We start from the raw sequence: 115343 nt of genomic DNA on the forward strand, positions 1-115343 counted from the left end.
TTTGAATAATAAACAAATATGGATACAAGCAAGCAAAAAACGAAGGAATTAGAGGAAGAGAGACAAAAGAGATAATAAACAACTTTACATCCAAAACTCAGAATGACTCATGTTTCTACCATATATAACCTTAAAAACTAAATCATCGTGCTAACGAAAAGAAGAAGTTTTCTGAAATCAATCGGTCTGGGAGGACTCGGACTGTCGTATGTACACACCCTGGATGCTCACACCCCACAAGTGGGTACACAGACAACAGATATTTCCGTTGTAAGGATTAAGGGAAAAGTACAGGCAGAAGGAAAAGGACTGGCAGGCGTGGCTGTGACCGATGGAATCAATATCACTACGACAGATGCCAAAGGTAACTACGAATTATTATCCAATGCCTCTGCTGAGTTTGTATATATCGCTACACCCCGGGGATATGAATTCACTAATCAAAACGGAGTAGCCCGATTTTATCAGCCTGTAAAGGCCGTCAATGGCGCATTTCAGGCTATTTTTACCCTGACAAAATTAACTCAGGATGATACACGTCACAACTTTATTGTATGGGCAGATCCCCAGATGATTTCCAAAGAAGATGCCGAACTGTTTCTTCAACAATCCGTTCCGGATACCCGCAAGTTATTGGATAGCTATAAGCAAAAGAATAACGGACAAATGCCACCTTTTCATGGTGTAGGATGTGGAGATCTGGTATGGGATCACTTCGAACTGTTTGACGATTACCAGAAAGGTGTTACAGCAACCGGGATTCCTTTCTTTCAGGTGATTGGCAACCATGATATGGATCTGACTGCCCGCACAGACGAGCATTCGGCTAAAACATTCAAATCTACTTTTGGTCCAACCTATTATTCTTTCAATCGTGGGGAAATCCATTATGTAGTACTGGATGATGTGTTTTTTATTGGGACAGCCAAAAAATACATAGGGTATCTTACAGAGCGTCAACTGGCCTGGCTGGAACAGGATCTGGCATTGGTCAAACCTGGGAAAACCGTTGTAATATTTATGCATATTCCTGCCAATACAGGTGATCCGCGTCGTAATAAAGCAAAAGAAGAACCCATTGGAGGAGTAGTGGCTAACAGAAAGGAACTGTATCGCCTGCTTCAGCCTTATAAAGCACACATTATGTCAGGTCATACGCATTTTAATGAGAAGATTGTGACCGGTGATAATCTGGTTGAACATGTGCATGGTACAGTCTGTGGAGCCTGGTGGACAGGTCCTGTCTGTTTTGATGGTACACCAAACGGATATGGCGTGTATGAAGTCAATGGAAGCACTATCGAATGGTATTACAAGTCTGTTGGACATGAAAAAGATCATCAGATGCGTTTGTATCCCATTGGAGCCTCAAAAGAAAAGCCAGATCATGTGGTAGTAAACGTATGGAACTGGGACCCTGCCTGGAAAGTAGAATGGCTGGAAGATGGAAAGCCTATGGGGCCCATGACTCAGGAAACAGCCTTTGATCCATTGTCGGTAGAACTGCATGAAGGAACTGCCAAACCTGCCAAACACAAATGGGTAGAACCTCAGCTGACAGATCACCTGTTTTTTGCCAAACCTTCTGTTGCTGCCTCAAAGATTAAAGTTCAGGTAACCGATCGATTTAAAAATATATATACACAGGAAATGGATGTGAAGCACAGTTAATAGATTGCTGCTTACCTATATAAATCCCTGTAACAGGGGATTTTTTATTGGTGAACACTACCTCTACTTACTAAAAGAAAACCATCTTTTGCTGTAATAACTTTTCAAGTAAGAAATACATGAATTACTGGCAATCAGTAAGTGATCTTGGAGTTATAGCTAGTTTTAGTTTCAGATAGGTTACACTGGGCTACACATAGTTACACATCTGGTTACACTCTAACTATTTGATAATAAGGCAGGTTACACGGGTTACACCTGTTTGGGTATCCGCAAAACTCCTGGGAGAGTATAAGCACACTGTATATACCCTATTCTATACTATATATATATTATATATATACACGTGTATATAAGAAACAAGTGTAACCAGTGTAACCGACCTTATTTACAGCTACTTAGAAGTGTAACCGCTAGTGTAACTATGTGTAACCTGGTGTAACTCTCCTTAATATCAACTACTTACTACATAAGCTGTACAGCTACCGCTTATATAATTCCCTGAATTATTATGCCTTCATGATTTTATGATTTAACCCCTATACTTGCTGCAGTGTTCGTATTTCCTCTCCTGACTAATATGTACTTCATTCTACTTCACAGATTAGTTTTTCTACTTCGCCTTTTTTAGCCCATTGGTTCATCTATAGGTAGTGGGAAGTCTTATTTCTTTGCAGAAACCCTAGACCACTTACAATCTATGAAAACCCTGTTATTTTCTACTTTCATCACACTTATTCTCAATGCATTTTCAGTACAGGCTCAACCAGATACAACTGTAAGAAGAGTTCTGATCCCATCGGGATCTATTCAACTGGATGGGATGCTGATTACTCCCAGGCATATAAACCAACCAGTTCCGGCTCTTATCTGGCTGGGTGGGTCCGGAGGATGGGATTTGGTTGGGAATTATTTCAAAGACTCTACCATCTTTTACCGGTATTATATGGAGCCCCTTTTGCTTTCAAAAGGCTTTGCTGTTTTATACCTGAATAAACCTGGTATGGGACGTTCAACTGGAAAGTGGCAAAAGCAGGATTTTTTAGCAAGAGCCGAAGATGCCAATGCTGCTTTTCGATACCTGACTACGTTACCTGGAATCAATCCCAAAGCTATTGGTATGGTAGGGCATAGCCAGGGAGGCTGGATTGCACAGATTGCCGCGAGTCGTAACCCGGATATTGCTTTTAGTGTGTCCCTCTGTGGTCCATCAGTTGACGTATATACACAAACTATTCAGACATATCATCGATTGTATGAATGCCAGGGGATGCAGGGGAAGCGATTGCGAAGAAAACTTCGCTGGAAAAAGAGAGAACTGGCAATTGGGGGTATTGCAGGCAAAGTCTTTACAGGTGGAGAAGCAGGGCAGTGGGCCCGCATCCGCAAGTATTCGCATGATAACATATTGACAGCATTAAAAAAACCTTCACTGATGATATTTGCAGAGTACGATGCCTATGTATGGCCTGAATATAATCTGCAACATCTTCAAAAAGTATTTCAGAATAAAATACCAGCACACCTGGAGACTTATGTCTTGCCTCGTGGAGAACATATGTTACATCAGGTGCCGACTGGCTGCGTTCTGGAATGGAATGAATTAAGTAAATACCCTTACTCGGAATCTCTTCAGCAAAAACTTGTCCAGTGGATAACTCACGCTGTACATATCGAATAACCCTAAACCATTATATCTATGCAATTATCCGGCTTTCAGCCCATCCAAACGCATGAACGTATTCAACTGATAGATGCTCTGCGAGGGTTTGCTTTAGTAGGTATTCTGATTGTGAATATCCCATCTTTTTCCCGCTCCGAATGGGGGCCAGTTGAACAACAGATACAAAACGGTTTTAGTGATATACTATTTGTACTGATAGATACAAAGTTTATCACTATTTTCTCTCTGTTATTTGGTGCAGGGTTCTTTGTGCAGCAACAACGAGCAGAGAGGTATGGTATAGACTTTACTGCCTTTTATACCCGACGAATGGGTATCTTGTTTGTGCTAGGCTGTGTGCATGCCTATCTCTTCTGGTTTGGTGATATAGTACGCCATTATGCCTTGTTGGGAATAGCTTTGCTGGCAGTAAGTCATTTGTCTGCAAAAGGCACATTGCGATTAGCTCTGTTCTTTATTGTTTTCCTGACTCCTTTACTTTTTCTGTTGAATGGCATATTGCCTGTGCATACTACTCCTGATACTATTGATGGAATGCCTTTATCTTCCTTTGTATACAAATCATTTACAGAGGGGTCGTATCCTCAGATTCTGAGAGCAAACTGGATCATTGATCCATTGCATAACTTCATACAGGATATGCCATTGACATTAGTTTCTATGTTTGGGAAAATGGTGTTGGGAGTATGGCTGGCAAAGATTGGTTTTTTCCGTAATCCTGCCGAGCATGAAACATTGCTTCGAAAATGGATTATATGGGGTAGTACAGCAGGTGTAATAGGTAGTATAGCTTTCTGGGCTATCAAGAAAGAGATACTGCCAGTACCTGAGATGGGATTGGTGATACTTGTTTTTCCTGTATCAGCTTGTCTGGTGCTTCATAGTCTTTTTTATCTGGCATTATTTACTAAATTATACCATCGGATGTTAGGTGCTGTCTTGCTTCGCTACCTGGTACCTGTAGGTAGAATGGGATTAAGTAATTATTTTGGTCAGACAATTCTGGCTTTCAGTTTATTCTATGTAACAGGCTGGGTAGGATATGCAGATCCGGTTGGTTTGACAGGACTTGCCCTGCTTATCTTTGTGGTACAGATACTGGTAAGCCACTGGTGGCTTCAATACCATGAATTTGGCCCTGTAGAATGGATCTGGAGGACTTTATCCTATATGTGGACAGAGAGAAAAAGGAAGACGGAAATTTCTGATTCCATACCTGTATCTCCAAATCTGGTAGGAGATAAATTTACAGAAAGTAAGCCAGTAAACGAATAACCTGTTACGATGTTAATACATTCTGACTGCTAATGAAGTCTATACTGGTATTGAAGACTGTGTTTTTGCCAAAAACTGATCATAAACTGTCTTTAAAAATGACACGCCAGCGGTGGTTGCAGATTGGCGGGGCAGCGTTCTTTGCATTGTTTTTGGTGACTTTTAACAGCAGCCCACTGGTAGAGCTGCTTCGCCGACAGAGTTATTACCGTGATCTTGCCATTACTTTTGGCGCTGCATGGCTTATTATAAGTTATGTAGGCTGGATTACGGCCAAACTCGATAGCTATATTGACTGGCAGTCCGATAAAAGACAAAGGCTTTTACTACAGATACTCCTGGGACTTATTGGTGCTTCACTGATAAGTTATGGGATTGCCTACCTTCAATACCGGTTTATCGATCCTGAACATGTTTTTGGGACAGAATCATTTTTGCAGACAGAGTTACCGGTCATTGTACTTCTGATAACTTTTTGCAATATCATCTATGTAAGCATTTCCTATTACCACTGGCAGGAACGTAGATATATAATACAGACATTGCCTGTCGTAGAAAAATCAGAACCCAGTATATCTTCTTATCTTTCTTACCTGATAGTCACCAATGGACAAAAAAGCATTCAGCTGGCAGTGGAGCATGTCGCCCTTATTTATCTGGAACAAGGAATTACCTGGGTAGCAACTTTTAACAATACCCAATATCGAGTGGATGAACCACTTCAGAGTATTGAAGATAAGTTAGATCCCGGTTCATTCTTTCGGGTCAACCGTCAGACCATTGTACAGCTTTCAGCCTGTTACTCCTTTCAGAGCATGGAATACGGCAAAATTAAGCTACATCTGGTACCTCCTTTTACTACTGAATTAACCATTAGCCAGAAAACAGCTCCTGCCTTCCGGAAATGGATGCAGCGGTAGGTTGTGTCCTTAGTTAATGAAAAGTTTTCCTGCTACTTAGTGTAAATCCAGTATATTTGTTGCTTTCAATCAAGACGTTCTTTCTCCTCTGAAAAAAGGTTCTGTGTAAAACAGATTAATAGGGAATCGTGTGTAAGTCACGAACTGTCGCGCAACTGTAAGTAACCTATGGGATTATGCGTTAGTATCCACTATACTACACTGTATGGGAAGGATGGCATAATTGGTACAAGTCAGGAGACCTGCCTGTTTTCAGTATGATAATGCTTTCGCGGTTTAAGAGGGTATCTAAATTAGTTTAGACCACCTCTAAAGCAGAGTCAAATGAGGTGATTTGGAATGTGGGCAGGCTTATACCTGTACCTTTAGCTTTTACAAGCTAACTTTTCATTCCTCCTCTGTCACCTGTCTATCCGCAAGCTTTTGAACGTCTGAAATCCGATTGCTTGCTTACATAAGTTGTAAATGGTATGACAGAAATAAAACGCCAGCGGGTAATGCGCCCGGATGGAAAAGCCATTAACCTGGTTCAGCGAAGAGGACATTTGTCTTACTGTTACAATGCATGCTGCTGTGGCCGTACAGACAGAGGCTATGCTCCCATTCCGGTTGAGTTGTATAAAAGTGAATGGTTACGACGGAAGCTACGTAATGTAGTCCATATGACCAAAGGTGGATGTCTGGGCCCATGCACACTGGCTAATGTGGTCACATTGTTGTTTGACGGAAACTCTGTATGGTTTCATTCTGTCAACAGCAACTGGCAGATCATTGCCATTTTCGATTACATCGAGAGTATGGTAAAGGCCGATAGTTTTCTAACCCCACCCGCTGAGTTGGCAGAGTATGTGTTTCAATTCTATACATGGAAAGGTTCTGAAGCTATAACCCGTTCCGGGCAGGTGGCAACACCCGATGGAGGAATTGTATTCCTAACCCATGCCGATACCGATCTACTTACCCTAAGTCGCACACTTCAGGACTTACCTGCTGACTTTCCCAAAACGACAGGCCTTAACCTGATGGCAATTAAAAGTGATGCCCATATGGCTCAGTTGCTGGATCGGGAAGTAGGAGCCGCTCAGATTGTAATCATACGTATTCATGGCAGAGCTAGTAGTATTCCAGGTTTCGCGGAACTGGTTCGTCGGGCAAAGCAGCAGGGACAGCACCTGATTGTGATAAGCGGAACGGGTGAACTAAATCCCGAATTTGCCGCTGTGTCTACAGTGTCACCAGCCATATTGCATGAAACACTGGCATACTTACAAGCAGGAGGACATAGCAACCTAACCTCCCTGTTGTACTTTCTGTCAGATCATCTGCTGATGACAGGTTTTGGGTTTGAGGTTCCTGTAACTTTATCTGAACATGGCATTTACCATCCGGATCTCCCTGAAAATGCAGAGATAGAAGATTGGTTAAAGATGCGCAATCCTGCTCTCCCTAGCATTGGCATTACCTTCTATAGGGCACACTGGCTTAGCGGCAATACGTCCTTTGTAGATGCCATGATTCGTGCACTGGAAGCTCGGAACCTGAATGTACTGCCTGTCTATACAGCCTCTCTCAAAGCAGTTGACAATGGTACAGGTTGGCCATATGCCCTGGATATATTCAGATATACTAACGAAGTGCTGATCGACGTATTGGTAAATACAGTTTCGTTTGCCATGCGGGATATACAAACAGAACAACTGCGACAAGGAGAAGAGGAAATTCTGCGTCAGCTAAACGTACCGATTCTGCAAGCTATTACCAGTGGTATGAGTCGTGGCCCTTGGGAATCATCAAGCCGGGGACTCAATCCATTGGATACTGCTATGAATGTGGCTATTCCTGAGTTTGACGGACGCATTATCACTGTACCAGTTTCATTTAAAGAGAAAGACAGGGAAACCAAAGGATACGAACCTGTTGAAGACAGGATAGAACGAGTGGCGGGTATAGCAGCTCGTTTTGCCCGTCTGCGTCATTTACCCAATAAAGAGAAACGCATTGCGTTTGTTTTTACAAACTCCAATGCAAAGGCATCGCAGATTGGCAATGCGGTAGGACTGGATTCTCCAGCGTCTTTGATGGCTATTCTCCAGGCTATGCAGGCAGAAGGATATACTATACCTCATATGCCTGCTAGTGGAACAGAATTAATTCACGAACTGATAGACAGATGTTCATATGACTTAACCTATCTCACCACAGAGCAATTATCACGTGCCGTCGGACAGGTATCTTTTACCCAGTATGCTCAATGGTTTTCAGAACTACCTGAGGCTTTACAGCAAAAAATGCAGAAACAATGGGGGCCACCACCTGGTGAAACCTATGTACATGATCATCATATTGCACTGGCTGGTATTGAATTAGGCAATGCCTTAGTCGTATTACAACCACCACGTGGATACGGCATGGACCCGGATGCGATCTACCACCAACCTGACCTGCCACCTACACATCATTACTATGCATTTTATAGATGGTTACGGGATGGTTGGGGTGCTGATGCGATTGTGCATGTAGGCAAACATGGGACGCTGGAATGGCTTCCGGGCAAAGGAATTGGGCTTTCAGAAAATTGTTTTCCGGATGCTTTTCTGGGAGATATACCCTTATTTTATCCTTTTATCATCAATGATCCGGGGGAAGGCTCACAGGCGAAACGTCGGGCTCATGCGGTCATACTGGATCATCTGACCCCACCTATGACATCAGCCGATAGTTATGGTGAACTGGCACAGCTAACGCAGCTGGTAGATGAATATTATCAGGTCGAAACACTGGACCCTGCTAAACTTCCACTGTTACAACGCCAGATCTGGGATTTAATACGGCAAACCAATCTGGATAAAGACCTGTCTGCGATGCTGAAGCGGGATCATGGCGACCATGTACACGAATGGGATGACGAAATAACACCCGAAGGTGTGCCTGTTACATTGGCAGAAATGGGAGGGAAAGACATTGCTCACTTAATCGAAGATATAGATGGGTATCTGTGTGAACTGGGCGCAGCACAGATACGGAATGGGTTACATATACTAGGAGAAATGCCTCAGGAACAAAACCTGATTGATATGTTACAGGCTTTGACCCGATTGCCGAATCGCAATACTCCCGGATTACCTGCTGCCATGGCTGCTTTATTCGGATGGGAATGGGACGTAATTACAGCTGTCAGAGGGCAAAAGGTGGAAACTGTGTCTGCTGCTTTTACAGAACTGGCAGGGCGTCCGGTTGTGACAGGGGCAGACGTACAAGAAATAATTGAGGAACTTGGCAGACATATGTTTCAGATACTCTACCGTGAACGATTTCGGGTTGATTCTATACCTCAGGTAATTGCTGAGACATTTGGGGTAGAGTTTTTGCGGGATACAGCAGAGATTCATAAAATGCTAACGTTTGTTTGCCAGCAACTTGTACCTAATCTGGCGCAAACATACGATGAGATAACGCATCTGTTACATGGATTATCCGGAGGTTATGTGCCAGCCGGCCCCAGTGGCGCTCCTACACGAGGCATGGCCCATATTTTGCCTACTGGACGCAACTTTTATGCGGTAGATCCCAGAGCCTTGCCTTCACAAGCTGCCTGGCAGGTGGGACAACAGCTGGCAAAGGAGGTACTGGACCGTCATATGAAAGAGACAGGCCGCTATCCTGAAAACGTCGGCATCAGTATCTGGGGGACGAGTGCTATGCGTACCTATGGCGATGATGTGGCAGAGATTCTGGCATTATTGGGTGTGTGTCCTGTATGGCAGCCAGAGAGCCGGAGAATTACAGGGATAGAAATAGTGCCATTGGCAGAACTAGGAAGACCACGTATAGATGTAACCATTCGTATCAGTGGCTTTTTCAGAGATGCCTTTCCGCACCTGATCGAACTCATGGATGATGCAGTACAACAAGTGCTTGCTTTGGATGAACCTGTAGAGCAAAACTTTGTACGGAAACATTATCTGACGGATCTGGCAGAACTGCAAACTCCTGATATGCCTGTAGAAGAAGCAGAGCAACGGGCCAGCTACCGTATTTTCGGAGCTGCGCCGGGGAGTTATGGGGCAGGTATTTTACCACTGATCAATGAGAAAAACTGGCACAATGAAACTGACTTTGCTCAGGCGTATGTCAACTGGGGTGGATATACCTATACCCGAAGTGTAAGCGGAGTAGATGCCAGAAATGAATTCCGGCAGTGTTTGTCAGGAGTAGAGGTAGCGTTGCATAACCAGGACAACCGGGAACATGACATCTTTGACAGTGACGATTACCTGCAGTTTCATGGCGGAATGATTGCTACCATTCGCAGCCTGACAGGACATCAGCCAAAACATTATTTTGGTGATAGTCAGAATCCGGATCGGCCAGTAGTCCGGGATTTAAAGGAAGAAGCCTTACGCGTATTCAGATCCAGAGTGGTGAATCCCAAATGGATTGAAAGTATTCAGAAGCATGGGTATAAAGGAGGATTGGAACTGACAGCTACAGTGGATTACCTTTTCGGATACGATGCAACAGCACAGGTAGTCGACGACTGGATGTATGAAAAAGTGGCAGAGACGTATGCCTTAGATGCTACTATGCAGCAATTCTTTGCACAAAGTAATCCATGGGCTTTGCATGCTATTGCTGAACGTTTGCTGGAAGCTGCACAACGCGGTATGTGGAAAGAACCCTCACCAGAGATACTGGAAGCCTTGCAAGAGGTATATTTACAGAGTGAAGGCTTGCTGGAAGGAAGAGTTGAGTAATCTTATCCTGTCCCATAGCTTTTTCAGAAATGAAAGTTTTAAAAAGGGAGCACTGGTTTGAATAGAAAGATGCTGGTTCGAACGTTTGGTCAAGGCTGTTAGCTTAAGCAGGTCTGCTTTGTAACATGTGCCAAAAAACGGACGCTTGAACCACCCCGCCCTTCGGGCACCCCTCCTTAGAAAGGAGGGGAGTGGCGAGCCTGTTGTTACTAAAGCCGTCCATACGAACTGTAAAAATATATTTATAAAAATAGATGTATTTGATTTTTAGGTATTTGAATAATGTAGACTAAAGGCTTTGTAAACTCCCCTCCTTTCTAAGGAGGGGTGCCCGAAGGGCGGGGTGGTTCAGACATTGTATTTTGAGAGAGGTTACAAATACGACTTGCCCTTATGGGTGGTTCAAACGCTTGGACTCTGAGTAATGGGGCAAATAATAGCCCTTAAGGGACAGCATCTCCTTGTAACACAAACTTTTTTATTTCCTCAAAAGACATGAGACACGATAAGTTGAGTAATAGGCCAGCAATGGGCAGGCAAAAAATAAAAACAGTCTTATAGCGTATTATCGATACATGAAGTATACACAGACATACTATCCTTTTGCTGCTTTAGTAGGACAGGAAAAACTGAAACGGGCTTTGCTGCTTTGTGCCATCAATCCGGAAATAGGAGGGGTGCTGATCAAAGGTGACAAGGGTACTGCCAAAAGTACAGCAGCCAGAGGGTTAGCACAAATAGCACCCACTATTACTAAGGTGACAGGCTGTCCCTACAACTGTGATCCGGTTCACCTACTGGATACATGTGAAGTATGCCAGGATAAAACCAATCTGGTACAGGAAGTAGAGATGCCTTTCGTTACATTGCCTTTGGGAGCTACAGAAGAGCGTATTGTAGGAAGCCTGGATCTGGAAGGAGTGCTGAGTGAACGGAAAAAGAAATTCCTCCCTGGCCTGCTGGCTGCGGCACACAGAGGTGTATTGTATATTGATGAAGTCAATCTTTTGTCAGACCATCTGGTCGATGTATTACTGGATGCTGCTGCAATGGGAGTGAACACTGTACAAAGGGAAGGACTTTCGGTCAGTCACCCTGCACGATTTACATTGATTGGAACCATGAATCCGGAAGAAGGCAATCTGCGCCCACAGTTTCTGGATCGCTTCGGATTAATGGTAGAGATTGAAGCCCCTCGTGATACAACTGAACGAACCGAAGTAGTACGCAGACGAATTGCCTATGATGCCGACCCTGCTGCCTTTATAACACAATGGCAGATTGCCCAGCAAGCTCTGCAAAAGCAGTTGACAACAGCCCGCCAGTTACTGACCTCTGTACATATGCCAGATCATTTACTGGAACTGATTAGTCAGTTGTGTATGGAAATGGGTGTAGTGAGCCTCCGGGCAGATATCGTCATGTACAAAACTGCACGCACTCTTGCAGCCTTAGCCCAGCGTATTGAAGTAGTGCCAGAAGATATCCGACACGCCGCAGAACTAGTTTTACTGCATAGACGTCGACAGAAACCTTTTTCGTCAGATACAAAAATGGATGAAAAGGCACTGGATGACCTGATGCAACAAGCGCAATCTACGACAGAAAATAAAACCTCTGATTCCAAACCGGACGCTTCCGAGTCTTTGGAGAATCAAGCTCCCGATAATGATTGCCTGACAGAGGACTGTTTGCCTGGCCCATCAGAAACGGAACAGGAAGGAGAGAAGGAACAGGTTTTTGCCAGTATACCAATTGATAGTCTGCCTGACATTCAGATTGAGAATGGCGTCAAAACTTCACAGAATGCTACAGACGGAAACAGGAATCAAACCTATACTATACAGAAAGGGAAATCAATCCGGTCTGTTCCGGATAAGCAACCAACTAATCTGGCTATAGAGGCCACGTTACAGAAAGCCTTATTCCGGAATCCGGACGAATGGCAGATTACGCGTGATGACTTACATCAGAAAATACGGGAGGACAAAAAAGGTAATCTGATCCTTTTTGTGGTAGATGCTTCCGGTTCCATGGCTGCCAGCCGACGTATGGAAGCAGTAAAAGGCAGTGTACTGTCCTTGCTCACCAATGCCTATCAGCAGCGAGACTGGGTCAGTGTCATTGCGTTTCGGGGTATTGAAGCACAGGTTGTACTTGAGCCAACCCATAGTATAGAAAAAGCCGAAAAGGCTCTTCACAGTTTACCAACCGGTGGGCGGACTCCCTTGCCCCATGCTTTGCAGTTGGTTTTGGAGATAATAAATGCTATACCCACAGACACTTTGCAGCCTTTAGTCGTGATTCTGAGTGATGGCAAAGCAAATGTACCCCTGCCCGGAGGAGGAAATCCCTGGAGCCAGATACAGATGCTGGGTAATCAACTAAAAGAGCAACAGATCCCTTCACTCGTACTGGATACCGAAAGCGATTATTTACGACTGGGAAAAGCCCGTGAACTGGCTGCTATAATGGGTGGCGAGTGCTTGTCGCTAGATGAAATTTCATCAGATTCGATACTCCAAACCATTACTATCCGGATGCATGCTGGATAAAAGAAAGTATTTGTTGTGATATACTTGTTTGTGTTGATATATAATTGATTATCAGTTGTTTGTGTTTTGCTTGTAAATGGGTAAATAATTGGTCATATGAGAGATTTTTAGTATTTTTAAGCTACTAAAAAATCACTTTCTATCCTTTATTTTTATTTCATGGCAAGACACACTACAGCTTCTGCATTACGCAAATACAGATCAGAATACTATCGCTTGATGGCTCAGGAGGCCCGACTGAATGAGCAGCTTTACCATATGCTGAAACGAATCAAAGCCATCAAAGCAGACGAAGAGAGAACTCTTGCCAATCATACCCATCTAACCGCTCTGCTGTCTCAGGCAACTCGGCAAAAAGCCGAACTGGAAGCTCAACCTGTTTCCAAAGAACGTAACAAGCAACTCAAAAAGGCTGAATCAGTATGGAAGGACATCCATATTCAATACAAACGCAGTGATCTTCGTCTGGCAGTGCTTGACAGAAAAAAAGACAAGGACAATGCCGCTAACTATGTATTGAAAGAGAATTACCGTGATCAGGTACGTTTACGTGCTGACGTTGCCTATGCTATGTGGAAAGAACTGGAGAAAATATATCAGAGAGAATGCCAGCAGGAAAGTCGGTTAGTGACTGAAATAGCTTCTCTTGAAGTGAATCCTGCCTTACAGGCATCTGAAAGGGAAACAACAGATATTCCATCAGTGACGGATGTTAGACAAGAGATTGTAACAGAAAATCAGGCAATGATTGTTTTTGCGTTATCCAATCAGTGCCTGTATATCCTTACACCTGTTAAATCTTTCTTTTTAATTCAAAGTGTTTACCCAGATAAACGCGTCTTACCTGTTCATCAGATGCCAGGTCTTCGGGAGTACCAGATTTAAGGATCTTACCTTCAAATAGCAAATAGGCACGGTCTGTAATAGACAAGGTCTCGTCCACGTTGTGGTCTGTGATAAGGATGCCTATGTTCTTTGTTTTGAGTTTGGCCACAATACCCTGAATCTCTTCGACGGCAATCGGGTCAACACCTGCAAAAGGTTCATCCAGCAGTACAAACTTAGGATCTACTGCCAGTGCACGGGCAATTTCCGTACGACGTCGTTCTCCTCCGGACAATACCCGTCCCAGGTTTTTGCGTACATGGGTAAGACTAAATTCTTCCAGCATTTCCTCTGTCTTCTCTTTACGGGCAGCTTTGGGTAAATCGGTCATTTCCAGTACCGCCATAATATTTTCTTCGACAGTAAGTGTTCTGAATACGGATGCCTCCTGTGCCAGATATCCTAATCCCCTACGAGCTCGCTGATACATGGGTAAATGAGTAATATCCTCATCATCCAGGTAGATAGTGCCTTCATTGGGTTTAATCAACCCTACAATCATATAAAAGGTAGTTGTTTTTCCTGCACCATTCGGACCCAGAAGACCAATGATTTCACCTTGTTGTACCTGTACTGAGACATTGTTGGCTACAATACGGGCTCCATATTTCTTTAGTAAATTTTCAGAGCGAAGAAGCATTTTTCAGTTTAAATACAATGTTCAGCTTTCGTTGAACCATTTCAGCCTTTTCTTAAGAAGAAGCCTAAGATAGAATATTGTTTTGGGGAGCTACAAATTTTGTTCCAATCCATCAGATATGAGGCTAATACAATACTAAAAAGCCTTAATATCTTTGATCAGAAGCTGCAGAGTCTGATTGCCACGGTAGTTGTTTTCAACAATCTGGTAACAGATACGGAATGGTTTACCTTCGGTGACTTTGTCCAGATGCAACTGAGACATGCCAAATCCAATGGCATCAATGTAGGAAGTGCCTTCCTGGAATACACTCATTTTCAAGTGAACGTCTTTGAGTATACGTACATTATCTGCATACACAGGTTCGGACATAAATACCGGACGCATATTTTCAGGGCCAAATGGCTCCATTTGCTTAATGATATTATAAAACTTGAAGTTGATATCCCGCAGATGCAATTTTAAATCAATTTCAATCTGTGGTATTAATTGCTCGGCTGTAATACGTTGAGCAACAATTGTTTCAAAACGTTCCCGAAACGCTTCCACATTCTCCCGTTTCAGAGTTAAACCGGCTGCATAGGTATGTCCTCCAAATTGTTCCAGCAAGTCAGCACATTCGGCAATGGCCTCATATACATCAAAACCTGGCACAGAACGGGCAGATCCTGAGACAATCTCATGGGATTCTGTAAGAATGATGGTAGGACGATAATATTTTTCAACACAACGCGAGGCTACAATGCCAATAACTCCTTTATGCCAGTCACTTTTAAACAATACAGTACTTTTGGATAGCCGCAATGTCTCATCCTCTTCAATCATCGCCAGGGCTTCCTTGGTAGTATGTATATCGTATCCTTGTCTGTCGCGATTATTAACATTAATTTCTTTGGCATATTGTTCTGCCTCTGCTTCAGAGTGTGCAAGTAACAGATTGACAGCTGCATGGGCATGGGCGATACGTCCGGCTGCATTGATACGGGGACCTATTCCAAAGACAATATTGGTAATATCCAGCTCCTTTTCAAATCCTGCTATTCGTGTCAGTGCTTTTAGTCCCGGACGTGGATTGTAGTTAAGTTGTTTAAGTCCAAAGTGAGCCATTACACGGTTTTCACCTGTTATCGAAACCAGGTCGGCTGCAATACTGACAACCACCAGATCCAGGAATGGATAAAGTCGTTCTTCCAGCGATAGGTCATTTCGTTGACAAAAAGCTTGTAAAAACTTAAACCCAATACCACAACCCGATAATTCTTTGTAAGGATAAGGGCAATCCAGACGTTTGGGATTGAGGATTGCCACTGCTGTTGGAAGTGTATCATCCGGGCGGTGGTGATCACAGATAATAAAGTCGATCCCCAATGTTTGAGCATAACTGACCAACTCTCCTGATTTAATTCCACAATCCAGACAGATAATCAGTGAAACACCTGTTTTATGTGCATAATCAATACCTTGCCGGGAAACTCCATAGCCTTCATTATAACGATCCGGAATGTAAAAAGATAGATTGGAGTGAAATTGTTGGAGAAATCCATATACTATCGCGACAGAGGTCGTACCATCCACATCATAGTCTCCATACACCATGATGGATTCATTATTACCTATGGCCTGCTCCAGTCTTTTAACTGCTTTGTCCATATCCTGCATGATAAAAGGGTCATGCAGATGAGATAATGAAGGCCGGAAAAACAACTTAGCCTTCTCGAATTCACTAATGCCACGCTGAGTCAATAATTGGGCGGATGCACGGCTAACATTGATAGCCGTAGTCAGAGACTGTATAGTTTCTTCAGAAGGGGTTGACTTAATGATCCAGCGGTTCTCCATATCTGCAAAGTAAGCAAAAAAATGTTAATTGGTTTGGGTGAAGAATGGAATTCTTGGATTTAAATATTGTATTTTAATTATTTCTCTTAGGACTATGCATACTAATTTATGCGGATATATTAGTGATAATCAGGATATAAAAGTAAAGTTTGGATAAGTAGTTATTTTTTTATCCCTCCAGAAAAACTAAAAAACGACATTCTGCTGTTTTTGTCAAAAGTTAGCCGGTTTCTGTTGGAATACTATTACATAAATCCGACAAAATGTCATATTTTTGTGGGCGCAATGTAATTGGCAATATTCTTGAACTGCTGACATTGCATTCAGGTAGCTTCTCTATCAGGGTAGATAGCGCCTGATTTTTCATAATGACTTCTTAAATTATTTGAATAGGTATGCAAAACGAATCAAATCAAGGTACAAACCAGCACGAATCTGAAACTCCTGTAGATCTGAACGAAGAAACAACAGAGACTCAGGAAACGCAAGCCGCAGCAACAGATACTCCATCGGCTGATGCACAGGTTGCCGAAATCAAAGATAAATATCTGCGTTTGCTGGCAGACTTTGAGAACTTCCGTCGTCGGACTGCCAAAGAAAAAATAGAATTTCAGCAAACTGCCGAAGAGGGTGTCATTTTGGCCATTATACCTGTTCTGGATGATTTTGAAAGAGCTTTGAAATCAATAGAAAAAGCACAGGATATCAATTCTGTGAAGGAAGGTGTACAACTTATCTACCATAAACTGTATAAAACACTTGAACAACGTGGTCTGAAGCCAATGGAAGCAATCGGGAAAGAGTTTAATGGGGAAACTCATGAAGCAATTACCCAAATTCCAGCTCCTACTGAAGATCTAAAGGGTAAAGTAGTGGATGAAGTAGAGAAAGGATATTCTCTGAAAGAGAAGATTATCCGCTTTGCCAAAGTAATTGTAGGTAACTAAGAATCATAATCAATGGAGAAGTAACGTAGGGAAAGGTCTTCTTATCCCTGGTTTACGTTTCAATATATATCTTAACCCATGACAAAACGAGATTATTACGACATACTGGGAGTAAGTAAGACTGCTTCGGAAGAGGAGATAAAAAAGGCTTATCGTAAGTTAGCTATCAAATATCACCCCGACAAAAATCCGGATGATCCTTCTGCAGAAGATAAGTTTAAAGAAGCTGCTGAAGCGTATGAAGTGCTGAGTGATGCTCAAAAGCGTCAGCGGTATGACCAGTTTGGGCATCAGGGCGTAAATGGTGGAGGTGGCTTCAATGGTGGAGGCTTCTCAGATGTCAATGACATTTTTTCACGTTTTGGAGATATTTTCGGTGACAGTCCGTTTGGTGATTTCTTTGGTGGAGGTGGCCGTGGTGGCAAGCGGGTCCGTAAAGGAGATAGCTTGCGCATCAAGCTTAAACTGAATCTGGAAGAAGTAGCTAACGGTATTGAGAAAAAAATAAAAGTAAAGCGTTATACCAGTTGTAATACCTGTGGTGGAAATGGAGCCAAAGGTGGTACTGCACTTAAAACCTGTTCCACCTGTCAGGGGTCAGGTCAGGTACGTCGTGCTGTAAATACCATGCTGGGACAAATGATTTCAACCAGTACCTGTCCAACCTGTAACGGGGAAGGCTCTATTGTATCTGATCGTTGTGAGGTTTGTCATGGAGAAGGTCGTCAGCTGACAGAAGAAACTATTTCGGTACGTATTCCTGCCGGAGTAGCGGATGGTATGCAGCTAAATATGGCTGGAAAAGGTAACGTTCCTCCAAGAGGTGGTGTAGCAGGTGATCTATTGATTCTGATTGAAGAAGAAGACAATGAATTACTCAAACGGGATGGTGACAATGTGGTATTTGATCTGTATGTAAACTTTGCAGATGCTGCATTGGGAACAAGTGTAGAAGTACCTACCATCGAAGGAAAAGTAAAAATAAAGATAGATGCAGGTACTCAAAGTGGAAAAATCCTTCGTCTGAAAGACAAAGGAATCCGGAGCATCAATGGATACGGCAGAGGTGATCAGTTAATTTATGTAAATGTATGGACTCCTCAGCAGCTATCACGCGAAGAAAGTGAGATTCTGGAAAAATTCCGTACAGCTCATAATTTCCAGCCTCGTCCTTCCAAAAATGAAAAAGGATTCTTTGATCGTATGAAAGAATTTTTTCAATAAATTAGCGATCATATTATCCTTTACTTAACTATAAATGCATATGAGCGCAGACAAGTATTTTCATAACACTGATGAATTTGATTTTTATAAAGATTTCTTTGATGAAGACACTGAAGCGCGAGTTGCGTTTAAGTTAGGGATGTATGAAGTTTTGCATAATCTACCTAAGTATAAGGATATACTACCCACTAATGTATATAGTGCTTATAAAGCAGGTAGTTTGGCAAACAAAGATATTGAGAAGTTAAAGGATGAGGTAGATAGTATCCTTAAATTATATAAATACGAAAATTAAAAGAATAAGACTTTTTATACTAAAAACACCTTTTGGAATTCCAAAAGGTGTTTTTATTTATAGACTGATGTACTATACTTTTTTTGACTTTTCCAGACATAAAAAAACGCAAGCCACTCTGGCTTGCGTTAACTATAAAAGAGACTCTACGTTTATCCAATCTTATCGGTTGCTTGGCTGACCACCTTGAATCTGCTGCGCTTCCTGCATAGGGTTGGCTGGACGACGGTTTTGCTGTTTGAACAACTGAAAACGTGTAGGTGCAGCTTTTGATGGGAATGCATTGTTATCCGTATCGATATCGGCAGTTTCCTGGAATGGATCTAGTGTAAACTGTACTACTTTTTTAGAAGTATGAATGACTTTGCTTACTTCTTTATTATTCATACGCCAGATTTCAGCAGGAATACGAACAATCTCATTGGTGCCATCTTCAAAATCCAGTTTCAGAATCACAGGCATTACCAAACCACCATTGTTTTTCAGTTTCAGACTATAGAAGTTTTCTCCTGAGGCAAGCAATTTCTTTTCTTCATCACTTAACGAAGCCTGGTATTGTTCATAACGTGACTTGCTTTGTGGGGTTACTGCATAGCGGTCATATGAGTTATAGAAATCTTTCAATTCCGGATTTTCATCAACCAGTGTTTTCTGAATATCTTTTTCGTTACGAATCTGACTGATTGTCTTCTGTTCGTTTGCCTGTGCTTTGCTGATTGGGTTTTCTTTCTCCGGATTCTGTGTATCAGCATTGAATGCTTTTACATCTTCCAGTGCAATATCCACAGGTTCTGTGCCATAGAACCAACCTCTCCAAAACCAATCCAGATCCACACCTGATGCATCTTCCATCGTACGGAAGAAATCGGCAGGTTGAGGACTTTTGAATGCCCAGCGTGTAGCATATTGTTTGAATGCATAGTCAAACAGATCACGTCCCAGAATTGTTTCACGAAGAATATTCAGCGCAGTAGAAGGCTTTGCATATGCGTTGTTACCCAGCTGACTTACCTGTTCAGAGTTAGTCATGATAGGCTCCAGCTTATTTTGTTCCATACTCATATAAGGAACAATTTTATAGGCTTCCCCGCGACGGCTTGGATATTCACGTTGCCATTCCTGCTCAGCCAGATACTGGCAGAATGTATTCAACCCTTCATCCATCCATGTCCACTGACGTTCGTCAGAGTTGATAATCATGGGGAAGAAGTTGTGACCTACTTCGTGGATAATTACAGAGATCAGACCATATTTGGTTTGTTCTGAATAGGTACCATCTGCTTCCGGACGACCACCATTGAAACAGATCATAGGGTATTCCATACCACCTACAGGACCATGTACTGAAATCGCTACTGGATAAGGATAAGAAACAGTACGTTTGCTATAGGTACGAATAGTATGTGCTACTGCCTGAGTAGAATATTTACCCCAAAGAGGATTACCTTCTTTTGGATAGTAAGACATACACATAACAGGCTTGCCATCCTGTGTAATCTGCATAGCATCCCAGATAAACTTACGTGAGGTAGCGAATGCAAAGTCACGTACATTCTGTGCTGCAAATTTCCAGGTCTTCTTTGTGGTAGATTTGTCTTTTTCGTTTGCCTCAGCTTCTTCCTGAGTTACGATTACTACAGGTGTTTTAGCTGTTTTAGCTTTTTGCAGACGGGAAATCTGAGTAGCTGTTAATACCTCATTTGGGTTTTGTAGAACTCCTGTTGCACCCAGAATGTGGTCTGCCGGAACTGTAATCGATGCCTTGTAATTTCCGAAAGGAAGAGTAAACTCTCCATTGCCCAGGAATTGTTTGTGTTGCCAGCCATATACATCGTCATAGACGGCCATGCGAGGGAAAAACTGTGCTATCTCATACAGATAGTTGTTATCCTTAGCGAAATATTCATAACCCATACGACCATTGCCAGGAGCTCCTGCCAGTTTATTGTGGTCGTGTATATTGTAACTCCATGCAATAGAAAAGCTAAAAGAACCTTTTGATTTCAGTGCATGAGGCAGGTCAATCCGCATCATGGTACCGTTAACGGTATATTTCAGTGCATTGCCAGCTTTGTCTTTTACATATTTGATCTTATAGCCACCATCAAACTGTTCCAGTGTCATGAAACCGAGTTGGTACATAGACACCTTTTCTTCCATTGCAGAAGTTTTGGTCAGATTGGCTGTTGAGTTTTTGTCAAATATGTTTTGTTCCAGTTGTAGCCAAAGATAGCCTAGTTCATCCGGAGAGTTGTTGAAATAGGTAATCGTTTCGGTACCTGTGATCTGTTGTTTTTCATCGTTTAGCTCAATCTGCATGTCATAGTCGGCACGTTGTTGCCAGTAGTCATGACCAGGAGCACCAGATGCTGTACGATACGTGTTGGGAGTAGGGAGTAAGGTGCCTAACTGCTCAAATTTGGAGCGATTCTCCTCAAAACGTTGAGCCATGCCTGCTGTACTTGCCAGCAAAGCCGCTGCCAGAATTACTTTCTTCATGTTTGTTGGTTATGAGATATGGGAGGTCTTTAGTTTTTCAAAGATACTACTTTTGATTACTGGTTGATGTAGGTACAAACTATTATTTTACTTTTTTTCCTGTATTGCGAATAATTATACTGCCAAGTACTTTGTAATTAGTAGAATATGTCTTTTACGAGGAATAAAATTTTTATCCTTTATGTTGTATAAAGGATTTAAAAGATCCATGTTTTCTGAATGAGAATGAGGGCAATTCCGCCTACTGCCCCTGAAAGTACAAGGTTCCAGTCACGTCTATTGGTATTTAAGATTCGTTCAAATAGTGACGCAACAATAACAAATATGGCAACAATAATTAACTGACCAAGTTCCAAGCCAATATTAAAGGCAAGCAGTGGTTGCCAGATACTTTCTTCTTTGCCTAGCAGACTACGCAGGTAGTTGGAGAAGCCCAGTCCATGTATCAGGCCAAAACCCATTGCCAGAAAATAACGGGAATATTGTGGTTTGGTCGGATTTGAGAGAGAGTAAGATTTAGGAACTTTATAAAATAGATTGAATATAGCTGTAAGAAGTATGGTGACAGGAATTAAAAATTCAACTACATCCGTTCTGTATGTGAAAAGCTGAAGGGTTGCAACAGCCAATGTAATGGAATGACCAATGGTAAATGCAGTGACTAATACCAGAATACGTTTCCATTCCGTTATCTGATAAATAGCACAAAGTGCTATAATAAATAAAATGTGATCATATCCATTCAGATCTGTGATATGGTCAAAGCCCATAATCAAATAAGCCTGAAAACTATTCATAAGATGTAAGTGGAATGTAGGTTGGTTAGAAAATGGCTTAAAATGTATAACCCCTAGTGTTCAGGTGTTTGTTACAACCATATGCTATTTGCTGTTGAACTGGAATAATAACTGCTAAAGAGAACTAGTATACAAAGCACTTAGGCATAGTATTGCATAAAATAGGAACTGAATTTCTGTAATTGGGTTAGAATTTCGTGAAAACTAAGAAGAAAAATGATGTTTTTTATTACATGGGCAGAAAAAAGTACTGAATTTTTAGGCACAAGAGGGTAGGGTCGTTGTATATTGCAACGCCAGAAGAAAAGTGAGTTTTTTGTTCTGCCTCATAGTCAAAGTTTTACATATACGTGAAGACATACCTTTGTTGTTTGTGGGTAACTGTGTGTATTTGCATATCTTCTACAGCATATGCAGATCGTGTCACCTCTGCTTTAAAAAAGCTGAGAAAAAACCATACAGCAGAAGCCCGGCTGTCTCTTAATAAGGTTTTACGAAAGCAACCAAAAAATGCAGGAGCTAAATATGTATATGCTTTGTATTTTTTGTACCATTATTCACCTGTACAGGCACAAGCTACCGCCTCTCTTACTACAACTTTTACAAACACTGAAATATATCTTGATTCAGCCTACGCCTATGTCCTGGAGGCATTGGTTGATTATCCGCAAACGGAACGTTCTTCTCTAAAATCATGGAAGAAGGCGGGTATAGATCTAACCGCTATTGAGGCCAAGAAACGTGAGATAGATAGTCTTGCCTATGCCATTGCAGAAGGTAAAAATAGTATTCCAGGTTTTCAGTCATTTATAGATCGTTTTCCGGAAGCTTTGCAAAAAGCACAGGCGATAGAAAAGAGGAATGAACTAGCGTATGCGGAAGCATCCAGAATTAATACCTATAAAAGCTATAAGAAGTTTTTAGATACCTATCCGGATGCCCGTCAGGCACATGAGGCGGTAAAACTATACGATTTGCTGCTTTTTGAATTCCTGACACAGGATGATGATATTGTGTCGTATGAAAAATTCCTGGAAGTAGAGCCCAACAGTCCATACAGAGGAGAAGCCGAAAGACGCTTATTTGAACTTTCTACCTTATCTCATACCCGACAGACTTATTACGACTTTATTCAGCGGTATCCGAAGAGTCCATATGTTGAACAAGCGTGGTATTGGATTTTCTCTTTGTATAAACAGGAAGATAACCCACTTGGAAACTTCCTGACTACTTATCCCGACTTCTTTGATAAAGCATATATTGAAAAACGTATTGCCACACAACCGCTGGCGTATTTTCCTGTTTACAATGAGGAAAATGAAAAGTTTGGCTTTATTGATGCCAATGGAAAACTCCAGATAGAAGCAAAATATGATTCGGTTGATACCGAGTATTTTTGTGATGGCGTAAAGGAAAATACAATGCTGGTGTATCGGCAAAACCGATTGGGGTCTGTTGACAAGACAGGCAAAGAGATTACTGGATTTGGCTATGAGAGCATCGAGCCGCTGGAAGGTGAGTTATTACTGGTAAAGCAGGAGGGCAAGGTAGGGGTATGGCACGAATCCGGATTTGCTGTATTACCTGTTCAGTATGAAGAAGTAGATGTATTGAATGAGACATTTCTGCTGGTAAAACAGGATGGCAAGTATGGTCTGACCAACTTCTTTGGTGGAAAAGTTGCAGATACAGAGTTCGAAGAAATTAAGAATCTGGAAGATGGGTTGATTGCTTTCAAACAAAACGGGCGATATGCTATTATTCGCAACCAAAGACTTTTGTTTAAGAAGTTTCCAACACTGGAATTTTTATATGATTCAGTTGACTGGATCAGACAGGATGCACTGAAAGTAAAAATTGGAGACTATGAGAGTATTATTAACTCCGAACTACAGACTATTGTAACTCCTGTTGCGGCTCAGCTAAAACCTCTGCCTAATGCATGGATAGCTCAATATGACAAATATCAGCAACTCCTGAATAACAGAGGCAAGCTATTAGCTGATAGTTTGGATGAAGTAAGGGGGAATAACTCATTCTATGCTACCCGCAAAGGAGACTTCTGGGCAATCTGGAAAACCAATATTTCCCCTCGTCTGAAGTTTGACTATGATACGGTAATGTTATTGGGGCAAGATGGATTTGCCGTTAAGAAAGGAACTGTTTTCTACGGTTTTTTTGCCCCGGATGCATTCCTTAAACTTGGTAATTTCGTTAAAATTAGTTTACTACAATTGGAGGGACAACAGTCACGTCGTTGGATTTTGGTGGAAGATAAAGTAGGTGCACAGGGATTACTGTCAGCAAAAGGACAAGCTATTTTACCCGTTAAATACGACAAGATTGTACTATGGACACCTGACCTTATTGCTGTAGAAGCAGGAGGGAAATGGGGATTGATGGATGGCAACGGAAAACAGATTCTTCCTTTATTGTATAGTGCACTGAATTATGAGAATGGTTTTGTCAGTACACTGAAAAATGGAAAGTTTGGATTGCTGCATCTGGAAAGAGGAATCGATATTCCGCCACAGTATGAACGACTTATTAAACCGTATACAGATAACTCGCTTTTATTTGTAGCTGCCAAAAATGGAAAGTATGGATTTGTGACTGCGGACAATGAACCTGCTTCTGAATTTATTTTTGATGAGATAAATTACTGGCAATATGGAGTAGCTCTTGTAAAAAAAGGTGATCAATGGCAGTTTTATCAGATTGCAGAAAAGAAGTATACATTAAAGCCTGTAGATGCATTTGAATACATCCGGCAGGATGATAAAGAAATAATTATGCGTTTGTATGCCAACAAGCAGTATGGTATAGTTAGCAATACGCGTGGTATTGTAGTAGATCTCGAGTATGATGATCTGCGTAATGTAGGCACTAAGGAAATTCCATTCTATCTGGGCGAAAAGTATATTGATACTGCCGATGTATATCTGATATTTTACATAGACCGTGATGGCAAGAAAGTACATAAGCAATTGTTTGATCAGCAGCGATATGATCGCATTGTTTGTGATTAATACCAGCCATTCAAAAAATGTAGAAACCTGAGTTAACTCAGGTTTTTTCTTTTTTAGAAAAAGCGATTCTTTCCTGACAATTTTTTGCGACTATCTTCGTCTGTATGTGTAGATTTAAACTTTGTAGAGGGTAAGGCATTTTTAGTTGAATATACTTTTATTTTTATGGAGAATTTAGTTCCTGTTTCATATACATCCAATCCGGCATTACGCACTATTTTACCTGATGAAAAATGGAAAGGTACTCCATTGGATGCCAAAGGGCGGTTTATAAACCATGAATTCCCTTTTTGGCCTTATTTGAAGGATGTATTGAAATGGCAAGTAGAACACAATCCCTATAAAGAAATAAAAAAACAGGAGCGGTGGCAGCTTCCCGTCAGAAAGAGTAATTCGTTTCTGACCTCATCTGACGATGTGATTGTATGGTTGGGACACGCTACTTTTTTTATTCGTATCAATGGAGTTAGCCTACTGACAGATCCTGTTTTTGGAAATGCAGGTCCTGTAAAACGCAAAGCTGCACTACCAGTTGCAGCTTTGGATATCAAAGGATTGGATTATGTATTGATTTCCCATAACCATCGTGATCATTGTGATAAACCTAGTTTAAAAATAGTAGCCTCACAAAATCCTCAGACTACTTATCTGACCGGGTTACGGATGAAGGGTTTATTACAAGACTTTACCAAAAGTACACAGATTCAGGAAGCAGGTTGGTATCAGCAATACATTACAGATAACTCAAAAATTAAAGTTTACTATTTGCCATCCAGACACTGGGCCAGACGTGGATTGACAGATACAAACACTCAACTTTGGGGAGCATACATAATTGAAGCAGGAGGGAAGACAATTTATTTTAGTGGTGACACTGGGTATGGAAGCCATTTAAAACAGGTAGGTGAGCTATTTCCTCAAATAGATTATTGTATCATAGGAGTAGGAGCTTTTGCCCCCAGGTGGTTTATGGGCTCTAATCATATAGCCCCGGATGATGCAGTGAAGGGTTTTTACGAAATGAAAGCCAAGAATATGATCCCTATGCATTATGGTACATTTGATCTGTCTGATGAACCATTAAGTGAACCACAGCGCATGCTTATTGATCTTAAAGAAAAGGGTAAAATTAATGGTGAATTAAAGTTACTGGATATTGGAGAGGTTTTGCCAATTGGATAATTGTTTCTCTATGCGAGATTTGGTAAAGGTAAAGAGAAAGTAAAGGTAGTGCCTTGATTAAGTTCACTGGAAACCCAGATTTGCCCTCCATGTTTTTCTACAAACCCTTTGCAAAGTTCAAGGCCTATGCCTGAGCCTTTCTCTCCATGGGTACCATACGTAGTAAAGTTGGTGTGTTTTTGAAAAAGTTTTTCCAGGTTTTGGGGACTTATGCCTACTCCATGGTCCTTCACAGAAAATAGTATCATACTATCTTGTTGGCTGGCTGTTAAAATAATTTCTCCGCCTGATTTAGAGAACTTGATAGCATTGGACAACAGATTCCGGAGTATTACCTTAAGCATAGATTCATCTGTAAAGGCAACTAGATCTGGGGCAATCTGGTTCGTAATCACAATATTCTTTGCTAGTATCTGATATTGATTGTGTTCTAAAATGGATTTTGCAATATGCAATACAGTACAAAGCCCCGGTTCAAATGATACTTTCTGAAACTGACTCTGAGCCCAGAGTAAAAGATCTTCCAGTAAGTCTTTTGCATTGACCGAACAAAGCTGAGATAGGGATAACAGTTCTTGTAAATCAGGAGCTAGTGATTCATTAGAGGAAAGTGAAAACTCCAGAAGTGTATTAATTTTTCCGATTAATCCCCGTAAATCATGTGCAATGACAGAAAACAGTTTATCCTTTTGTAAGTTTGAAGCTACTAGTTCATCTAACAACAGATTTATTTTTTGTTCTCTTTTCTTAAGCTGAGAAATATCCTGAATAAAAGACCATACGTATTCTTCCCCTTTCCGGTTTTTTATAATGATTCCAGCCATTAATACTGCAATCCGTTCGCTGGATTTGGTAATATACTCTTTCTCATATGGTCCATATTGTCCTGTTTCTCCGGCAAGTATAATCTGAGCTTTATCGCTATCTTCATATTCGGGAGGCGTCAGGTCTATAAACGTCATACTTTTGAGCTCTTCCCTGGAGTAGCCAGTACTTTCTGCAAAGGCATTGTTAAATTCTACATACCTCCCTGTTGAAGGTTCTGTTAATACCATGCCTACAGGAGACAGATTGAACATAGTTCGAAATTTCTCTTCATTCTCTTTTATCTGTTCTTCTGTTTGTTTGCGGGATGTAATATCTTCTGTAAAAAGTAGAATTCCACCTACTTGTCCTTCTAAAGTATACCAGGGACGAGCCTCCCAGCGCATCCAAACAGCTGTTCCGTCTTCGCGTAAAATGTATTCTTCTTCACTGGATTCTACATTTCCTGCCAGACAACTGTCATGGCTAGTTCGGTGCATTTCGGCTATAAATGGAAGTAACTGATAATGATTTTGTCCCAGATAATTCTCTGGATCCAATCCATAATAAATTAACCAACGTTCACTGGCTGCCAGATAATCTAACTGGGTATCCAGCATAGCCAATGAAGAAGGTGATTGACTAATGAATAATTGTAGTTGGGTTTTGCTTTGCTGCAACAGTCTTTCTGCTTCTTTCCGGTCTGTAATATCCCGAGCTATGGCGTATATCTTCTCATTTTTAGTCACAGAGGTCCATTCTAACCACAAATACTGACCATCTTTTGTGCGGTATCGATTGGTAAAATGCAGGGTTGGTATACCAAGATTCAACGTTTGCAGTTCTGCCTGTGTAGATTCCAGATCATCGGGATGAATGAGCTCCAGAAATGGAATAGCTAGAACCTCTTCTTTGGAAAACCCAAGCATTTTAGTAAATGCCGGGCTCACCTGAATAAAATATCCTTCAAAGTTTGCAATGTTAAGTGCGTCAACAGAAATTTCAAAATAGGTTTGTAGTTCTTCCTGTACTTTTTTCTGCTCCTGAATATTTTGAGTGGCACCTCGCAGACCTGTTATCTTTCCTGTATTGTCAAATATGGGTTTGCCGAGAGTTCGTACCCAAATAATATCTCCTTTGCCAGTGATAATCTGAAATTCTTCATTCCATGGCTTGCCAGTTTCTATGGCTTCTTTTACCTTTTGTTGTATCAAGGAGGTATAAGGTGGAATAAAACGACTCAGAACCTGGTCTAATGTAGGTGTAAAATCGTCTGGCATTTGCCAGATATCATACAATGCCTGTGACCAACGAAGCGATTGAGTTGCAAGATCATACTCCCAACCTCCTGCTTTGGACATTTTAGAAACTTCCTGTAATAGGAATTCACTTTCAGCCAGTTCCAGTTGCAGCAACTTCTTCTCTGTGATATCAATAATAGAGCCACACATCTGAATGGGCTTGTTCTGGTTGTTAAACAGTGCTTTACCAGATGTTTCAAACCAATAATATGTACTATCCTTATGCTTTAGACGAATTTCCAGTTTATATGGAGAGGCTGTTTCCAGATGTAGTTTGATAGCTTTCTCAACCTGCTCTTTATCTTCAGGATGAAGGAGTACATTCATGAACGTGTCGTAGGAAGGAATAACATCACTTTCCTGATAACCCAATAATTGATAAAATTTAGTTGACCACCAGGTTTTCCCGCTTTCCATATCCCATTCCCATATACCGGCATCAATACCATCTACAATCAACTCTAATCTTTGATTACTTTTTTTAACCTCTTCCTGTATTTTCATCAAGGAGGATATATCGAAATATATACCTGTAAATAGAGTAGGTTTACCCTGAGTATCCCACTTGGCTATCTGACCTTTACTTAGGACATGCATAATGGACCCATCTTTATGCCGAAAGCGTAGTGTGGCTTCATACGGAATTTTGCCATCACTATGAAGATAATTGGTCAAAGATTCCTGAGCTACTTCCAGATCTTCCTGAAAAACCAGCTGCCTCCAGTGATTGGATAGTTCGTTGGAATCCGTGATTTCATAACCTAACTTTTTATAAAAGTAAGGATCTACAAAAACGTGGTTTGTCAGTATATGCCATTCCCAATAATCTGGAATAGTATTTACAAGAATTGGGAATAAGTTTTGGGTGTCAGAATTCATCATTCGTGGATAGAGCTTACCCGACAGAGTTGTAGAGATGCAGATCTTGTATGGATACAGAAAAAAAGGTGCTCATATAGGACTATTCAAATAAACGAAAAAAAAATGAAAAAGCAATACGTTGACTTTCAAATATAAAAAGAAGAAATGAGGGTGGTTGGCTTAGATGAGAATAGGACTTTATCCTGAATAAAGTGTAGGAGTGATGTAGATAATTAACAGTAGAAAATATTCACAGAAAAATGTATAGGACGCTTTCCACTGTTAAAATATCAACACAGCTAAATTAAGAAACTTACTTTTTATTGTTTTCTATAACAGAAATGTCAGAAGCCTATGTCTATGACGAGTGGCTGTATAATGATATCTCCCAACTGAAGACGATACACTGTGCGAAACCCAAGTTCCAGCTGAGGTAATAAACGCATAAAGTTGAAATCGGCAGATATATCTACTCCTATAGAAGTCAACTCTGCACTTGCATTGCCAGTGGATAGACGTCCATAATCGGCAAAGAGATTGCCTTTAATCCGCTGTATATAGAACCATCTGCCTAATGTCCAGTCAGGATAAAAGATAGGAAAACGATAATCAGCATATACGCCAGTATAATAGGTTGAGTTTGTATAAGATTGTCCTCTTACAAAGACGATAGGAGCTGCAAACCGATAGTTTTGACGTGTGGCACTCACATCTTCGTATTTGAAATTACCTCTGAGTAAGAATCCATGATGTTTGGCTAGTCCTGGAAAGAATAAACCACCCTGGACTGTATATTGAGTTCCTGTAAAATCACTGCCTGGCAATGTGTGACGGTATTGTGAGGTAAGTGTTTGTCCCCATCTGGGAAATACATCCCGTAAGGCTTGTTTGCGCAATCTGTTATATTGTAGCGCATATCGCATATCATATAAAGATCCATTGCTTTGTTCGCTATAAGATCGGGCTGTAAAATCATAATCTGTTACTTTTGTATAGCCACTATAAACAGATAGCACCAGACTTTCTCTAAATTTTGAGCGAGTAAATGTGAGCGGTAAACGAACACCTCCGGAGATGCTGGTTTCTCTCCATATATCTGTACGAGTACTATCCAAAGGTAATTTACGATCTACATACCCGGTTCCACTTCGACTTCCGCTGGATACATTTAAATCCAGTACAGGATATAAGCCCTGATAGCTAATATTTCCTATATAACTAGCTGTTCGTTGATTGGCATCATATCCAATTCCTGTTTGAATGGCTGTAGTACTTAAAATATCCTGAGACGAAATACCGACAAAAAAGTCACTGCCAGTACTGTTTACCACAGGTCCCCAGCTATAAGGATTAATCAGATTGGCTAGTTTGCTGTATGGCTTTATGGTATAAGAATCATGGCTGGTCATTCTTAACAGGTTTTTCTCTCCTTCCTGTAGAAGTAGTGGGCGATAGAAGGAAACTGTACGATTTGCTAGGTCCTCCAATGGTTGCCAGGAAGAAGGGTCGTTCTGCATGGTAGCAATACGAAACCCGTTTGGTGTAAAGTCATTGAACGCAATTTCTTTGCCATCAGGAGAGATTGTTGCATTGTATGCTCCAAACTTTCGGGAAGTGACCTGATACTTTTTACCTGTAGGAGCATGAAGTGCATAAATATTGTCAATACCTGTAAAAGGTGAATTATAATAAATATACTCACCATGTTTAACAGGATGCGACACGTTTTCATCTCCAAATGGAAATGATTGTTTTGTTCTGTTCTTTAGATCAAATAATACAATACTTTTACTATTTTCCTGAAGAATGACAGACGTAATATAATTACCATCCGAAGAAAATCGTGGTAGTTGAAAAAGAGGGTGCTCGGAGGCATTAAATCCCTCATTCAACCATTGAGATAAATCCGTTTGAACTATTTGACCAGTTTGTGTATCCAATAATTGTAAAGAAGACTGGTTTTGAGCAGTGTATTCTACTGCAAGTATGGTTTTCCCATCAGGTGAAAGCGAAGGTGCAAACAATTTCGTTCTGCGCGTAATTCTACGAATTTTTTGTGAAGACAGATCATACAATTTGATTACAGCATAGTCTCTCATATTCCAGCGGGGATCAAACCCATGTTCTGTCCATACAATCTTGCTATCAGCTACAGATAACATACCATTGGATGGATTGGATGCATGGCTGGTAAATTCTACAATACCAGGAGTAAACAATTTCTCTTCTATTGCTTTTCCATTTTCCATTTTTTTCAGAGAAACATATGTTTCTATATCTCCAATTCCTGATTTACGGCATACAATAGTGGTATTGTCCAGATATTGAGGAAACTCGTAATTCGTCATTACTTTGTTACGGGCAGTAGGCAGGAGAGTGGCTTGTGTCTCATTGAGCTGGTTTAGTTGATTACGCCATAACCCTGCCAGTTCTTTAGCGGCTTCGTGATACAGTTGTTCCACCTTCATTCCTGTTTCTTTACGGATAGCTCCTGAGAATGAAAAGGGTTCAAGAGGGAATTTATAATGACGCGTAAGTATTTTACCCCAGGCATCTCCTTCATAATGGCGTCTTAAATAAGAGGATAGAAAGTATCCAGATACATAGTGATTGGGTATATAATCTTTATATGAACGACAGGTTGCTTTTGAATACGAAAATTCGCTGCCTGTAAGTAACCGGGTTCGAAATTCGAGGTCAAAACGTGGAATACGACCTCGACCACCCGATGTTAAGGCTGTTTCAGTACTCACAGCATCTCCTTCCCAGAACCAGTTGGGTACGGTAAGACTAATAACTCCCAATGCATTGTTTCCAAATATCCAGTAAGCTCCTTTGGTAAACCCAGTGAGCATCTTATCATATTGTACCACATGCCGAAATTCATGTACTGACAGGAGACCCAGCCAGTTATTGGTTCCGGCTAGGGTTGGGTCCTGAGGTGGTGTTGTGAAAAATTCAGAGTGCCGCGGAAACATAGTAACAAAACCATTGGAGATAGTAGTCTGGTTTTGCAATACAACGGATAGCTTTCGGGGTTGCTTTCCTAGTGTGTGAGATACCGATGCGTAATTGGTCTGTAGTAGATTGGCTGTATATTGAGCTATACTATCTAATCCTCTGGGATAGATAATACGGAAACGAGGTGTTTGTAGCTGATTCCATCGAATACTGGTTGGATTCTGTTCCAGGATAGAAAAAGTTTGTGCATGTAAACTGAGCAAAAACCAGAAAAATAAAGCAGACAGACAAATAGGTTTCATTAGAAATGAAGGATAAATCTTGGATGCAAAGGCAATGAATAGGATAAACTAATACATTGTTAGAATAGATGTACGAAAATGAGGCTTGGGAAACGTATGTGAATAGACTATACTTAATATTCGTCTTTATCAATTTTAGCACTTTGCTTAAAAGAAGCGATTTTCCCTGTTTGCGTTTGCGCAAGACCTTTAATATCAATATCCTTACCCTCTATAGTGGTTACTGTAATGCCTACCTTAGATGAATTAGATTGACTGTAATATTCTGAGTATACAGTATATTCTGTTCCTTTATTGGAAAATGAAAGCCAGTTAAGATCTTTTGCATCTGTTTCTTTACCACCTGTTCTCTGATAATAGCGAAAGGTAAATTTTTTCCAACTGGATTCATCCAACTGCTCCGGATATTGTAATTCGGTTTTAGCAGTTGTCCCAAATCTATATACCAGGTATTTATCTGACTTCTCTTTGCAGAGTGACACGGTCTTTTTGTTAGTCATCTGGAAGGAATATACATTGGTTTCATTTGCTGTACACAAACAATTGCAGGGTTGCTGAGCAACAGCAGTTAGACACAAGCATGTGCAAATGAAGAAAAGACAAAATTTCATAGAATGGTATAGTAAAACTTTGTGAGTGAGTTTCTTGAAGTTCATGTTTCCGGCTCGTTAGTAGCAAAACTATCTGTTTTTGGGAAAAAGAAAAACCTCTGGCCACCGGCAGAGGTTTTGTAAGGATAAAGAGTGTAATCTGATGTTTAAGCTGTCTTTTTTTGTGGCAGGTTCTTTAGGCATATACTTTTAGTATTTTCCCTGTTATTGCACCTTCTGTACTGCGTATATAGGCGTTTACGACTTTATTCATCGGTACAGGATCAATTCCGGGAAAACTTGCTCCATAACGTTCTACAGAGTCTTCTACTAATCCGGGACTTACCACATTGATACGTATGCCTCGTGTTAGTTCCAGTGATGCAGCTAGCACAAAGCTATTGATGCCTCCATTGAGCATAGCCACGCAAGACGAATTACGTACGGGTTCTTCAGATAAGATTCCGGATGTTAAGGTAATTGATCCAGTGTCATTCAGATAATGTTGTCCAATCAATACAACATTGATCTGACCCATAAGTTTGTTTCTAATACCACTATACACATTTTCCTCTGTCATGGTCTCCAGTTTGCCATAGTATCCTGTTCCGGCTGTGCAGATACAGGCATCCAGTGAACCTATTTGTTTGAAACCTGCTTCAATCGATTGTGCAGAGGTAATATCCATCTGAATGTCCCCACTGGTGCGACCTGCAGTGATAATTTCGTGTTTTGTCGATAATGCCTGAGCTACTTTCTTGCCAATAGTGCCATTTGCACCAATAATCAGAATTTTCATATTGTTTTACGTTTAAGGTTTCTGCAAAATTATAGTGCACTGAACAAACCCTGATAACGCAAAAAGCTCAAAGAATTGCCTGATTGGTTCGATTCTGAGCTGGGGTAAAGCCATAGTGCTTTTTAAAAATCCGGATAAAGTGAGACACACTTTCAAATCCACAGGCAAAAGCTGTTTCTGAGACATTATGGCTGGTATTGTCTAATAATACACGGGCATGAGCCAGACGTTGCTGATTAATCCATTTCTTTGGAGAGGAATGATAATGTGCCTGAAAGTCGCGCTTAAATGATGCCAGGCTTCTGCCTGAGAGACTAGCTAACTCTTCAAGCGTGACCGGATGGAACAGGTATTGCTGCATAACATACTCCAATTCCAACGGTACCTTGTCGGTAATAGATCTTATAAAAGATAATACAGAATCTTTATGTGCTCCAAGACTCAGCAGCATAAAAAGCTCCTGAACTTTCATTTGCAGTAATTGATCAATATGTGGATAGGGACGTTTGAAATATGCCATATATTGCATCTTGAAACTGTTAAGCAAATCGTCGGATGGTAGTAGCAGATATTCTTTGTCCATTTTGGGAAGGGTGGCAGAGAGTGGATTTTCATATAAGAATTCATTCAAAAGCTTATCAGTAAAATAAACCACCAGTGCTTCGTAGTTGATACCTTGTGGCACATAATCTGACATCGCATATATCCCTCTTTTTAATAACAAAATAGTTCCTGGTTCAACTACAAGTGTTTCTTCCGGAAAATGCAGGAGCTTTTGACCTTGCAGAACAAACAATAACGAATGCTCTTTTATGAAGTAAGTGCGTTTGTGCTGAGCTTTCTGAACAATATATTTGGCAAAATAGGTATCACCAGCCATAAGGAAGGTAGAATTTTCATTTGTTTCCTGTGGACTTCTTGTCAACATTGCATAAAGGGAATAAAACAAAATAATAACCCAAAGATACTGAGAGGTACAAAGCTTCTCAAATGAGATGAAGTATCTTTGCTAATACTTACTATACATTATATGAAGCATGAAGCGCTTTTGAGGCATATCCGTCGATATGTAGAGTTAAACGAAGAAGAGCAGGATTTGATTGGTGTATATAGTAGCATACAGGAGTTCCGAAAGAAAGATTTTCTATTACATCTGGACCAGATATGTTCAGCTCATTTTTTTGTAGCAAAAGGTTGTTTAAGAGCTTTTCTAATCAATGAAAAAGGTCAGGAACAAATAACTCAGTTTGCTATTGAAAACTGGTGGATTACCAACTATGATAGCCTGGACAACCAAATACCTTCTTCATTAGCTATTCAGGCAGTTGAAAATACAGAGGTGATTCGCATACATAAGAATGATTATGAGATGTTATTGCATAAGATTCCTAAGCTTGAACGCTATTTTCGTCTTGTATTGCAGAAAGCTTATGGAGCATCTCAGCGACGGATACAATACATTTACACACTCTCAGGAGAAGAACGATATCATCATTTCAATGAATCGTTTCCTGAATTCGTTCAGCGAATACCACAATACATGCTGGCCTCTTACCTAGGATTTACGCCTGAATTTTTAAGTAAAATACGTGCAAAGAAAATCTAGGTATCTTCATTTCTTGAACTAGATTAATTTTTTTCAGCTCGAACTAAGGCACTTTTGTGATGTATTGAATTACTCACCAACTAAACATCACATAGTATGAACACCCGAATCAAAATAAATACTGTAGAGCCTGAGGCTTACAACGTTATGTTTGCTTTTGAAAAATACCTATCTACTACAGAGATACCAAAGTTACATAGAGAACTTATTAAAATCCGGGCTTCACAAATCAATGGCTGTGCCTATTGTATAGATCTGCACACCAGAGATGCCCGTAAAGCTGGGGAAACAGAACAACGAATTTATGCTTTATCTGCCTGGCGTGAAACACCCTTCTTTAGTGAAGAAGAACGTGCTATACTGGCATTAACTGAAGAAGTTACCTTGATTCAGGGACGTGTATCCGATAAAACCTATGCAGAAGCAGCACGCTTTTTTGATGAGCAGTATCTGGCTCAACTAATAATGGCTATTATCGCAATTAATGCTTGGAACCGAATTGGTATTGCCACAGAATTAACACCTTCTATCAGGGAATAATAGATTTGATGAGATTTCTAGTTTATATTCATAATCCCTTGTAAATCTGTTGTATTTACAAGGGATTGTAATGCTGAATCATACCTTTTAAAGTAAATCTTTCAATTTCTGGTGTCCTTTAAAAAATAGATATGCAGATTGATTATCTGTAACTTTTCTGTGTGATGGCTGATCCGATTGTATAGCAAAATGGGTAAAAAAGATCTTTGAGAAAAGCAAAAAAATCGGGCTTTTTATCTTCAGTTTTAATAAGAAACACCAGTCTTTTTACGACCACTTTTTCACTGAAAAGACTTACATTTGCGGCCTCAAATCAAAATAGTCGGAGTTACATGAGTTTAACACACATTGCCAAAATTGCTCAGGAACTGTCCATTACACCTAAGCAGGTAGAAGCCACAATTACCTTGCTTGATGAAGGTGGTACAGTACCTTTTATTTCCCGCTATCGGAAAGAAGTAACCGGATCTCTGGATGAAGTTGCGATTACTGCTATTCGTGATCGTATAGAACAACTACGTGAACTGGATAAGCGTCGTGAAACAATTCTGAAATCTATCAGTGATCAGGGTAAACTAACACCAGAGCTGGAAGCTGCCATTCATGCAGCAGAAACAATGGCTGTTCTGGAGGATATCTATTTACCTTACAAACCGAAAAAACGTACTCGTGCAACCATTGCAAAGGAAAAGGGATTAGAACCTCTTGCAGATATTATCTTTGTACAGCAAACGGCCGTTAATCCTCTGGCTGAAGCAGAGAAATTTGTAGATGTGGAGAAACAAGTTGCTTCTGCAGATGAAGCACTCGCAGGAGCACGCGATATCATAGCTGAACGTGTGAATGAAAATGCAGAAGCACGTGCTGCAGTACGTGATCTTTTCTGGAAGAAAGGATCGTATAGCAGTAAGGTGATTCCTGGCAAGGAAGAAGAAGCTCAAAAATATAAAGACTACTTTGAATGGAGTGAATCGGTTTCCACTGCTCCATCACATCGGGTGCTGGCCATGAGAAGAGGGGAAAAAGAAGGATTCCTTTTATTAGATACAGCTCCTGAAGAGGAAGAAGCAATTGAATTACTGGAAAGACAGTTTATTCAGAATCGTAGTGATAGTGCAGATCAGGTAAAATTAGCGGTAAAAGATTCATATCGTCGTTTGTTAAAACCTTCAATGGAAACAGAGATCCGTCTGATGTCCAAGAAGAAAGCTGACGAAGAAGCTATTCGGGTATTTGCTGATAACCTGCGTAACCTGTTGATGGCTGCACCAATAGGTGAACGAAACATTCTGGCAATCGACCCGGGTTTCCGTACAGGTTGTAAGGTAGTTTGCTTGAACCGTCAGGGTAAGTTATTGCATAATGATGTGATTTATCCTGAGTTTCCAAATAAAAAACAGGATGCTATTCATACAGTTATGGCATTGTGTGCCCGTTACGAGGTGGAGGCTATTGCTATTGGTAACGGAACGGCCGGTCGTGAAACAGAAAGTTTTGTGCGCAGCATTGGTTTGCCAAGTACAATACAGATCGTAGTGGTAAATGAAAGCGGAGCTTCTATTTATTCTGCATCCGATGTAGCTCGCGAAGAATTTCCGGATTATGATGTAACGGTTCGGGGTGCTGTTTCTATCGGACGTCGTTTGATGGACCCACTGGCGGAGCTGGTTAAGATTGATCCAAAATCGATAGGTGTTGGACAATATCAGCATGATGTGGATCAGTCTGCATTAAAGCAGAGTCTGGATGATGTAGTAATGAGTTCAGTAAATGCTGTAGGGGTAGAAGTCAACACTGCTAGTAAGCAGTTATTAACCTATGTATCGGGATTGGGACCACAACTAGCGCAGAATATCATTGATTATCGGAATACCAATGGTCCATTCAAAACCCGTGAAGAATTAAAGAAAGTGCCACGTCTGGGTTCAAAAGCATTCGAACAGGCAGCTGGTTTCCTACGGATTCGTAATGCAGAAAATCCATTGGATTCCAGTGCTGTACACCCCGAAAGATATGATCTGGTAAACAAGATGGCTACAGACTTGAATACTTCTGTAAAAGATCTGATGAAGACAGATAGCTTGAGAAAACAATTGGTTTTAGCCAAATACCAGAGTGAAGAAGTAGGATTACCTACGTTACAGGATATCGTTTCTGAATTGGCTAAACCAGGCCGTGACCCTCGTGAGCAATTTGAGACTTTCCAGTTTGCCGATGGTGTTAATTCCATGGAAGATTTACGTGTAGGAATGAAATTGCCAGGTATAGTTACCAACGTAGCCGCCTTTGGTGCCTTTGTTGATATTGGCGTTCACCAGGATGGATTAGTGCATATCAGTGAGTTGTCAGACAAATATGTTTCTAATCCAAATGAGGTTGTAAAAGTACAGCAGAAAGTTGAAGTGACTGTAATGGAAGTGGATATTGCACGCAAGCGTATCGCTCTCTCTTTAAAAACTGGTAAACCAATTGATAAAGCAGGTGCTGGAAAGTCTAAAGAACGTTCGCAGAAAAATGCAGAACCAGAAAACGATCTACAGGCGAAATTGGCTCAGTTGAGAAGCAAATTTAAATAAAGGCTGATAAAGCGAGCAATTTGCTTAAAATGAGAAAGTTGATTTAAAAATAGATAAAGAAAGGCTGGCAGTAATGTCAGCCTTTTTGTTATCTTAATGTAATGTATTGATTAATTTTTGCTAAAAAAGAGTCATTTCTTTGTAAAAAACATAAGTTTATTTTGAGGGTCGTTACTTGTACTTTTTCTGGGTGAGTAAAATGTAAGTCGCTATAAATCAGTATAAAACCTTTTTGGTGGGTTTTAAAAACATCACTATATCATTGAATTGATATTTGTTTTTGCAGATGGCGTTTGAAAAAAAGGAAGAATAGAGAAATTGAAGTTTACAAATAATGCATTTTTTTCAAAAACAGAAAAGAAGGTATATGTGTATGAAAATGAGTGAATTGTGACTTTACAGGGAAGGGATAGATATAGTATCTTTGTAATGTAAATCAAGCAGATATATCCTCAGATGTAAGTCTGATTAAAATATAAAAATACGAATTTAGGTTGTAAGTGGTTTGTTACTGAAATTCTCCGAAGGTGTCCTTCGGAGAATTTTCGTTTTACTAGGGTGATACAATTGAACTAATGCGGGAAATGATCGGTGAATTTATGACCATTATACATCTGTAGAACTTCAAATGGAGTACATAGGCACAAACCAAGTTCCTGCTTGATGATTTTTTCTTCTATATCCTGACCAATAATTACCAGTTCATTTATACGATCACCAAAGTCACTATTCCACCGTTCCTCTATTAGTTGCTTGTTTTCCTGATATGCTGTATGTTGTTCTCTTTTCGCTTCCGGCATAGATGCCCACCATATACCCGCAGTTTCCGCTTGTAAGGATCCGCCTGCCTGGCTCCAGCTTAGTGCTACACTGGGACGAGAGGCCAGCCAGAATAGACCTTTACTACGAATAATATTGGCAGGCCAGTTCATATTTAAGTAGTTCCAGAATCTTTCAGGGTGGAATGGCAGTCGGGATCGGAATACAAAAGAGCTAATACCATACTCTTCGGTTTCTGGTGTATGCGTTTTTTGTAACTCTTCCTGCCATGCTGACGAAATTTCAGCTTCTTCCAATGTAAAAAGTTGAGTATGAAGAATCTCTTTTAACTCAACCTGTCCATACTGTGATTCAATAATACGGGCTTTGGGATTAAGCTTCTGTAGAATAGCTTTTAGCTCACCCAATGTTTGTGGTGTTACCAAATCTTCTTTATTCAAGATAATAACATTGGCAAATTCAATCTGTTCTGTGAGTAAGTTAACGATTGGGCGATGGTCATCTTCCGTTTCATTTAGTTTTCTGTCTGTAACAGTTTCATTGCTTCCATAGTCTCTGGCAAAATTAAATGCATCCACTACTGTGACTAATGTATCTAGTTGTGAAAACCTGGAAAGATTAACACCTGATTGTTCATCTACAAAAGTAAAGGTTTGAGCAACAGGCAGTGGTTCTGAGATTCCTGAGCTTTCAATAAGCAAATAATCAAACCTTCCTTCTTTTGCAAGTTTCTCTACTTCCTGGATTAAGTCTTCCCGTAATGTGCAACAAATGCAGCCATTTGACATTTCAACCAGTTTTTCTTCGGTTCTGGATAAAGTATTTTCTCTTTGTACAGTCTGAGCATCAATGTTGACTTCACTCATATCATTGACAATAACGGCCACCTTCAGATTTTCTCTGTTATAAAGAATATGATTCAGGAGAGTAGTTTTACCTGCTCCCAAAAAGCCGCTGAGAACAGTAACAGGCAATTTTTTAACTTCTTGCATAAGAATAAGTAGTTGGTTACTTGAACGATGGATTTTTACTTTTGCAACAATATTGCAAAAGTAAAAATCCATCGGAACTTTTAAAAAAAATCCTACATTCGTTATCGCAACACCAATTGATCAAACCAACCATTCATCATGAAGAAAACTTTCTGGAGACTTTCTATCTGTCTCTTTGTCGCAGCAGGAGCTCATACTCTCAATGCTCAATCTTTAACAGGCTTTTTACCTTCTCAACAGGCAAAAGAACAAGAAGCTGAAAAACTTTTTTTGCAGAAACCTAAGCCTGAAGTCTATAAAAAACATCTGGAAGCATTGACTCGTGTACCACATTCTGCAGGTACTCCTGAGAATGCTCAAGTACGAGCATATATTGTAGATATAATGAAAAAAGCAGGTTGGCAGGTAGAAGAACCTGCCTATGACATTTTTATGCCTGTGTCTCCTGGTGAAAATACAGTTGAAATCATCACACCTGAGAAAATAAAATTAAATACTACTGAAACACCAGTAGATGCTTTTTCAGGCCAACCTCGTGTTACAGGTGGTTGGAACTCATTTTCCGGTTCTGGAGATGTAACAGCAGAAGTAGTGTATGCTAATTTTGGTACAAAGGAAGATTTTGAAAAGCTGGAGTCAATGGGAGTTTCTGTTAAGGGTAAAATTGTTATAGCCAGATATGGTGGGAACTTTAGAGGATACAAGGCCAAACATGCTCAGGCACATGGTGCTGCCGGAGTAATAATCTATACAGATCCGATAGATGCTGGATATATGAAGGGCATTACTTATCCGGAAGGACCTCAGGCAAATGATTCCTATATTCAGAGAGGATCTTTATTGACAGTAGATTTTACAGGTGATCCTTTGACTCCTTTTGTGCCTGCATTACCATTAGATGGAAAGAAAAAAATAGAACGCTTATCTCCGGATAAAGTAGATTTACATAAAATTCCGGTGACTCCAATTTCTTATGGTGCTGCCAAAGAAATTCTAACCCGAATGACAGGACAGAGCGTGCCTGCTGGCTGGCAAGGGGCTTTGCCTTGTGCCTATCGGATTGAAGGAGGGAGTAAACTAAAAGTACATTTAAAAGTAGAGCAAAAGAATGACTTTACCAGAGTCACTAATGTGATTGGTACACTCAAAGGTAGTGAGTTCCCCGATGAGTGGATTATTCTGGGATCACACTATGATGCATGGGTTCATGGAGCAACAGATCCAAATAGTGGAACCTCTATGCTCATTTCTGTAGCAGAAGCACTGGGAGAGCTCACAAAGGCAGGTTACAGACCTAAGCGCAGTATTAAAATCTGTCATTGGGATGCTGAGGAATTTGGGGTAATCGGATCGACAGAATGGGTTGAGCAATTTAAAGAAGAATTGTCTGCTAAAGCTGTTGCTTATATGAATGCAGATGCAGCTGTATCAGGTAAGTTCTTTGGAGGGGCTTCTTCCCCATCGTTGAAACAATTGTTAAAAGATGCTACACAGATGGTTTCTTATCCGGGTTCTGATAAGACAGTCTATCAGCAGTGGGCAGGAGCTAAATCTGAACCTGAAGTAGGAAATCTGGGCGGGGGGTCGGATCATATCGCTTTTTATATGTATGTTGGTGTGCCTTCGTGGGGTGGGGGAACAGGTGGAGTAACACCTTATCACTCGGCTTATGATAATTTTGAATATTACTCCCGCTTTGTTGATCCTACTTTTCAAATGGGGCCAATGGTTTCACAGATATTTGGTATTATGGCTATGCGATTGGCTAATGCTGAAGTGATTCCTTATGATGTAAGTCGATATGCAACAGACCTGGAAAAGCATTTAAGTACTATTGAGAAAACGATAAAAGTGTATTCTCCTGCTTATTCTTGTGAAAAGCTAATGACTGCTGTTCATGAACTTGGAAAAAATATTGAAACATATAATGCAGCACAACAAAAATATATTCAAGCCAATAAGAGTGTTAAAAACACAACTGCAGAATTAAATAAAATTCTTATTTCTCTGGAGAAGTCATTTATAGATACACAAGGGATGGCCTATGGTAAATGGTATCAATCCTTGTATGCGTCTCCTGATCCTTATAGTGGCTATGCTTCCTGGATGTTACCAGGTTTTATGTATGAGGCATCTTTAAAATCAACAGCCAACCTGCCTCATTTAGAGACTCGCTATCTGAAGGCTATTCAATCTCTAAATGAAAAGGTAACGGCTCTGACCAAAAAGTTAGGATAGACTAGTTGTATCTGACTAAGGAAGTCCAGATCTCGTTGATAACAGTGAGGTCTGGACTTCTTTGTTATACTTTATATAATTGAAATTTGCAAATTGAAGTTGTATAGAAACTTGCATTTTATATAGTAAAAAACTTTTTAGTGTTTTTTCAGAAAGAGAAAATCTTTTCTAAAAGACTTGGTTTTTCTGGTAAATGTAGGAGACAGGTCTGTTTGAATAACTATGTGAGACTATTTTGGGAGATGTGATTATTGTAGAATCTTACAATCAGATTCTATTTTAGATGGGAAATTTTATATTTGGTTATCACAAACTCCTAACTTAATTAAACATGAAAAAACTGCTTCTACCTTGCCTGATTATGGCATTGACTTTTCTGTCCTGTCATAAAGATGAAATTGAGTCTCAAAGCTCTGATATCACTATTGCTCCGACTGCACGTAAATGTGCTTCTATGGAACTGCTTGCCATTCAACTAAAGAATGATCCTGCTATGGCAGACAGAATGTTGCAAATAGAATCATTTACCAATAAGGTACTAAAAGAGCATAAGGCAGCTCGTTTAGTAAATGGTGTAATAGAAATACCTGTTGTAGTCAATGTCCTGTACAGGACTGCATCAGAAAACATATCTGATGCTCAGATACAATCTCAGATTGATGCATTAAATGAAGACTATAATGCAACCAATGCTGATTTCACGCTTGTTCCGGCAACTTTCTCAGGTGTAAAAGCCAACGTTGGAATTCGGTTTGTACTAGACCAGACTGTTCGCAAATCCACCAACAAGAGGTCATGGAATACCAATGATTACATGAAAATATCATCACGTGGTGGAATTGATCCTACTTCGCCTGCTACTAAATTAAATTTATGGGTGTGTACCTTGTCAAATGATATTTTGGGGTATGCACAGTTTCCTGGTGGAGCCTCTGCTACAGATGGCGTCGTAATATTAAATACAGCCTTTGGTCGCACCGGCACTGCTGCTGCACCGTTTAATAAGGGGAGGACAGCAACCCATGAAGTAGGGCATTGGCTGAATCTGCGTCATATATGGGGTGATGCAACCTGTGGAACTGACTATGTAAATGATACTCCATTGCATAATACAGCTAATTATGGTTGTCCTGCTGCTGGTCATAAATCTACCTGTACAGGTACTCCTGTAGAAATGACAATGAATTACATGGATTATACAGACGATGCCTGTATGTATATGTTTTCCAATGGACAAAAATCAAGAATGCTAGCTACTTTTGTTTCTGGAGGACCACGCTATAGCTTTGCTCAATAATGTCAGTTTTTGATAGGTTGTTGTGTACATACAACAACCTATTATTTTTTATCTGTTCTCCTCATTTGTTTCTCTACAAGTTTCTCTCCATTCAGAAATTCATCGTTAGATTCTTGCATCCTAATTAGAAATTAAAGCATTTTATTTTTATACAGCTCATATAGTAATAAACTATCTCTCTGTCAGTGATATAAGAATTTCTTTGTTGTAATAATTAATTATATTTTCAAAATATTTTGAAAATATAATTAATTATCTGTAGTTTTGAATCGTTCAACAAGAACAAAGAGCATCAGAAAAACAAAATCCATTTTATATGAATGTGATTGCTTACCTAATCTATTTTGCTATAACCTATTGGGTTACAGTACATGTAGGGCTTAGTTTTTACAAGCATGGAAGACTTTATCTTCTTTCTCTTTTTCAAAATGATGAAAAGATTAGTGATAGTATCAATCGCTTACTGCTTGTTGGATACTATCTGCTTAATTTAGGCTATGTAACTATTATGATACGCTTCTGGGACTCTGTTACTTCCTGGCAAATATTAGTCGCAAGTGTAAGTAATAGGGTAGGAAAGATCATGTTAACTCTGGCTATTATTCACTTTATCAATATGACAGTACTTCTGTTTTTTAGTAAATCATATCATACATCTACTCATTCCAAATAAACACTTTTATGAAAACTTCATTTGTATTAACCTCGTATTTGATCTACTTACCTGTTGTGGTAATGCTTACCTGGTATGTTGCTCATACCTTATTTAAAAATAGCAAAGTCTTTATGCTGGATATATTTCATGGGAAAAGTGAGATTGCCTATTCAACCAATAAATTGTTTGAGGTAGGATTCTACCTGCTGAATTTGGGTTTTGCTTTGTTGATAATGGAGACGAGTGCTGCTATAGCCAATAGTCAGGGAATGCTGGAAGAGTTAAGTAGCAAAATAGGAGGGTTCAGTATCTATCTTGGTATAATGTTGTTCTTTAACCTGTATCTGTTTTTTAGAGGACGTCGGATTTCTAAACAAAAAATGACGCAAAGTTTTGTACCACCTGCTGATTTGCAATAAACAGAAACGAAATACAAAAGAAATGCCAGTCGGAATATATTCTGACTGGCGTTTTGTTATGATAATCAGTAATTATCAGATATAGTATTCAAGATATTCATCAGCCTTTTCGTATGCTGCTCCGCTCACTTTTATCTGAGTCTTATTATAAACTTTAGAATAGGGCTTGATACTTTCTGTAAGCCATACATTTCCGCCTATGATACTATCATGACCTACAACAACATGCCCACCCAGAATCGTTGCTCCTGCATAAATTACCACATTATCCTCAATCGTTGGATGGCGTTTTACACCTGCCAGGGTTTTTTCTACACTTAAAGCCCCCAATGTTACACCCTGATATATTTTAACACGATTTCCTATAACTGTAGTTTGACCAATCACAATACCTGTACCATGATCTATGCAGAAATGCTCTCCAATAGTTGCTCCTGGATGTATGTCAATACCTGTTTTCTGATGAGCATATTCTGTTAATAGACGTGGAATCAAAGGAACTCCTAACTGGCATAGCCGATGGGCCATACGATAAATAGCTATGGCATAGAAGCCAGGATAAGCCAGTATAACTTCATTAGGACTTGTTGCAGCAGGGTCTCCATCTGCCATAGCACGTGCGTCGTTCAAGAGCAAATCATAAATGCGTGGAAGGCTTTCTGCAAACTGATTAGCAATGGTCGCAGCAGGAGCGGGGAGATTAGGCTCAATATCAATTAAAAGCTTTTCTCCATTGTTTTGTAATTCATAGAGTTCTGCTTCTACACTTTCAGGTGTTTTGAATGTTTGATCTGCAAATTGTGGAAATAACATTTGCAAAACTGAGTCTATAAAACGATATACTTCAATCTTTTGTGGAAGTTTGTCATAACTTGTGTGTGACTGAAATAACGTTTGTGCAAAACGGTGGTAATTCATAATCGTGGCAAGATAGATGAAATAAGCAGATAATGTAAAAGTAGTATAAAACCCAATGGTAATGGCTATACGCCTACAATTTTCCGCATAGTTTGTGTTTTTAATTCTGTTTCACGCCATTCCCGTTCTGGAATAGACCCTGTTGTAATACCTGCTCCTGCATAAAAAATAACCCGATTGCTGAGCCATTGTGTACATCGCAGGTTTACAAAAAGATGAGACTCTCCATCTATATTTACAGGACCTAGAAATCCGCTATAAAATTCCCGGTTATGAGGTTCGTGGTTAATAATGAAGTCCATGGCTGGTTCTTTGGGAGTACCACAGACTGCAGACGTAGGATGCAATAACCGAAGCATAACTGTACCCAACTGGGGAAACTGAGTAGCTTGCATATCTACAGTCAAATCAGTTCGTAAGTGTAAAAGATTACCTGCGATCACAGTTTTTGGACCTTCTTCTTCAAATTCCCTCAAACGAATTTTTTTGAAACAGTTAATAATGTAACGGCTAACCAATGCCTGTTCTTCTATCTCTTTCTGCTTCCACATTACTTCAGACAATGGTACACCTGGCTCATAAGGTTGTGTTCCTGCCAAAGCTATTGTACGAAATATCTTTTGTTTATTCGTGCTGATAATCACCTCAGGAGAAGCTCCCATCCATGTACCATGTTCAGGTATACTGATTAATGAGACAAAAGCCAGTGGATAAGATTGAGTTAGCTTAAAGTAAGTTTGAATGATATTGATATCTTCCTTGATTGGAACTGTAATAGTGCGGGAAAGTACAACTTTTTGAAAGTTTCCTTCTTCCATCTCCCGAATAGCCTTAGATACCATATCTTCAAATATGGCTTGATCTGCATCCTGCGTTTGATAGGAAGTTCTGGAAGATATAACTGATGAATGATTTCTGGTTTGTAAAATATTCTCTACAGTCTGATAGAAATTTTCTTTTCGAATCTGTAAGATAGGATCGTTAAGAGGAAGATTCTTATCCGAGAATATGTAGGTTTCTCTTGATGGATCTTGTTCTAGCGTAAAATGAATGTCCGCATGAATAAATAAAGACTGATCTGCTTCAGGGTTAATGAAGGGACTGACTGCAAATCCGGAATGCAGTTCTTCAAGATCAATGACCGTTTTTTGAGGTTGCCCTGAAAGATCTATTATTCCCTGAATTTCCTGAGTTTCTGGTAACCGCCATAATGCGATAGGTAAACCCATTTGGTGTGTAGCAATCCAGAGTGCTTGTATATATTCTAAAGTATTTGTTAATGTAATAGAAGAAACCATGGAAATGTGCAAAGTTCGATACTCAGAAAGGTAATAGACCAAAATAGTACCCTGATAAGATTCTCATGCTCACCTTAGGATATACAAAGAACTGAAAAAAAAAACTTTCAGTTTCCATTTTTTTCAAAAAATAAGAAAACCAATCAGAGTGGATGATCAGGCTGGATAAATACCTATACTATATTTGAGGGAATTGGGAGTGATATTCACGTCTTTGTATAAATTAATTCTTATTTTTACTCTGTTAACAAACGTTTACTTATGAAGAGATACTATCTTGCCCTATTCTTTTTCCTTGGTTATATAGGTAATGGCATAAACCTCTATGCACAACAAGTAGCAGGAAAGGAGACTGTTATATTTCTTGTCCGACATGCAGAGAAAGATCTTACGGAAAGCTCAAGTGATCCCTCACTTTCTTTGGAGGGAAAGAAACATGCGGAACAATTGGCTGCAATTTTGAAAGATGCAGGAATTGAAGCTATTTATTCCACGGCAACTAAGAGGACAGAACAGACTGCATTGCCTTTGTTGCAGAAGTTGGGCTTATCTATTATTCACTATGATGCCAAAGACTCTGATCTGGCTATAAATTTAGCGAAGAAGGGAAAAGATAAACGTATTTTAGTAGTAAGTCACTCAAATGTGGTTCCTAAGCTGCTAAATGAGTGGACAAAGTCAAAAAAATATACAGAGTCAGAGGATTATGGTGATTTGTATATTGTAAAAATTAGTGATAGTCAACCTGCTAATGTGATTAAATTATACTTCTAATAAAACTGCCTATGTTCAATACATAGGCAGTAAAAAGAGATAATTGACCGAATTGTTTGGATTGACAAGTAGAGTAATTAACGAACCTGATAGAGCAGATCATCCTCTGTATCTGTATTTCCATCTGCTCCGGATGATCGTAACATAAAAGATTGTCCGTTATTGAGAGTATTGTACTGATATACGTTTTCCCAACTATCTTTATCCCAATCTCTTCGTAATGGATCGTTACCTATTATTTCTGTAAGAGTTGCCGGATAGGTCTTTGTACTCTCTTTATAGAACTGTAAGGCAGATACTATCTGATCACATTCCTGGCGTGTGTTTCTTTTGTGGAAATAATTTTGTCCAAAAATAAATATACAGGAAATAACAAGTGCAAGAATGAGTAGGGTAACAAAAGTTGATTTTACTATTGATTTAAAGATGTATAGGTAATTTATAGATGAAAGATCTACATTCCATTTTGATACAGAAACAAATGGTAGAGTAAATGTATCATGGTTCATAGAGCGTACAATAACGTATCCTATTACCATAAGGAGGATACACATAAGTCCAGGTAGAAAGCCAGATAGCAATGAAACTACTGCAAATAGAAATCCTGTACAGAATAAAGTTATTCCGGCAGAATAAAGTAATGTGTATAAGGTAGGATGGGAAGATTTCATAGTATGTATCTTAATGTGTTAATGTCCAGGTAGTTTTAATACGTTCATTTTTTTCCACTGATTTATGTAAGAATACAACATCCAGCAATTCTCCTTTAGACCATTTGTCTATCATATTATCATAATAGTAACTGCCAGGGTTACCAGATTGGCCACCTGGATAGAGTGCATACGCTTTAAGGCTTGGTCCTAATGCCACTACCATACGCCATGACGGGCCGTTGCGTTCAGAGGTTGCATTTACAATTCCTCTGCCTCCTCCAATCCATATATCCTTTCGTGAGAAAGGAAGAATTGAACGGGACAAATGTAGAATGGTTGTACTTTTGTATTTTGCCCAAGCCCAGGATTCTGGATTTAATTCTCCTTTTTTAGTTGTGAGTGTGTCAATGGTAGCTCTGAATGATTGAGTTGCTATATCTGCCAGTGTTTCTTTTTGTTCTGTTTCTTTATTGTCAATCCATGGGGAGGTAGGTTCTGTTGTTACAAGTTTTACCGTTCTATCCTGGTTGGGCATTCGCATAGGTTTGTCATCTGTACTACGAAACTCATCCCATAATTTTAGTGAGAAATATTGCCACCAAACATAAAATATTGTTGGTCCAATCTCTGCAGGGTTATTTTGTTTATTCCATGCAGCAATTGTTTGATATGCTTCTAATTGTTCCTTACTAAGTTGACTTTGTGAAACATACGATAATAACTGTGGCAATACATCCCGTGCGTGAATATTATAGTTGTCATTTTGCAACATACGAAGGCTATCAGGGGTGATCTGTTGCATGCTGGTTAATCTTTGATTGATGCGTTCGCCACGAGAGTAGTTGGAAAATTCCCACCCCAGATAATAAGGATATGTTGTATCAGCAGAAAATTGGTTGGCAGAGCTGACAAACCCACGAGGAGGGTTAAGAACATGGGGATTCTGAGCATGAGGAATCCACCCTTGCCAGTCATAGGCAGAGTTAGATCCATCCAGAATAAACTTACCCTGTTCTTTCCATTTGATAGGAAATTTACCATTAGGCCACAAGGCAATATCATTGTCAGCAGATGCGAAAACAAAGTTTTGAGCTGGGCTTATATAATAAGATAGGGCTTTTACATAATCTGAGTAATTTTTGGCCCGATTAAGGTAATAGAATGTAACCAGTTCGTTGGATGGTTCATGAGCAATCCATCGCATAGCGCAACCAACAGGCGTTCTGCCATTTAATGATTGCATTCCTTCATTATACACTATAGGACCATGGTGGGTATATAAAACAGTATCTATAACATCCGGTTTGCCCCGAACTTTAATAATTTCAGTAACCTGTTTTACTGGTTTGTAAACACCATCATATAAGTATTCTTTGTGGGTTTGATCTTTGAATGTAATTTTATACCAATCCATTACATCTGATCCTACATTGGTTACACCCCATGCTACTTTCTCATTAAAACCACTAATAACATTAGGTGCTCCAGGTAATGAGGCCCCACATACATTTACGTCCGGACCGATAAGCTGAATCTGATACCAGATGGATGGTAACGATAGTTCCAGATGAGGGTCATTGGATAAAATAGGATAACCAGTGGCTGATTTCTGACCGTTTACAGCCCAATTGTTACTGCCAATTTCTTTCTCTGCCTGAGGATCATTGTATACAAGAGATGGATTTGCTTGAGAGATTTTGGATGAGCTGATAGCAGAGTTTGTGAGTGGTTTAATAAAATCTTTTGGAGGTTTTGGAGAAGGGAGTGGTTCAAAATCCCATTTGGTACCGACAGGGATGACTGGATTTTCGTGAAATGGATAGTCAGGGAATAAATCTTTGACAACATCATAGCCATATTGAGCCAGCACATTTGTCATCTGACCATCATCATCACCCGTTGCCAGAGTGGTTGCCATTTGTTTTAATAGCAAGGCAGACTTTAGAGGTTCCCAGGGTTCTGGTGAATAATCAAGAATTTTGTATTCAACCGGATAATCTTTTGGAGATAAGCTTGAAATATAGGCATTGACTCCTGCTGAATAAGCTTCCAGAATTTGTTTGCTTACAGAATCTGACATCATTTGTGTCAGTGTTGCTTTGGCCGCAACAACCATTCCTCTTCTACGGGCATTTCGATCTATTTCCAGTGTACGGTCTCCTATAATTTCAGATAACCTGCCTGCTGCGGCGTGAGTTTGCAATTCCATCTGCCATAACCGATCAGAGGCAGTGATATATCCCTGAGCATAAAACAGATCATAGGTATTATTAGCAAATATATGTGGTACATGATTGTCATCAAACCGGATCGTTACTTTATCCTGTAATCCTTTAAGAGAGAGACTCTTCTCTGATTCTGTTTTAGTTGGTTCTGCATTAGCCCAGAACCCGTGAAAGGGATTCAGTAGCTTTCCTATAGGAGGGAGAACCCCCAACTTGGTATTAAATAAAAAGATAAGTACAATTGTTAAAAGAGAAGAGAGAATGGCTTTAATCCATTTCATAAAATCAGAAATAAGAGGTTAGATCAGACAGATACTGTGTTTGATTCAGACAGACAATTAAAATATGTGTAAAAGATACTAGTGCAGTTGAAAAGTACCAAATACTTCTGGGAAAATTGATTATATCTTGATCTATATGCTTCTATAAATAACTTTAGAGGAAATTCTCTCATAGAATGACTTTTCATATTCTGATAAAAAAATATCCCTCTGATTAATCAACATCAGAGGGATATACTTATTTAAAACAGACAAATTAGTTTAGCGTCCTTGGTCATACCAGGTACGACGGCGACTAAGTTTAAGATCTTTCAGCATAGAAGCTTTCACTTGAATATCAATAGAATAATATTGATAGGTACCAAAAGGAGCCCAGTTGGCGGTCATTTGCCAGCAGTGTAAATCTCTGAATATATTGATGGCTGTAGTATTGACAACATAATTTCTCGTAAAATCATATCCTGATGTAACTCCAATACGCCATTTTTCAGTAAGTTTTACTTCTCCATTAAAAGTAAGCGTTTGGACAACACTTGAAGTACTAAAACCATTTTTAGAATAATTGAAGTTATATGCCAGATTGACGTTCCAGGGAATATCAAAATCTACATACAGATTAGGATTGGCTTTTATCTGTTGTTTGGTTTGTTCATCCAATGTTGGGTCTTTGTCTACCTTTTCAGCTGTCTTTTTACTCGCATTTGGATTTAAACTGGTACTAATGCTTAGGTTTAAACTAGTAATACGTCCTAAGCTGCTACCCTGTACTTTTCCCACTCTTCCTGTATTAGAAGTATAATGACTGGAACGCCAGGCAAATTCATCTACACGACGTTGTATATAAACCGGATTGCCATTAGAATCAAAAACTGGATTATTATCTGCGTCGACCGATTGAAATTGAACCATCCGGTAAGGATCTAAGGTAGATGTGAAATTGATATCTACTTTTTTGAATAGTTTGGTACGTGCTGATATACTAATGTTGGACAGTTTTAATGAATCTGCTGCTAAGTTATAACTGCCTGAAAAACCAAAATTATCTAGAAGGCTTACTTTTTCGTACTTCACTTTTGCTGTATCGCTTTTGGCTTTTATTTTGGCTTCAAGTGTATTACTCAAACTAAATGTAATGCTTTTTGAAAGACTGGCACTGGGTAAGTTACTGGTACTGGCAAAACGGGGGAGCCTCACCTTTGTCATTTCTCCTGAAGAGTCTCTTACCATGGCTATCTGATAAAACCCAAATTTATCAGGTGATAAATCAGGTGTAAAGCTAAAACCTATACTTGGAACCATTCGGTGGCGAATTGCCTCAATTCGTTTGCCATGAACATTAAACATCCCATAAATATTGGTTGTCAGACTGGCACTGGCAGAATAAGAGCTTGAACGGGCAAATCCACGTGCTGTATCAACCCGAATACTATCACCCTGATTGAATGAAAGTGCTGAGTTAATTAATTGATTGTTAGCATCATAGAACGTTAATTTTTGAGGATACCAGGTTTCTTTGTAATTGAAACTATAGTTCATACTCAGATATTTAAGTAGCTTCATAGTCATAGAAACTGGTATAGTATGGGTTACACCTTTATCCGCTCTTTTCCACAGTAATCCAGCATTTGAGAAATTGAAAGGAAGAGTATCTCCGTTGGTCTGATATGCATTCAATATAGGTAGTCCCTGATAGGATGTGGCAAAAGATTGAGGTGAGTTACTGATTCTGTTATATCCATCTAATTGATATGCCATATTTAAGGTTTGCCAGAAATATTTGCTGCTGCTTCCTCCTTTTCCTTTCAATGGGTAGAATCTGTTAAGAGAGATGTTAAATTCAGGTAGAGATGTATTAACAATACCTGTTACTGTATTCATGTCCTGTCTGGCACTTGCACTATAGGTTACCGGCAGGTTTTTAATTGAGAAAGAGTTGGAGTAAGAAATACTAGAAGTAAACGAAGACGAGATTCTTCGGCTAATATCATTTTGTACACCTGCACCTGCATAGGCAAATTTGGAGTTATAATTGGTAGAACCTAAGTTAACACTTGCGGAAAAACGTCCTGTTCCTTTACTGAAAGGCGTATGTGACCAGCTAATCCAGAATGCATCTGTACGTGATTTAAATCCTTCATCACCTGTACTTTGTCGGTTAAAGCGTAAGTCAAGTGAACCGCTGTATGTATATTTCTTCGTATAGGCTGAACGAACATTCAGACCCCATCCACCCCTCGAATAAACCTCACCCAGGAAACTCATATCCATATAATCACTCATCGCCCAATAGTAGCCACCCTGGCGTAAGAAAAAGCCTCTATTAGTAGGTTCTTCTCCATAAGTTGGTACAATAACACCTGATTTGCGTTTTTCAGAAGAATAGGGAAAGAAACCAAACGGAAGTCCTAAAGGCAAGGGAATGCCACTCAGATAAAAATTAAAAGGACCAGAAACAACCTGTTTATTACCTACCACCTTAATTTTCCGGGCTGCAATATGGAAGTGAGGATTGGGTAAATTACAGGTTGTATAAATAGCACCTTTAATGTAAAGGTTATCATATGGATCTTTAAATACATCTGTTCCTCTAACATATCCTTCCCCTTGTTGGGTTATAACGCCACTGATTATCGCCTTTTTGGTTTTAATATTATATTGAATATTTTCTGTTTCATATTTTTGGCTCCCTTCTGTAAAAACGGGCGCTCCAACCACTTTACCTGTGGAATCTTTTACCCCTTGCGCCTCTACAATTCCTGTTTCCCAGTTTATTTCTATGTATTCTGCATCCAAGGCAATATCTCCATAATTGATCTTTGCCTGACCATATAGTCGGGCTATTTTACCATTAACATCCAGTATAATAGAATCCTGAGCACTATATGTAACAGAAGTCTCAATTTCTCTGCTTTGTCTTCGCAAACTGTCTGTTTGTGCTCCCTGAGCTGTTGTGTCTCTCAACAAAGACGGTTTTTTTAACGAATCAAGTGCTGTGCTACGTGGAGAAACACGTACGCTGTCACGGCGATTCTGACCATAAGTGGTTATTATTGTACCTGTAAGAATACAACCGAATACTAGAAGAAGGCAAGATAAACGCAAAAGATGTTTCAGTTTTATTAAAAAATTTACATTTTTGCACAAATTTAGGGCATTCGAGACAAAAAATTGAAGCATTGTGAAAAATATTATTCTCATTTTTGTACTGGGTATTATAGTTTCGTTATGTGCTTTTACTCCATTAGAAAAACGCCCCCAATACAAACTACGTCTGGTGGTTATTGATGCAGGCCATGGTGGCAAAGATCCAGGTACTCATGGAAAATATGTACAGGAAAAAGAAATTGCTTTGAAAGTAGCCTTGGAAGTAGGCAAAACTATAAAAAAGAACTTTCCTGATGTAAAAGTACTTTATACCCGTATGACTGATAAGTTTGTGGACTTACAGGAACGTGCTGCAATTGCTAACAGAAATCATGCCGATCTTTTCATCTCGATTCATTGTAACTCAAATAATTCCAAAGCGATAGCTGGAACAGAAACCTATACAATGGGGTTACATACTTCGGAAGGAAATCTGGAGGTTGCTAAACGGGAAAACTCTGCTATTCTGTTAGAAGATAATCACGAAAAAAAATATGGTGGGTATGATCCTGACTCTCCTATGGGACATATTTTGTTTGCCAATTATCAAAGTGCTTATATGGAAAATAGCCTTAGATTTGCTAGCCATGTAGAGTCTCAGTTTGAAAAAAGAGCAAACCGGCACAGCAGAGGGGTGAGACAGGCAGGATTTATCGTTCTATGGAAAACAGCTATGCCTAGTGCTCTTATTGAGATTGGCTTTCTGAGTAACCTGACAGAGGAAAAATATCTTAGAACAGAAGAAGGCCGTTCAAATATTGCAAACGCCATTTATCGCGGATTTAAAGCGTATAAAGAAGATATGGAAACAACAGATTGAACTTTCTGTATCATGACAGATAAAAGCCATTTTTATTTCCTAACAATTTTGTTTTTCTAGTATTATTGGACCAATTTAAATAGGGTTTAAACATTGATTTTTTAACTTAATTATTTTGCTGTGGCAGTCTCGAAAGAAATTAGAATAGGTATACTGGCTCTTGTGTCAGGTGTTGTTTTATATTTTGGTTTCAATTACCTGAAAGGTTCTGATCTTTTCTCTAACAAGGAGTATTATTATGCTATTTATCCTAATGCTGAGGGATTAAATGTTTCAAATCCTATTACAATCAATGGGGTGCAAGTGGGGCAGGTAGCTGGTAAAACATTACTTCAGAATCATGGAAATCATGTGCTTATCACATTGGATATAGAAAAAGAAGTAAAACTCAATGATTCAACTGTTGCAATAGTTGCCAGCACTGGTTTATTGGGTGGCAAAGAAATTAAACTTCTGATTGGTAAAGGTGGTCGTCCATTGGATGAAGGGGATACTTTGATCTCACAAACTGAAGTAGATATGTTGGGAAAACTCGCTGACGAAGCAAAGCCTTTAAGTCGTGACCTGGATACCGCCTTGAATAACCTGAATGTTTTGCTAAAACAATTTCAACAGATAAGCAAGCCTTTGGGAGGAACATTACAAAATCTGGAGAATACTTCTTCTGCTTTAAATGGTATACTGGCACAAAATCAGGCTGCTATCAAGGGTATTCTAACAAATCTGAATGCAATGTCTAGTGCTCTAAATGATCCTCAAACAGGAGTAAAACCTTTAATGGCAAAATTGAATGCAACAGGGGATAGCTTAAGCCGAATACAGTTAGGCCAGACAGTTGACAAGGCCAATGCATCACTTGCTAATATTAGCAAATTGTTAAATGAGATTAATCAAGGACAAGGATCATTGGGCAAACTGGCAAAAAATGACTCACTTTATAATAACCTGAATCGATTTTCTGCCAATCTGGATAGTCTGATGGTTGATTTCCGTGAACATCCTAAGCGATATGTACATTTCTCTGTGTTTGGAAAAAAGGATAAGACAAAAAAATAAAACAGCTAATTAGCTAGTCAAAAACCTTCAGTATCTCACTGAAGGTTTTTTTATTTCCATTGTTTTTGATTTTTGTCTATATTTTTCCCGTAAAAGTATAACTTAGTTCCAGTTAGATTTCATCACGCAACTGATAAGCCATTCTATGAATTCGGAATTAGCTAAAAATGAACAGACAAATAAACAGCTAAGCGCTGATCTTATTGAAAAATTAAAGAAGATACATCTGGGTGGAGGAGAGAAAAAAATTGCAGACCAGCATCAGAAAGGTAAGCTTACCGCAAGAGAACGTATCCAATACCTGATTGACAAGGAAAGTGATTTTCTGGAAGTCGGAGCCTGGGCGGGATATGGTATGTATGAGGCTGATGGCGGATGTCCAGCTGGAGGAGTAATTACAGGAATTGGCTATATTCATGGACGTCAGTGTGTGATTGTTGCCAATGATGCTACTGTTAAAGCAGGAGCCTGGTTTCCTATTACAGCAAAAAAAAACCTTCGCGCACAGGAAATAGCAATAGAAAACAGATTGCCAATCATATATCTGGTTGACAGTGCAGGGGTTTATCTACCTATGCAGGACGAAGTTTTTCCGGATAAAGAACATTTTGGACGTATTTTCAGAAATAATGCTCAGATGTCTTCATTGGGAATTGTTCAGATCGCAGCCATTATGGGGTCTTGTGTAGCCGGAGGAGCTTATTTACCTATAATGTCAGATGAAGCTATGATTGTAGAAGGAACAGGCTCTATATTTCTGGCAGGGTCTTATCTGGTCAAGGCTGCTATCGGGGAGGATGTAGACAATGAGACTCTGGGTGGTGCTACTACTCATTGTGAAATTTCAGGCGTAACAGATAATAAATATCCTAATGATCAGGAATGTCTTGCTGCTATTCGTCGCATAATTGATAAAATGGGTCATGTTCCTAAAGCAGGATTTGATAGAGCCGCACCTGTGCCGCCTAAAGAGAACCCTCAGGAACTGTATGGCTTATTTCCATCGGATCGGGTAAAACCCTATGACATGCGTGAAATTATCAAGCGTTTGGTTGATAATTCAGAGTTTGATGAATATAAAGAATTGTATGGGAAAAGTTTGCTTTGTGGCTTGGCACGTATAGACGGGTGGGCTGTTGGAATTATTGCCAATCAGAGAACTATGGTAAAGACAAAAAAAGGAGAAATGCAGATGGGCGGAGTAATCTATTCAGATTCGGCAGATAAAGCGGCACGATTTATTATGAATTGTAATCAGAAACGTATACCACTGGTGTTTTTACAGGATGTAACCGGGTTTATGGTAGGGAGCCGTTCTGAACAGGGAGGAATTATAAAAGATGGCGCGAAGATGGTAAATGCAATGGCAAATTCTGTAGTGCCTAAATTTACAGTAGTAGTAGGTAATTCATATGGTGCAGGAAATTATGCGATGTGTGGCCGTGCATATGACCCCCGATTAATGGTTGCCTGGCCTTCAGCTCAACTGGCAGTAATGAGTGGGGCTTCTGCTGCCAAAACATTGTTGCAAATTCAGCTGGCAGCCTTAAAAGCTAAAGGAAAAGAGATTACACCTGAGGAAGAAAAAAAGATGTTTGAAACCATTAAGACTCAGTATGATAATCAGTTGTCTCCATATTATGCTGCAGCCCGGTTATGGATTGATGCAGTAATAGACCCACTGGAAACTCGTAAAATACTATCAATGGGAATCGAAGCTGCTAATCATGCACCTATTGAAAAACGGTATAATGTAGGAGTTATTCAGACGTGAGGATTGTTATCTATATAACAAATCTGAGAGGTTCTCTAATCAGAATGTATCTGTTTGAATTGTTATCGAATCTGATTATTTGTTTGTTTCTTGTTTTTAGAATTGACACATTTGCGTGTACGCTACGTTTTGCCTTGCTATGAATACAAATGAAATCAAAGCTTTGGTGTCTCTATTAGATGACGATGATAAGGAAGTCCAACTACATGTAGAGCAAAGGATTATTTCTTTGGGTGGGCCAGTGATTCCTTTTCTGGAGGCTGAGTGGGAGACAAATTTTAATCCAATTGTTCAGAAGAAGATAGAAGAACTGATTCATACCTTACAGTTTGATGCTTTAAAACAACGTTTAAGGGAATGGAAGGATAGTGAGACACAAGATTTGCTGGAAGGCATGTGGTTAGTGGCTACATATCAATATCCTGATTTGTCTTTGGAGAGATTGAAAAAAGATCTGGAACAGATCTATTATGATGCATGGCTTGAATTTAAGGCCGACGTGCATGCATATGACCAGGTGAAAATACTAAACAGTGTGATGTTTAGTAAATTGAAGTTTGCTGCTAATACAAAAAACTTTCATTCTCCTGCCAATTGTATGATCAATATTGTGCTGGATTCTAAAAGAGGTAATCCTATTTCACTTTGTGTGATTTATATGCTTATTGCTCATAAGTTGAAACTGCCTATTTATGGAGTAAACCTTCCTAATCTATTTATTCTGACATTTAAAACGGCAGAAACTCAATTTTATATAAACGTATTTAATAAAGGGATTGTCTTTTCCAGATCTGATATAGATAGTTATATCAAACAGTTAAATTTACCTCCTTCTGATATTTTCTATGAACCTTGTTCAAATGTAGATATTATCAAACGGGTGCTTCGTAATTTGTCTCTGGCTTTTGAGAAAACAGGTGATAGTGATAAGATGGAAGAAGTACGTTTACTATTGGATGTGGTGACAGAAAACAAAGAGAGTCAAGAGTAATTTGATATCTTTTACAGAATAATAAAAAAGACTGAAGAACATTCTTCAGTCTTTTTTATTATTCTGTTAGCTGCCTGTTCCAAAGTTTGTACTTAGCGTAATATAGCCTGGATAAGGAATCGTAAGGCTGCCAATCATAATAGATGGCTTTATCTTGAGAGATAATTTAGGAGACGGTTTATTCCCTGCTCCAACAAGCCCTAAGCCTAGGTTGATATTTTCATCCATGCTATTCTTAGCCATGATTTTGCGTAAATCAGCATTGATTTGTACAGGAATAGTCGCTGTTCCTCCACTGGGGGCAATACTTACTCGATCATTTAATGTACCCGTTACGATCTCTTTGCCTTCAATCAATAATATCCACTCCATCTTATTCATGGCAGCTGTCGCATCATTAGGATTTTGAGCATCTACATTAATAGTTAGTGATAAAGGCATCGTACCTGATGCATAAGCTGCTGTTAATTTACCAGCTTGCAGAAGGTTCATGTCGGATAAACTTTTTATCTGCTGTACATTAACGCCTGCCAGGTTTGTGTTTTGGACTGAACTCATTCTAAACTGGCACTTGGTAAAATTGGCCATTTGTTTGAGTTGAGTACAGGAAAAAGAAACCAGCAATAGTGCTATTATCCATAATAAAGAACTTTTTTTCAACATAGGTATGGTATTTTAGTAACTAATTGGACTTAATAACTGAGAGTAAAAATTAACCTTACAAAAATAAGGCCTTTCTTGTGTTAGAGATGAAATTTTTGTATGTTAACTGAACGTTCTATGTACAGAATTAAAGTGAATAATAAAAATGTTTGCTTCTACTTTATTGGTATATAGAGGTTTATGTTTCTTGTTTGATCTGATGGTTGCATAAATTTTGTGTAAAATGATAGAACAAATTCCAGCTAAGGGTAAATTACTGATTGCGGAACCTTTTTTGGGGGATCCTAACTTTGAACGTAGCGTTGTTTTACTCTGTGAACATACGGAAACAGGATCTTTTGGTTTTGTTCTGAATCAGACTACAGTACTGACGCTTAAAGATGTAATTGAAGATGAAATCTATGCAGACCTCCCATTACATATTGGTGGACCTGTAGAGCATAATACACTCCATTTTATCCATCGCATGGGAACAATCATTGATGATACAATTCCGATAGCTGATGATTTATATTGGGGGGGCGATTTTGAACAGGTGAAGAGTTTGCTTAACATGGGAAAAATGTCAACAGATGATATTCGTTTCTTTGTTGGATATTCCGGATGGGGTGAACAACAGTTAGAGAATGAACTGAAACAAAATGCATGGATTGTTACTGATGCGGAATCTTCCTTTATTTTTCAAACACCAGCAGATCAATTCTGGCGTAATATATTGCGTCGTATGGATGGTAAATATAAAGCTTTTGCCAATTATCCAACAGATCCCCGCTTGAACTAAGAATGAGTTTACTGCCTGTACATTTGTTTTGAACAGGCAGTAAACATATCTTTTTTCAGATTTTTACTTTAAAAAAAGGTTTGATATATATTCCTGTATTTTTGAGCAGCTTTCTCCCAGCTAAATGAGCAGGCTCTTTGACAAATTTCTACTGATCTTGTGGTAGACTTATTCTCATGGAGACCCTTTTCCAGTACCTCCTGCATATGTTGTGGATCGAAGTTTAAGAAATAATTGGCTACATTACCACCTATTTCTGGTAAGGATGCCAGAGATGATAAAAATACCGGTTTGCCAAAATACATTGCTTCAATAACAGGTAATCCAAATCCCTCTGCCAACGAAGGAAATACAAAGGCTGTACAATGCTTGTAATACCATGATTTTTCTTCTTCTGAAATAGATCCAGTGAAAATAACTCTATCCTGAACTTTCCATTTTTTTGCCTCTGCCTCAATTTTTCGTTTATAGTCTATATCATGGTTTACTCCTGCAATCACAAGAAATAAATTGTTTTTGGTTAGAATAGCTGGTAATACATGAAAGTTCTTCTTTGGGACCACCGTCCCAATCGTAAATAGGAAGTTTGCTGGAGGTATATACGAAGGAATAGTTATCACCGTTTGAGAAGAGAAATTGCAACCATTATGAATAACCTGTACAGGAATATTTCCTATAGTAAGGTGAGTCTTTACTTCCTTGAGTGTAAATTCTGAGATAACAGTCAGATAACTGGCCTGATCTATCTTAACCTGTAATTTTCGTAATTCCTCCTTCTTTTTTGATGCTGACAATCTATAATCATGCATGAAGTTTAGGTCATGAATGGTTAAGATAAGAGGTGGTTTTATACGGTTAGGTAGATAATTAGTTCCTTGATATATACTATGCCATAGATCAAATTGATTTTTGGATGGCATATAAAATTTGTGAAAAGTATTATGATGTATTGGGGTAAACAAGCAAGATTTAAATATTTGTTGTTCCTGGCGAGGTAAATACAAATATAGGTGCTCAGAAGAAGGCTCAATCTGCTTCAGAAGAGCTTTTCCTAATTGAGAGCAAAAATGATATAGCCCCGTATGAGGATATCTCATTCGTTCAAAATCAATAAATATTTTTTTACAAAGCATTAGTTTAGATAATACATATCTATTCTGCAGATACTATTTATTATCTGCAGTCCAGACTGTCGTAGTCAGTTGGGTGATTGATTATGTGATTAGTTAGTCAGACTTGAACGTCTAAGAGAAGATGTCTAAACTAGTATTAAAGGAACTCGACGAGTAGATTTTGTAGCCAGATGAGTTTATACCTATGAACAATTCGCAACATAGCTTTTGCTATGGGCCGAAAAATAGGATGAGGGCACTGGACTGTCTGTTTAGTTCTTCAAGAACTTTTATAATATCTACCTTTGTAGCCTTTATTAAATAGGTTAGACTATCTCCTAAGAATGGTTAATGGCAATGATTTTGTTCAGAATGGATGTGGGGGTTATGTTTTGAATACAGAAACATTGATGGGGAGTGTGGGAACATGTATTGCAATCAGATTGCATAAAAGTGATAGTAGTTGCATGAATACCTACTGGCTGCCATCTGCCTGGATGCATCGGGCGAATAGTAGGATATAGACCAATTGCATATTTACCTAGTGCCGATGCAATATGAAGTGGGCCTGTACTGCAGGCAATAAGTACATCCGTATGGTGTAAAAAGGAAATTAATTCCTGTAAGGATAGCTTACCCAATAGGTTAGTTACATTTGGTAAAGTAAGTATCTCAGGAAATTCTTCCTGAATTTTAGCTTCCTCTGTTAATGTACCTGTTATAAATATCTGAATAGTAGAGGGTAAGCTACTAGCTAATTCATAATAATGTTTTAATGGCCATTCACGGGCACTTCCTTTAGATTTCGGGTGTAAAACGAGTTTTAGGGAAGACTGTTGTAATTTTTCTTCCAAGAATGCTGGAATTGGAGTTTTAATTTTTTTTAGTCCATATAATGAAGAAATCTCGTTAAGTGTTACAGTTTCAGATATGCCAAGCGGTTTAAGTAATTTAAAGTTAAGCTGTGTCTCATGCAGATTTGACTTTTTTCGGCTGAAATTGACACGTTTGTTACAATAAAGCCAATGCCACCAACGATGACTTGTACCTATTCGTAAAGGTATTTTTCTTTTAGCAGCCCATCGTGCAACTTCACGGTCCGGAAATAAAAAAACGATTGTATCAACATGATCTGTCTTATAGTTGTCTAGTTGATCTTTATCCCAGTACTCATCAATATAAATAGAGGCACTGATTACAGGTTCAGTATATTTCTTCCCAAGAAAAATGATATGAGAAGATGGATATACTTCTTTAAGTTTACCTGCTACAGGGAGAGATAACACCACATCGCCTAAATTGTCAGTACGGCTTATGATGATTGTCTGCATATTTATAAAAATGATTGATTAAGCTATGATTTATCAAAAGTTTCAAAGATAGAAATTTACATGAATGTAATAGGTGTTTTTAAAAGGAGTATTCACAATTCTGTAATGTTCGTAAGATAGATAAAGAGTTTTATAATAGTAATAAAATAATCTAAAGTATAACTATAAGTGAATGCAACCTTTCTCGGATTTTGAGGGTCAAATAGTTGTGACATAATTTGTCTTTTAATCAAAAATCGAGATATATGAAAAATTGCTACCTTATTTATTTCTGCATGGCAGTTGGTATTTTACTTTTTTCTGCCTGTAAGCAGAATGAAGTTTCACCAGACAATAAACCTAATGTTCGGGCTTTGCGAACTAATGAAACACAGACTGTTAAAAATTCCACGGATTTTGCTTTTAATGTATTTCATAAGCTAAATGAAATACAGCCTGCTGATAAGAATCAGTTTATTTCTCCCTTTAGTATTGCCATGGCTGTAGCTATGACATATAATGGAGCAAATACTACTACGAAGGATGGAATAAAAAAAGCATTAAGTATGCAAGGCTTGACAGATGAAGAACAAAACAGTGCTTTTCAATCAATAGCAGCATATTTAAATGGCATTGATAAGACGGTTACTTTTTCGCCTGCTAACTCTATCTGGTATAAAAAGGATCTTACACCACAAACAAATTTTGTAGAAGCCAATCAGAAATATTTTGATGCAGAAGTAAGAGGGTTAGATCTAATAAAAGATAAAGAGGGTTCAAAGAATACCATAAATAATTGGGTAAAGAATAAAACCAATGGTAAAATTGATAGGATTATAGAAAATATAAGTGATGATCAGGTAATGTTTTTAATCAATGCTATTTACTTTAAAGGAACATGGGCCTATAAGTTTGATAAAAATAAAACGCAGGAAGATGACTTTTATCTTGAGAATGGTTCAACTGTCAGAAAGGAATTTATGAGAGGTAATGCTACTGTAGGTGTATATACAGATGCGGACAAGGTGCTGATTGATCTACCTTATGGCAATAAACAATTTACAATGACATTGATAATGCCAAATAGTAATAAGTCAATAGAGAGTCTACTAAAACAACTTACTTCTGAAAATTTTGCCAACTGGCTGGCAAAGTCAGATACAACTACAATAGACATTAAATTACCTAAATTCAAATTTGAAGGTAATTATATAAAACAGGAATTTAACACTGTTCTAGCTAATTTGGGAATGGGAGAAGCATTTTCGGATTACGCTGACTTCAGTAATTTATTAGTTGGCTTTACTAAAGGAGATTTGAAGATTAATGAGGTGGCACATAAAACTTTTGTGCAGGTAGATGAAACAGGAACTGAAGCTGCTGCTGTTACATCTATTGGAATGGTAGAGACTACGTCTTCTATACCTCGTATCTGGACTGTTAATCGTCCATTTATTTATATAATTCGGGAAAAGAGCTCCGGGGCTATTTTATTTATTGGCAAGGTGATGAATCCTACCATCGAAAAATATCAATAAATAGATACCCGATACCCATCTGCAAAATCTTAAAAGTGCAGATGGGTAAATTTTACACTAGGTCTAAATGACCTATAAGATTACTTAGGATCATCTTATCATCTACCTTGAGCCAGTCTTTTAGCAAGGTGGCATAAATGCTGCGAAAATCGATCTGGTATTTGAGGTCACCTTCATCCAGATTTTGAAGATTAGGAGATTCATTAAAGAACCCCGGCTTTTTCAGTTTCCCTCCTATAAGAAATACATTATTGGCAGTTCCATGATCTGTACCCCCGCTACCATTCTGAGCAACTCTGCGACCAAATTCTGAAAATGTCATAACCAACGTTTCATTGAGTTGATTGTTCTGTTTCATATCTTGTATAAAAGTGGACATTGCCTCTGAATACTGTTTCAACAATTGTCCCTGTCGTAGTTTCTGATTGATATGTGTATCAAACCCGGAGATTGATACATAAAAGATATTGGTTTCTATTCCTGATACGATAAGTTCGGCAATGGTTTTTAACTTTCTACCAAGTTCAGTAGGAGGGTAGAATGCTTTGGTTTTATAGATTTTGGATTTGTCATAGATATAAGCAGCAGATGAGACAGTTTCACCTAGCGTTTTATATAAATAGCTTACCTGCTCATGATCCGCCTCAGTGTGTTGTGCTGAATTTATATCTGTAATCAACCTGTTATGTGTTAACTGATAAAGTTTTTGAGGATTTGACACTGCCAGTCCCTTCAGGCGATCTCCTTTCATTGCCAGGCTTAATGTGTCATCTACTTCAATGGCTTTGTAGGGCTGATTACAGTATCCTCCACAGGCTGAGTCCAGGTATCTGCCGATCCAGCCTGTACTCAGAAATTCATCCGACCCAGATGCTGTTTGCCAGATATCCATCGAACGAAAGTGAGATCGGTCGGGATTAGGGTATCCAACACTATTGAGAATAGTAAGCAGACCATCATCGTATAACTGTTTCATACCTGTCAGAGCTGGATTAAAACCTAATTCATCAGATACCTGTAATACATATTGTGATTCGATGGCAAGTTTGGGACGTACTTTATAATAGATATCATTTCGGAATGGGATAATGGTATTTAGTCCATCATTTCCCCCCGACAGTTGAATGATAACTAGTTTTTTATTGTTTAAACCTAAAGTATTGAGGTGCTGTCTTTCAAAGGCTTTCAGAAAATTGGGAATCAGCATTGTTCCTGCTGTTGCCAGGGCTGATCGGGAAAGGAAATCACGTCTTTTCATAGCTTTCGGTTGTATATGTAAGTATCCGAGGTAATAGAAGGATGGATATGACCAAGTGGGTACTGGCGATTTTAGATAGACTTGATAGATTAACAAAGTTGATATTCAGGCAGAGAAACCAATGCAGAAGAAAGACTTTTAATCAAGGCATCTTTACTGCTTTTATCAGCTCTTCGCCAGATCAGATCTTTTTGGGCCTGTGTGATAGGTAAGGATAAGAGATAACCAGCAAGAGCATCAAGAGTTTCCGTATCCTTCACTTTTTTAAAGGCATTTTGCAATCCAGTCCAATTGGCGGATGCCTGAATAGTTTTTCCTTTGCGATTGTTCAGATATGCTGTATTTACATCTCCTTCTTCTTTTGCCTCAACCCTTACTTCTGCTGACTGGAAAAGTAATTCGGGGAGTTGCATCCGAAAAAGAAGACTGCTACTGTCAATCCAATTTTTTCCTTCTTTCCAGCCAGCTACATTTGGGGGATTGAGTAGGATTTGTCCCAGAACTTTCTGAAGGAAGATAATATTTTGTGTCTCCTGAAACTGAATAGTGAATGTTTGTTGTAAGCCTACTAACAGCTCTACCGGACTTTTTACTCTGCTACCAATGATAGAAGACTGATAAAACCAGTCTGCGGTAAAGATAGATTCCATTAGTTGAGCTATATCATAATCCGACTTATAAAACTGGTCTGACAGGCTATTGATAATTGTTGGATCAGGTTTTTCATTAACAAAGTATTGATAGATTTTAGTGGTAATAAATCGGGCTGTTTGTTTGTTTTCCAGAATGGTAGTGAGTATATCTTCTCCTGTAAAGTTGCCTGTCTTACCAAAGAATGTTTTTTCTCCCTCATCGTGTTGTCTTTGGTTAAAGAAAAATTCTCCGTCATGTCTGAACTGCCATCCTGTGAAGGCCCTTGCTGCATTTTTTATATCCTGTTCTGTATAGTGATCTCTTCCTAGAGTAAATAACTCCATTACCTCGCGTGCAAAATTCTCATTGGGGCTATCTTTGCGGTTTTGTTTGTTATTGAGAAAGCCCAACATAGCTGCATCCTTCGAAATAGCCATCAGTAAATCACCAAACTTGCCCAATGCATGTTTGCGAAGTGTATTGTTCTGAATTTGCATAAAATAAGCATTGTTGCTACGACAGGCAAAATGGCCATGCCAGAACAATGTCATTTTTTCTCTTAGCATCGCGTTACCACTGACCATTTGGCTGACCCATGCAAGATTCAGGGATTTTATGCTTTCTATGCGATCTTTGATAATAGTTTTAATTTTTTCCTGAGGGGTTGCGCTTTGTGTAAAGGTTTGTTTACTGTCCTTTTTTTCCTCTCTTTCCAATCTCATTTGTTCTGCTGTTACTACTTGCAGAGGATAAATATTCTTTGATTGAACAAACAATTCCCTTACTGCTTTCTCAATAGATTTGTGATCAACTGTTTCTCTCGTAAGTGGTGAGATACCAAAACCTGCCCGATTGTAAAGGTGTTTAATCTTTTGTTGGTTGGATATTTTTGTTTGCATAGCTTTTGATCGTTTTCATCACCTAATTGTAAATCTGTGAGGTTAGATGAAAATTAGTAGCAAACGTTTAAATTAGCGGGAGACTTTGCTGTAAAAAATGAATAACTCCCATAAGTTCTTTTATCTAATCCTCGTTTTTTTGTTGAGTATTTTTATTGCCTGTTCTAAAAAACAACCTGCAATTCATGATAAAGCAGATAAAGTTTTGGTATTTAAAGCAAAACGAAAAATGCAGTTGTTGAAGGGTAATAACGTATTGCGGACCTATACCATCGCTTTAGGAGAAAGTCCTGAAGGTCATAAAGGAAAGGAAGGAGATGAAAGAACTCCGGAAGGAAAATATACGTTGGACTGGCGAAATGCCAAAAGTAGCTGTTATAAATCACTGCATGTTTCTTATCCTAATGAACAGGACCGCAAGAGTGCAGAAGAGAAGGGTGTATCACCAGGAGGGATGATTATGATTCATGGTTTGCATCCAAGTATTACATGGGTGGGTCGCTTTCATACACTTTATGACTGGACAAATGGATGTATAGGAGTCACAAATGCAGAAATGGATGAGATATGGAAGGCTGTTCCGGATGGAACAACCATTGAAATAAAGCCATAATGTATGTTATGGCTTTAACAAAACTTTTCCTGTTGTGATACGTGCTGCGAGATCTTTGTGTGCCTGGGCGACTTCCTCTAGGCGATAAACGTGTTCTATCTGCAACTGGAGTTTTCCCTCTGCTATCCATTGAAACAAATCATTTGTCCGTTGCAATAGTTCATCACGAGTCAATACATAATGACCTAATGTAGGCCTGGTTAGAAATATAGATTTCTTACTTAAATGTAATGGATCAAATGGGGGCACTGCTCCACTGGAGGCTCCAAACAAAACCATATACCCTCGAGGTCGCAAACATGCCAGACTTTTATCAAAGGTTGTTTTACCTACTGAGTCATATACTACCTGAACACCAGATTGATTAGTAATTCGCATGACTTCTGTTTCAAAGTCTTGTTGCGTATATAGAATGACTTCATCGGCTCCGGCTTGTCGGGAAAGCTGAGCTTTTTCTTCTGTTGAAACCGTGGTAATGATTTTTGCTCCAATTTGCCGAATCATCTGGGTTAATAATAGTCCTACGCCTCCTGCTCCTGCATGTATCAATATAGTGTCGGTTGGTTTTACAGGGTAGGTACTATAACAGAGATAATGGGCTGTAAGTCCTTGTAAAAGGACAGCCGCTGCTCTATCATCATCCACCGAATCTGGAATAGGTACCAGTTTACTGACTGGGACAACGGCATATTCGGCATAACTGCCTATCTGTAAGGCATAGGCAACCCTGTCGCCAGGTTTTACTTCTGTCACCCCATCTCCGATTGATTCTACAACTCCGGCTGCTTCTGAACCCGGAGTAAAGGGAGTTGGAAGAGGATATCGACCCTCCCGATGGTAGATATCAATAAAATTGACTCCAATGGATTTGATTCGAACAAGTGCTTCTCCTGGTTTAGGAGTTGGTATGACTACTTCCCGATATTCCATTACTTCAGGACCGCCGGGGATGGTAACTTGAATGGCTTTCATACTATGATTATGAGAATAAAGCAGATAAGTATTTCAGAACCTTACCGGGTATGTAAAATGCTTATCCTATGTTGGACTTAATATATTTAAAGCCGAATAACACGAATAGAATTAAAAAGAAAAATAATAATCCAAAAAAGATAGCACTTAACAGAGGATAGAAATAACTAATAGCTGCTGTACAAAACAAGGCCAAAACTAATGCCAGATAAGGAAAAATGGGATAGAATGGAGTTTTATAAGGTCGTTCCAAATCTGGTTCTTTCTTTCGCAGAACCAGCAGGCTCACCATACTAATCGCATACATCACAACCGCTCCAAGTCCGGACATAACAATGATCTGGTCTGTTTTACCAGAATAAATTGCTAGTACCCCAATCAACCCTCCTGCTATGAGTGCCCAGTGCGGGGTTTGATAACGATTCAGAAAACTTAGTTGATTGGGTAGATAATTTTCACGTGCCAATGCAAAAATCTGTCTTGAATAGCTAATAGTATTGCCATGAAAAGAAGCAATTAAACCAAATAGGCCTAAACTAGTGAATATTTTGGTCCATCCACTTTCATGTCCAAACACCATTGCCAGTACCTCTGGTAATGGGTGATCTATCTGTTGGAGTTTTCTCCAATCTCCTACGCCAGCACTCAGAATCATAATACCTAGTGCTAAGATAACAAGTGTAATGATAGCAGAGATATATCCTCTTGGAATAGTTTTCTGAGGATTTTTCACCTCTTCTGCTACCATAGCAACACCTTCGATAGCGACAAAAAACCAGATAGCAAACGGAATACCGGCAAATATGGAACCGAAAGAGATTGTTGGAGGATTATGAGCAAAAAAGTTGTCTGATTTAAAATTAAAAACAATCAATCCCATGAATAATAGGATTTCGCCCACAGAAAGCAACGTTACAATCAAAGAAATACGGGCACCTTCCTTGATTCCAAACCAGTTAACTGCAATGAATATTACATACATGCTGATTGCCGTCTCTTCTACCGGAATTTGGGGAATCAGAAAGTGTATGTAGGCACCTAAGGCATATGCAATGGCTGGCATGGCTAATAAGAAGTCAACCAGCGTTGCAAAACCCGCTATAAAGCCGCCAATGGGACCAAAGGCACGTGTAGCAAAAGAGAATGGTCCTCCGGCCTTAGGAATAGCAGCAGTAAGTTCTGTATAGCTGAAAATAAAAGTGACATACATTAGCGTAACCAGAAGAGTCGAAAAAAGAAACCCTATGGTACCTGAAGTTTGCCAACCATAATTCCATCCAAAATACTCTCCGGATATGACCATACCAACTGCCAGCGACCATAATTGTATGGTGTTTATCTCTTTTTTTAGTTTGGGTTGTGTTTCTGTGATGGTTTGCATGGTAGTTTGTATGGTTTACCTGCCAGAGCAATCTCTGGCAGGAGGAATTATGATTATGGTAAAGCTTTGCTTTTTAACCAGTTGTCACGTAAAGCCAGCATTTCCTTTGTTGTTTTCATTCCTGCTTTCTCATAGGTAACTACTTCTAGTTGTGGATTCTCGCTTAGTGTAACCTTAGTGGTTTTGACAGCACCTTTGTGGTTATATTGTACAGCTACTACATCTCCTGGCTTGTGTTTTTTTATGAGCTCATCCAGATTTTTAGTATCTGTTACAGTTGTATTTTCAACCGAAAGAATAATATCTCCCTGATCAATACCTGCATTGTAAAGCGGGGTATTGATTTGTGTTCCTGTTCTGACACTAATCTGTCCCTGTTCTCCTTTCAGATTTCTTCCAAAGAAAGCCTCATTGGGTCTTGCTTTCCGAAGCAGGAATCCCATTTTGCTTAATAGAGTCTGATAATCTGCTACTTCATGGCCAGTTACATGTTTACGGAAAAAGGTATTGGCAAACGCTGTGTCCTTGGTGACTTGTCCAAGAATGGTTTGGAGATCCGAAACAGTATAGGGTTTTTCCGGTTTCCCCTGAGTCTGCCAAACTGATTTCATAAAATCATCCAGAGTCAGGTTTTTAAATTTTGTTCTCAGAGATAAGTCAAGAGCCAAGCCAACTACACATCCATAAGGATAATAGGAAGTATAGGTATTGGCAAAGTTGACTGGATCTACATAACTGGCCGCATCCACAAACGGAGCCTGCTGACTCATCTCTACAGGTGAAAAGCGATACGTACCAGGAGAATTAAGTACATAATTTAACTGTCCTGACAGACTTTGTGTATATTGGTCATTGTCATAAAATCCTGCTCTTCGTAAAATAAGCTCACCATAATAGCTGGTAAATCCTTCTGCAAACCAAAGTTCGCTGCTCATATTGGAATGCTCAAAATTGAATGGTTCCAATGACTTGGGACGAATCCGCTCTACATTCCAGCAATGAAAAAATTCATGAGAAACTGTACCCAGAAAATCTTTCGGATTGCCTTTAAAAGATGCCGCATCTGTAATGAATGTTGAATTGCGGTGTTCCATTCCATCCCCATCATTATCTGGAAACACATCCTGGATAAAGGTGTAGGTACTATAATCATAGGAAGGCCATTCACCAAAAATACCTCCTGCTTCCTGTACTACTTTTTGTACCATAGGAGTATAGGTAGTTACATTTTCATCTGTACCATCATGATGTAAGGCAAGACGAATGGTAAGAGACTTTTTATCAGTGTTGGTTACAGTCCATTCTTTCAGTGTAAAGTTGCTTAGCTCAGTTGGTGAATCCATGAAGTATTGCAGATTCGGAGCTGAGAAAGTATTTGGCTCAGGGGCTGGTTTGAGTTGGGTGGCTACTTTCCAGTTTGAACCATCTGGTATGTCAAATGTAATACTGATAGGTGCACTCTCTAAACCTTTGGCCCACAGAAAGGTGGCAGGCATATTCAAATGGGCATGTGTTTCATCAATGCCCACATACGTACCATCGACCAGATTTCCAAATAATGTGTACAGAATATTGACCGTGGTCCCATGTTTCGGTATTTCCCATACATCTGACTCTAGCCGATTGATTGCAATATAATTTCCATTGGCATCAGTAGCCTTCAGATTATAAATATTCTTACCAAACTCATGTGTTGCATAACGGCCTGGAGAAGATCGGCTCATTCGAACTATCAGTGGCTGACTGGATAAACCTGAGAAGTTAGCTGTAATTTCTGCTTCGTGATGAACCGCATTGGGAAAAGATACTCTATAATAGATTGCTGATTGGCAATACCCTAAAGAGACAATGAAAAAGATTGTAAAAACAGATACTAGTGTTTTTTTCATGAAGATTGTAAAGTGAATAAAGATTTTTAGCTTGTTTTTAATGTCCGGAATGGTACTATTCTTAGTTTCAGATACCTTCCGGTTTTGAAGATACTATTTTTTGCTCAAGTCTGTGAAGGATGATGGATTATTTTCAGTTGCAAGTATGCTTAGTTAGATAATAACATTAAAATATATAGACTTTTTCATAGAATCGAACATATCACTAGGTATAGGCAAATCATCACTTGTATAGTAATGTTATCCTAGTTTACTGGTAAACATACTATATACTCTGGTGAATCTAATCTGGCTATGCTTATTTTGGGCCATCTGTCTCTCTCCAAATCCTCAATGATAATCAATCTGTGTGCACTTGATAGTGCTTTGCCTCAATCCTCAAATTAGTGAAATACTTGGAATATGAAATAAAGATAGGAAATATTCTTTTGAGAAGATGTAATTGTATTTACTATTAAAACAACTCTCAGAATGAATATAATTACTTAGAAAAAAAATATTATATCAATTGTTTATCCTGCCAAAAAAACAGAATTAATAGATTGAGAGTCACCTGTTTAATACACAGACGAGTGGAAATCTCCACTTCTTAATACCTGTTTAATTTCCATTTAAAAACACCTAAAGCTATGAAACATTTTTATTGGTTGCTGATGTTATTCGGCAACATTTTCACAACCAGCTATGCGATTCAGTCGCCTGTATTAATTTTCCCGCAGGCAAATTCTACAGTTAGTCTTAAAGATCTTTCTGGATTTACGGTTAATGCCAATGAACCTACTGCCCGATATATTGCTATTCGGGTCTGGCTTAATGATCCGCGTAATCTGATATTTGCAGATGCTAAAAATCTGACAGCAAATGAAGCAACCCAAGCTGTTACTTTTAGTTCGTGGGACAAGAGTTTATTAAAGCCCTCACAGCAATATCTGATAGAGCTGAAAACGCTCAATGCCAATGGTGGGTTTCTCAAACAATTATACTTTACCTTTTTTACCTCATCATTGCCTATTCAGATTGCAAGTAAACCTTTATTAATATCTCCCAAGCCTGACTCAGCATTGATTTTATCTGAGAGAGGGGTACTTTACAAAAGCATGGGAACTTATATTGTAAATGCCAATAACCCAATTGCTCGGTATATGAGTGTAAAGGTTTTGAATGCCAGGACTGGCGAGCAAATTAATTATGTAAGAGGAGGTCCCGTATCTGAGATTTATTTACAAGATGCGCAGGCTGCTATCAGCAATGTGAGTCGTACACAATATATTTATGAAGGAAGTATCAGTGAAGGAATTACAGGTAAACCCTTTGGTGGAAAAGTAACTATTGTTACCTACGATTCACTACATGTGTTATTGGATTCTGCTTCTTATCCAATCACAATTATACCCAGACCATTTTCTAAGGATATACCTATACAATTGCTTTCACCTACCCCCGGGCAAAGTAATGTCGCACTTCCTGTTCAGGTTCGAATAAAGCATCCGGATACAACTCCTTTTACAGACATAGAGTTTGTTTATTCCGGTTATGAGATTGATCGGTATCCTGCGGATTGGCAAGGGAGCGATTTTAGAAAAAATACCACTGTGAGAAGGTATTTTTCCGGATCGATTGGTTCTTGGGATATAGATAGCCTGCAACCTGGTACAACCTATCAGTTGAAATTGAACTACACAGTTTTCAATACCTTGGATGCCCAGCCATACATTAACCTGGATACTATCATTACGTTCACGACTAAGCCAGTGATAAGTAGCAGTAAACCTTTGCTCCTCTCACCTAAACCTGATTCTGTAATGGTTCTGTATCAGAGAGGTGTTTTTGATTTGAGTATGGGAAGTTATGTTGTAAATGCTAACAACCCAATAGCCAGGTCTATGGATGTACGCTTTTATAATACACAAACAGGTCAAAGAATAGATTATGTAAGGTCTGAACCCGTACCATTATTTTATTTCGCTAATGCTCAGCTAGCTACCAGTGATGTAACCAGAACTCTATATATCAGCACACCCAATACGGGGAAACTATTTGATGCGAGGGTAGATATGATTACATATGATTCACTTCATACAAGACTGGATTCTGTCTCATACGCTATAAAGATTCTGCCTCGTCCATTGGGTAAAGATCTACCATTAACTTTTCTTTCACCTACCCCCGGACAAAATAATGTGGAGCGTCCTGTTCAGGTTCGAATACAGGAACCAACGTCGCCTCCTTTTACAGATATAGACTTTGCTTATGAATACTATCTGATCGATCGTTATCCGGCAGACTGGCAAGGCAGTGATTTCAGAAAGAGGATGCTCTCAACCAATTTTCCTGTAGGTTCGACACCTTCCTGGCAGATTGATAGTTTGCAAGCGGGTACTACTTACCAGATGAAACTGAGTTATTTGGTTATCGGAGCTTTCGATAGTAGACCTTATCTTCGTTTAGATACAACTATTCTCTTTACAACAGCGCCAGCACAAGGGACGAATCCATTGTTACTTTGGCCAGTAAATAATGCAACTGTTAGTATTTGTGATAGTACGAATGCATTGTTTAATGCAAACAATATCAATGCACAAATGCTCTCTATAAAGGTATTCAGAAATGATCCAAGACAAGTAATACATGAATACAGCTATCAGCTTTCAGATGCTATGTCAGCAACAAAAACTATTGCTGTACCAGATTTCTTTCAGCAGTTGAATGCTTCTGGTCAGTATCTGATCGAAGTAAAAACACAGACCGCTTCAGGTGGGTTAATCGCTCAACAGTACTTTACGTTATTTACCAGTGGTTGTTCATCTGCTGCCAGAAAAGTTTTGTCTGAAAATATGGAGTCTTCTTTACAGTCTATAGTTTCTCCTAATCCATCTGTAAGTGATTTTAAAATCCAGCTACACAGTGGTTACAGTAAAGCTATCGTTGAGGTGATTTCTATAGATGGCAGAATCATAAACCAATACAGTGCTCAAGGTAATAGTCAGATTCAGATAAATGGTAGTGGATTAAAGCCTGGAATGTACCTTATCCAGGTGAGGGGTAGTGATGGAAAGGCTGAACAATTTAAAATCGTGAAGCAATAATCCTAATAATTGATTTTGTTCTGCTTATGGACAGACTACCAATAGCCACAGATATGTTGTGGCTATTGGTAGTATATAGGGATACTTTTCGTGATAGAGTATTGGTTGTTCAATTTTTTGAGATGATCTTGCATCTGACAAGTCAGACCAACAAACCAATTCCTTTATGAAGCATTTCTTACTAATCCTATCTCTATCAGTATACATCTCCTCTCAGGCACAAAAAAACGAATTTCAAACCAAGTTTGAACGCACCAAAGGGACAGAAACGGTTACATATCAGGAAGGTATTGAATTTCTGGAAAAGCTGGATCGCCAGTATGACAAGCTTAAACTTGTAACCTATGGCACAACAGATATAGGCAAACCTCTGCACCTTGCTGTATTGGATGTTCAACAAAGTTTTGACCCGTTTGCCATCCGAAAATCAGGACGGAGCATATTGCTTGTTAACAATGGGATTCATCCTGGGGAACCTGATGGGGTAGATGCAAGTCTGATGCTGTTGCGTAATTTGTTGCAGGACAAAAAACTGCAGCCATTAATTCAGAATACAGTCATTTGCGTAATTCCTTTTTATAATGTAGATGGGATATTAAACCGCGGCAAATACAGTCGAGCGAATCAGAATGGACCTGCCGAGTATGGATTCAGAGGAAATTCCCGAAATTATGATCTGAACCGGGACTTTATTAAAAATGATACGAAAAATGCACAAACCTTTGTCTCTATTTTTAGAGAGTGGCAACCCGATTTATTTATTGATAACCATGTGAGTAACGGGGCAGACTATCAGTATATAATGACTTACATTGCCCCTCAGAAAAATAAACTGGGAGGAGAACTGGGGAAGTATCTGGACACCAGATTGGTTCCTGAGCTAAAGCGGCAAATGAAAGAGGCAAAGTTTGAAATGACACCTTATGTCAATGAATTTGCGACTACTCCTGATTCCGCTGGTATTGCAGGATTTCTGGAAACGGCCCGTTATTCTACCGGATATACTGCATTGTTTCAAACCATAGGGTTCATGCCTGAAACACATATGCTGAAACCTTTCGCTCAACGTGTAGAGGGTACCTACCAGTTTATGATTAGTATGTTGACTATGTTACAAATCGACGGGCAAAAAATACGAACATTGAAACAGCAGGATATAGAGAATGTAAAGACTCAAACCAATTTTGTTGTGGAGTGGCAATTGGATAAATCTGTTTCTGAAAAGATTGTTTTCAAAGGATATGAAGGTAGAATGATACCCAGTAAGGTGACTACAGGAAAACGACTATTCTATGACAGAACAAAGCCTTACACAAAAGAAATTCCTTATTACAATACATTTACCCCAAAAACTACTGTTCAAAAGCCTCAAGCCTATCTTATTCCACAGCAGTGGGAGAGTATTATTACAAGACTGAAACTCAATAAAGTAGAGTTGCAGCAGGTGTCCCGTGATACAAGTGTGGAAGTAGAAGTATATTATATAGCAGATTTCAAGACCTCCGGACGTGCTTTTGAAGGGCATTATTTGCATTCAGATGTAAAACTTCGTAAGGAAAACCAAACCCTGGTTTTTCGAGCTGGAGATTATATAGTCCCTTGCAATCAGACTGCCAACCGGTATATTGTAGAGACGCTGGAACCCCAAGCGACAGATTCATTCTTTAACTGGAATTTTTTTGATAGTATTCTTCAGCAAAAGGAGGGATACTCTGATTATGTATTTGAAGAGCTCGCTGAGAAACTACTCAATGAAAAGCCGGAACTGCGAAAAAAGTTGGAAGACCAAAAAGCTTCAGACGAAAAGTTTCGTAATAACCCCAGAGCACAACTGGATTTCGTATATAGAAATTCTCCTTATTACGAACCATCTCATCTACGTTATCCTGTCTTTCGAATTCTATAAAGCAAAAGGAGGAGTCTGTCAGACTCCTCCTTTTGCTTTATTATAACAGGTTAGTTATTACAGTTTAACCCATTTTTTCAATACCACATCCTGTTGAGAAGACGGATTGGAGATTTTCTCAATGCGATAACTAATTGCAGGATTACTGCTTAAAACAACATTAATATTTTGAAGAATTCCTCCACGGCTAATCGTAAATACTACTTTATCTCCAGCTTTTTTTCTTCCAAGCCACTGTTGTAAATCATCTCCCAGACGGAAGTTATCAATGGCGATAATCTCATCGTTTACATTTAATCCATACTCATAGGCAGGAGTCCCTTTGGATACACCATTAATGGTTAGCTTTCCTGATGAGAATGAAGTTGTTGCTCCCAGAAATGCTGCTTGTGGATTTGATTTGTATTCTCCTAAACGTAATCCGGCATAACCTAGGAATTTATTGTAATCAATTGTTTTGGCATCGTAGATATTGTTTCTGAAGAAATCATCCATGCTGTGTCCTGCTATCTTCTCCACGGTTTGTTGAAACTCTGTATCTGTAAAACCACGTTTCTGTTTTTTATAGTATTCTTCATATAGGAATTTCATCACATCATCCAGTGATTTTTGTCCATTGGTACTATGAATGATTTCCAGATCCAGCATAGGAGCAATTACTCCACCTTTTGTATAGTAGGAAATAGTAGAGTTGCGAGAGTTTTCATCTGGACGATAGTATTTAATCCATGCATCCCAGCTTGACTCTGCTGCTGACTGAACTTTATTACCTGGTTGGTTTTCTGTACTGCCAATTCCGTTTGCAATGGTCGTAATAAACTGACTTGCATCCATAAAGCCTGCACGATGTGCGATCAGATCTTCATAGTAGCTGGTAAATCCTTCTGATACCCACAACATATGTGTGTAGTTCTCATTATCATAATCAAAAGGTCCTAATACTTGTGGGCGTATACGTTTTACATTCCATAAATGGAAATACTCATGAGCAACCAGAGTTAAGAAGCCTACATAGTTATTTTCATAACTCCAGCGAGTAGTTTGCAGAGTAGTTGAATTCAGGTGTTCCAGACCACCGCCACCATTTTGCAGATTATGTACAATAAATGTGTAATCTTTATTTGGATTTTCGCCTACTACTTTACCAGCTTCTTCTACAATTTTTTTCATGTCGTCAGCCAGTTTTCCTTCCTCATAGTTTCCAATTCCATACATAGCTACTTTGTGAGGAATACCCAAGGCTGTGAATTCAAATATCTTCTGATTGCCAACTTCGATAGGGGAATCAACCAGAATATCATAATTGGGAACTGCCAGTGTCCATTTATCTTTTCCGGCAGCGGATAAACCTGTAGAAATCTGAGTCCAGTCTTTGTAGGGTTTAACAGTTACTGTAGAAGGGAGCTCTTGTTGCTTATCAATATACATGAATACTGCTGCTGGTTGCACATAACCATGAGATGCATCCAGATAAGGTGTACGAACACTTACTTCAAATGCGTATACTTTGTACTCTACAGTGACTTCTTCTGCATTGTTACTATACACTCTCCATGCATTTTTAGATACTTTTTCGCTTTTTAGCGAACTACTCTTACCACTCACTGCAGTGAACCCTTCTACATTGCGGGCATACTCACGCACCAGGTATGAACCAGGTGTCCAGACTGGTAATTTAAAATCAATAGTAGATTGTTTAAGACCACTAACGGTAATTTTGACTGTAAAGTAGTGGGTGTGAGGTTCATCCATACTCAGGAAATACGATAATTTAGGGGCTGCCTGCAGAATCGTTGAAGAGAGGAGAATAAGGAGTGAAGAGAGAATAAAGCTTTTTTTCATTAGCAACAGGTTTTGGTATCTAGAATGTTGGTTAGGTTCGCAAAATAGTAAAAAACGCTGGTATTACTTTGCTGCGTTTAAACAGAATCGTCAAATCAAACAGAATAAAGTGTCTGAAGCGCTTTCTGCAAGTCATTGGGAGTTCCCACATCCAGACAGCTGCCGTCTTCAAACAAGACCCCGCGTACATGTAGACCATTGTCAATAGCAGCTTGCATGATGTCACTGAAAATGATTTCACGGGCATTGCCTGTTTCAAATTCAGGTCGTCTGTGTTCCAGATACTCATGCATAAACTGCGTAAAAGCAGGAGACCAGGCGGCAATTGCCCATACATATTTGAGAGAAGTTTGAGTAGGTTTAATCTCTACCTTAACAATTCTTCCGTCTGTTGCCAGGTCAACAGGATCCCATTTATGCGGGAATTCAGTTGGGAAAAGCCCCAATACCACATCTGCAGATGTAGATTTTAACTCAGACACTATGTCTTTAAATGCATCCCGTGGAGTAATCAGGATGTCAGGGAAGCCCATTACAACAATATTGTTCTGCACGAATGGATAGGCTTGATCCAGTGTGTAAGGTGGACCATAAGGGACATTCATTAACAAATATCCTATATGCATGTTTAACATTGCACCATCTCCATAATAAGCAGGAATATCCCATTTGCCTTGCCGAATGACTATAAATGCTTTGTCTGCACCTCCTGCACGCATATCTTCCAGTAAATATGTAGCTACAGCTTTGGGACGAAGTCCTCCATCAGAGGTTGGATATAGCCCTAATGGAAATAATTCTTTACTACAGGGCAGTGGTGAAATGCGGGTTGCCTTACCTCCCGCAGGAATTAATCCGATAATATCTTGATCCATGCCGAAAATTGCAGGAATTTTAGCGAAAAAAAAAGCTGCCAATAGTAAAACTGGTAATCGGCAGATAATTGATTTAGTAAACAGGTGGTTGGAAATGTAATAACATACTGTATAGTTATTCTTCTGATATCCAGGTTTCGGTGAAGGTGTATTTATATGTGTTATTTTCTATAGAGTCTGTTTGGGGATATGGATAGCTGATAATCAAAGTAGATTTAGTGAGCTTGTCAATGATATAAGATACATTGTCTAATACAAGATGGGATTCATCTTTATTAATAGACCCTGCTCTATTGTTTACATGTTCTTTTCCTTGTTTCGTAATACCTAAAAGATTATCCTTATACTAAATGTAGGCTTGATTTTATTGAAGACATACTTTTCATCCCTATTGCATCTATCCACTAACTCAAATAAATTGTGTGATATATCTTTACTTCTTCTGCATTTGTAAATCATATAAGATAGAAACTTAATCAATTCTGTTTTTTCACCAGACAACCATTTACATGAAAACATTCTCACGCCGAAATTTTCTTCAGGTAATGATGATGAGTGGGGCAGCTTCTACAGTTTTTTCCTCTCATTCACTCCTTGCATGTACAAATCGTATTCAAAAATCCCGATTGGGAATAGCGTTAGTGGGATTGGGATATTATAGTACAGATTTGCTCGCACCTGCTCTGCAATTAACAAAAAAATGTTATCTGGCTGGAATTGTGACAGGAACTCCGGAAAAGGCCGAAAGATGGAAGAAACAGTATAAGATTCCGGATAAGAATATTTACAACTATCAGAATTTTGATCAGATAGCCAATAACCCGGATATTGATGTAGTATATGTGGTATTGCCTCCTTCTATGCATGCTGAATATACTATCAGAGCAGCAAAAGCTGGCAAACATGTATTTTGTGAGAAACCTATGGCAATGACAGTTGCTGAATGTGAATCAATGATTAAAGCTTGTAGGGATAACAAAGTAAAGCTGGCTATTGGGTATCGTTGCCAGCATGATCCGAATACTCGTGAATACATGCGCTTTGCAAAAGAAAAAACATTTGGAAAGGTTCAGATGGTTGCATGCGGAGCTGGATATTTTGATCCGCGTACAGATCACTGGAAGCAAAAAAAGGCATTAGGAGGAGGTGTAATGTATGATATGGGAGTATATGCATTACAGGGTGCAAGATTAGCCACAGGAGAGGAGCCTATAGCTGTAACAGCCCAACACTTTACTACCAGACCTGAAATTTATAAGGATGTAGATGAAACTACATTATTTCAATTACAATTCCCAAGTGGTACTGTTGCGGCCTGTCATACCAGTTTTGGAATTAATATGAACTACCTTCAGGCTAACTGTGAGAAAGGTTTTTTTAAGATGGAGCCGTTTTCTTCATATAGTGGAAATCAGGGCATAAGTTCACAAGGTACTATTCAGTTTCCATTGGCTAACCAACAGGCAAAACAGATGGATGATGATGCAGAAGTTATTTTAGCTAATCGATCTCTTCTGGTACCAGGCGAAGAAGGACTACGGGATATCAGAATTGTAGAAGCTATTTATCAGGCTGCCCGTTCAGGAAAGCAGGTAAAATTGTAGGAGGCAATAAAAATAAAGAAGCCGGATCACATAACATCCGGCTTCTCTTTTTGAAGTATTTAATTCTTCTTTCTATACACAGGTTTTACTGGACGGCCAAGCAGATATTTTTCAATTCCTTCATCTAATGCCTTCCGATAAACTTGTAACGATTCATGGATAATGTCAAGTGTTTGAGCTACATCCTGATCAGAATGGGAATAACTCACAATTAGTGATGGAGCCAATAAACCACGTCTCATCGTTTCCTGCAGAAATAAAGTTCTGTAAGGTTGAGAAGGTTGTTTTTGCTGGTCTTTAGTATAATATACCAGTGCACAATCTTTTCCTGAAACGCCAAAATGTCCTTCCAGGTGCAGTTCCTGTACAGATTGCTCAATACCTTTTCTCAACTTTGCTCCCTGAGTATATAAATGTTGAATTACAGGTTCCTGCTGATACACTTTTATAGTAGCCATTGCTGCTGCCAAGGCATGACTTTCAGCTCCATAGGTCGTTGACATTAAGAATACCCGATCTTTATCATGTTGCAAACCACCCAATTGCATGATCTCTTTTTTTCCTACCAAAGCTGATAAGGCAAATCCATTAGCAATAGCTTTACCAAAACTTGCCAGATCCGGCTGGATGTCATACATGGTTTGAGCCCCACCATTGTGCCAGCGAAACCCTGTAATGATTTCGTCCAGGATGAATACCGCACCATTCTCATGACAAAGCTTTTTTAATTCTTTAAAGTAATTTGGTGCAGGAGGAACATCTTTTTCCGCTTCCAGAATGATACAGGCTATTTGATTAGGATATTGAGCAAATAGATCTTTCAGACTTTGAAGATCATTGTATTTGAATTTTACTGTCATATCCTGAATAGCTTTCGGAATACCAGAGTTGACAGCTGTAGTTCCAATAAACCAGCCTTCTACTGAGAAAAACGGATGATCTCCACAAATAGCAATCATATCACGTCCTGTATAGGCCCGCGCTAATAATACAGCTGCAGAAGTTGCATCAGAGCCATTCTTGGCAAACTTAACCATTTCCTGGCCTTTGATTATATCCAGCACTATTTCTGCACATTCCAGTTCAATAGTAGCAGGACGATTAAAATTAATCCCCAGATCCATTGCTTGTTTGGCCGCCTCATTAACAGGAGTAAACGCATGTCCTAATGTAACGGAACGGAGACCCATGGCGTACTCAATAAATTCATTGCCATCCACATCCCAGATATGGCATCCTTTACCTTTGACTATATAAGGTAAAGATGTTTCCGGATACTGATCATCCCCTTTGGCATATGTATGACTACCACCAGGTATAATTTCGTTAAAGCGTTTTTGTAATGCGTTTGATTGCACAAAGCTGCCAATTTCAGTAACGGTGTGATTCATAGGGTGTATAGATTTTGTATGAAACATGAAAAGGTATTAGACCGGCGTATTCAACTATATAATTATGGAGGCAAGCTTCTGGAATTTTATAATTAATAATAAAAAGCGGCAATATGTAAACTTCTGGTTTATCTTACATAAGTCAACATACATAGCTAATATAATAAGTTTGTAGAAGTTATATACAGTGCAACAATGATTTATGAATTTTAATAGTTGTATATTTTGAATTTTATACAACAAATTTTATACAAAAAAAGGTGTTTGCAATATCACAAACACCTTTTTAGATTTCGTTCCGATTCTATCAGGAGCCTTTATTCACTAAAACCATTTGTGTTTTGTCTGCCTTGACAATCTTCTTTCTAAAGTCTACCCACTCATTATAGACACTAGCTGGATATCTCCCCCGATTAACAGTAACACTGCGTATATAGGTAATTTCTCCTTCTTTGGTTTGTAATGAAGACTGATATGTTCCGAATTTCGATTCGATTTTTATTGTTTCTGGTACAAACTCTATCCCGTAGCCTTTAGGCAATTGATAGATAACTGTATCTACATCCTGATAGGCCATACGAAGTACAATCTCATTTTTCCTGTTTTCTATTTTGGGTGGAATATAGGAAGACGCATTCATTACATTAGGGGTAATAAACATGCGTGTACCACTTTTAGATCCACATTTACGTACTGTTAATGATAATTTTTCTGTAACAACAGGAATACGCGCCTTTTTCTCTGTTAAAGAAAATTGATTAATCTCAAAGCTAGGTATATTAATTTTTTTATAAAGAGCTTTTTTCTGGTCTTCTTGATTTTGAGAATTTAAAATATAACTAAGATCTTCCTGTTGCTCTCCATGATAAGCAGCTAATGATTCTACAATAGCATCTCCATTTACATCAAGGTTAACCTGAACTTTTCTGCTGACAAGATTATCTTTAGCTGTGTAGCGTGTAGTATTTACCAGTTTTCCTCCGGTTGGTGTAATTATGAGTGCATGTCTGTTTCCTGTAAAACTTCCTTGATAGCCAAAAGGATTTGTCTGACTAGTACATTCTAACCAGATTGTATCCTTTTCAACAGGAACACATAGAATAGCATGATTAAAGTTAACACGAGAGGAGAAATCAACTAATAAATCAGTTTGCTTTGAACCTGCACCAATAATAGTATAGTAAGATTCGATCCCTATCGCTTTAAGCATCGCCTTAGTATAATTGGATAATGCCTTACAATCTCCATATCCATTTTGAGCTACTGTCTTGGCATCAAAAGGTTGCCAGCCACCAATTCCCATCTGAATACTCACATAGCGTGTATTGGCTTGCAGGTATTCGTAAACCTTTTTTATCTTTTCTACCTTATTTGTTTCTTTTGCTGTAATTTGAGTAATCTGCTGTTTTACATTCTCAGGAAGTTCATCTCTGCCAGCAAGCAATGTACTTTGGAAACGTCCTAAATTTTCCCAGGAAGTCATATTGCCTTTATAACCTGATACTTCAAAGTCAGAAGGAGAGAGATATACCCCAGAGATGATTTCGTCATTAGATGGTGCATTTGGCTCTTCTATAAGTGCAGGAAGGTTTTCCAATGTCCATTTATAGGTAGAAACTTCTCCTGCTGTCTGTACTTGTACAGAGCTGCTCATTTTTTGCTCTTTGTATCGTAATGTGATATTCTTAGGACATAAAACAGTCAGGGTTGCTTTTTCAAGTGAAACATCTTCATCATTTTGAGGAAACCATTGAGGATAATACATTAAATTGGTTGTAACTACCTCAGACGTAAATTCTACTGTATAAGGATATTGTGCATAGGTAAAAGATGCTATCTTAAATTTCATATCAGTATATAGAGAAAATCCATCTGCTGCACTGATATCGCGTATATCTGTTTTTTTTAAGGTTTTTACTTTACTACCTAATGCATCATAAAGAATACCGTCAAATTCAGTAATGCGATTCATCTTGTCATAATACTGAAAATTTCGCGCCATATCTTCGCCCTGCTCATCCAGAATAGTGATCACATAATGTGTTCTTTCAATCGCTTCTCCAACAGATTTGATTGTAAAGGTTGTTTCATGGAGGCGAATAACTGCATGAGCATCTTTCTTAAGAGCTTCAGAGATGGTACTTACAGGATAAACCATCTCTGCATAACTCTGATACATACCTAAAATTGTGAGGATGATCAATAGGAGGTGCTTTTTCATCGTACTATTTTCTTTAATTAGATTTTCTTCAATACAATTTGCTCTGCATGTTTGCTGACAATCTGAGCATATAACTCTCTAAGTGCAGCATATTCTTCAGCATAGAATATGGGTTTTCTTATAGAGATTTTGCTACTTATCTGAATTGTATTTCCGTTAACAGCAGCCATAAATGAAAATCGTCCTGCATTTTCAGGTAGTGCCATTATGGCATTTTTAGGCATTTCCTCCACTTTAAAACCTTCAGGGACAGTAATTGTAGCTACATATGTTCTATCCATTGCGGTTGCAAAGTCCACCGGAAATTTTCTTTCTTGATGCTTAAACGGATTGTCAGTTAAGGCTTCACTAAGTAGTGGTTTTAAATAGATAATATTTCCAGCCTTTTGACTTGCATCACCCATCGTTAATTCATATTTCTCACTAAAAGCTTCTGCATACTTATCAAGGTTGATGAGATCTATTTTGGATATTTGCCAGGTAGGATGCTCTTTTTTCAGATTTTCGGTATGTTTATCCTTCCCAATTGCAATTATTTCTTTACGGTGTGTCCATGCATCATAACCAGCCAATGATTTTTCTATCTTACCACTTAATTCTCCATCTTCATTGATAGCCATTTGGACATTTATGAGTTGTGATGCTCTTTCTTTAGGGTCTAATGCAATCCAGTCTCCACCTTTTGAATCAATCAGTCTTCCTATACCGTTGAGACATCTGGTTGGTAACATTCCCGGGGATATATGTTCATCTGTAGCGTCTAGTAATATTGAATTCTCTCCGAGCTGTACATGAGCTATAACATAATTGAACTTAGAAATTGTAGCATAAAAGGGGAGTATTTTCCCATTTTCTCTAGTGCTAAGTAAAACGGGTTTAGCATCTAAACCAATTTCTTTTAGCATAGCAATCAACAAAAGGTTAATGTCAGCAGTTGTACCACTATGAGTTTCATACGCTTTTTTAGTTGCATCACTATATACATCTTCTACTTCATTCCATTTGATAGATTTTCGTACAAAATCGTAACTAGCAATAGCTTGAGCTAAAGGCTCTTTATTTTCACTCTTAATTTTGGCTATAAATTCTTTTACAAATCCGGTTTTTTTGATTTGTCCTCCAAAACTTTCGTCTGTCAACATATTCTCACATATGCTGGTCCAGTTGTTAGAAAATGATTTATATGATACACCAGGAACTGAAATATTTGCTAACTCAAACTCTATTTTGGAGACATAATCATCTATAGTAGTTATATATGGTTCTTCTTTGAGTGCAGGAACATCTTTAAATACCCAACGATAATTTTTTCCTGATACATTTGTTGTACCAAAAGATACATTTGCTGGCTCTGTTTTTGAAATGTGTGGGGCTTCATAGCCAGACATTTGTAATTTATAAGACAAATACTCAGGAATGGATGCCCGATATTCACTCCAAATAACAGGAATTTCTTTTTGGAACGTCCAATTATGAAATTCATACCAAAAATCAGAAACTGTTGTATAAGTGTATTCAATTACAGAACCTTCCTTGACATTGGGTAACGTGAATTTCTGAAAATAAAGATTCTTGCTTTTCTTTTCTGAGAAAACTGCTTCTTTACTCATCTTTTCTTTTATTATCTCTCCATTCTGTAAATTGTAGGTAACTCCTTTCAGATCCATAATTTTTACTTCGGCTCCCGTACTTTTCAAAAATGGTATTATCCCATCTGCCCAGCTATATCCTGATTTCTTTAAGATTTTAATTCTTACAATTCTCTCAAATTGAATCTGTAGATTATTATTAAAAAAAGCTTTCCCATAATCGCACAATACAACAGCATCTGCACTAGTATCTTTGTCATATGATTTCATTTGAAGATCTGCCAATTCTATCTTGCCAAACTTTATAGGATCTGCTTGTGCAAATGTTAGATGGATTGAGACTACTGACAGGGCAACATACCAGAGGCATTGAATAAAAAAACGGTGTTTCATAAATAGTAAATTGAAGTTTAAATGTAAGAGGGGGTGGGGTAGAAGCTTATAGTGTAATTGTTAAAAGCAAACATCAGTAAGGGTTGAGAGTAGAAAACCTACATTAATAAGAATATAGATAATAGGTAAACATAGTAACCTGCAAAATTTATTAAAACAATTCATATTTCCAATATGTATTTATTTTGCAGAATGTAAGATTTGTTGATAAAGCTAGACACAGAGGTTAAAGGAGCCTTCACGTAAACATTTAGCTAAAATGCTAAGGTTAGTTTGTAAATAGAGTAGTGTATAGTTCTTTTTAGTACTTTTATAAAGTGAGCAATTTTATTTATCTTTTTTGCTTTATTTTGTTTTTATGTTATCCAGATATATAGTCTTGTACTTTTTTTGTTGTCAATTTTTTATAGGCTTTGAAGGCTTCTCTCAACAGAAAAAGTATTTTATAGAATTTATAGATAAGAAAAATTCACCGTATTCTCTTTCAAAGCCTTTAGAGTTTCTTAGTCAGAGGTCTATTGATCGAAGGGAACGTCAGAGCATTGCTTTATCAGAACGAGACCTTCCTGTTAATCCTGTTTATATACAACAAATACGTCAATTAGGAGCTGTAATTTGGTATTCTTCCAGATGGATGAATGGAGTATTACTAGAGGCAGATGCATCTACTTTAGATCAGATAACAAAATTAGCCTTTGTGAAGCCTGTTACGGATGAAAACCGGCTGAATAACCGTTTGCTAATACCGGAAAACCGTAGTGGAAAAATAGAAGCAACAAAACAAACTGCTACAATAGATTATGGTAGTGCAACTCGTCAGAATAGAATGCTGGGTATTGATAAAATGCATGAAGTTGGGTTCGCTGGAAAAGATGTACACATTGCAGTGATGGATGGTGGATTTTATCAGGCAAATGCAATGAATGTGTTTGGACATCTTTATGAAAACCAGCAATTATTGGGGACATATGATTTTGTGAGAAAGCAGGAGAATGTATATGACCGAAGTAGTCATGGTTCAGAAGTATTATCAGTGATAGCTGCAAATAGTCCAGGAACAATGGTCGGACCTGCCTATGATGCTTCATTCTGGTTACTTAGAACAGAAAATGAAGATAGTGAATATCGACTTGAAGAAGTAAATTGGCTTATTGCTGCCGAATTTGCTGATAGTGTGGGCGTCGATATTATTAATACATCCTTGGGCTATAACTATTTTGATGATGCTTCCATGGATTATCTTCCTGAACAGATGGATGGCAAAACGGCACTAATTACCCGTGCCGCGAATATGGCAGCTGCAACCGGAATGTTGGTTGTTGTAAGTGCTGGCAATGAAGGCTCGTCCTGGTGGAGAACATTATCGGCTCCTGCAGATGCTGATTCTGTCCTGGCTGTAGCTGCTGTGGATAATTCGGAGTTGCGTGCTTCTTTCAGTTCGATAGGAAAAATAATAGGGGGGAGTACTATCAAACCCAATGTAGCAGCTCAAGGAGTCGGTACAGTGGTGATGACACCTTCAAACTCTCTTGGTACCGATAATGGAACTTCACTAGCAACGCCACTTATTACAGGGCTGGCTGCAGGATTATGGCAAGCATTTCCTGATCTGACTAATATGCAATTGCTGGATTTTATTCAGCGCTCGGGAAGCCAGGCAGAACGACCAGATACATTGTTAGGTTATGGAGTTCCAGATTTTACTATTGTCTCAGAATTAATCCGAAAAGAAACCGACCCTAATGCACCTATCGGATATTTATCTCCTAATCCCGTTACTTCAAATGAAGTTATGCTGAGAGTAAATATAACTCATCTGGATAAACCAATAAACATTGAGTTCTTTGATGTACAAGGACGAAGGATTTATACTCATACAATTGCGAATCCTGTATCTGAGAATAGTGTAAGAATCTCTCCGGATATATTTAGAATGGGATTGTACATCGTGAAAATATATAATTCAGATAGTCAGGTGGTTACTCGCCTGGTTAGACTGTAGTCGCAACTTTACCCCTTCTTTTTCGTAGCAATGGCAGTATCTAATCAAGCTATTGTTTTATGAAAAAATTATTATGGACAATCGGGCTGTTTTCTCTCTTTACAATTAATACTATTTGTGGTCAGACAGGTCATGGCGCTGCAATGGCGGGAGGCGGCCTTAGACTTTTCTTTCCAAAGAACTCTGATAACTTCACTATGGAGTTCAATCCCAGACTTGGCTTTTTTGTAGCGAATAATATAGCTGTTGGTGGCATATTACCTGTCACAATAAATCGTACTGGAAATACCCGCATCTCTTCTGTTGGCCTAAAGCCTTTTGGACGATTTTATCTTGGAAGTTCGCAGTTAAAATTGTTTTTGGAAGGACGATTTGGATTAGAACATTTCACCGCAAAAGAAGTTTCTACAGATCGTCGAATCAATCAGTATGATGATATCTCTGTAGGTTTTGGAGCAGGGTTAGCTGCTTTCCTTAATAAACATGTAGCCTTAGAACCACAGGTGAGTTATGATGTGTACAATCGGAATACAGCACAGTATGCGGGTGTAACAGTTTCTGTTGCTTTACAAGTATACTTCCCATAGGTACAAGTATACAGAATGATTTCTTTCCTGATGTCATGGCTTAGTCTATACTTTCTATGCGAACGTCTGCACTATTGTTTAGTATGTCTATTCATAAAACTGTCTATCATTTTGTATGTTATTTTTAGGGTATAAGTAATGCCTTTTCTATAACAACTACTGATATGATAACAAAAAGATGTTTCCAATTTATTTTACTCCTTTTATGTTATATGAATATCCTGGCTGGTTTTGCTCAAGTACCAGTAGGGTTTGGTCCTCCTCCGGATATGGAGATGAACCAGCCTCCAACGCCAACAGAAATGGCTGAACAGGAAAGTAAATGGATGAAAAAGAAACTTAACCTAAGCAAGCAACAGTATGAAAATGTAAGTGCCTTAAATCTGGTTTATGCAAATATCCGTTCTGAAAAGATGACAGCACGAATAGGACAATGGCAAACTGGACAACTGCCTTCACAAGATGAAATGCAAAAGATGAGAGAAGACGACCAGAAGTTAGAACAGGAAAAAGAGGCAAAGCTGAAGGGTATTCTTACAATAGAGCAATGGGAAACCTACCAGAAAAAAAAGAAAAATATGCCTCAGATATAGGAATGGCCCCATCTGCTGGTAGTATGCCGGGTAATCCATAACATAAAAACTCCCAAGGTAGTACAAAGTTTACCTTAAGAGTTTTCAATAGCAAATCTATTTTGTAGCGTATATTACTTCAAATCAAAGAGATTAGCCACCCCTGGTGTACGGTGTGTTGTAAATCCTTCTCCATACAATACACCTATCCGATGGCCAAATTCTATTGCTCTGGCTTTCTGAAAATCCAGAAACTCAGGTTTGGAAATATGTGTAATAGGCTCACTACTTGAAGGATTAAAAAATTGAGTGCCGAATGCTTTTATAGAAGCTTCTTTTTTATCCCAGTAGGAGGAAATATCAACAATGATATCAGGTTCAATATAGGTATCCTGGATAACATGATAAACAATCTTAGGGCGCCATGCCGATTGAGAAATGCCATTGTCAACTGTTTCAACTTTGGCTAATCCAGACAAAAAGCAACTGTCTCGTACTAGCTGGGCTGCTCTTCCATGGTCACAATGTCTGTCTGTAATGGCATTAGTAAGTACAATTTCTGGTTGGTATTTGCGTATGGCACGAATAACCTCTAGTTGATATTCTTTTGTGTTTTCAAAAAAACCATCTGGTAGTCCCAGATTTTCTCGTACATCCAGTTGTAGAATAGCAGCAGATGCTGCTGCTTCTTGTTTGCGTATTTCCGGGGTGCCCCGAGTTCCTAGTTCGCCTCTGGTCAAGTCTACAATACCTATTTTTTTGCCTAGTGCTGCGTGAGCCAATAAAGTTCCGGAACAGGCAAGCTCTGCATCATCAGGATGAGCTACTATTGCCAGAATATCAATTTTCATAAAGTATCTGCTTGCGCTTCTTGTATTTTCTTGGGATGTTATGTCTTTATCGTACTCTTAATCGCTGACCTGCGCGTATTGTTTTGCTACGCAGGTGGTTTAGTTTCATTAGTTTGGAAACGGTTGTTCCATGACGACTTGCTATTCCCCCCAATGTATCTCCTCTCCGCACTCTATAGTAAACAAGCCTTCTTACCATTGCTGACTTTTTCTGACCTATATAAGAGAAATGCTGAGGTAATAAATAAAAGTATTGTTGTCTCAATTTTTCTCCCATATAATCATACAATACATCAGAATTAAATGCGTTTCCCTGATAGCGAACTTCATAGTGAAGATGAGGACCAGAGCTTCTTCCTGTACTTCCACCCAGACCAATTATATCTCCTGCTTTCACTAACTGACCTACTTCTACCAATTGCTTACTCATATGACCATAAAGAGTTTCTAATCCATTGTAATGGCGCAATAATACGAAGTATCCCCAACCACCTGCTTCATAACGCACAATCCGTACAATTCCATCAAATGCAGCACGAATTGTATCACCTGTATTTAAGTCCAGATCTGTACCGTAATGCCATCTATAACCCCTAGAACCAAAATTAGAGTTAACTTTGGTATGAGTAAGTGGTAATGCCCAAAGCTGGCTTTGGGTTTCATCATAAAGCTGTATCTCTACACTGTCATCAAAATCTTTTGGATCAATTCCATAGGGATCTACATTTCGGGAATCCCAGACAGAATAGTATTCTGCGATTTTAATCCATGAAGAATCTACCCGCACCTCTTCCGTTACTTCTACGACACTTAATTCGCCTTCATCTATATCTGTGGTATCCTCACTGACTACAGTGGGCCTGCGTTGAGGGTCAAAGCCAGGATGGTGTTTAGCCGGAGCTTCCTGTATTTCAGAAGGGATATCTTTTACTGTATCTTTTTTTTCTGTGGGCGCTTTTTTATTGAGAGGTTTGGTAAACTTATCACCTTCTTGTGCCAATGCCCATGAAATACAGAATAGAGTAAAAAGAAAACTAATGAAAAAACGCATGATATATATATAAGCAGCTTGTCAATAGAGAAAGCTGGGCTTGTTTCAATGAATGAATAGTGAACCTGCTAAAAACGAAAGAAGCGTCGAAATAGTATTTTATACGTAACAAATTAATTAGTAATTCCTTTAAGCATATAGTATCAAGGAATATTTAGTATGTCTCTAGTTGTAATACAAATAGTATGATTAGAAAATCCTACTATTACAGACCTTTTGAGACAAGATAACGTTCTGCATCCAACGCTGCCATACAGCCCGTTCCTGCAGCTGTAACAGCCTGTCTATAAATATTATCTTGTACATCTCCACAGGCAAATACACCCTCTACATTAGTACGGGTACTTCCTTTCTCTGTAATGATATATCCACTATCATCCATTTCCAAATAAGGCTTAAATATATCAGAATTAGGTTGATGTCCTATTGCGACAAAGAAACCTTTAATAGCTATATCTTTCAATTCTCCGGTTTTTACATTTTTTACGCGAACGGCTTCAACTGCATGTTCTCCTAAGATCTCCTCAGTTTCTGAATTCCATAAGATTTCGATATTGGGAGTATTTTTAACTTTTTCCTGCATAATTACTGATGCCCGCATTTGATCTTTGCGAATCAGCATATATACTTTATTACAGATTTTAGCCAGATAAGTAGCTTCCTCACAGGCAGTATCACCTGCTCCAATAATAGCTACATCCAGTCCCCGATAAAAGAAACCATCACATACAGCACAGGCTGAAACTCCAAAGCCATTTAATCTTTTTTCAGAAGGTAAGCCCAGCCATTTAGCGGATGCTCCTGTCGAAATAATGATAGTTTCTGCTTCTATGGTATGTGTATCATCTATAATGACTTTTCTGGCGCTATTAGAAAAATCGACACTTGTCGCAAGGCCAAAACGAATATCTGTCCCAAAACGAGCTGCTTGCTTCTGAAAATCATCCATCATTGTCGGACCCATAATCCCATCTGGATAACCTGGAAAGTTTTCGACATCATTGGTAATCATCAATTGTCCACCAGGCTGCAGGCCTTGATATAACACAGGTTTAAGACCAGCACGTGCAGCATAGATGGCAGCTGTATATCCGGCAGGACCGGAGCCTATAATCAGGCATTGTACTTTTTCAATAGTAGTATTATCCATAAGTGTAAATGACTGTTTTTGTTAACTCCATAACAAAAACGAGCACCAAAGTTGCATAAAACAGAGGAGATGTGCAAAAATAGTATCTCTATAAAACAGAAAACCTCCAATATGGAGGTTTTCTGTTTTATGTAAGAACAAAAATAAAGTTGATTTTCAATCTACTACTATACTGTATTAACCCAGATATGGTTTCAATGCTTTGCTGCGTGATGTATGACGCAAACGACGAATTGCTTTTTCTTTAATCTGACGTACACGTTCCCGTGTTAAATTAAATTTCTCACCAATCTCTTCCAGTGTCATGGAATGCTCACCATTTAATCCAAAGTAAAGTGTAATTACATCCGCTTCACGTTGAGTTAGAGTAGATAAAGCTCTTTGTACTTCTCTACGTAATGAATCATTAATTAAACCTGCATCTGGAGTATCTTCGCTGTCGTTTTCCAGCACATCTAATAAGCTATTTTCTTCACCTTGTACAAATGGCGCATCCATAGATACATGGCGACCACTTATTTTCAGTGTATCAATAACCTCATTTGTTGGTACTTCCAATACTTCTGCTAATTCTTCTGGTGAAGGTTCACGTTCGTATTTCTGTTCTAATTCAGAGAATGTTTTAGATATTTTATTTAAAGAGCCTACACGGTTTAATGGTAAACGAACAATCCGTGATTGTTCTGCAAGTGCCTGTAGAATAGACTGTCGTATCCACCATACGGCATACGAAATAAATTTAAAACCACGAGTTTCATCGAAACGTTGCGCTGCCTTAATAAGGCCCAGGTTTCCTTCATTAATCAAATCGCCTAGCGATAAGCCTTGATTCTGGTATTGTTTTGCTACTGAAACTACGAAACGTAAGTTGGCTTTCGTAAGTTTTTCTAAGGCTAATTGATCGCCTTCCCGAATACGTTTTGCCAATTCAACTTCCTCGTCTGGGGTAAGCAAATCCACTTTACCAATCTCTTGTAGATATTTATCCAAAGATTGGCTTTCGCGGTTTGTAATTTGCTTGCTAATTTTTAGCTGTCTCATTCTGAAATTGTATATTTTTAAGTAGCCTGCGTTAAATTACCTGATTTTTAAACGTCTGACCTAAGCCAAAAGTTCCGTTTTTAGTAGTATTTATTTTGAGGATATATGTATGATTTACAATCAATATATATCTTCATTTGATTAGTATGGAATCCTTTTATAAGGAAACACAAAATAAAATATATTTACAGACTATAGAATGTACTGATCAAGCAAACTTTAGACTACTACTTTCTGATGATCATATTATCGCTATATTTTCATTTATATACTAAGAAAAAACAGTATTGTATGAATTCTTAAAATACAAATAAAAACAGGCATTCTTTGTTACTATCGAAAGAAAATATTTTGTGTCTCCATAATACTAAATTTTTTATGACTGAGCTGGCTTTCCTTCAGGTTTTGGTAACAAAACTTTTCGGGACAAACGATATTTACCAGTTTTCTTATCAATCTCTACCAATTTAACTTTTACTTCTTCGCCAACTTCCATTACCCCTTCCATTGATTCCAAGCGATCCCATTTAATTTCAGATATGTGTAGCAAGCCATCTTTACCAGGTAAAAATTCAACAAATGCGCCAAATGGCATAATAGTTTTTACCTTGCCATCATATACTTCTCCAATTTCAGGAACTGCAACAATACCTTTTACTCGACTAACCGCTTTTTTCATCGACTCGTCATTTGTTGCGAAGATATTAACATATCCGGCATTGTCTTTTTCTTCAATAACTACTGTAGCTCCTGATTCTTTTTGGATTTCCTGCACTACTTTACCTCCTGGCCCAATAACTGCACCTATCTGGTTTTGCTCAATTCTGATTGTTACAGAACGAGGTGCATGTGGTTTCATCTCCGGACGAGGTTCACTAATAGTTTGATTCATTATTCCGAGAATATGTAACCGCCCTTTTTTTGCCTGAGACAATGCCTGAGCTAAAACTTCGTAAGAAAGTCCATCTACTTTGATATCCATCTGACAGGCTGTGATCCCTTCTGCTGTGCCCGTTACTTTAAAGTCCATATCTCCCAGGTGATCTTCATCTCCCAGAATATCAGAAAGTACAGTATATTTTCCTGTCTTGCTATCTGAGATCATACCCATTGCAATACCAGAAACTGGTCCTTTGATTTTTACACCTGCATCCATAAGAGCTAAACTACCAGCACATACCGTAGCCATTGATGATGAACCATTAGATTCCAGAATATCAGAAACAACACGTATCGTATATGGGTTTTCATCCTCTGGAGGCAACACCTGCTTTAATGCGCGGAATGCAAGGTTACCATGTCCAACTTCACGTCGTCCTGGTGCCCTATTAGGTTTTACTTCACCAGTAGAAAAACCAGGGAAGTTATAGTGTAACATGAATTTCTGATAACCAGATAACATTACACTGTCAATAATTTGTTCATCTAATTTGGTTCCAAGTGTTACTGTCGTCAGAGATTGTGTTTCTCCACGGGTGAAGACAGATGAACCATGAGGGGAGGGAAGATAATCAACTTCGCACCAGATAGGACGAATTTCATCAGGTTTACGACCGTCCAGACGCTTGTTTTCGTTCAATGCAAGATTCCGGGCTGCATCTTTCTCAATATCGTGATAATATTTTCCAACTAACGCCAAATCAATAGTATGATCCTCTGGCAAAGAAGCAATATACTCATCCTTTATGGCTTTAAATGCTTCACTTCTACCATGTTTGTTTGCATTACCTGACTGAGCCACTGCATATACTTTATCATACAATAACTCATAAAGTTTAGCTTTGAGTTCGGGATCATTTACTTCGTGAGAATATGTACGTTTTTCAGTCTTGCCGACTTCTGCTTCCAGTTCTTTTTGAGCCTGAATTTGTATTCTAATAGCCTCATGTGCTGTCTTTAATCCTTCAAGGATTTCTTCTTCCGATACCTCTTCACATGATCCTTCCACCATTAAAATATCTCTTGCTGAAGCAGCTACTACCAGGTCCATACGTGCATTCTTAAGCTGAGTGCTGGTTGGATTAATTAAATATTGACCATCAACCTGTGCTACACGTACTTCAGAAATAGGACCATTGAAAGGAATATCTGATACGGCTAGTGCAGCAGATGCTGCTAGGCCTGCCAGAGCATCAGGTTGTACTTCAGCATCTGCAGAAATTAAAAATATATTTATTTGAACATCTGCATGAAAATCATCCGGAAACATTGGCCGGATTGCCCGGTCTACCAGACGGCTGATTAAGATTTCATTGTCAGATAATTTTCCTTCACGACGTAGGAAACCACCAGGAATTTTACCTGCTGAGGCAAACTTTTCTTGATAATCAACAGAAAGGGGTAAAAAATCAACGCCAGCCTTTGCTTCCTGATTGGCAACAACTGTTGCCAGTAACATTGCATTACCTTGTCGTACAACGACTGAACCATCAGCTTGTTTTGCGAGTTTACCAGTTTCTATCGTTATTTTTTGCCCGTTGGGCATTTCAAATGTCTTGGTGATTACGTTGGGATACATATGTATTATCAAATCAAAATTCAAAATATTTGCAACTATTGTGTGTATAAATACTGAAACTAATCATAACTTCCTATTATTGAGAAAAGTAGATTGTTCCTTCATTATATTTCGTAAAAAAATCTGCCATTGAAAGGCAGGTTTGGAGTGGCACCGATGGGAGAGAGACAATCAAGTCGGTGAGATATTAACTATTTTATTGATACTATTCCGCTTTAAATTTTATGGCTGCTTCTGTTGTGTTTAGGCATACACTAACCATTGACTTGCTAATGGCAAAAGAACGAAAAAAGGGAACTGCCCTTTGGTAAGTTCCCTTTGATGGCTTATTTTCTTATATTTAGCTCACCAATGATAGCACGATATCTTTCGATATCTACTTTTTGAAGATAATCTAGTAATCTTCTTCTTTTACCAACCAGTTTCAACAAACCCAGACGAGTATCGTAGTCTTTTTTGTGAGTCTTAAGATGCTCGGTCAGGTGATTGATACGGTAAGTAAACAGTGCAATTTGTGCTTCTGGAGAACCGGTGTCAGTTGTCTTCTTCGCTTGTCCGTACTGCGCAAACAGTTCTTGTTTTTTTTCTAAAGTTAAATACATTTTGTTTTTGCTTAAAATACTTATAATTTTTTAACAAAGAATGCCTATGCCAAAACAGACGGCAAAGATAGAAATATACTAATGTAAATACAAAGAATAATATAAAATAATTTGTAAGAGAAAGCTCTACAACTGAGGAACCTCTTCATTTTTCTCCTCTGGTTTTAACTGAGGCAGAGATGATTTATCTGTTTTTTTGAAACGTGAGATAAATTTATTAAACGCAATTTTGTAAATGTCCGCATCAAACAATCGAGAGTCGTTGCGTGCTTGTCTTAGGAAAAACAAGCCAATCATAAATAGAACAAAGTCTGCCAGCCATGCTCCATATGGTATCTCCATCACACCTTCTCGTGCCCATTTTTCGCCCATTAAGGTTAATACATAAAATAAGATAAAGAATCCTATAGAGACAAGAACAGGCACTCCCAGCCCCCCTTTACGAATGATTGAGCCTAAAGGTGCTCCTATTAAAAACATAGCCAGACAGGCTACAGATTGAGTAAATCGGCGGTGTCGTTCAATGGCAAAGATTCTATATTCTTTTTGTGCACTTTCCTGTTGATATTTACCTCCATCCAGATTGCTCTTTACATTACGTGCCTGATTAATAGCTGTTTCAATAATGCTTACCTTTTTATAAGGAGGATCTTGCAGATGGGCACGTTCTGTTGAGTCTGCCCAATTAGTAGATCCATTGGTTAGTTTTATTTTTTGAGAAACGTTTGAGTTGAGCTGTTTTAAATGGTGGTAATAATATTGAGAAACTCCCGTCTCTGTGTTATGGATTTCTTTTTCGAGTTTTTTGTTCAAAGAATCTGCAGACTCCCGTAGTTCTTTGAAGTTTTTCATCAAGCGATCGTACTTGAACAATGAGGTAGGCGTTGTGTCCATTTCAAACGAAGCCAAACTAAAGACCATCTTTGTTCGTTTGAAGATATTGCGTATAAATTGTGCTTTTTGATCGCGACGATTGCTAGCTCCCTGATCATCATAAATAGTACCGTTAAATAACTCGAAAACGAGATATTTGCCATTCATGATGTTATACATTTGTGCTGAATCTGCAAGAATTAAACGCGAGTTTCCGTGACCTTGACTATGATCGTAGATCATAAGTTCTTTCATGCTTTTACCATCTGGAAATTTCTTATTGGCTTTTATACTTACTCCTTCAAGACCACTATAGAAAATCCCCTCTTTAATAGATAGAGAAGGCTTTTTTTGCCGTATATCATATAATAGGCTATAGGCTCTCAGATTGGCTTTGGGTACAATATTATTGTTAAACCAGAACGCAAATAAAGTCAATCCTACTGCGAAAATAAATACCGGTTGTAAGGCACGTAGCAAAGAAATACCTGAACTCTTAATGGCTGTTAACTCATTATATTCACCCAGGTTTCCAAATGCAATCAAGGAAGAAAGGAGAATCGAAAGAGGAAAGGCGACTGTTGAAGTATTAATACTGAAATAAAAGAGAAGTTTTATATAAACCAGAAAAGACAATCCCTTACCTACAATCTCATCAAAATACTTGACTAATGTCTGAGTTACAAATATAAAAACAACTACAGCAAAGGTAAGTACAAAAGGACCAAGAAACGCTTTTAATACCAAAATGTGTATCTTCTTCATAACTACTATGCTTTTATTGTTCTGCAGTATTTTAGACGGGATAATTTTTACACAGGAAATAGTTTTTAGAGTTTCCTCAAAAACTGTACCTGAGTTTGAAAAGCAAAGTAATATCTAATGATTTGTAAAAACTATACTTCGCACGTCATTATTTAGTAACCGAACAATAAAAGATTGGAAAATTGACTCTTATTTAACCACCCACAGTTTCTTTTAAAGATGCTATCAGATTTTCCCAAAGTTCCTGAAGATCTTCTTCTTCAGCCATCTCTGAATAATCTGTGATCTTTACAAAGGATGACTGGGTTAACTCATTCTGATCGAATTTAAACTCAATGTAATTTGGGTCTGTAGATTCTTTTCCATCATCATCCAGAAACTCAAACTTAACATAACGGTTTAAACGTTGGGCTGCAATTTTTGCGTAATGAGGGCGATTGTCCCACTGAAAGCTGAATATTTTTTCACCATCTATGGAAACATCATCAGCAAACCATTGAGCCAAACCGGCAGGGGTAGTAAAGTAGGAAAAAAGCATTTTGGGAGATGCTTTCATCTCGTACTCAACTGAGAATTTAAATTTCTCCATTTGTAAAAGATTTAGTGCCAGGTATTATTGCAAATATTGAAAAAAAAATTTGTAAATTAAAATAAAAACTTCATACCTTTGTGACCCAATTCGGCGAGGTAGCTCAGTTGGTTAGAGCACAGGATTCATAACCCTGAGGCCACGGGTTCAACTCCCGTCCTCGCTACTCATTCAAGAACGCCCTGTAAGCAGCAGCTTATGGGGCTTTTTTTTTCATTTCCGGCAAGTTGCTAAAATTATTTAATTATGCTAGACTTTCAGATATTTTTTCATTGACTGTTCAGTAGCATAGTTAGTGTGTTAGTAGTAACTCAATGAGCTCCTGTAGGATATGTGATAAAGTCTTTGGGTATAATGTAAAAGCATTACCTTTGTACATCTTTAAACAAGACTTTTTTGTCAGTTTTACTTCTTTGAAGAATGCATTTGCATGAGATTTGTTCATAACTAAAATTATGTCTCATTAATTATTTTCTTTTATATGATAAGAATAAATATCCGGAGAGTTGCTCAGCCTATCATTTTAGCAGCTTTACTTAGTGGCTCTGGGTTTGCACAATCAGCAGATACCGAAAAAAAAGCTCCTGAAAATTGGTTCAATCTGGATCCGACTGCGGATAAGGTATATGGAGTAAGTACAGAGAAAGTATATCAGGAACTTTTGAAAGGGCGTACTGCAAAGCCAGTGATTGTTGCTGTGATTGATGGAGGAGTGGATGTAAATCATGAGGATTTAAAATCAGTGATATGGACAAATCCCAAAGAAATACCAAACAATGGAAAAGATGATGATAAGAATGGCTATATAGATGATGTATACGGCTGGGATTTCATTGGTGGGAAAGATAGTAGTGTGCATTATGACAATCTGGAGTTGACACGTTTATACCGTTCCATGTTGCCTAAGTTTGAGAAAGCAGATACTACTAAGTTTTCTGAGGCCGACAAGAAAGAATATGCACGCTTCAAAGAGATCAGTGTTGCCTATGAGAAAGAGGCAAAAGAATCGCAGGGAAACTATTTTGGCTATCAGATGATGATGGATGGTGTAGAAAAAATGAAAGGTAAAATAGGTAAAGAAACTATTGCATTAGCTGATGTGCAGGCATACAAACCAACAGATCCGGTATCGGAACAAGTAAAACAGATTGTAGAGAATGCACTGGCAAGTGGCGTAACATTTAATGAGTTGGTTGGGCAATTGAAAGAGGCTATTGATTATTTTGAAGCTAAAGCAAAGTATCATACCAATCTTGAGTATGATCCACGTAGCATTGTAGGAGACAATTATGCGGATGCCAAAGAAAAAATATATGGTAACAATGATGTCGTAGGACCTGATGCAGATCATGGTACACACGTAGCGGGTATTATTGCTGCTGTTCGGGACAATAACCTGGGAATCAAAGGGGTTTCAAATGCTACTAAAATAATGGTTCTGCGAGTGGTTCCGAATGGAGATGAACGGGATAAAGATGTGGCTAATTCAATCCGGTATGCTACTGATAATGGCGCTAAAGTAATTAATATGAGTTTTGGGAAAAGCTATTCCTGGAATAAAGGTGTGGTAGACGAAGCTGTAAAATATGCTGCATCCAAAGATGTATTACTGATTCATGCTGCTGGTAATGATTCACAAAACAATGATGAGGCAGATAATTTTCCGAATGACGAAGATGATAACGCCAAGGAAATTGTGAATAACTGGGTGGAAGTAGGAGCTTCTTCCTGGAAACCTGGTGAGCAGGGAATAGGTGATTTTAGTAATTATGGAAAAAATTCAGTAGATGTATTTGCTCCTGGTGTAGCTATTCATTCCACTACTCCCGGATCCAAATATGCTGATCATAACGGCACAAGTATGGCAGCACCGGTAGTTTCAGGTGTGGCTGCTTTGATTCGGGCTTACTATCCTAAATTAAAAGCGGCACAGGTTAAAGAAATTTTAATGAAATCAGCTCTTCCTTATAAAGAGAAAGTGTTAGTGCCTGGTTCTGAAGGACAAACAGCAAATTTGTCGGACTTGAGTAAGACAGGAGGAATTGTAAATGCGTATGAGGCATTAAAAATGGCTCAGAAAATGGCTAAATAATCAGGAGATCTGAATAAAATCTATGGAGCTGTACTCAATTGAGTACAGCTTTTTTTAATCTGTACTCTTCTTTTTCATTAATTGCTCAAGCATATCTACCTGAAATTGCTGTAATTCCAACAGTTTTTGCCCCTGATGCATGAGCAGGTGATCTACTTTTTCATGCAAGAGGCGTATCTCCAGTTCTGCCTTTAAATTTACCTGGTAATCATATTGGGATCGTAATCTGTCTTTTGCTTCCTGTCTGTTTTGACTCATCATGATGATGGGAGCCTGAATAGCTGCCAGACAGGATAATATCAGATTTAATAGAATAAATGGATATGGATCAAATGGTTTATGGTATAAAACAAAAACGTTAACTCCCATCCATACAAACAGGAAGGAGAAGAAAATGATGATAAATGTCCAGCTTCCTCCAAAATCTGCTACTTTGTCCGCAATCTTATCTCCCAGAGTCAGTTGCTGATCGCTTTCTACATCTACATTTCTTGAAAGAACTTCCGTATTACGTATACTCTCAATTACCTTTTCATCCAGTTTGTTTAGCCTCCCTTTTTCATCGGCTAATAGCTGTCGAATGTATTGATTTCTGTATTTGTTTAGCTCTTCAACTGCAATATATCCTTTGGGTAACCAATCGGGATGTTTTTCCTGTATGAGTTTGAGTATGTTAGGATGTATAGAGTGGACAGACGCCAGTTTTTCAATAGGTAGATTCTTCCCTGTAAGCTGACAATGGTTGGAGGTAGGCTTCATACAGAATAAATGAGTACAGAATAATAAGTGTAAATCTGATAAATAATAGAATGGGTTCTATGCAAAGTCTGATGTTGCCTGAATTATTCAAATTTCCTGTTAAATATACGTAATCGTATTGCAAAAATCTTTTGCAGCAAATTGCCAACCAATGTAGGACGTTCTGGGATACTTCTATGAGGACTTTTCCAGCCAATACGGAAAATGATTCTGGGATTGTTGGAACGCGATTTATATTTTTTTTGTGAGGGAATAAACAACTCTGGTACTTTCTGGTTGTCAACGGCACTTAACTGCATGAGATCATACTTAAAACTGGTAAGAGGCTGGTAGGATACCTGGTAAGTACAAGAGTCTTGTTGTGCATAGGTGAAAGAACTTAACAGACAAACCATATATAGTAAACAGGGAACTTTCATTCGTATTCTACAGATAAAATTGTATACAAATAAAAACTGGATACAGGAAGTCTTCTCCTATATCCAGCCTTGACCTTGAAAGTAGATATCAGACTTGTTTAAGCTGTTTTCTTTCTTCTTTCTTGCGAATTTTTCGACCATAAATCAGGTTAAATATTGCCGGTAATATAAGCAGTACCAGAATGGTTGCTGATATCAGACCTCCAATTACAACTACAGCAAGTGGTTTCTGGGTTTCAGAGCCAATCCCTGTAGAAATAGCTGCTGGCAAAAGACCGAGACTTGCCATCAGTGCTGTCATTACAACAGGTCTGAGCCGGCTAATGGCTCCTTCGCGAACTGCATCTTTGAGGAGCATGCCATTTTTCAGATTCTCATGGAAGATATTCACAAGAATTACGCCATTCTGCACCGAGACCCCAAATAACGCAATAAATCCAACGCCTGCTGAGATACTAAAGTTAATTCCTGTCAAAAGTAATGCAAGAATTCCACCAATCAATGCGAAGGGAACGTTTAACAAGATAACGGTTGCATCTGTAGTACTGCCAAAGGCGAAGAAGAGGATCAGGAAAATCATAACAATAGAAATCGGTACCACTACGGATAATCGTTTGGTTGCTCGTTGCTGGTTTTCAAATTCTCCTGCCCATTTTACTTTATAACCTTGGGGAAGCTTTATTTGCTGTGCTACACGTTGTTGTGCATCGGCAATGGTACTTCCTAAATCTCTGCCCCGAACAGAAAATTTGACAGCGATAAACCGGGCATTACTTTCCCGATATACAAAGGCTGGTCCGGCTACATTGCGCAAATGCGAGATTTCTTTAAGAGGGATTTTTGATCCGGTACGTGTTGGCACCAATAGATCTTCAATCTTTTCTTCTGAAAAACGATAGGCTTCATCATAACGTACTTTTATATCAAAGCGTTTTTCATCCTCATAGAATGTACTGACTGTTTTACCACCTACAGCCATTTCTATTACAGACTGGCAAGCTTCTGTACTGACATTATAAAGAGCCATTTTCTGCTGATCCAACTCGATTCTGAATTCAGGTTGCCCTAGGTTTTTGACAATGCCCAGATCTTCTACACCTGGAACTTTCGCCAGAATGTCAAAAACATTTTTTGCTTGTGTATCCAGGTATTTAAGGTCATTGCCAATAATCTTAACGGCCATCGAGCCTTTGACACCTGATACCGCTTCTTCTACATTGTCAGAAATAGGCTGAGAGAAACCGAAGGTAACGCCCTTATAAGGCTTTAGCTTCTCCTGCATCTGGGCTACGAGTTCATCTTTGGTAATATCCCGTTTCCATTCTTCTTTGGGATACAGGTCCACAAAGAACTCCGCATTAAAGAATCCGGTTGGGTCTGTACCATCATTCGGACGTCCTGTCTGACTCATTACACCACGTACTTCCGGAAAGCTCTTGAAGATCTGACGTATCTGACGGGTAAAGTGATAGCTATCGTCCAGATTGATGGATAATGGCATACTGGCACGTACATATACAGATCCTTCATTGAGGTGTGGCAAAAATTCAGAGCCGACAAAGCGGAACAGGAATAATGAGGTTGCCAGAATAACTACAGCGATGGAAATGCTTCGCTTAGGGAATTTTAAAACTTTATCCAGAGCTGGAACATACAGTCGGTTCAGAAAGTTAACAAACGGATTATTTTTCTCCCGGACATTTTTATTCAAAAGCACATGGGTTAGCATGGGAATCAGGGTGAGACTGATGATCAATGCACCCAATAAGGCAAAACCTAATGTATAAGCGAGAGGCGAAAACATCTTACCCTCTACTTTCTGGAAAGAGAATATAGGTAATAAGGCTGTAATGATGATCAGCTTGGCAATAAAGATGGATTTTCCCATCTCAGTTGCTGTCTTCGAAATCCAGCCCATTTTAGCGCGTTTGTTAAAGGCTTCTTTGCCAAGTTCATGGGATTTATGGGCCAGCATTACAAATATCCCTTCTACCATCACCACAGCTCCATCAATGATAATCCCGAAGTCAATTGCTCCAATTGACAGCAAGTTGGCACTCATACCCTTGATACGCATACAGATGAAGGCAAATAAAAGGGCTAACGGAATAACAATGGCTACTGTAACAGTTGTACGCCAGTCAGCCAGGAAGATGAGCAGAATAAATGTTACCAGCAAAATACCCACTACCACGTTTTCCGAAACAGTGTGCATGGTATGGTTATTTAGCGTGGTACGGTCGTAGAAAACGTTAATTTTAACATCTTTGGGCAATACATAGTTATTCAGTTCATCAATCTTTTCATGCAAGGCCTGTAGTACTTCTCCTGGATTTTCACCCTTGCGCATAAGAATAATCCCTTCCAGTACATCATCTTTGGTGTCACGCCCTGCCATACCTAGGCGTGGCTGATAGCTTTCTTTGACAGTAGCAACATCTTTTATTTTAATAGGGGCATTATTGACGTTGTCTATGATCACATTTTCTACATCTTCAATTTTGGTTAAAAGCCCAATACTTCGTACCACAAACGCCTGATTACCTCGTTTGATTACATCACCACCTACGTTGATATTGCTTTTGCCTAAGGCATCGAAAACATCCAGTGCGGAGAATCCATAGTTGGCAAGTAATTTAGGGTTTACACTTACCTCAATGGTTTTTACCCGGCCTCCAAAGCTTACAACATCTGCGATGCCAGGCACAGATTTAAATTGTTTGTCGAGCGTCCAGTCCTGAATGGTTTTCAGTTCTGTAATATCTTTGGTTTTACTTTCCAGCGTATAACGATAAATCTCACCAGTAGGACCAGATGGAGGTTGTATTTCCGAATCTGCTCCAGCAGGTAGGTCTACGTTGGCAAGTCGATTGGCTACCTCTACACGCGCATTAAAATTGTCTACGCCATCTTCAAAAATCAGCGTAACAACTGAGAGACCAAATAGAGAAATAGAACGAAGAGATGTCTTTTTGGGAATCACATTCATCTCTGTTTCTATAGGTATAGTCACAAAACGTTCTACTTCCTCAGAGCTTCTTCCTCTCCACTGGGTGATAATGATAACGTTGGTATTGGTGACATCTGGGAAAGCTTCAATGGGAGTATTGACAAAGCTGACCACTCCACCTACAATGAGTAGGAGGGTAGCAAAAATGACAAAAAACTTATTTTTGAGGGAGAACTTGATAACTCCTTTGATGAACTTATTCATACTTCAGCATGGAATGTATGTGTATAGATAGATGAAACCTTGACTAATTTGAGACACATCAACTACTATAAAACAGTGATAGGTATTTAGAAAAGGCATGAGCATAGAAGGGAGCCCTCAGGCTCATTACTTAATACAATCAATTGAAATGAATTATTTGATTGATAGTTAGCTATTTAGCTCGTTGAAGAGCAGTAGACTGCCTTCGGTTACGATGGTGTCCCCTGGTTTAATATCTCCTTTCAGAAAGGCCTTTTGGGAGGTATTTTTTAGTATCTCAACTCTGCGCTTTTCATATTTCCCATCTTTGGTAATGATGACGAAATAATCATCGTTGTCAAAGACAACAGCTTTTAACGGCACAGCAAGCATTTTTTCATCCTGGGTGAGTTGAAGATGCACAGTAGCAAACATATCAGGTTTCAGCAGACCGTCAGTATTATCAATCTCAACGCGTACTTTCATCACCCGTGAGCTCTGATCCAGTACATTGGAAATATTGGATATTTTTCCTGTGAAGGTTTTATCCGGATAGGATAATGTTTTGATGGTAACTTCCTGTCCCTGCTTCACAGAGGCTATGTCGGTTTCATATACATTAGCAAGTACCCATACCTTTTTCAAATTAGAGATAACAAACAAAGGCTCAGAATTATCGGGTCGTAATTCCTGACCCGTATTCACATTTTTTTCTACGATATAACCGGCTATAGGGGCTTTTACAACAAAATAAGGTTTGTCTGACTTGGTAGCTCCTCCATAAATGCGAAGAACTTCGCGACTGCGGGAGGCTTCTTGCTCTGCTTTTTCTTTTTCCTTTTTAGCTGTCAGATAATCTGTTTCAGAAGCAAAACCTGACTTGTATAACGTTTCTGCATTCTGAAGACTTTTCTGAGCCAATTCCAGATTGGCTTTGTCTACTTCATAATCTTTTATGTAATTGGTTACGTCGGCACTTTTAATCACTGCCAGTTCCTGTCCCTGTTGCACATACATACCAAGCTGAGGCTTTACAGTTTCTACATTGCCACTAACCAGCGGGAATACTCGTACGACATTACTTTCGTCAAAGGAAATTTCACCATTTAATACCAGTTCTGCTTCAGCATTGGTATAACTAACCACTGCTGTCTTATAAATGGTACTGGTTGTTTGTTCATCTGTATCTTTTTCTGTTTGCTGTGGTGCTTGAGGCTTACTACAAGCAGCTAACACTAGCATTGACACAAAAATGAAATATCTGTTCATATAGGTAGGATGGATAAAGTCAGGATTGAACCAGAGTTATAAATAAGTGGTTTAGAAAACTTTGGTATTGGTTACAAAGTTGAGATACTGTTGAGACTGAAACACTGTATTTTGCAGGTCAATCAGTTTAAGACTTGCTTGCTTGTATGTCCGGATCTTATCCAGATAGTCTAGCAGGTTGATGGTGCGTTGATTGTAGTTTTTAGTTGCCTCTGCACTGATATTTTTCAGACTTTCCCGATAGGTGGCTGGGATTTCTTCATTTAGCTGGTTTATCTGAACAAACTTCTCATACGCGTTCATAACCTCGTTTTGTACCGTTATCTGCTGACTTTCAACAGACTTTTTTGCACTTTCCAGTTGGAGTTGGGCTACCTGAATATTTCCCTGATTTCTGTTGAAAACGGGCAGATCCATAGCTACACTTAATCCGGTATAGTTCATAAACGCACTCGCATACTTGTCAAATGTAAGTCCTGCTACCAGATCTGGGGTCCGACGGGCTTTTTCATACACCAGACTCTGATGTGCATTGTTTACCTGTTCCTGAGATAGACTTACATCCGGTCGGTTGGTCAAGGCTGAGTCCATAACGGTTTTCAGTTGTGGCAAGGTAATAACCGAAGGCACCACTTCTGTTGGCTTGATAAATACTATATCTTTTTGAGCTAAAAATGTACGAAGCGTAGTCTCTTCATCTGAGATACGACCTTGCAGATTTAAAATGTCTGATTGAATGCTCCTGAGTTCAGCTTCGAGCCGTGTCACTTCATACGCTGAGATACCTCCTTTACTCAAAAGCTGCTGCATTACATTGACCAGTGACTTCTGCTGCTTTTCTTCATTGCGAAGTAGAGTATACGATTGCATATCAAAATACAGACTGGCATAGCTGGAATGAAGCTGATAACGTAGGTTGCGTAGTAAATCTTCGAATGCCAGAGATTGTAAGTTTTTATTGCTTTCGGCCAGTAGAACTAACTTACTGCGTTTGCCTGCTGTATAAATCAGTTGTTGCAACTGAAGGGTGATAGAGCCTTTATTGTACTGTGATGCTGCTATATCGGCAGCCGAATTCTTGCCATATTGGAAGAATTTACCTGTTTGAGGGTTATAAAAATTACTTTCTACAAAAAAGTTTGGATTGGCCCAGAGTTTGGATTGACGGATATTGGCTTCCGCAATATTGATATTATACTTTTGAGCTAATAGAAGGTAGTTCTTAGTGAGAAAGATATTTTCGGCTTCTTGTAAAGATAGGGTTAATGTATCACTTGTCAGAGAAGGGGTTTGACTCCATGCACTTCCCAATATGCAGATCCATAGGATGGATGCTACTATCCATTTCTTATTCAAATTGGACATAATTTATAATCATTTTGCTTGGGACAAATGTCTGAGAGTTGGATTAAACGGGTATTAAGGCCGAATTAAAAGGTGATTAAAAGATATAGATGCTATTCTGAAGCAGCTAATAAGGCGCTGATTGAGATATATCAGGCGTTGTATTGAGGGTTATCATACATTACCCGGAAAAGTCTGAGTAGGTTTGTCTGTCGGAATTATTGTATTGAACTACTAGACTATAGAGGCCATGAAAAAAATACTTGTACCAACTGATTTTTCGGATCATGCACACCAGGCATTGCTGTATGCCGCAAAGATTGCTAAGGTAACAAAGGCAGAAATTGTGGTTGTACATGCCTATCACTTTTTGTCTGCAGATCCTCTGTTTTCACAAAGTATGTATGAAACGGCAATTGACAATATGGCAAAACAGGCACAGTCTATAATGAATGAATATGCAAAGCGTGTTGCAGATCTTATTGAGGTACCTTGTTTTTTTGAGACAAAGATGGGATTGGCAGCAGATGTGATTATTGCAGAATTTCAGGCCAAACGAGCGGATATAGTGATAATGGGGACACGGGGTGCAAATGGAGTTTTAGGAAATGTGTTGGGCAGTGTTACATCGGCTGTAATAGAGGGACATACAGTACCCGTCCTGGCTGTACCTAATAGTAATATTGGGAATTTTAATACGATTGTTTTTGGAACCGATTATGCTGAAATCCGAAACCCGGAAACGCTACGTCCTATGATAGACCTGGCAAAGTCGTATGGATCGCATATACATATTTTGAATGCAAGCTTTGTACCTGGTCATGAGGATTCAGACTATGCAGGTGAAGAGCAACTGGAACGCTTATTTGAAAATCTTAAAATTTGTTTTGATTACACCTGTGAAGAGGATGTAGAAAAGGCTTTACTGGATTGTATGAAACAGGATAGTGCGTCTCTGCTAGTTATGATTGCACATGACAGAGGATTCCTGAAAGGATTATTTCATTCCAGTAAAACACGTAGTATGGCGCTTCATGGACATGTCCCTTTGCTTGTATTACCTGAGTTATACTAGGTATGCTATATGATGCATAAGCCCATTTTCTTTCATAATTCTGATAAAATACATGGAAGAAAATGGGCTCCGTAAATGGTACTAAAATAGAGGAAAATCCATTAATCATTTATAGCCTGATAGATCATACGGACAAAAAGAGCTTCAGAGTTATCTCCAATCGCTCCCTGTGTTTGTTTCATCAGTATGGCTACTATTTTTTCCTGTGGATCTACAAAGTAGTTGGTATTGAAATAACCTCCCCAGGCAAAGCGGTTTATACTACCTTGACCTTTGTTGTGTCCCTGTTGATTCACTACGCGAAAGCCCATACTGAAATGAAATCCATCTTCTCCAAATAGATTACCTATCTGATCGGAGACAGTCAATAATTCCACTGTAGGTCGGCTAAGGAATCGTTTGCTGTTAAAAGTACCATCATTGAGCAACATTTGCAGAAAAGTTGCATAGTCCTTAGCAGTACTGGACAAGCCTGCACCTCCTGAAAAAAATGTTTTTGCTCCTTTAATGGGATACTCCGGATCATAAAATGTAACCGGATACTTAATCCATTGCTGATTAGCATCTGGTTTCTGAACAGGAACCAACCGATCTTTTTTTGTATCTGGCAGATAGAAATAGGTATCATTCATTCCCAGGGGCTCAAACAAGCGGGTACGTAAAAACTGGTCAAAGGTCATACCTGACCAGATTTCTATAAGGTAGCCTAATACATCAGTATTCAATCCATAGGTCCATTTCTCACCCGGATTATGCTGTAGTGGTAACTTTGCCAGCTTTTTGATGTTATCAGATAGCTTGACAGGTTGCGTAGTGAATAAATCAACAATACCAGCTTTAGCATTGATAGCATGAAAGCGTTCATCTCCTGAGATAATACCATAACTGATTCCAGACGTTTGTGTAAGCAGATGCCGTATGGTGATCTCGGATTTGGCTGGCTCTGTGGTATAGGTTGAGTCTTTCCAGTGAAAAGATTTCAGGACTTGTGGGTTTTTGAATTCCGGAATATAGAGCGAAACCGGGTCATCCAGTCCGAACTTACCTTCTTCATACAGCATCATCGCTGCTGTAGATGTCAACGCCTTAGTCATAGAGGCAATCCGAAAAATGTCATCTGTTTTCATATTTCTACCTGCCTGTACATCTGCTTTTCCCAGTGCTTTATGGTATACGATCTGCCCATTCCGAATGACAATTGCCACCATACCTGGTAATTTATTCTGGTCAATAAACTGTTGTAGAGAGTGGTCCAGCCGTTGCAATCGTTCAGAGGATATTCCTGCTGCTTCCGGTGTTTTTGCCACAACCAGTTTTTGAGGTTTACTGGAGTACTGGGCAAAGGTTGGGGCAAAGGAAACCCACAGAAGAAAGCTGAATAAAAGTTTTCTCATGGTGGATGTAGTGGAATATTGTGTAAAAGCTTTGTTTAGTTAATCAGACCTGGGGCTTTAAATTTTTTGGAGGAATCGTCTATGACCAGTATCCAGTCCGTTCCATTGGGAGGTGGAGTAAAGGTCTGAGAGGCTGTATCTTTTATGGAGCCACTTTTTGTTGCCTTTCCAGTGCGGGGATCAAACCACCAGATATTCTTTGATTTACCTGTTATTTTGCTCAAATCAATGGTAACAGGTTTACTTTGTGGCAAATAAATCAGGGCATAGGTACCTTGTTCATCACGGGTGGCTTGTACCAGATCAACATAGGTGCTGCCTTTATCTGAGGTGATCAGTGACTGGTCTGGAATTCGGGTAAAATAAGGACGTGAAAGCATAAGGTTTTTCAGGTATTGCATTTGGTAGGCGCCCTCTGCTTTAGCAGCCTTTTGCCAGCCTATAATAGTATCACCCGGATTAATAGGTGCATACAGATCTTTATTGAGAAACTGCCAGATCTGGTGGTGTCCGTAGGTTACCCCACAGGTCCCTGCAAATACACCTCTGTAGATACGTGCACGAACGTCATACGCTGTAAAATATCCGCGCTGACGTGTCCATTTGCCATCCCAGGGATTGACAGGATGATCTTCATAACAGGGCTCCATATCCAGTGTAGGTTTTAGTGGTTCCAGAGATAAGTCGTGAGTTACCCAGTTCCATACATCGGTTTCTCTTGCTCCATGACCAGACTGAAACGCATTCATGTCCAGCCAGTCTCTTAAATGAACGAATTTGCTGGAACTATTACCTCCTGATGGGTGATAGGTAATAAATACATCCTTCCCTAACACTTCCTGTATGCCTTGCGCCATAGCTTCCCATACAGGTCGGTCATCATGAATAGCTTTGTCATTTCCCTGATACACAGCCGGACGATCTCCCCCCAGTATCCATACCACATTCCATTGTTTACCATATCGTTTAGCGAGAGTAGTTGCATAAGCTTTGGCATTTTCAGGATTAAAAATTCTGGGTCCATCCCCCCAGAGATCTGCTACTTTATCTCCCCATGTAGGCAATAAACCAATATATAGCCCTTTTTCAGCTGCCTTATTGATAACAAAATCTACATTATCCCAATAGTCATATTCGTCTGCATTGGTTGGACTGGAGCCGGGTGTAATGGCTAGCTTTGTTGGATCAGCATTGACAAGTGGAAAATCACCATATCTGTTCGGCTGCCGGATACCTTCAAACTCGGCCAGTGCCACTGCCTGAATGACATTGAATCCCTGCTGGCGACGAATTTCCAGAAATTCTTCTGCTTCTTCTCTGGTGAGACGATGAAAGATTTCCCAATCTGTATCTCCCAGCCAGAAAAAAGGTTGTCCGTCTTTAGTAGCAAGATAACGATGATTATCACTTACCCTAATTTGAGCAAAGCTGATTAGTGAAAAAAGAAAGACTAAAAGTGAAGAGATAAAACGCATAATACATAGAGTGTTTGTAAACAGGAATCTAAAAGTAACTTTTTATTTTACCTTTAAAAAGTTGAACTATTTTAATGGTTTTTAGGGAAAGATCCAGCTTTTATTTAAAAAACTTCCTTTTGTTGTGTAGCAACTTCCTGAAAATGTAACCATAAATCATACTAATCTCAGAGATATCGCTTAAGGGGTAAGAAGGGTCGGATGCGGGTCAGTTGCGGGCAAGATCTAAGTGATTGATAATCAATGCGGGTAAGAAGGGTAAGATGTTTAGAGCGAAACGGTAGCAGAAGAATAGCAACAGAAAGGGTTAGTATATGCTATATTTAGTATTTTCTTTTATATAATATATATAATACGTGTAGACTAGAAAATATTCCTACCCCTTCTTACCCTAACTGATTCTCAGGGCTTTACATCTAACCCGCATCCGACCCGCTTCTTACCCTTCTGACCCGCAGTTAATAGGTTCATTGTCATGTGGCTTCCTGTAAAAGTGGTTTAAAAATAAAGAAAATATACAGATGGTAAACCCTCTTTTTTGTCCTCCCTTTGGGATCTCGTGGCAAGACCGGCGGCCTGTGGATTTAGAGCGTATCTTTTCTTCCAGAAACTAGCGATGGCTCTATTTGTCACAAGATTCTTTCAGAAGGACAGAAAGGGGGAGATTCTTATAGTAAAAACAGAAAGGGAATGGACCTTTCGGACAAAAGGAGAGATCCTTTCAGGAGGAAAAAAGATTAAGAGGCGCAAAAAACAGAGCTTTTTCAGTTCAAAACTGCAAAAGAGATTATTGACCTGAACTATGCGCATGAAACTTTTTGCGGTGAATTCCGATCAAAAGGAATTCTTGCGGTTTATTCTATGCAAAAACTTTTTTGCGGTGAATTCAACGCATTGACAATATGGATGAGAGTAGGAGTATTTTTTTCGGTCAGAGAATTTTGCGTTGAATTAACCGCAGGAATTTTTTGCCGTGAACTCAGTTCAAAATTTATTTTGTGCTGAGTTCACGGCGGGTTATTCGATTCAGCGGGTATAGTGACCTGAAAAAGAATTATGGGAAAAGTGTTTTTTCGATACCCATTTCCAATCCACGAAGTTCGGCTAGTCCACGCAGACGACCAATCGCTGTATACCCTGGATTACTGCCTGATTTTTTCAGGTCATCGAGCATACGATGGCCATGATCCGGACGCATTGGGATCTGATGGTCATTGCGACCTACTTCACGACGCTTCTTTTGCTCTTCCACAATGGCTTTGACTACCCCATACATGTTGGCACTTCCTTCCAGGTGATTGGCTTCATGGAAAGACTCCAGTGGCTGAGGTTCTGTTTCAATCTGTACACTGCGCAGATGCAGGAAGTTAATCTTTGTTCCCAGGCGACTTACCATACCTGTCAGATCATTGTCTGCTCTGGCACCAAAAGAGCCTGTACACATAGTAAAGCCATTAGATGGAGAATCTTTCACTGCTAGTAGCTGCATAATATCATGTTCTGTACTTACTACTCGTGGTAAGCCTAAAATAGGGCGGGGAGGGTCATCCGGATGGATAGCCATACGAATGCCGGCTTGTTCGGCTACAGGGATTATTTCAGAGAGGAAGTAATACAGATTTTCTCTCAGCTCTTTGTCGCCAATATGTTTATATGCATTCAATGCCTCCTGAAATTGTTCCACAGTAAAGCTTTCCTCAGATCCGGGAAGACCGGCAATGATATTTCGGGTAAGCTTCTGAATGCCCGCTTCATCCAGGGCATCGAAGTATTGCTGAGCCTGATGCACAAAGGTTTCCGGATAGGTTGCTGTTGCTCCCGGACGTTTTAAGATAAAGATTTCAAAGGCAGCAAAGGCAACTGAATCAAAGCGAAGAGCTTCTGATCCATCGTCTACTACATAGTGCAGATCTGTACGGGTCCAGTCCAGGATAGGCATAAAGTTGTAACAGATAGTCTGAATGCCACACTGACCCAGATTGCGGATACATTCTTTGTACACATCAATATATTTCTGACGATCGGGCATACCGCGTTTGATGTGTTCGTGTACAGGTACACTTTCCACTACGGACCAAACCAGACCCGCTTGTTCTATTTCATTTTTTCGTTTTTCTATCTCTTCCACAGTCCATACTTCCCCATTGGGTATATGGTGAAGGGCTGTTACGATGCCCGTTGCTCCGGCTTGTCGAATATCAGCAAGAGATACTGGGTCTTTAGGGCCAAACCAACGCCAGGTTTGTAGCATGCTCATACAGTAAAAGGTGTGCGTTTAAAGTTAGATAACAGGGTTTTGTTTGAAGTTCTGCTATACAGCCCTCTATATATGCTTAGTCGCAAAATGGAAGGTTTTGTAGCATCTTCGAACTTTATGTGAATTGCTGGTGAATTTGAGTAGGATTTACGAGATTTACAACCTTCTGTTTACGCAATCTACATTCATGGAAAAAACACCGCGAAAAAAACTCTATCAATACCTGACTTTTCAGGTGTTGGTTGCCATTACAATTGGGATTCTGGTGGGGTACTATCTGCATGAGCAGATTCAGCAAAAAGCAATTGATCCGGGTGTTTTAAAGAAAGTGGAAGCTATTGGCAAGACGTTCATTAACATGATCAAAATGCTGATAGCACCTATTATTTTCCTGACTATTGTAATCGGAATCGGGAAGGTGCAAAATATGAAGAAGTTTGGCAGAATAGGAGGGAAGGCGTTGGGGTACTTTCTGATTGTGACCACTGTCGCTTTGTGTATTGGGGTGTTAACAGCTAATATTATTAAACCAGGATCGGGTATTGATCCTGAGAAGATGAAAAAAGAAGATGTCTCTCAATATGTAGAGAAGAGCAAAGAAAAATCCTGGGTCGACCATATTACAGAGATCGTCCCTCCCAATGTAGTAGGTGCTTTT

Annotated in this window: 80 protein-coding genes, 1 tRNA gene and 1 riboswitch (1 of these 82 cut by a window edge); of the genes, 37 read left to right on the forward strand and 44 right to left on the reverse strand. The window is 39.0% G+C overall.

The features are described 5' to 3' along the window. The first annotated feature begins 147 nt into the window (after positions 1-147). The 7 genes from QNI22_RS00490 to QNI22_RS00520 all read left to right on the forward strand — a co-directional run bounded on the left by QNI22_RS00490 (position 148) and on the right by QNI22_RS00520 (position 13744). A complete protein-coding gene (locus tag QNI22_RS00490) occupies positions 148-1671 on the forward strand; it encodes a calcineurin-like phosphoesterase C-terminal domain-containing protein (RefSeq protein ID WP_314508633.1) in 1524 nt (507 codons plus the stop codon). Positions 1672-2371: 700 nt separating this feature from the next. Continuing rightward, positions 2372-3352, forward strand: coding sequence for an alpha/beta hydrolase family protein (locus QNI22_RS00495; protein WP_314508634.1), 981 nt, complete (start codon positions 2372-2374; stop codon positions 3350-3352). A gap of 18 nt (positions 3353-3370) precedes the next feature. Further along, positions 3371-4630: a DUF418 domain-containing protein gene (locus tag QNI22_RS00500; RefSeq protein ID WP_314508635.1), complete on the forward strand. Its 1260-nt coding sequence runs from the start codon at positions 3371-3373 to the stop codon at positions 4628-4630. Between the two features lie 98 nt (positions 4631-4728). Then, the gene (locus tag QNI22_RS00505) at positions 4729-5550 is read left to right on the forward strand and encodes a LytR/AlgR family response regulator transcription factor (protein ID WP_314508636.1); all 822 of its coding nucleotides are present in this window, start codon (positions 4729-4731) and stop codon (positions 5548-5550) included. 79 nt (positions 5551-5629) lie between these two features. Further along, positions 5630-5814, forward strand: a riboswitch (cobalamin riboswitch). Between the two features lie 206 nt (positions 5815-6020). Next, positions 6021-10304 (forward strand): cobaltochelatase subunit CobN, encoded by a 4284-nt coding sequence (locus QNI22_RS00510; RefSeq protein ID WP_314508637.1) that lies wholly within the window; start codon positions 6021-6023, stop codon positions 10302-10304. A gap of 575 nt (positions 10305-10879) precedes the next feature. Further along, positions 10880-12859 carry a putative cobaltochelatase gene (locus QNI22_RS00515; RefSeq protein WP_314508639.1) on the forward strand — a complete coding sequence of 660 codons (1980 nt, stop codon included), beginning with the start codon at positions 10880-10882 and terminating at the stop codon, positions 12857-12859. A 159-nt stretch (positions 12860-13018) separates the two neighbouring features. Continuing rightward, positions 13019-13744 carry a hypothetical protein gene (locus tag QNI22_RS00520; protein WP_314508640.1) on the forward strand — a complete coding sequence of 242 codons (726 nt, stop codon included), beginning with the start codon at positions 13019-13021 and terminating at the stop codon, positions 13742-13744. Here QNI22_RS00520 and lptB read toward each other — a convergent pair. After that, positions 13653-14384 carry an LPS export ABC transporter ATP-binding protein gene (gene lptB / locus QNI22_RS00525; protein WP_314508641.1) on the reverse strand — a complete coding sequence of 244 codons (732 nt, stop codon included), beginning with the start codon at positions 14382-14384 and terminating at the stop codon, positions 13653-13655. The genes QNI22_RS00520 and lptB overlap by 92 nt on opposite strands. Positions 14385-14519: 135 nt before the next feature. Then, a complete protein-coding gene (gene recJ / locus QNI22_RS00530) occupies positions 14520-16223 on the reverse strand; it encodes a single-stranded-DNA-specific exonuclease RecJ (RefSeq protein ID WP_314508642.1) in 1704 nt (567 codons plus the stop codon). Positions 16224-16618: 395 nt separating this feature from the next. On the opposite strand from recJ, the gene QNI22_RS00535 reads away from it, so the two are divergent. The 3 genes from QNI22_RS00535 (at position 16619) to QNI22_RS00545 (ending at position 18689) form a co-directional block, all read left to right on the forward strand. After that, positions 16619-17170, forward strand: coding sequence for a nucleotide exchange factor GrpE (locus QNI22_RS00535; RefSeq protein ID WP_314508643.1), 552 nt, complete (start codon positions 16619-16621; stop codon positions 17168-17170). A gap of 78 nt (positions 17171-17248) precedes the next feature. Beyond that, a complete protein-coding gene (gene dnaJ / locus QNI22_RS00540; protein WP_314508644.1) occupies positions 17249-18394 on the forward strand; it encodes a molecular chaperone DnaJ in 1146 nt (381 codons plus the stop codon). A 40-nt stretch (positions 18395-18434) separates the two neighbouring features. Then, positions 18435-18689, forward strand: a complete 255-nt coding sequence (locus QNI22_RS00545; RefSeq protein ID WP_314508645.1) for a hypothetical protein — start codon at positions 18435-18437, stop codon at positions 18687-18689. Between the two features lie 162 nt (positions 18690-18851). On the opposite strand, the gene QNI22_RS00550 is transcribed toward QNI22_RS00545, so the two are convergent. Together QNI22_RS00550 and QNI22_RS00555 are read right to left on the reverse strand one after the other, a co-directional pair. Next, positions 18852-21188 carry a M1 family metallopeptidase gene (locus tag QNI22_RS00550; protein WP_314508646.1) on the reverse strand — a complete coding sequence of 779 codons (2337 nt, stop codon included), beginning with the start codon at positions 21186-21188 and terminating at the stop codon, positions 18852-18854. Positions 21189-21385: 197 nt separating this feature from the next. Continuing rightward, the gene (locus QNI22_RS00555) at positions 21386-21985 is read right to left on the reverse strand and encodes a HupE/UreJ family protein (RefSeq protein WP_314508647.1); all 600 of its coding nucleotides are present in this window, start codon (positions 21983-21985) and stop codon (positions 21386-21388) included. 383 nt (positions 21986-22368) lie between these two features. Between QNI22_RS00555 and QNI22_RS00560 the strand changes: the two genes are divergently transcribed. Beyond that, the gene (locus QNI22_RS00560; protein ID WP_314508648.1) at positions 22369-25014 is read left to right on the forward strand and encodes a WG repeat-containing protein; all 2646 of its coding nucleotides are present in this window, start codon (positions 22369-22371) and stop codon (positions 25012-25014) included. A gap of 165 nt (positions 25015-25179) precedes the next feature. Then, positions 25180-26196, forward strand: coding sequence for an MBL fold metallo-hydrolase (locus QNI22_RS00565; RefSeq protein ID WP_314508649.1), 1017 nt, complete (start codon positions 25180-25182; stop codon positions 26194-26196). An 8-nt stretch (positions 26197-26204) separates the two neighbouring features. Here QNI22_RS00565 and QNI22_RS00570 read toward each other — a convergent pair whose 3' ends face one another. From QNI22_RS00570 to QNI22_RS00590, 5 genes are all read right to left on the reverse strand, one after another. After that, positions 26205-29183, reverse strand: coding sequence for a PAS domain-containing sensor histidine kinase (locus QNI22_RS00570; protein ID WP_314508650.1), 2979 nt, complete (start codon positions 29181-29183; stop codon positions 26205-26207). 323 nt (positions 29184-29506) lie between these two features. Continuing rightward, positions 29507-32425, reverse strand: a complete 2919-nt coding sequence (locus QNI22_RS00575; protein WP_314508651.1) for a hypothetical protein — start codon at positions 32423-32425, stop codon at positions 29507-29509. Between the two features lie 113 nt (positions 32426-32538). After that, positions 32539-32964, reverse strand: coding sequence for a hypothetical protein (locus QNI22_RS00580; RefSeq protein WP_314508652.1), 426 nt, complete (start codon positions 32962-32964; stop codon positions 32539-32541). A 247-nt stretch (positions 32965-33211) separates the two neighbouring features. Beyond that, positions 33212-33814 (reverse strand): short chain dehydrogenase, encoded by a 603-nt coding sequence (locus tag QNI22_RS00585; protein ID WP_314508653.1) that lies wholly within the window; start codon positions 33812-33814, stop codon positions 33212-33214. A gap of 67 nt (positions 33815-33881) precedes the next feature. Beyond that, positions 33882-34742, reverse strand: a complete 861-nt coding sequence (locus tag QNI22_RS00590; RefSeq protein ID WP_314508654.1) for an AraC family transcriptional regulator — start codon at positions 34740-34742, stop codon at positions 33882-33884. A gap of 102 nt (positions 34743-34844) precedes the next feature. Here QNI22_RS00590 and QNI22_RS00595 point away from each other — a divergent pair, with 102 nt between their 5' ends. The 3 genes from QNI22_RS00595 to QNI22_RS00605 all read left to right on the forward strand — a co-directional run bounded on the left by QNI22_RS00595 (position 34845) and on the right by QNI22_RS00605 (position 38536). Then, complete coding sequence (locus QNI22_RS00595; RefSeq protein ID WP_313985999.1) at positions 34845-35420, forward strand: Crp/Fnr family transcriptional regulator; 576 nt, start codon at positions 34845-34847, stop codon at positions 35418-35420. Between the two features lie 96 nt (positions 35421-35516). Continuing rightward, the gene (locus tag QNI22_RS00600) at positions 35517-35960 is read left to right on the forward strand and encodes a carboxymuconolactone decarboxylase family protein (RefSeq protein WP_314508655.1); all 444 of its coding nucleotides are present in this window, start codon (positions 35517-35519) and stop codon (positions 35958-35960) included. Between the two features lie 332 nt (positions 35961-36292). Further along, a complete protein-coding gene (locus tag QNI22_RS00605; protein ID WP_314508657.1) occupies positions 36293-38536 on the forward strand; it encodes a Tex family protein in 2244 nt (747 codons plus the stop codon). 572 nt (positions 38537-39108) lie between these two features. Here QNI22_RS00605 and QNI22_RS00610 read toward each other — a convergent pair. Then, entirely contained in the window at positions 39109-40308 is a 1200-nt protein-coding gene (locus QNI22_RS00610) for a GTP-binding protein (RefSeq protein WP_314508658.1), read from the reverse strand. A 138-nt stretch (positions 40309-40446) separates the two neighbouring features. Between QNI22_RS00610 and QNI22_RS00615 the strand changes: the two genes are divergently transcribed. The 4 genes from QNI22_RS00615 to QNI22_RS00630 all read left to right on the forward strand — a co-directional run bounded on the left by QNI22_RS00615 (position 40447) and on the right by QNI22_RS00630 (position 44917). Beyond that, positions 40447-42546, forward strand: a complete 2100-nt coding sequence (locus QNI22_RS00615; protein WP_314508659.1) for a M28 family metallopeptidase — start codon at positions 40447-40449, stop codon at positions 42544-42546. Between the two features lie 331 nt (positions 42547-42877). Beyond that, positions 42878-43843, forward strand: a complete 966-nt coding sequence (locus QNI22_RS00620; protein WP_314508660.1) for a zinc metalloprotease — start codon at positions 42878-42880, stop codon at positions 43841-43843. Between the two features lie 316 nt (positions 43844-44159). Further along, positions 44160-44516: a hypothetical protein gene (locus QNI22_RS00625; protein ID WP_314508661.1), complete on the forward strand. Its 357-nt coding sequence runs from the start codon at positions 44160-44162 to the stop codon at positions 44514-44516. 8 nt (positions 44517-44524) lie between these two features. After that, positions 44525-44917: a hypothetical protein gene (locus tag QNI22_RS00630; RefSeq protein WP_314508662.1), complete on the forward strand. Its 393-nt coding sequence runs from the start codon at positions 44525-44527 to the stop codon at positions 44915-44917. Positions 44918-44992: 75 nt separating this feature from the next. Here the strand turns inward: QNI22_RS00630 and QNI22_RS00635 are convergent, their stop codons facing one another. Both QNI22_RS00635 and QNI22_RS00640 read right to left on the reverse strand, forming a co-directional pair. Continuing rightward, positions 44993-45835 carry a serine O-acetyltransferase gene (locus QNI22_RS00635; RefSeq protein WP_314508663.1) on the reverse strand — a complete coding sequence of 281 codons (843 nt, stop codon included), beginning with the start codon at positions 45833-45835 and terminating at the stop codon, positions 44993-44995. 65 nt (positions 45836-45900) lie between these two features. Continuing rightward, entirely contained in the window at positions 45901-47133 is a 1233-nt protein-coding gene (locus QNI22_RS00640) for a chorismate-binding protein (protein WP_314508664.1), read from the reverse strand. Between the two features lie 261 nt (positions 47134-47394). Here QNI22_RS00640 and QNI22_RS00645 point away from each other — a divergent pair, with 261 nt between their 5' ends. Continuing rightward, positions 47395-47907 (forward strand): SixA phosphatase family protein, encoded by a 513-nt coding sequence (locus QNI22_RS00645; RefSeq protein WP_314508665.1) that lies wholly within the window; start codon positions 47395-47397, stop codon positions 47905-47907. Positions 47908-47984: 77 nt separating this feature from the next. Here the strand turns inward: QNI22_RS00645 and QNI22_RS00650 are convergent, their stop codons facing one another. The 3 genes from QNI22_RS00650 to QNI22_RS00660 all read right to left on the reverse strand — a co-directional run bounded on the left by QNI22_RS00650 (position 47985) and on the right by QNI22_RS00660 (position 54168). After that, positions 47985-48578, reverse strand: coding sequence for a type II secretion system protein GspG (locus tag QNI22_RS00650; protein ID WP_314508666.1), 594 nt, complete (start codon positions 48576-48578; stop codon positions 47985-47987). 10 nt (positions 48579-48588) lie between these two features. Continuing rightward, entirely contained in the window at positions 48589-51066 is a 2478-nt protein-coding gene (locus QNI22_RS00655) for a penicillin acylase family protein (RefSeq protein ID WP_314508667.1), read from the reverse strand. Positions 51067-51327: 261 nt separating this feature from the next. Next, positions 51328-54168 carry a putative LPS assembly protein LptD gene (locus QNI22_RS00660; protein ID WP_314508668.1) on the reverse strand — a complete coding sequence of 947 codons (2841 nt, stop codon included), beginning with the start codon at positions 54166-54168 and terminating at the stop codon, positions 51328-51330. 76 nt (positions 54169-54244) lie between these two features. Here QNI22_RS00660 and QNI22_RS00665 point away from each other — a divergent pair, with 76 nt between their 5' ends. The 4 genes from QNI22_RS00665 (at position 54245) to QNI22_RS00680 (ending at position 58851) form a co-directional block, all read left to right on the forward strand. Further along, complete coding sequence (locus QNI22_RS00665; RefSeq protein ID WP_314508669.1) at positions 54245-55030, forward strand: N-acetylmuramoyl-L-alanine amidase family protein; 786 nt, start codon at positions 54245-54247, stop codon at positions 55028-55030. A 120-nt stretch (positions 55031-55150) separates the two neighbouring features. Next, positions 55151-56086, forward strand: a complete 936-nt coding sequence (locus QNI22_RS00670; RefSeq protein ID WP_314508670.1) for an MlaD family protein — start codon at positions 55151-55153, stop codon at positions 56084-56086. Between the two features lie 145 nt (positions 56087-56231). Continuing rightward, positions 56232-57860, forward strand: a complete 1629-nt coding sequence (locus QNI22_RS00675; protein ID WP_314508671.1) for an acyl-CoA carboxylase subunit beta — start codon at positions 56232-56234, stop codon at positions 57858-57860. A 139-nt stretch (positions 57861-57999) separates the two neighbouring features. Beyond that, entirely contained in the window at positions 58000-58851 is an 852-nt protein-coding gene (locus QNI22_RS00680) for a transglutaminase-like domain-containing protein (protein WP_314508672.1), read from the forward strand. A gap of 66 nt (positions 58852-58917) precedes the next feature. Here the strand turns inward: QNI22_RS00680 and QNI22_RS00685 are convergent, their stop codons facing one another. Further along, positions 58918-59514 (reverse strand): hypothetical protein, encoded by a 597-nt coding sequence (locus QNI22_RS00685; protein ID WP_314508673.1) that lies wholly within the window; start codon positions 59512-59514, stop codon positions 58918-58920. A 223-nt stretch (positions 59515-59737) separates the two neighbouring features. Between QNI22_RS00685 and QNI22_RS00690 the strand changes: the two genes are divergently transcribed. Then, positions 59738-60295, forward strand: a complete 558-nt coding sequence (locus tag QNI22_RS00690) for a YqgE/AlgH family protein (protein ID WP_314508674.1) — start codon at positions 59738-59740, stop codon at positions 60293-60295. A gap of 68 nt (positions 60296-60363) precedes the next feature. On the opposite strand, the gene QNI22_RS00695 is transcribed toward QNI22_RS00690, so the two are convergent. Together QNI22_RS00695 and QNI22_RS00700 are read right to left on the reverse strand one after the other, a co-directional pair. Further along, entirely contained in the window at positions 60364-61428 is a 1065-nt protein-coding gene (locus tag QNI22_RS00695; protein WP_336620939.1) for a glycosyltransferase family 4 protein, read from the reverse strand. Positions 61429-61745: 317 nt separating this feature from the next. Further along, positions 61746-62738 (reverse strand): glycosyltransferase family 9 protein, encoded by a 993-nt coding sequence (locus tag QNI22_RS00700; protein WP_314508676.1) that lies wholly within the window; start codon positions 62736-62738, stop codon positions 61746-61748. A 245-nt stretch (positions 62739-62983) separates the two neighbouring features. Here QNI22_RS00700 and QNI22_RS00705 point away from each other — a divergent pair, with 245 nt between their 5' ends. Further along, positions 62984-64255 (forward strand): serpin family protein, encoded by a 1272-nt coding sequence (locus QNI22_RS00705; RefSeq protein ID WP_314508678.1) that lies wholly within the window; start codon positions 62984-62986, stop codon positions 64253-64255. Positions 64256-64307: 52 nt separating this feature from the next. Here the strand turns inward: QNI22_RS00705 and QNI22_RS00710 are convergent, their stop codons facing one another. Together QNI22_RS00710 and QNI22_RS00715 are read right to left on the reverse strand one after the other, a co-directional pair. Then, the gene (locus QNI22_RS00710) at positions 64308-65513 is read right to left on the reverse strand and encodes a DUF1501 domain-containing protein (protein ID WP_314508679.1); all 1206 of its coding nucleotides are present in this window, start codon (positions 65511-65513) and stop codon (positions 64308-64310) included. An 89-nt stretch (positions 65514-65602) separates the two neighbouring features. Next, positions 65603-67045 carry a DUF1800 domain-containing protein gene (locus QNI22_RS00715; RefSeq protein WP_314508680.1) on the reverse strand — a complete coding sequence of 481 codons (1443 nt, stop codon included), beginning with the start codon at positions 67043-67045 and terminating at the stop codon, positions 65603-65605. A gap of 97 nt (positions 67046-67142) precedes the next feature. Between QNI22_RS00715 and QNI22_RS00720 the strand changes: the two genes are divergently transcribed. After that, positions 67143-67658: a L,D-transpeptidase family protein gene (locus QNI22_RS00720; protein WP_314508681.1), complete on the forward strand. Its 516-nt coding sequence runs from the start codon at positions 67143-67145 to the stop codon at positions 67656-67658. Between the two features lie 6 nt (positions 67659-67664). Here QNI22_RS00720 and QNI22_RS00725 read toward each other — a convergent pair whose 3' ends face one another. The 3 genes from QNI22_RS00725 to QNI22_RS00735 all read right to left on the reverse strand — a co-directional run bounded on the left by QNI22_RS00725 (position 67665) and on the right by QNI22_RS00735 (position 71900). Then, positions 67665-68630 (reverse strand): quinone oxidoreductase family protein, encoded by a 966-nt coding sequence (locus tag QNI22_RS00725; RefSeq protein ID WP_314508683.1) that lies wholly within the window; start codon positions 68628-68630, stop codon positions 67665-67667. Positions 68631-68691: 61 nt separating this feature from the next. Then, the gene (eat, locus tag QNI22_RS00730; protein ID WP_314508684.1) at positions 68692-70011 is read right to left on the reverse strand and encodes an ethanolamine permease; all 1320 of its coding nucleotides are present in this window, start codon (positions 70009-70011) and stop codon (positions 68692-68694) included. 53 nt (positions 70012-70064) lie between these two features. Further along, entirely contained in the window at positions 70065-71900 is a 1836-nt protein-coding gene (locus tag QNI22_RS00735) for a M61 family metallopeptidase (protein ID WP_314508685.1), read from the reverse strand. A 629-nt stretch (positions 71901-72529) separates the two neighbouring features. On the opposite strand from QNI22_RS00735, the gene QNI22_RS00740 reads away from it, so the two are divergent. Further along, the gene (locus tag QNI22_RS00740; protein ID WP_314508686.1) at positions 72530-74986 is read left to right on the forward strand and encodes a T9SS type A sorting domain-containing protein; all 2457 of its coding nucleotides are present in this window, start codon (positions 72530-72532) and stop codon (positions 74984-74986) included. Between the two features lie 166 nt (positions 74987-75152). Next, entirely contained in the window at positions 75153-76892 is a 1740-nt protein-coding gene (locus QNI22_RS00745; protein WP_314508687.1) for a M14 family metallopeptidase, read from the forward strand. A gap of 57 nt (positions 76893-76949) precedes the next feature. Here the strand turns inward: QNI22_RS00745 and QNI22_RS00750 are convergent, their stop codons facing one another. Further along, positions 76950-78734, reverse strand: a complete 1785-nt coding sequence (locus QNI22_RS00750) for a M61 family metallopeptidase (protein ID WP_314508688.1) — start codon at positions 78732-78734, stop codon at positions 76950-76952. Positions 78735-78829: 95 nt separating this feature from the next. Further along, positions 78830-79609 (reverse strand): nucleotidyltransferase family protein, encoded by a 780-nt coding sequence (locus QNI22_RS00755; RefSeq protein ID WP_314508689.1) that lies wholly within the window; start codon positions 79607-79609, stop codon positions 78830-78832. A 509-nt stretch (positions 79610-80118) separates the two neighbouring features. Between QNI22_RS00755 and QNI22_RS00760 the strand changes: the two genes are divergently transcribed. Further along, positions 80119-81213 carry a Gfo/Idh/MocA family protein gene (locus QNI22_RS00760; RefSeq protein WP_314508690.1) on the forward strand — a complete coding sequence of 365 codons (1095 nt, stop codon included), beginning with the start codon at positions 80119-80121 and terminating at the stop codon, positions 81211-81213. Positions 81214-81272: 59 nt separating this feature from the next. Here the strand turns inward: QNI22_RS00760 and QNI22_RS00765 are convergent, their stop codons facing one another. From QNI22_RS00765 to QNI22_RS00775, 3 genes are all read right to left on the reverse strand, one after another. Beyond that, complete coding sequence (locus QNI22_RS00765) at positions 81273-82604, reverse strand: glutamate-1-semialdehyde 2,1-aminomutase (RefSeq protein ID WP_314508691.1); 1332 nt, start codon at positions 82602-82604, stop codon at positions 81273-81275. 307 nt (positions 82605-82911) lie between these two features. Then, the gene (locus QNI22_RS00770) at positions 82912-84825 is read right to left on the reverse strand and encodes a DUF3857 domain-containing transglutaminase family protein (protein ID WP_314508692.1); all 1914 of its coding nucleotides are present in this window, start codon (positions 84823-84825) and stop codon (positions 82912-82914) included. A gap of 17 nt (positions 84826-84842) precedes the next feature. Continuing rightward, complete coding sequence (locus QNI22_RS00775) at positions 84843-86807, reverse strand: DUF3857 domain-containing protein (protein ID WP_314508693.1); 1965 nt, start codon at positions 86805-86807, stop codon at positions 84843-84845. A 379-nt stretch (positions 86808-87186) separates the two neighbouring features. Between QNI22_RS00775 and QNI22_RS00780 the strand changes: the two genes are divergently transcribed. From QNI22_RS00780 to QNI22_RS00790, 3 genes are all read left to right on the forward strand, one after another. Then, positions 87187-88809, forward strand: coding sequence for a S8 family serine peptidase (locus QNI22_RS00780; protein ID WP_314508695.1), 1623 nt, complete (start codon positions 87187-87189; stop codon positions 88807-88809). A 59-nt stretch (positions 88810-88868) separates the two neighbouring features. Beyond that, positions 88869-89396 (forward strand): hypothetical protein, encoded by a 528-nt coding sequence (locus QNI22_RS00785; protein WP_313998491.1) that lies wholly within the window; start codon positions 88869-88871, stop codon positions 89394-89396. 212 nt (positions 89397-89608) lie between these two features. Then, entirely contained in the window at positions 89609-89989 is a 381-nt protein-coding gene (locus tag QNI22_RS00790) for a hypothetical protein (RefSeq protein WP_314508696.1), read from the forward strand. A 113-nt stretch (positions 89990-90102) separates the two neighbouring features. Here the strand turns inward: QNI22_RS00790 and bshB1 are convergent, their stop codons facing one another. The 8 genes from bshB1 to QNI22_RS00830 all read right to left on the reverse strand — a co-directional run bounded on the left by bshB1 (position 90103) and on the right by QNI22_RS00830 (position 99408). Further along, positions 90103-90819, reverse strand: coding sequence for a bacillithiol biosynthesis deacetylase BshB1 (bshB1, locus tag QNI22_RS00795; protein ID WP_314508697.1), 717 nt, complete (start codon positions 90817-90819; stop codon positions 90103-90105). Positions 90820-90865: 46 nt separating this feature from the next. Further along, positions 90866-91870, reverse strand: coding sequence for a peptidoglycan DD-metalloendopeptidase family protein (locus QNI22_RS00800; RefSeq protein ID WP_314508698.1), 1005 nt, complete (start codon positions 91868-91870; stop codon positions 90866-90868). Positions 91871-92075: 205 nt separating this feature from the next. Then, a complete protein-coding gene (gene trxB / locus QNI22_RS00805) occupies positions 92076-93020 on the reverse strand; it encodes a thioredoxin-disulfide reductase (protein WP_314508699.1) in 945 nt (314 codons plus the stop codon). Positions 93021-93197: 177 nt separating this feature from the next. Continuing rightward, entirely contained in the window at positions 93198-94061 is an 864-nt protein-coding gene (locus QNI22_RS00810; RefSeq protein WP_313986102.1) for a sigma-70 family RNA polymerase sigma factor, read from the reverse strand. A 376-nt stretch (positions 94062-94437) separates the two neighbouring features. Continuing rightward, positions 94438-96579, reverse strand: coding sequence for a polyribonucleotide nucleotidyltransferase (gene pnp / locus QNI22_RS00815; protein WP_314508700.1), 2142 nt, complete (start codon positions 96577-96579; stop codon positions 94438-94440). 326 nt (positions 96580-96905) lie between these two features. Next, positions 96906-97181 (reverse strand): 30S ribosomal protein S15, encoded by a 276-nt coding sequence (gene rpsO / locus QNI22_RS00820; protein ID WP_313986109.1) that lies wholly within the window; start codon positions 97179-97181, stop codon positions 96906-96908. Positions 97182-97307: 126 nt separating this feature from the next. After that, complete coding sequence (locus tag QNI22_RS00825) at positions 97308-98819, reverse strand: LptF/LptG family permease (RefSeq protein WP_314508701.1); 1512 nt, start codon at positions 98817-98819, stop codon at positions 97308-97310. Positions 98820-99012: 193 nt separating this feature from the next. Beyond that, positions 99013-99408 (reverse strand): START-like domain-containing protein, encoded by a 396-nt coding sequence (locus QNI22_RS00830; RefSeq protein WP_314508702.1) that lies wholly within the window; start codon positions 99406-99408, stop codon positions 99013-99015. A gap of 92 nt (positions 99409-99500) precedes the next feature. Here QNI22_RS00830 and QNI22_RS00835 point away from each other — a divergent pair. Continuing rightward, positions 99501-99574, forward strand: a tRNA-Met gene (locus tag QNI22_RS00835). A 315-nt stretch (positions 99575-99889) separates the two neighbouring features. Beyond that, entirely contained in the window at positions 99890-101500 is a 1611-nt protein-coding gene (locus QNI22_RS00840; protein ID WP_314508703.1) for a S8 family peptidase, read from the forward strand. Positions 101501-101554: 54 nt separating this feature from the next. On the opposite strand, the gene QNI22_RS00845 is transcribed toward QNI22_RS00840, so the two are convergent. The 5 genes from QNI22_RS00845 to QNI22_RS00865 form a co-directional block, all read right to left on the reverse strand. Beyond that, positions 101555-102259: a DUF1003 domain-containing protein gene (locus QNI22_RS00845; RefSeq protein WP_314508704.1), complete on the reverse strand. Its 705-nt coding sequence runs from the start codon at positions 102257-102259 to the stop codon at positions 101555-101557. 83 nt (positions 102260-102342) lie between these two features. Continuing rightward, positions 102343-102678, reverse strand: a complete 336-nt coding sequence (locus tag QNI22_RS00850) for a hypothetical protein (RefSeq protein ID WP_314508705.1) — start codon at positions 102676-102678, stop codon at positions 102343-102345. Positions 102679-102766: 88 nt separating this feature from the next. Continuing rightward, positions 102767-105892, reverse strand: coding sequence for an efflux RND transporter permease subunit (locus QNI22_RS00855; RefSeq protein ID WP_314508706.1), 3126 nt, complete (start codon positions 105890-105892; stop codon positions 102767-102769). Between the two features lie 168 nt (positions 105893-106060). Next, positions 106061-107140 carry an efflux RND transporter periplasmic adaptor subunit gene (locus QNI22_RS00860; protein WP_314508707.1) on the reverse strand — a complete coding sequence of 360 codons (1080 nt, stop codon included), beginning with the start codon at positions 107138-107140 and terminating at the stop codon, positions 106061-106063. Between the two features lie 51 nt (positions 107141-107191). Beyond that, positions 107192-108505, reverse strand: a complete 1314-nt coding sequence (locus QNI22_RS00865; protein ID WP_314508708.1) for a TolC family protein — start codon at positions 108503-108505, stop codon at positions 107192-107194. 229 nt (positions 108506-108734) lie between these two features. On the opposite strand from QNI22_RS00865, the gene QNI22_RS00870 reads away from it, so the two are divergent. Next, positions 108735-109559 carry a universal stress protein gene (locus QNI22_RS00870; RefSeq protein ID WP_314508709.1) on the forward strand — a complete coding sequence of 275 codons (825 nt, stop codon included), beginning with the start codon at positions 108735-108737 and terminating at the stop codon, positions 109557-109559. 101 nt (positions 109560-109660) lie between these two features. On the opposite strand, the gene QNI22_RS00875 is transcribed toward QNI22_RS00870, so the two are convergent. From QNI22_RS00875 to uxuA, 3 genes are all read right to left on the reverse strand, one after another. After that, entirely contained in the window at positions 109661-110953 is a 1293-nt protein-coding gene (locus QNI22_RS00875) for a serine hydrolase domain-containing protein (protein ID WP_314508710.1), read from the reverse strand. A gap of 35 nt (positions 110954-110988) precedes the next feature. Further along, positions 110989-112428: a glycoside hydrolase family 140 protein gene (locus QNI22_RS00880; protein WP_314508711.1), complete on the reverse strand. Its 1440-nt coding sequence runs from the start codon at positions 112426-112428 to the stop codon at positions 110989-110991. A gap of 1054 nt (positions 112429-113482) precedes the next feature. Next, positions 113483-114685: a mannonate dehydratase gene (gene uxuA / locus QNI22_RS00885; protein ID WP_314508712.1), complete on the reverse strand. Its 1203-nt coding sequence runs from the start codon at positions 114683-114685 to the stop codon at positions 113483-113485. Positions 114686-114872: 187 nt separating this feature from the next. Here uxuA and dctA point away from each other — a divergent pair, with 187 nt between their 5' ends. Then, positions 114873-115343 carry the 5' portion of a C4-dicarboxylate transporter DctA gene (gene dctA, locus QNI22_RS00890; RefSeq protein ID WP_314508714.1) on the forward strand. The gene runs 816 nt beyond the window's last position, so the window shows 471 of its 1287 coding nt (coding positions 1-471); its start codon is at positions 114873-114875; its stop codon lies beyond the right edge, outside the window.

This window comes from Xanthocytophaga agilis (assembly GCF_030068605.1).
Classification (GTDB): domain Bacteria; phylum Bacteroidota; class Bacteroidia; order Cytophagales; family 172606-1; genus Xanthocytophaga; species Xanthocytophaga agilis.

Bases quoted from the DNA above. Each gene is read 5' to 3' on its own strand.
- QNI22_RS00845 (WP_314508704.1), bottom strand. From the start codon at position 102,259: ATGAAGCCTACCTCCAACCATTGTCAGCTTACAGGGAAGAATCTACCT.
- QNI22_RS00645 (WP_314508665.1), top strand. From the start codon at position 47,395: ATGAAGAGATACTATCTTGCCCTATTCTTTTTCCTTGGTTATATAGGT.
- QNI22_RS00635 (WP_314508663.1), bottom strand. From the start codon at position 45,835: ATGAATTACCACCGTTTTGCACAAACGTTATTTCAGTCACACACAAGT.
- dnaJ (WP_314508644.1), top strand. From the start codon at position 17,249: ATGACAAAACGAGATTATTACGACATACTGGGAGTAAGTAAGACTGCT.
- QNI22_RS00545 (WP_314508645.1), top strand. From the start codon at position 18,435: ATGAGCGCAGACAAGTATTTTCATAACACTGATGAATTTGATTTTTAT.
- QNI22_RS00655 (WP_314508667.1), bottom strand. From the start codon at position 51,066: ATGAAATGGATTAAAGCCATTCTCTCTTCTCTTTTAACAATTGTACTT.
- QNI22_RS00775 (WP_314508693.1), bottom strand. From the start codon at position 86,807: ATGAAACACCGTTTTTTTATTCAATGCCTCTGGTATGTTGCCCTGTCA.
- QNI22_RS00790 (WP_314508696.1), top strand. From the start codon at position 89,609: ATGAATATCCTGGCTGGTTTTGCTCAAGTACCAGTAGGGTTTGGTCCT.
- QNI22_RS00495 (WP_314508634.1), top strand. From the start codon at position 2,372: ATGAAAACCCTGTTATTTTCTACTTTCATCACACTTATTCTCAATGCA.
- QNI22_RS00825 (WP_314508701.1), bottom strand. From the start codon at position 98,819: ATGAAGAAGATACACATTTTGGTATTAAAAGCGTTTCTTGGTCCTTTT.
- QNI22_RS00595 (WP_313985999.1), top strand. From the start codon at position 34,845: ATGAAGCATGAAGCGCTTTTGAGGCATATCCGTCGATATGTAGAGTTA.
- QNI22_RS00870 (WP_314508709.1), top strand. From the start codon at position 108,735: ATGAAAAAAATACTTGTACCAACTGATTTTTCGGATCATGCACACCAG.
- QNI22_RS00830 (WP_314508702.1), bottom strand. From the start codon at position 99,408: ATGGAGAAATTTAAATTCTCAGTTGAGTACGAGATGAAAGCATCTCCC.
- QNI22_RS00610 (WP_314508658.1), bottom strand. From the start codon at position 40,308: ATGCAAGAAGTTAAAAAATTGCCTGTTACTGTTCTCAGCGGCTTTTTG.
- QNI22_RS00640 (WP_314508664.1), bottom strand. From the start codon at position 47,133: ATGGTTTCTTCTATTACATTAACAAATACTTTAGAATATATACAAGCA.
- QNI22_RS00555 (WP_314508647.1), bottom strand. From the start codon at position 21,985: ATGAATAGTTTTCAGGCTTATTTGATTATGGGCTTTGACCATATCACA.
- QNI22_RS00570 (WP_314508650.1), bottom strand. From the start codon at position 29,183: ATGATGAATTCTGACACCCAAAACTTATTCCCAATTCTTGTAAATACT.
- uxuA (WP_314508712.1), bottom strand. From the start codon at position 114,685: ATGAGCATGCTACAAACCTGGCGTTGGTTTGGCCCTAAAGACCCAGTA.
- QNI22_RS00590 (WP_314508654.1), bottom strand. From the start codon at position 34,742: ATGTTGACAAGAAGTCCACAGGAAACAAATGAAAATTCTACCTTCCTT.
- QNI22_RS00865 (WP_314508708.1), bottom strand. From the start codon at position 108,505: ATGTCCAATTTGAATAAGAAATGGATAGTAGCATCCATCCTATGGATC.
- trxB (WP_314508699.1), bottom strand. From the start codon at position 93,020: ATGGATAATACTACTATTGAAAAAGTACAATGCCTGATTATAGGCTCC.
- QNI22_RS00855 (WP_314508706.1), bottom strand. From the start codon at position 105,892: ATGAATAAGTTCATCAAAGGAGTTATCAAGTTCTCCCTCAAAAATAAG.
- QNI22_RS00625 (WP_314508661.1), top strand. From the start codon at position 44,160: ATGAATGTGATTGCTTACCTAATCTATTTTGCTATAACCTATTGGGTT.
- QNI22_RS00535 (WP_314508643.1), top strand. From the start codon at position 16,619: ATGCAAAACGAATCAAATCAAGGTACAAACCAGCACGAATCTGAAACT.
- QNI22_RS00770 (WP_314508692.1), bottom strand. From the start codon at position 84,825: ATGAAAAAGCACCTCCTATTGATCATCCTCACAATTTTAGGTATGTAT.
- QNI22_RS00700 (WP_314508676.1), bottom strand. From the start codon at position 62,738: ATGCAGACAATCATCATAAGCCGTACTGACAATTTAGGCGATGTGGTG.
- QNI22_RS00800 (WP_314508698.1), bottom strand. From the start codon at position 91,870: ATGCGTTTTTTCATTAGTTTTCTTTTTACTCTATTCTGTATTTCATGG.
- QNI22_RS00720 (WP_314508681.1), top strand. From the start codon at position 67,143: ATGAATAACTCCCATAAGTTCTTTTATCTAATCCTCGTTTTTTTGTTG.
- QNI22_RS00515 (WP_314508639.1), top strand. From the start codon at position 10,880: ATGAAGTATACACAGACATACTATCCTTTTGCTGCTTTAGTAGGACAG.
- QNI22_RS00880 (WP_314508711.1), bottom strand. From the start codon at position 112,428: ATGCGTTTTATCTCTTCACTTTTAGTCTTTCTTTTTTCACTAATCAGC.
- QNI22_RS00510 (WP_314508637.1), top strand. From the start codon at position 6,021: ATGACAGAAATAAAACGCCAGCGGGTAATGCGCCCGGATGGAAAAGCC.
- QNI22_RS00690 (WP_314508674.1), top strand. From the start codon at position 59,738: ATGATAGAACAAATTCCAGCTAAGGGTAAATTACTGATTGCGGAACCT.
- rpsO (WP_313986109.1), bottom strand. From the start codon at position 97,181: ATGTATTTAACTTTAGAAAAAAAACAAGAACTGTTTGCGCAGTACGGA.
- QNI22_RS00550 (WP_314508646.1), bottom strand. From the start codon at position 21,188: ATGAAGAAAGTAATTCTGGCAGCGGCTTTGCTGGCAAGTACAGCAGGC.
- bshB1 (WP_314508697.1), bottom strand. From the start codon at position 90,819: ATGAAAATTGATATTCTGGCAATAGTAGCTCATCCTGATGATGCAGAG.
- QNI22_RS00745 (WP_314508687.1), top strand. From the start codon at position 75,153: ATGAAGCATTTCTTACTAATCCTATCTCTATCAGTATACATCTCCTCT.
- QNI22_RS00840 (WP_314508703.1), top strand. From the start codon at position 99,890: ATGATAAGAATAAATATCCGGAGAGTTGCTCAGCCTATCATTTTAGCA.
- QNI22_RS00685 (WP_314508673.1), bottom strand. From the start codon at position 59,514: ATGTTGAAAAAAAGTTCTTTATTATGGATAATAGCACTATTGCTGGTT.
- QNI22_RS00860 (WP_314508707.1), bottom strand. From the start codon at position 107,140: ATGAACAGATATTTCATTTTTGTGTCAATGCTAGTGTTAGCTGCTTGT.
- eat (WP_314508684.1), bottom strand. From the start codon at position 70,011: ATGCAAACCATCACAGAAACACAACCCAAACTAAAAAAAGAGATAAAC.
- QNI22_RS00680 (WP_314508672.1), top strand. From the start codon at position 58,000: ATGAATACAAATGAAATCAAAGCTTTGGTGTCTCTATTAGATGACGAT.
- QNI22_RS00725 (WP_314508683.1), bottom strand. From the start codon at position 68,630: ATGAAAGCCATTCAAGTTACCATCCCCGGCGGTCCTGAAGTAATGGAA.
- QNI22_RS00650 (WP_314508666.1), bottom strand. From the start codon at position 48,578: ATGAAATCTTCCCATCCTACCTTATACACATTACTTTATTCTGCCGGA.
- QNI22_RS00710 (WP_314508679.1), bottom strand. From the start codon at position 65,513: ATGAAAAGACGTGATTTCCTTTCCCGATCAGCCCTGGCAACAGCAGGA.
- QNI22_RS00760 (WP_314508690.1), top strand. From the start codon at position 80,119: ATGAAAACATTCTCACGCCGAAATTTTCTTCAGGTAATGATGATGAGT.
- QNI22_RS00575 (WP_314508651.1), bottom strand. From the start codon at position 32,425: ATGAAACCTATTTGTCTGTCTGCTTTATTTTTCTGGTTTTTGCTCAGT.
- QNI22_RS00500 (WP_314508635.1), top strand. From the start codon at position 3,371: ATGCAATTATCCGGCTTTCAGCCCATCCAAACGCATGAACGTATTCAA.
- QNI22_RS00715 (WP_314508680.1), bottom strand. From the start codon at position 67,045: ATGCAAACAAAAATATCCAACCAACAAAAGATTAAACACCTTTACAAT.
- QNI22_RS00520 (WP_314508640.1), top strand. From the start codon at position 13,019: ATGGCAAGACACACTACAGCTTCTGCATTACGCAAATACAGATCAGAA.
- QNI22_RS00695 (WP_336620939.1), bottom strand. From the start codon at position 61,428: ATGCTTTGTAAAAAAATATTTATTGATTTTGAACGAATGAGATATCCT.
- pnp (WP_314508700.1), bottom strand. From the start codon at position 96,579: ATGTATCCCAACGTAATCACCAAGACATTTGAAATGCCCAACGGGCAA.
- QNI22_RS00755 (WP_314508689.1), bottom strand. From the start codon at position 79,609: ATGGATCAAGATATTATCGGATTAATTCCTGCGGGAGGTAAGGCAACC.
- QNI22_RS00675 (WP_314508671.1), top strand. From the start codon at position 56,232: ATGAATTCGGAATTAGCTAAAAATGAACAGACAAATAAACAGCTAAGC.
- QNI22_RS00735 (WP_314508685.1), bottom strand. From the start codon at position 71,900: ATGAAAAAAACACTAGTATCTGTTTTTACAATCTTTTTCATTGTCTCT.
- QNI22_RS00850 (WP_314508705.1), bottom strand. From the start codon at position 102,678: ATGAAAGTTCCCTGTTTACTATATATGGTTTGTCTGTTAAGTTCTTTC.
- recJ (WP_314508642.1), bottom strand. From the start codon at position 16,223: ATGGAGAACCGCTGGATCATTAAGTCAACCCCTTCTGAAGAAACTATA.
- QNI22_RS00605 (WP_314508657.1), top strand. From the start codon at position 36,293: ATGAGTTTAACACACATTGCCAAAATTGCTCAGGAACTGTCCATTACA.
- QNI22_RS00620 (WP_314508660.1), top strand. From the start codon at position 42,878: ATGAAAAAACTGCTTCTACCTTGCCTGATTATGGCATTGACTTTTCTG.
- QNI22_RS00565 (WP_314508649.1), top strand. From the start codon at position 25,180: ATGGAGAATTTAGTTCCTGTTTCATATACATCCAATCCGGCATTACGC.
- QNI22_RS00585 (WP_314508653.1), bottom strand. From the start codon at position 33,814: ATGAAAATTCTGATTATTGGTGCAAATGGCACTATTGGCAAGAAAGTA.
- QNI22_RS00615 (WP_314508659.1), top strand. From the start codon at position 40,447: ATGAAGAAAACTTTCTGGAGACTTTCTATCTGTCTCTTTGTCGCAGCA.
- QNI22_RS00705 (WP_314508678.1), top strand. From the start codon at position 62,984: ATGAAAAATTGCTACCTTATTTATTTCTGCATGGCAGTTGGTATTTTA.
- QNI22_RS00785 (WP_313998491.1), top strand. From the start codon at position 88,869: ATGAAAAAATTATTATGGACAATCGGGCTGTTTTCTCTCTTTACAATT.
- QNI22_RS00750 (WP_314508688.1), bottom strand. From the start codon at position 78,734: ATGAAAAAAAGCTTTATTCTCTCTTCACTCCTTATTCTCCTCTCTTCA.
- QNI22_RS00740 (WP_314508686.1), top strand. From the start codon at position 72,530: ATGAAACATTTTTATTGGTTGCTGATGTTATTCGGCAACATTTTCACA.
- QNI22_RS00630 (WP_314508662.1), top strand. From the start codon at position 44,525: ATGAAAACTTCATTTGTATTAACCTCGTATTTGATCTACTTACCTGTT.
- QNI22_RS00600 (WP_314508655.1), top strand. From the start codon at position 35,517: ATGAACACCCGAATCAAAATAAATACTGTAGAGCCTGAGGCTTACAAC.
- QNI22_RS00875 (WP_314508710.1), bottom strand. From the start codon at position 110,953: ATGAGAAAACTTTTATTCAGCTTTCTTCTGTGGGTTTCCTTTGCCCCA.
- lptB (WP_314508641.1), bottom strand. From the start codon at position 14,384: ATGCTTCTTCGCTCTGAAAATTTACTAAAGAAATATGGAGCCCGTATT.
- QNI22_RS00765 (WP_314508691.1), bottom strand. From the start codon at position 82,604: ATGAATCACACCGTTACTGAAATTGGCAGCTTTGTGCAATCAAACGCA.
- QNI22_RS00505 (WP_314508636.1), top strand. From the start codon at position 4,729: ATGACACGCCAGCGGTGGTTGCAGATTGGCGGGGCAGCGTTCTTTGCA.
- QNI22_RS00810 (WP_313986102.1), bottom strand. From the start codon at position 94,061: ATGAGACAGCTAAAAATTAGCAAGCAAATTACAAACCGCGAAAGCCAA.